105 protein-coding genes and 1 pseudogene (2 of these 106 only partly in view) are annotated in these 115,343 nt (G+C 60.4%); 53 read left to right on the forward strand and 53 right to left on the reverse strand.

The features are described 5' to 3' along the window. Window positions 1-118: the 3' end of a CheR family methyltransferase gene (locus tag C1T17_RS03890; protein ID WP_223262784.1), read on the forward strand. It extends 1,742 nt beyond the left edge of the window; 118 of the gene's 1,860 nt are visible here — the last part of the coding sequence; its start codon lies off the left edge, out of view; its stop codon occupies window positions 116-118. A 31-nt stretch (window positions 119-149) separates the two neighbouring features. Here C1T17_RS03890 and C1T17_RS03895 read toward each other — a convergent pair whose 3' ends face one another. Beyond that, complete coding sequence (locus C1T17_RS03895; protein ID WP_104952308.1) at window positions 150-1,199, reverse strand: chemotaxis protein CheB; 1,050 nt, start codon at window positions 1,197-1,199, stop codon at window positions 150-152. Between the two features lie 71 nt (window positions 1,200-1,270). Between C1T17_RS03895 and C1T17_RS03900 the strand changes: the two genes are divergently transcribed. Continuing rightward, the gene (locus C1T17_RS03900; RefSeq protein ID WP_145958948.1) at window positions 1,271-3,124 is read left to right on the forward strand and encodes a sensor histidine kinase; all 1,854 of its coding nucleotides are present in this window, start codon (window positions 1,271-1,273) and stop codon (window positions 3,122-3,124) included. A 52-nt stretch (window positions 3,125-3,176) separates the two neighbouring features. Here C1T17_RS03900 and C1T17_RS03905 read toward each other — a convergent pair whose 3' ends face one another. Beyond that, window positions 3,177-3,422 (reverse strand): hypothetical protein, encoded by a 246-nt coding sequence (locus C1T17_RS03905; protein ID WP_145958949.1) that lies wholly within the window; start codon window positions 3,420-3,422, stop codon window positions 3,177-3,179. A 312-nt stretch (window positions 3,423-3,734) separates the two neighbouring features. On the opposite strand from C1T17_RS03905, the gene C1T17_RS03910 reads away from it, so the two are divergent. Genes C1T17_RS03910 through C1T17_RS03920 form a run of 3 tightly spaced genes read left to right on the forward strand, consistent with a single transcriptional unit; the run spans window position 3,735 to window position 8,388 of the window. Then, complete coding sequence (locus tag C1T17_RS03910; RefSeq protein WP_104952311.1) at window positions 3,735-5,882, forward strand: type I secretion system permease/ATPase; 2,148 nt, start codon at window positions 3,735-3,737, stop codon at window positions 5,880-5,882. Beyond that, window positions 5,879-7,273: an HlyD family type I secretion periplasmic adaptor subunit gene (locus tag C1T17_RS03915; RefSeq protein ID WP_104952312.1), complete on the forward strand. Its 1,395-nt coding sequence runs from the start codon at window positions 5,879-5,881 to the stop codon at window positions 7,271-7,273. Before C1T17_RS03910 ends, C1T17_RS03915 begins: the two co-directional genes overlap by 4 nt. After that, window positions 7,270-8,388: a glycosyltransferase family 4 protein gene (locus C1T17_RS03920; RefSeq protein ID WP_223262785.1), complete on the forward strand. Its 1,119-nt coding sequence runs from the start codon at window positions 7,270-7,272 to the stop codon at window positions 8,386-8,388. The genes C1T17_RS03915 and C1T17_RS03920 overlap by 4 nt, the downstream gene beginning before the upstream one ends. A gap of 3 nt (window positions 8,389-8,391) precedes the next feature. Here C1T17_RS03920 and C1T17_RS03925 read toward each other — a convergent pair whose 3' ends face one another. The 5 genes from C1T17_RS03925 to C1T17_RS03945 are packed head-to-tail and all read right to left on the reverse strand — an operon-like array spanning window position 8,392 to window position 14,370. Further along, window positions 8,392-9,639: an outer membrane beta-barrel protein gene (locus tag C1T17_RS03925; protein WP_104952314.1), complete on the reverse strand. Its 1,248-nt coding sequence runs from the start codon at window positions 9,637-9,639 to the stop codon at window positions 8,392-8,394. 3 nt (window positions 9,640-9,642) lie between these two features. After that, window positions 9,643-10,194 carry a polysaccharide biosynthesis/export family protein gene (locus tag C1T17_RS03930; RefSeq protein WP_104952315.1) on the reverse strand — a complete coding sequence of 184 codons (552 nt, stop codon included), beginning with the start codon at window positions 10,192-10,194 and terminating at the stop codon, window positions 9,643-9,645. Window positions 10,195-10,210: 16 nt separating this feature from the next. Next, window positions 10,211-11,092 carry a sulfotransferase family protein gene (locus C1T17_RS03935; protein WP_223262786.1) on the reverse strand — a complete coding sequence of 294 codons (882 nt, stop codon included), beginning with the start codon at window positions 11,090-11,092 and terminating at the stop codon, window positions 10,211-10,213. Next, window positions 11,079-12,305: a DegT/DnrJ/EryC1/StrS family aminotransferase gene (locus tag C1T17_RS03940; protein ID WP_104952316.1), complete on the reverse strand. Its 1,227-nt coding sequence runs from the start codon at window positions 12,303-12,305 to the stop codon at window positions 11,079-11,081. Before C1T17_RS03940 ends, C1T17_RS03935 begins: the two co-directional genes overlap by 14 nt. A 13-nt stretch (window positions 12,306-12,318) precedes the next feature. Continuing rightward, the gene (locus C1T17_RS03945) at window positions 12,319-14,370 is read right to left on the reverse strand and encodes a polysaccharide biosynthesis protein (protein WP_104952317.1); all 2,052 of its coding nucleotides are present in this window, start codon (window positions 14,368-14,370) and stop codon (window positions 12,319-12,321) included. A 331-nt stretch (window positions 14,371-14,701) separates the two neighbouring features. Here C1T17_RS03945 and C1T17_RS03950 point away from each other — a divergent pair, with 331 nt between their 5' ends. The 9 genes from C1T17_RS03950 to C1T17_RS03990 all read left to right on the forward strand — a co-directional run bounded on the left by C1T17_RS03950 (window position 14,702) and on the right by C1T17_RS03990 (window position 24,377). Further along, window positions 14,702-15,913 carry a glycosyltransferase gene (locus tag C1T17_RS03950; RefSeq protein ID WP_145958950.1) on the forward strand — a complete coding sequence of 404 codons (1,212 nt, stop codon included), beginning with the start codon at window positions 14,702-14,704 and terminating at the stop codon, window positions 15,911-15,913. Continuing rightward, a complete protein-coding gene (locus C1T17_RS03955; RefSeq protein ID WP_104952319.1) occupies window positions 15,910-17,112 on the forward strand; it encodes a glycosyltransferase family 4 protein in 1,203 nt (400 codons plus the stop codon). Before C1T17_RS03950 ends, C1T17_RS03955 begins: the two co-directional genes overlap by 4 nt. Beyond that, on the forward strand, window positions 17,103-17,705 hold the full coding sequence (locus C1T17_RS03960) for a sugar transferase (protein WP_104952320.1): 603 nt from the start codon (window positions 17,103-17,105) through the stop codon (window positions 17,703-17,705). Before C1T17_RS03955 ends, C1T17_RS03960 begins: the two co-directional genes overlap by 10 nt. Continuing rightward, window positions 17,677-18,600, forward strand: a complete 924-nt coding sequence (locus C1T17_RS03965) for a formyltransferase family protein (protein ID WP_104952321.1) — start codon at window positions 17,677-17,679, stop codon at window positions 18,598-18,600. The genes C1T17_RS03960 and C1T17_RS03965 overlap by 29 nt, the downstream gene beginning before the upstream one ends. Further along, on the forward strand, window positions 18,597-19,283 hold the full coding sequence (locus C1T17_RS03970) for a PIG-L deacetylase family protein (RefSeq protein ID WP_104952322.1): 687 nt from the start codon (window positions 18,597-18,599) through the stop codon (window positions 19,281-19,283). The genes C1T17_RS03965 and C1T17_RS03970 overlap by 4 nt, the downstream gene beginning before the upstream one ends. After that, the gene (locus C1T17_RS03975) at window positions 19,280-20,308 is read left to right on the forward strand and encodes an ATP-grasp domain-containing protein (RefSeq protein WP_104952323.1); all 1,029 of its coding nucleotides are present in this window, start codon (window positions 19,280-19,282) and stop codon (window positions 20,306-20,308) included. Before C1T17_RS03970 ends, C1T17_RS03975 begins: the two co-directional genes overlap by 4 nt. After that, a complete protein-coding gene (locus tag C1T17_RS03980) occupies window positions 20,305-20,991 on the forward strand; it encodes an HAD family hydrolase (RefSeq protein WP_104952324.1) in 687 nt (228 codons plus the stop codon). The genes C1T17_RS03975 and C1T17_RS03980 overlap by 4 nt, the downstream gene beginning before the upstream one ends. A gap of 326 nt (window positions 20,992-21,317) precedes the next feature. After that, on the forward strand, window positions 21,318-22,001 hold the full coding sequence (locus C1T17_RS03985) for a LuxR C-terminal-related transcriptional regulator (RefSeq protein ID WP_223262787.1): 684 nt from the start codon (window positions 21,318-21,320) through the stop codon (window positions 21,999-22,001). 72 nt (window positions 22,002-22,073) lie between these two features. Continuing rightward, window positions 22,074-24,377, forward strand: a complete 2,304-nt coding sequence (locus tag C1T17_RS03990; protein ID WP_104952325.1) for a GumC family protein — start codon at window positions 22,074-22,076, stop codon at window positions 24,375-24,377. Here C1T17_RS03990 and C1T17_RS03995 read toward each other — a convergent pair. Then, window positions 24,307-25,752: a lipopolysaccharide biosynthesis protein gene (locus tag C1T17_RS03995; RefSeq protein WP_104952326.1), complete on the reverse strand. Its 1,446-nt coding sequence runs from the start codon at window positions 25,750-25,752 to the stop codon at window positions 24,307-24,309. The genes C1T17_RS03990 and C1T17_RS03995 overlap by 71 nt on opposite strands. A gap of 150 nt (window positions 25,753-25,902) precedes the next feature. Here C1T17_RS03995 and C1T17_RS04000 point away from each other — a divergent pair, with 150 nt between their 5' ends. Further along, window positions 25,903-26,775: a hypothetical protein gene (locus C1T17_RS04000; RefSeq protein WP_104952327.1), complete on the forward strand. Its 873-nt coding sequence runs from the start codon at window positions 25,903-25,905 to the stop codon at window positions 26,773-26,775. Beyond that, window positions 26,730-27,938, forward strand: a complete 1,209-nt coding sequence (locus tag C1T17_RS04005; RefSeq protein WP_223262788.1) for a glycosyltransferase family 4 protein — start codon at window positions 26,730-26,732, stop codon at window positions 27,936-27,938. The genes C1T17_RS04000 and C1T17_RS04005 overlap by 46 nt, the downstream gene beginning before the upstream one ends. On the opposite strand, the gene C1T17_RS04010 is transcribed toward C1T17_RS04005, so the two are convergent. Further along, window positions 27,935-29,554, reverse strand: a complete 1,620-nt coding sequence (locus tag C1T17_RS04010; RefSeq protein ID WP_189338486.1) for a hypothetical protein — start codon at window positions 29,552-29,554, stop codon at window positions 27,935-27,937. The two genes, C1T17_RS04005 and C1T17_RS04010, sit on opposite strands and share 4 nt — an antisense overlap. Window positions 29,555-29,782: 228 nt before the next feature. Between C1T17_RS04010 and C1T17_RS04015 the strand changes: the two genes are divergently transcribed. From C1T17_RS04015 to C1T17_RS04055, 9 genes are all read left to right on the forward strand, one after another. Continuing rightward, window positions 29,783-30,958, forward strand: a complete 1,176-nt coding sequence (locus C1T17_RS04015; RefSeq protein ID WP_189338487.1) for an acyltransferase family protein — start codon at window positions 29,783-29,785, stop codon at window positions 30,956-30,958. After that, window positions 30,955-32,259 (forward strand): O-antigen ligase family protein, encoded by a 1,305-nt coding sequence (locus C1T17_RS04020; protein WP_104952330.1) that lies wholly within the window; start codon window positions 30,955-30,957, stop codon window positions 32,257-32,259. The genes C1T17_RS04015 and C1T17_RS04020 overlap by 4 nt, the downstream gene beginning before the upstream one ends. A gap of 57 nt (window positions 32,260-32,316) precedes the next feature. Further along, a complete protein-coding gene (locus tag C1T17_RS04025; RefSeq protein ID WP_104952331.1) occupies window positions 32,317-34,113 on the forward strand; it encodes a pectate lyase in 1,797 nt (598 codons plus the stop codon). 107 nt (window positions 34,114-34,220) lie between these two features. Then, window positions 34,221-38,744, forward strand: a complete 4,524-nt coding sequence (locus C1T17_RS04030) for a beta strand repeat-containing protein (RefSeq protein WP_104952332.1) — start codon at window positions 34,221-34,223, stop codon at window positions 38,742-38,744. Between the two features lie 174 nt (window positions 38,745-38,918). Next, the gene (rfbF, locus tag C1T17_RS04035) at window positions 38,919-39,728 is read left to right on the forward strand and encodes a glucose-1-phosphate cytidylyltransferase (RefSeq protein WP_104952333.1); all 810 of its coding nucleotides are present in this window, start codon (window positions 38,919-38,921) and stop codon (window positions 39,726-39,728) included. Next, window positions 39,721-40,878, forward strand: a complete 1,158-nt coding sequence (gene rfbG, locus C1T17_RS04040) for a CDP-glucose 4,6-dehydratase (protein WP_104952334.1) — start codon at window positions 39,721-39,723, stop codon at window positions 40,876-40,878. The genes rfbF and rfbG overlap by 8 nt, the downstream gene beginning before the upstream one ends. After that, window positions 40,869-42,095 (forward strand): DegT/DnrJ/EryC1/StrS family aminotransferase, encoded by a 1,227-nt coding sequence (locus tag C1T17_RS04045; RefSeq protein ID WP_104952335.1) that lies wholly within the window; start codon window positions 40,869-40,871, stop codon window positions 42,093-42,095. Before rfbG ends, C1T17_RS04045 begins: the two co-directional genes overlap by 10 nt. A 13-nt stretch (window positions 42,096-42,108) precedes the next feature. Next, window positions 42,109-43,026: an NAD-dependent epimerase/dehydratase family protein gene (locus C1T17_RS04050; protein WP_189338488.1), complete on the forward strand. Its 918-nt coding sequence runs from the start codon at window positions 42,109-42,111 to the stop codon at window positions 43,024-43,026. Further along, window positions 43,023-44,057, forward strand: a complete 1,035-nt coding sequence (locus C1T17_RS04055; protein ID WP_104952337.1) for a glycosyltransferase family 2 protein — start codon at window positions 43,023-43,025, stop codon at window positions 44,055-44,057. The genes C1T17_RS04050 and C1T17_RS04055 overlap by 4 nt, the downstream gene beginning before the upstream one ends. 36 nt (window positions 44,058-44,093) lie before the next feature. On the opposite strand, the gene C1T17_RS04060 is transcribed toward C1T17_RS04055, so the two are convergent. Further along, window positions 44,094-44,525 carry a pyridoxamine 5'-phosphate oxidase family protein gene (locus C1T17_RS04060; RefSeq protein ID WP_104952338.1) on the reverse strand — a complete coding sequence of 144 codons (432 nt, stop codon included), beginning with the start codon at window positions 44,523-44,525 and terminating at the stop codon, window positions 44,094-44,096. A 176-nt stretch (window positions 44,526-44,701) separates the two neighbouring features. Between C1T17_RS04060 and C1T17_RS04065 the strand changes: the two genes are divergently transcribed. Beyond that, window positions 44,702-44,890, forward strand: coding sequence for a hypothetical protein (locus tag C1T17_RS04065; protein WP_104952339.1), 189 nt, complete (start codon window positions 44,702-44,704; stop codon window positions 44,888-44,890). 7 nt (window positions 44,891-44,897) lie between these two features. Here the strand turns inward: C1T17_RS04065 and C1T17_RS04070 are convergent, their stop codons facing one another. Further along, window positions 44,898-46,217: an MFS transporter gene (locus C1T17_RS04070; RefSeq protein ID WP_104952340.1), complete on the reverse strand. Its 1,320-nt coding sequence runs from the start codon at window positions 46,215-46,217 to the stop codon at window positions 44,898-44,900. A gap of 177 nt (window positions 46,218-46,394) precedes the next feature. Between C1T17_RS04070 and pgsA the strand changes: the two genes are divergently transcribed. The 3 genes from pgsA to C1T17_RS04085 are packed head-to-tail and all read left to right on the forward strand — an operon-like array spanning window position 46,395 to window position 47,650. Next, window positions 46,395-46,946 (forward strand): CDP-diacylglycerol--glycerol-3-phosphate 3-phosphatidyltransferase, encoded by a 552-nt coding sequence (gene pgsA / locus C1T17_RS04075; RefSeq protein WP_104954985.1) that lies wholly within the window; start codon window positions 46,395-46,397, stop codon window positions 46,944-46,946. Between the two features lie 6 nt (window positions 46,947-46,952). Then, the gene (locus C1T17_RS04080) at window positions 46,953-47,210 is read left to right on the forward strand and encodes a MoaD/ThiS family protein (RefSeq protein WP_104952341.1); all 258 of its coding nucleotides are present in this window, start codon (window positions 46,953-46,955) and stop codon (window positions 47,208-47,210) included. Beyond that, complete coding sequence (locus C1T17_RS04085) at window positions 47,207-47,650, forward strand: molybdenum cofactor biosynthesis protein MoaE (protein WP_104952342.1); 444 nt, start codon at window positions 47,207-47,209, stop codon at window positions 47,648-47,650. The genes C1T17_RS04080 and C1T17_RS04085 overlap by 4 nt, the downstream gene beginning before the upstream one ends. Before the next feature lie 8 nt (window positions 47,651-47,658). Here the strand turns inward: C1T17_RS04085 and C1T17_RS04090 are convergent, their stop codons facing one another. Further along, window positions 47,659-48,594: a hydrogen peroxide-inducible genes activator gene (locus C1T17_RS04090; RefSeq protein ID WP_104952343.1), complete on the reverse strand. Its 936-nt coding sequence runs from the start codon at window positions 48,592-48,594 to the stop codon at window positions 47,659-47,661. Between the two features lie 38 nt (window positions 48,595-48,632). Further along, on the reverse strand, window positions 48,633-49,418 hold the full coding sequence (locus C1T17_RS04095) for a sulfite exporter TauE/SafE family protein (protein WP_104952344.1): 786 nt from the start codon (window positions 49,416-49,418) through the stop codon (window positions 48,633-48,635). A gap of 161 nt (window positions 49,419-49,579) precedes the next feature. Between C1T17_RS04095 and epsC the strand changes: the two genes are divergently transcribed. Both epsC and C1T17_RS04105 read left to right on the forward strand, forming a co-directional pair. After that, on the forward strand, window positions 49,580-50,287 hold the full coding sequence (epsC, locus tag C1T17_RS04100) for a serine O-acetyltransferase EpsC (RefSeq protein ID WP_104952345.1): 708 nt from the start codon (window positions 49,580-49,582) through the stop codon (window positions 50,285-50,287). Beyond that, complete coding sequence (locus C1T17_RS04105) at window positions 50,287-50,646, forward strand: DUF2794 domain-containing protein (RefSeq protein WP_104952346.1); 360 nt, start codon at window positions 50,287-50,289, stop codon at window positions 50,644-50,646. The genes epsC and C1T17_RS04105 overlap by 1 nt, the downstream gene beginning before the upstream one ends. Here the strand turns inward: C1T17_RS04105 and mddA are convergent, their stop codons facing one another. Beyond that, complete coding sequence (gene mddA, locus C1T17_RS04110; protein ID WP_104954986.1) at window positions 50,647-51,381, reverse strand: methanethiol S-methyltransferase; 735 nt, start codon at window positions 51,379-51,381, stop codon at window positions 50,647-50,649. A 345-nt stretch (window positions 51,382-51,726) separates the two neighbouring features. On the opposite strand from mddA, the gene C1T17_RS04115 reads away from it, so the two are divergent. Further along, on the forward strand, window positions 51,727-53,157 hold the full coding sequence (locus C1T17_RS04115; protein WP_317617066.1) for a porin: 1,431 nt from the start codon (window positions 51,727-51,729) through the stop codon (window positions 53,155-53,157). On the opposite strand, the gene C1T17_RS04120 is transcribed toward C1T17_RS04115, so the two are convergent. The 9 genes from C1T17_RS04120 to C1T17_RS04160 form a co-directional block, all read right to left on the reverse strand. Next, the gene (locus tag C1T17_RS04120) at window positions 53,154-54,998 is read right to left on the reverse strand and encodes an AsmA family protein (RefSeq protein WP_223262899.1); all 1,845 of its coding nucleotides are present in this window, start codon (window positions 54,996-54,998) and stop codon (window positions 53,154-53,156) included. The genes C1T17_RS04115 and C1T17_RS04120 overlap by 4 nt on opposite strands. Window positions 54,999-55,113: 115 nt before the next feature. Continuing rightward, on the reverse strand, window positions 55,114-55,812 hold the full coding sequence (phoB, locus tag C1T17_RS04125; RefSeq protein WP_104952348.1) for a phosphate regulon transcriptional regulator PhoB: 699 nt from the start codon (window positions 55,810-55,812) through the stop codon (window positions 55,114-55,116). 11 nt (window positions 55,813-55,823) lie between these two features. Then, window positions 55,824-56,522, reverse strand: coding sequence for a phosphate signaling complex protein PhoU (phoU, locus tag C1T17_RS04130; protein ID WP_104952349.1), 699 nt, complete (start codon window positions 56,520-56,522; stop codon window positions 55,824-55,826). A gap of 144 nt (window positions 56,523-56,666) precedes the next feature. Further along, window positions 56,667-57,458: a phosphate ABC transporter ATP-binding protein PstB gene (gene pstB, locus C1T17_RS04135; RefSeq protein ID WP_104952350.1), complete on the reverse strand. Its 792-nt coding sequence runs from the start codon at window positions 57,456-57,458 to the stop codon at window positions 56,667-56,669. 8 nt (window positions 57,459-57,466) lie between these two features. After that, window positions 57,467-58,669, reverse strand: a complete 1,203-nt coding sequence (gene pstA, locus C1T17_RS04140; protein WP_104954988.1) for a phosphate ABC transporter permease PstA — start codon at window positions 58,667-58,669, stop codon at window positions 57,467-57,469. Between the two features lie 184 nt (window positions 58,670-58,853). Continuing rightward, window positions 58,854-60,248, reverse strand: a complete 1,395-nt coding sequence (gene pstC, locus C1T17_RS04145; protein ID WP_104952351.1) for a phosphate ABC transporter permease subunit PstC — start codon at window positions 60,246-60,248, stop codon at window positions 58,854-58,856. A 4-nt stretch (window positions 60,249-60,252) separates the two neighbouring features. Next, a complete protein-coding gene (locus tag C1T17_RS04150; protein WP_104952352.1) occupies window positions 60,253-61,308 on the reverse strand; it encodes a substrate-binding domain-containing protein in 1,056 nt (351 codons plus the stop codon). Window positions 61,309-61,499: 191 nt separating this feature from the next. Next, window positions 61,500-62,246 carry a LytR/AlgR family response regulator transcription factor gene (locus C1T17_RS04155; RefSeq protein WP_104952353.1) on the reverse strand — a complete coding sequence of 249 codons (747 nt, stop codon included), beginning with the start codon at window positions 62,244-62,246 and terminating at the stop codon, window positions 61,500-61,502. A gap of 24 nt (window positions 62,247-62,270) precedes the next feature. Then, a complete protein-coding gene (locus C1T17_RS04160) occupies window positions 62,271-63,383 on the reverse strand; it encodes a sensor histidine kinase (RefSeq protein ID WP_104952354.1) in 1,113 nt (370 codons plus the stop codon). Between the two features lie 138 nt (window positions 63,384-63,521). Here C1T17_RS04160 and C1T17_RS04165 point away from each other — a divergent pair, with 138 nt between their 5' ends. Both C1T17_RS04165 and C1T17_RS04170 read left to right on the forward strand, forming a co-directional pair. Beyond that, window positions 63,522-63,734: a hypothetical protein gene (locus C1T17_RS04165; RefSeq protein WP_104952355.1), complete on the forward strand. Its 213-nt coding sequence runs from the start codon at window positions 63,522-63,524 to the stop codon at window positions 63,732-63,734. A gap of 188 nt (window positions 63,735-63,922) precedes the next feature. Further along, complete coding sequence (locus tag C1T17_RS04170; protein ID WP_104952356.1) at window positions 63,923-64,474, forward strand: hypothetical protein; 552 nt, start codon at window positions 63,923-63,925, stop codon at window positions 64,472-64,474. A 1-nt stretch (window position 64,475) separates the two neighbouring features. Here the strand turns inward: C1T17_RS04170 and C1T17_RS04175 are convergent, their stop codons facing one another. Further along, window positions 64,476-64,949 carry an Lrp/AsnC family transcriptional regulator gene (locus C1T17_RS04175; protein WP_104952357.1) on the reverse strand — a complete coding sequence of 158 codons (474 nt, stop codon included), beginning with the start codon at window positions 64,947-64,949 and terminating at the stop codon, window positions 64,476-64,478. Window positions 64,950-65,047: 98 nt separating this feature from the next. Here C1T17_RS04175 and putA point away from each other — a divergent pair, with 98 nt between their 5' ends. Then, window positions 65,048-68,668, forward strand: a complete 3,621-nt coding sequence (putA, locus tag C1T17_RS04180; RefSeq protein ID WP_104952358.1) for a trifunctional transcriptional regulator/proline dehydrogenase/L-glutamate gamma-semialdehyde dehydrogenase — start codon at window positions 65,048-65,050, stop codon at window positions 68,666-68,668. 134 nt (window positions 68,669-68,802) lie between these two features. On the opposite strand, the gene C1T17_RS04185 is transcribed toward putA, so the two are convergent. From C1T17_RS04185 to C1T17_RS04200, 4 genes are all read right to left on the reverse strand, one after another. Beyond that, window positions 68,803-69,420 (reverse strand): hypothetical protein, encoded by a 618-nt coding sequence (locus tag C1T17_RS04185; protein ID WP_104952359.1) that lies wholly within the window; start codon window positions 69,418-69,420, stop codon window positions 68,803-68,805. Between the two features lie 70 nt (window positions 69,421-69,490). Further along, the gene (locus C1T17_RS04190) at window positions 69,491-70,477 is read right to left on the reverse strand and encodes a sterol desaturase family protein (protein ID WP_104952360.1); all 987 of its coding nucleotides are present in this window, start codon (window positions 70,475-70,477) and stop codon (window positions 69,491-69,493) included. Window positions 70,478-70,778: 301 nt separating this feature from the next. Continuing rightward, on the reverse strand, window positions 70,779-71,981 hold the full coding sequence (locus tag C1T17_RS04195; RefSeq protein WP_223262789.1) for a GGDEF domain-containing protein: 1,203 nt from the start codon (window positions 71,979-71,981) through the stop codon (window positions 70,779-70,781). Between the two features lie 226 nt (window positions 71,982-72,207). Next, window positions 72,208-73,047, reverse strand: coding sequence for an AraC family transcriptional regulator (locus tag C1T17_RS04200; RefSeq protein WP_262982725.1), 840 nt, complete (start codon window positions 73,045-73,047; stop codon window positions 72,208-72,210). Window positions 73,048-73,289: 242 nt separating this feature from the next. Between C1T17_RS04200 and C1T17_RS04205 the strand changes: the two genes are divergently transcribed. Then, window positions 73,290-74,243 (forward strand): SDR family NAD(P)-dependent oxidoreductase, encoded by a 954-nt coding sequence (locus C1T17_RS04205; protein WP_104952362.1) that lies wholly within the window; start codon window positions 73,290-73,292, stop codon window positions 74,241-74,243. A gap of 8 nt (window positions 74,244-74,251) precedes the next feature. Here C1T17_RS04205 and C1T17_RS04210 read toward each other — a convergent pair whose 3' ends face one another. The 8 genes from C1T17_RS04210 to C1T17_RS04245 all read right to left on the reverse strand — a co-directional run bounded on the left by C1T17_RS04210 (window position 74,252) and on the right by C1T17_RS04245 (window position 81,285). Further along, window positions 74,252-74,632 carry a hypothetical protein gene (locus C1T17_RS04210; protein WP_104952363.1) on the reverse strand — a complete coding sequence of 127 codons (381 nt, stop codon included), beginning with the start codon at window positions 74,630-74,632 and terminating at the stop codon, window positions 74,252-74,254. Continuing rightward, window positions 74,629-75,375, reverse strand: a complete 747-nt coding sequence (locus C1T17_RS04215; RefSeq protein WP_104952364.1) for an SDR family oxidoreductase — start codon at window positions 75,373-75,375, stop codon at window positions 74,629-74,631. Before C1T17_RS04215 ends, C1T17_RS04210 begins: the two co-directional genes overlap by 4 nt. 47 nt (window positions 75,376-75,422) lie before the next feature. Next, window positions 75,423-76,208 (reverse strand): 2-keto-4-pentenoate hydratase, encoded by a 786-nt coding sequence (locus C1T17_RS04220; RefSeq protein WP_104952365.1) that lies wholly within the window; start codon window positions 76,206-76,208, stop codon window positions 75,423-75,425. Next, window positions 76,209-76,568, reverse strand: coding sequence for a cytochrome b/b6 domain-containing protein (locus C1T17_RS04225; protein WP_223262900.1), 360 nt, complete (start codon window positions 76,566-76,568; stop codon window positions 76,209-76,211). Window positions 76,569-76,570: 2 nt separating this feature from the next. Then, the gene (locus C1T17_RS04230) at window positions 76,571-76,789 is read right to left on the reverse strand and encodes a hypothetical protein (protein ID WP_104952367.1); all 219 of its coding nucleotides are present in this window, start codon (window positions 76,787-76,789) and stop codon (window positions 76,571-76,573) included. Between the two features lie 55 nt (window positions 76,790-76,844). Further along, window positions 76,845-78,641, reverse strand: a complete 1,797-nt coding sequence (locus C1T17_RS04235) for a flavin-containing monooxygenase (RefSeq protein ID WP_104952368.1) — start codon at window positions 78,639-78,641, stop codon at window positions 76,845-76,847. A gap of 486 nt (window positions 78,642-79,127) precedes the next feature. Next, entirely contained in the window at window positions 79,128-80,183 is a 1,056-nt protein-coding gene (locus C1T17_RS04240; protein ID WP_104952369.1) for a sugar phosphate isomerase/epimerase family protein, read from the reverse strand. Window position 80,184: 1 nt separating this feature from the next. Continuing rightward, window positions 80,185-81,285 (reverse strand): Gfo/Idh/MocA family protein, encoded by a 1,101-nt coding sequence (locus tag C1T17_RS04245; RefSeq protein WP_262982726.1) that lies wholly within the window; start codon window positions 81,283-81,285, stop codon window positions 80,185-80,187. Window positions 81,286-81,556: 271 nt separating this feature from the next. Between C1T17_RS04245 and C1T17_RS04250 the strand changes: the two genes are divergently transcribed. The 5 genes from C1T17_RS04250 (at window position 81,557) to C1T17_RS04270 (ending at window position 88,084) form a co-directional block, all read left to right on the forward strand. Further along, window positions 81,557-82,804: a hypothetical protein gene (locus C1T17_RS04250; protein WP_104952371.1), complete on the forward strand. Its 1,248-nt coding sequence runs from the start codon at window positions 81,557-81,559 to the stop codon at window positions 82,802-82,804. Window positions 82,805-83,045: 241 nt separating this feature from the next. Further along, on the forward strand, window positions 83,046-85,442 hold the full coding sequence (locus C1T17_RS04255; protein WP_223262791.1) for a TonB-dependent receptor: 2,397 nt from the start codon (window positions 83,046-83,048) through the stop codon (window positions 85,440-85,442). A 68-nt stretch (window positions 85,443-85,510) separates the two neighbouring features. After that, window positions 85,511-85,978: a DUF6379 domain-containing protein gene (locus C1T17_RS04260; protein ID WP_145958953.1), complete on the forward strand. Its 468-nt coding sequence runs from the start codon at window positions 85,511-85,513 to the stop codon at window positions 85,976-85,978. Between the two features lies 1 nt (window position 85,979). Further along, window positions 85,980-86,777 (forward strand): sugar phosphate isomerase/epimerase family protein, encoded by a 798-nt coding sequence (locus C1T17_RS04265; RefSeq protein WP_189338489.1) that lies wholly within the window; start codon window positions 85,980-85,982, stop codon window positions 86,775-86,777. A 26-nt stretch (window positions 86,778-86,803) separates the two neighbouring features. After that, window positions 86,804-88,084 carry an MFS transporter gene (locus tag C1T17_RS04270; protein ID WP_104952374.1) on the forward strand — a complete coding sequence of 427 codons (1,281 nt, stop codon included), beginning with the start codon at window positions 86,804-86,806 and terminating at the stop codon, window positions 88,082-88,084. 46 nt (window positions 88,085-88,130) lie between these two features. Here the strand turns inward: C1T17_RS04270 and C1T17_RS04275 are convergent, their stop codons facing one another. The 4 genes from C1T17_RS04275 to C1T17_RS04290 are packed head-to-tail and all read right to left on the reverse strand — an operon-like array spanning window position 88,131 to window position 92,202. After that, complete coding sequence (locus C1T17_RS04275; protein ID WP_104952375.1) at window positions 88,131-89,747, reverse strand: GMC family oxidoreductase; 1,617 nt, start codon at window positions 89,745-89,747, stop codon at window positions 88,131-88,133. A 16-nt stretch (window positions 89,748-89,763) separates the two neighbouring features. Beyond that, window positions 89,764-90,363: an NAD(P)H:quinone oxidoreductase gene (wrbA, locus tag C1T17_RS04280; RefSeq protein WP_104952376.1), complete on the reverse strand. Its 600-nt coding sequence runs from the start codon at window positions 90,361-90,363 to the stop codon at window positions 89,764-89,766. Window positions 90,364-90,378: 15 nt separating this feature from the next. After that, window positions 90,379-91,320, reverse strand: a complete 942-nt coding sequence (locus C1T17_RS04285; protein WP_104952377.1) for a 3-carboxyethylcatechol 2,3-dioxygenase — start codon at window positions 91,318-91,320, stop codon at window positions 90,379-90,381. A 9-nt stretch (window positions 91,321-91,329) separates the two neighbouring features. Then, window positions 91,330-92,202, reverse strand: coding sequence for an alpha/beta fold hydrolase (locus tag C1T17_RS04290; protein WP_104952378.1), 873 nt, complete (start codon window positions 92,200-92,202; stop codon window positions 91,330-91,332). Between the two features lie 193 nt (window positions 92,203-92,395). On the opposite strand from C1T17_RS04290, the gene C1T17_RS04295 reads away from it, so the two are divergent. Further along, on the forward strand, window positions 92,396-93,046 hold the full coding sequence (locus C1T17_RS04295; RefSeq protein WP_145958954.1) for a GntR family transcriptional regulator: 651 nt from the start codon (window positions 92,396-92,398) through the stop codon (window positions 93,044-93,046). A 224-nt stretch (window positions 93,047-93,270) separates the two neighbouring features. On the opposite strand, the gene C1T17_RS04300 is transcribed toward C1T17_RS04295, so the two are convergent. Continuing rightward, window positions 93,271-93,690 (reverse strand): hypothetical protein, encoded by a 420-nt coding sequence (locus C1T17_RS04300; RefSeq protein WP_104952380.1) that lies wholly within the window; start codon window positions 93,688-93,690, stop codon window positions 93,271-93,273. 49 nt (window positions 93,691-93,739) lie between these two features. Further along, entirely contained in the window at window positions 93,740-93,865 is a 126-nt protein-coding gene (locus C1T17_RS21890; RefSeq protein ID WP_262982727.1) for a hypothetical protein, read from the reverse strand. On the opposite strand from C1T17_RS21890, the gene C1T17_RS21170 reads away from it, so the two are divergent. Then, complete coding sequence (locus C1T17_RS21170) at window positions 93,864-94,055, forward strand: hypothetical protein (protein ID WP_189338615.1); 192 nt, start codon at window positions 93,864-93,866, stop codon at window positions 94,053-94,055. The genes C1T17_RS21890 and C1T17_RS21170 overlap by 2 nt on opposite strands. A gap of 157 nt (window positions 94,056-94,212) precedes the next feature. Here C1T17_RS21170 and C1T17_RS04310 read toward each other — a convergent pair whose 3' ends face one another. From C1T17_RS04310 to C1T17_RS04320, 3 genes are read right to left on the reverse strand one after another with little or no spacing between them, the layout of a single operon-like run. Beyond that, the gene (locus C1T17_RS04310) at window positions 94,213-95,352 is read right to left on the reverse strand and encodes an NAD(P)/FAD-dependent oxidoreductase (RefSeq protein WP_104952381.1); all 1,140 of its coding nucleotides are present in this window, start codon (window positions 95,350-95,352) and stop codon (window positions 94,213-94,215) included. Continuing rightward, window positions 95,349-95,723, reverse strand: coding sequence for a RidA family protein (locus C1T17_RS04315; RefSeq protein ID WP_223262792.1), 375 nt, complete (start codon window positions 95,721-95,723; stop codon window positions 95,349-95,351). Before C1T17_RS04315 ends, C1T17_RS04310 begins: the two co-directional genes overlap by 4 nt. A gap of 17 nt (window positions 95,724-95,740) precedes the next feature. Beyond that, a complete protein-coding gene (locus C1T17_RS04320) occupies window positions 95,741-97,900 on the reverse strand; it encodes a TonB-dependent receptor (protein ID WP_189338490.1) in 2,160 nt (719 codons plus the stop codon). A 382-nt stretch (window positions 97,901-98,282) separates the two neighbouring features. Between C1T17_RS04320 and C1T17_RS04325 the strand changes: the two genes are divergently transcribed. Next, window positions 98,283-99,602, forward strand: a complete 1,320-nt coding sequence (locus C1T17_RS04325; protein WP_104952384.1) for a spinster family MFS transporter — start codon at window positions 98,283-98,285, stop codon at window positions 99,600-99,602. A 19-nt stretch (window positions 99,603-99,621) separates the two neighbouring features. On the opposite strand, the gene C1T17_RS04330 is transcribed toward C1T17_RS04325, so the two are convergent. Beyond that, window positions 99,622-100,470, reverse strand: a complete 849-nt coding sequence (locus tag C1T17_RS04330) for a helix-turn-helix domain-containing protein (RefSeq protein ID WP_104952385.1) — start codon at window positions 100,468-100,470, stop codon at window positions 99,622-99,624. Between the two features lie 35 nt (window positions 100,471-100,505). On the opposite strand from C1T17_RS04330, the gene C1T17_RS04335 reads away from it, so the two are divergent. Together C1T17_RS04335 and C1T17_RS04340 are read left to right on the forward strand one after the other, a co-directional pair. After that, window positions 100,506-101,783, forward strand: coding sequence for an alpha-hydroxy acid oxidase (locus tag C1T17_RS04335; RefSeq protein WP_223262793.1), 1,278 nt, complete (start codon window positions 100,506-100,508; stop codon window positions 101,781-101,783). Beyond that, on the forward strand, window positions 101,780-103,330 hold the full coding sequence (locus C1T17_RS04340; protein ID WP_189338491.1) for a M81 family metallopeptidase: 1,551 nt from the start codon (window positions 101,780-101,782) through the stop codon (window positions 103,328-103,330). Before C1T17_RS04335 ends, C1T17_RS04340 begins: the two co-directional genes overlap by 4 nt. Window positions 103,331-103,370: 40 nt before the next feature. Here C1T17_RS04340 and C1T17_RS21175 read toward each other — a convergent pair whose 3' ends face one another. Then, window positions 103,371-103,613: a hypothetical protein gene (locus C1T17_RS21175; protein WP_189338616.1), complete on the reverse strand. Its 243-nt coding sequence runs from the start codon at window positions 103,611-103,613 to the stop codon at window positions 103,371-103,373. Here C1T17_RS21175 and C1T17_RS04345 point away from each other — a divergent pair. Then, the gene (locus C1T17_RS04345; RefSeq protein ID WP_223262794.1) at window positions 103,612-105,429 is read left to right on the forward strand and encodes a serine hydrolase domain-containing protein; all 1,818 of its coding nucleotides are present in this window, start codon (window positions 103,612-103,614) and stop codon (window positions 105,427-105,429) included. The two genes, C1T17_RS21175 and C1T17_RS04345, sit on opposite strands and share 2 nt — an antisense overlap. An 18-nt stretch (window positions 105,430-105,447) precedes the next feature. On the opposite strand, the pseudogene C1T17_RS04350 reads toward C1T17_RS04345, so the two are convergent. Then, window positions 105,448-106,177, reverse strand: a pseudogene (locus tag C1T17_RS04350) (IS5 family transposase); the annotation flags it as partial. 192 nt (window positions 106,178-106,369) lie between these two features. Then, complete coding sequence (locus tag C1T17_RS21545) at window positions 106,370-106,678, reverse strand: hypothetical protein (protein ID WP_223262964.1); 309 nt, start codon at window positions 106,676-106,678, stop codon at window positions 106,370-106,372. On the opposite strand from C1T17_RS21545, the gene C1T17_RS21550 reads away from it, so the two are divergent. Continuing rightward, window positions 106,654-106,836 (forward strand): hypothetical protein, encoded by a 183-nt coding sequence (locus tag C1T17_RS21550; RefSeq protein WP_223262795.1) that lies wholly within the window; start codon window positions 106,654-106,656, stop codon window positions 106,834-106,836. The two genes, C1T17_RS21545 and C1T17_RS21550, sit on opposite strands and share 25 nt — an antisense overlap. A 496-nt stretch (window positions 106,837-107,332) precedes the next feature. On the opposite strand, the gene trmB is transcribed toward C1T17_RS21550, so the two are convergent. The 3 genes from trmB to lnt all read right to left on the reverse strand — a co-directional run bounded on the left by trmB (window position 107,333) and on the right by lnt (window position 111,059). Then, the gene (gene trmB / locus C1T17_RS04360; protein ID WP_104952387.1) at window positions 107,333-108,013 is read right to left on the reverse strand and encodes a tRNA (guanine(46)-N(7))-methyltransferase TrmB; all 681 of its coding nucleotides are present in this window, start codon (window positions 108,011-108,013) and stop codon (window positions 107,333-107,335) included. A gap of 217 nt (window positions 108,014-108,230) precedes the next feature. Next, the gene (metK, locus tag C1T17_RS04365; RefSeq protein ID WP_104952388.1) at window positions 108,231-109,430 is read right to left on the reverse strand and encodes a methionine adenosyltransferase; all 1,200 of its coding nucleotides are present in this window, start codon (window positions 109,428-109,430) and stop codon (window positions 108,231-108,233) included. Window positions 109,431-109,475: 45 nt separating this feature from the next. Further along, the gene (gene lnt, locus C1T17_RS04370) at window positions 109,476-111,059 is read right to left on the reverse strand and encodes an apolipoprotein N-acyltransferase (RefSeq protein WP_223262796.1); all 1,584 of its coding nucleotides are present in this window, start codon (window positions 111,057-111,059) and stop codon (window positions 109,476-109,478) included. 52 nt (window positions 111,060-111,111) lie between these two features. Between lnt and C1T17_RS04375 the strand changes: the two genes are divergently transcribed. The 3 genes from C1T17_RS04375 to C1T17_RS04385 are packed head-to-tail and all read left to right on the forward strand — an operon-like array spanning window position 111,112 to window position 112,437. Further along, the gene (locus C1T17_RS04375) at window positions 111,112-111,537 is read left to right on the forward strand and encodes a VOC family protein (protein ID WP_104952390.1); all 426 of its coding nucleotides are present in this window, start codon (window positions 111,112-111,114) and stop codon (window positions 111,535-111,537) included. A gap of 15 nt (window positions 111,538-111,552) precedes the next feature. Continuing rightward, window positions 111,553-112,182: a glutathione S-transferase family protein gene (locus C1T17_RS04380; protein ID WP_104952391.1), complete on the forward strand. Its 630-nt coding sequence runs from the start codon at window positions 111,553-111,555 to the stop codon at window positions 112,180-112,182. 54 nt (window positions 112,183-112,236) lie between these two features. Next, entirely contained in the window at window positions 112,237-112,437 is a 201-nt protein-coding gene (locus tag C1T17_RS04385) for a hypothetical protein (protein ID WP_104952392.1), read from the forward strand. A gap of 15 nt (window positions 112,438-112,452) precedes the next feature. Here the strand turns inward: C1T17_RS04385 and C1T17_RS04390 are convergent, their stop codons facing one another. Next, window positions 112,453-113,124: a glutathione S-transferase family protein gene (locus tag C1T17_RS04390; RefSeq protein WP_104952393.1), complete on the reverse strand. Its 672-nt coding sequence runs from the start codon at window positions 113,122-113,124 to the stop codon at window positions 112,453-112,455. Window positions 113,125-113,372: 248 nt separating this feature from the next. Between C1T17_RS04390 and C1T17_RS04395 the strand changes: the two genes are divergently transcribed. Further along, window positions 113,373-114,959, forward strand: a complete 1,587-nt coding sequence (locus C1T17_RS04395) for a SulP family inorganic anion transporter (RefSeq protein ID WP_104954993.1) — start codon at window positions 113,373-113,375, stop codon at window positions 114,957-114,959. After that, a protein-coding gene (locus C1T17_RS04400; RefSeq protein WP_104952394.1) for a carbonic anhydrase crosses the window boundary here: on the forward strand, window positions 114,956-115,343 show its 5' portion. The gene runs 251 nt beyond the window's last position; the window shows 388 of its 639 coding nt (coding positions 1-388); the start codon lies at window positions 114,956-114,958; the stop codon falls past the right edge of the window. The genes C1T17_RS04395 and C1T17_RS04400 overlap by 4 nt, the downstream gene beginning before the upstream one ends.

The following is a 115,343-nucleotide window of genomic DNA, read 5'->3' on the forward strand; positions in this document are numbered from 1 at the left end:
GGATCGGCGCGGACGGCCGATTGTGTGCCGCGTCGTCGTATCCGGCCTCTTGTCCGAGAACAGCGAGCATCTTGGCTGCGTATTGCTCTTTCAGGATATTACTGAGGACAAGCCTTAGCCGCCGGGCAAGTGTCTCGGTTCTGTGGCCGCTATGCTTCTCCGTCCGCGATAGGCCGCTTCAAGGCTGAGAGCGCCTCGTCAAGCACCTGGATCATGCGTCCGGCGTCTTCTGCGGCGCTGATCCAGCGGGCTTCGGCATGGGGTAGGCCGCGTGCCCTGGCGCTGCTGCGCATCTGATCGAAAAGTCTAATACGATCCCGGTGCGTGCGCGTCGCGACGGAAAGTGCTCTTTCCAGCTCGTCGCTCTGCGCTGCGGCAAGGCCCAGCGGCGTGAAGGCGTGACCTACCTGGCACCGGAAACGGATTTCATCCTGTACATCGATCTGGTTCAAAACGCCGCCACAATCGGGGCAGGATATATGACTTGGCGCGCCGGGAGTTTCGGTATCCTGATCCATGACTGCAATCTCCTGTGCAGCGATTCTGTCTTCCACGGCATATTCCGGCGGCAGGGGCAGGTCGGGACCGGCGGGTTGGCGCACCAGCCTGCCCAGCAGATCCGGAATATCCAACAAAGGCACTGAATGATCGACATGATCGCGCAGCAAGGCGTTCTTGGGCATCGATGGCCACTCAGCATCCGCAGGATCCTGGACTACGGATGTTCCGCCCGCCGCCTTGATGGCGATCAGCCCTTCCGTACCGTCATCGAGCAGGCCGGTCAGGACGACGCCGATTGCCTTTGCGCCATAAGCGACCGCGGCCGAGCGGAACAACGGATTGACCGCAGGCCGCGTCCGGTTTTCGTGCGGGCCACGGCGCATCAGGATGCGGCCTCGCCGTAACAGCATGTGGTGGTCCGGCGCAGCGACATAGATCTTGCCCGGTTCGATCGAGTCGCCATCCTTTGGGGTGACTGCCTTGAGCGGCCCGACGCGATCCAGCAATTCGGCCAATATGCTTCGCGCGGACGGCGAAACATGCTGTGCGATGAAGATGGGGGTCGGAAAGTCTGTGGGTAACTTGGCGCAAAGGCGCCTTAAGGCGTCGACACCCCCGGCAGAAGAGCCGATAAGGACTATTCTAGATGGTTCCATGATCGCCTCTGTAGGTTGGGAGAATGACTGTTGTACCAACATAGGTGGTCGACTGAACCGAATGGCACAAGCCGATTTCGCGGTATGAACGATAATGGCTATCGGACAACGATGTGACTGAAGTTCCTACAGCGCAGATGGATGAACTTCGGATCAGCGAAGAGTTACGGCTCCTCGACGAGAACGAGCAGCTACGAGTGCAACTGGAAACCGCGCTGGAAGAAAACCAGCATATTTCTGAAGATCGCGATCAGCTTCTGGTGCGGGTTGCCGACCTCGCGATGGAGCTTCGTGCCGAAACTCGCAAGAGATTGGAAGACGACACTCCCCCCGCCGTTGAAAGTGGCGTTCCGCTGAAGAAGGAGACGGGCCGCAGCGAGACCGAAGAGGAATTGCGCGTCGCGTTCGAGGAATTGCAGGTCCTTACCGAAGAACTGGAAGTCGCGAATACCACCCTGCAACAATTCAACGCGCAACTCGAAGAACGCGTGGCGGCGCGCACGCGGGAGATCGTGGATGCCAATGCCGCACTCCGCAGAAGCGAGGCAGCGCTTCAGGCGGTTGCCAACGTTGTTCCGGACCTGCTTTGGCGCACGGATCATATAGGCCGAACGGAATGGGTAAATCGCCGATGGAGCGACTACACGGGGAAGTCGGTCGGCATCATTGTGTCGACAGGTTGGCTTTCCGTGCTGCATCCGGATGACCGCCCGGCTGCCGAAGAAGCGTTCATGCGTTCCCTGCGTGACGGTGTTCCCTACCAGCAGGAACACAGGATGCTTGGCGTTCATAACAATTATCGATGGTTCATGGTGCGTGCCGAACCGATGCGGGACGACCGCGGAAATATTGTCGCCTGGTTCGGGGCGGCTATGGACATGCATGACCAACTCGTCAGCATGCAGGCGCTGAAGACAAGCGAGGCACGTTTCCGGACATTGATCGAAGGCATGCCGCAACTGGTCTGGCGATCAGCCAATGGGGCCCAATGGACATGGTCGAGTCCGCAGTGGGGAACGGCAACGGGTCAGAGCGATTGGCAAAGCTGGGGCAGGGGATGGCTCGACGCTTTCCATCCCGACGACAAGGACAGCGTGCTGTCTTCTTGGGAGAAGGCGCTGGAAGAAGGAATCCTGGAGTTCGAAGGGCGCGTGTTTTCTGCTGCGGAGGGTCGCTATCGCTACTTCCAGACTCGCGCTTTGCCCGTGCGTCGCGAAGATGGCCAGATCGTTGAATGGCTTGGCACTTCAACCGACGTTGATGATCTTGTCCGGTTGCAGAACGAGCAGACCGTCTTGGTGTCGGAGCTTCAGCACCGCACACGCAATCTGATGGCCGTTGTTCAAGCGGTGATTACGAAGACCATCAAAAACTCCGACGCGCTGCACGATTTCACGGCGCGTATCGGCGATCGTATGCAGGCGCTTGCCCGCGTTCAGGGTTTGTTGTCGCGCCGCGCGGCAGGCACGCGCATCGCGTTCGACTGGCTATTGAAAGAAGAACTTTCGGCGCACGCCTCGCTTGATGAAGGACCGGGCGCCAGCAAGATCACGCTCAATGGTCCTGAAGGAATATTGCTGAGTTCGTCTACGATCCAGACCTTCGCTCTTGCATTGCACGAGCTTGCAACGAACGCGGTGAAATATGGCGCTCTCGCATCGGCAAGCGGTCACTTGTCGATCGAATGGTCGGTCGTTAAGCGGGATGATGACGGATCGCACCTGCTGGTGCACTGGCGCGAAACGGGTGTGGGCGATACTGAAGGGGCAGACCGCGATGCGCCGGACAGGATGGGATATGGCCGGGAACTTATTGAACGCGCCTTACCGTATCAGCTTGGCGCGCGAACCCGATACCGCTTCACCGACGACGGTATCGAATGCAGCATCGAAGTGCAGATTCCCGATGTCGCCGCCCTTAACGATGAACTGCAAGGCAGCTCGCCCTCTTACGGTCTGTTAGGCTGATCACTTTCTAGAGCCATCAGCCGACTCAACCACAGCCGCCATGCCGACCGACTCATTCTGCCGCATGGCTGTTTTCGCTGGCGTTTCGCGCGTTCATGTTGTTGGCAATGGGCGGCGTCTCCCCGCTCCCGCTGACCGAAGCCGGTGCATCGGCTCCATTGGACGGCGCTTCGTCGCCCACCACAATGTTCGATCCATTTGCGGTGGTGGACTGATCGACCTCCGCCTGTCGACCGCATGATGCAAGAGTCAGGATCGCAATCCCGGCATACGTCCACAATCTCAAACTTTTCCTCATGACGATCACCCCTGTAACACGACGCACTGTCGCCATTCACCGTGCCACCGCGGATGCCGTATTCTGAGGAAATGTCGCTGACTTATGTGTGTGTGCTCGCGATTTAAACTGACAAAGGGGGCGCTGCCTGCGCAATAAAATCGAAGCTCGACACACCTGCTACTCGAAGGAAGTAATCCCGATGAAGGGAAATCCTTCCTCGAAGTATAATACCGATATTTCGGATGATGATCCCCGGATCGCTGGCTCCCGCCTCTGCAATGTGAAACCCTTACGCGTTGCGGAGAAGAATGGCCCTGCAACAGGGGGCATATGGATCAAAACTGGAAGGCGACTGCTGCAAGCCGGTCGAACAGCGGGCTAATGGCACTGACCACAATGCTGGCCGCCCACAGGATCGCAGTGGACCCACTGCAATTGCGTCATGAGCTTGGCCATGACGATCCCGCCACCGCGCAGGATATCGTGCGACTGGCCAAGCGTCAGAGTGGCGTCCGCGCCCGCGCGTCGCAATCCGAATTCGGCAAGCTTGGCCGCTTGCCGCTACCAGTTCTCGCCAATGGACCAGACGGGTGGTTCCTGATCGGTCGCGCCACCGAAAGCGAAGCACTCATACACCGTCCGGGCCATGCGGTCGAAAAGCTGTCCGGCGACGCGCTGGAAGCCTTATGGTCGGGGGAGATCATCTTCGTGACGACGCGCGAAAGCGCGGACACGACATCGGGGCGCTTCGACATCCGTTGGTTCACACCGCAGATCGTGCGCTACCGCAAGCTCATCGGCGAAGTGCTGCTGATTACGCTGGCGTTGAATGTGCTTGGACTGGCAGCGCCTTTGTTCTTCCAGAACGTCATCGACAAGGTGCTGGTGCACAACACGCTGGCGACATTGCAGGTTCTGTCGATCGGCTTCGTCGTGGTGTCGGTGTGGGAAGTGGCCTTCGGTTGGTTGCGGACGCGGCTCTATTCGGAAACCAGTCAGAAGCTTGACGTGGAGCTTGGGTCCAAGCTGTTCCGGCACATGCTGCGTCTGCCGCTTTCCTATTTCGAAGGGCGGCGTGTCGGCGACACGGTGATGCGCGTGCGGCAACTGGAATCGATCCGTGAGTTCCTTACCAACGCCTCGCTTTCGGTGCTGATCGATCCGGCGTTCACCATCGTTTTTCTGCTCGTCATGTGGATATATTCGCCCACGTTATTCTGGATCGTCGCGGCGACTATACCGGCTTATGTGGCGGTCTCCCTGCTCATGACTGGCCCGTTGCGCCGTAGGCTGGATGAGAAGTTCGAACGTGGCTCGGCGAACAATGCGCTGCTCGTCGAGAGCGTGTCGGGTATGCAGACCGTCAAGGCGGCCGCCGTCGAACCGCAGTGGCAGGACAGGTGGGAACGGCAGCTTGCGGGGTACAGCGCCGCCAATCAACGGGTCATCAATCTGGGCAACACCGGTAGCCAAGCCGTCCAGTTGATCTCGAAGCTGAGCCTTGCCGCGATCCTGTTCTTCGGCGCGCGTGAAGTAATCCTCGGCGCTATGACCGTAGGCGGGCTGGTCGCCTTCAACATGTTTGCGCAGCGCGTCTCCGGGCCGGTAATCCGCATGGCGCAACTCTGGCAGGACTTCCAGCAGGTCCGCCTTTCGATCGACCGTCTTGGCGATGTCCTAAACGCGCCGGTCGAGCGTAGTTCCAAATCACATGTGACGCTCCCGCCGATGAAAGGCGAGATCAGGTTCGAGAACGTCAAATTCCGATATGCCGCCGATGGACCATGGGCGCTGGACGACATCAGCTTTTCCCTGCGTGCAGGCGGCACGCTCGGTATTGCGGGAGCGTCGGGATCGGGCAAATCAACGCTCGCGAAGCTGTTGCAGCGGCTCTATGTGGCGGGATCGGGGCGCATATCGATAGATGACGTGGATATCGCGCAGATCGACCCGACCTGGCTGCGGCGTCAGATCGGCGTGGTGCTTCAGGAAAACCTGCTGTTCAATCGCACTCTGCGGGAGAACATCGCCCTTGCAAATCCCGTCACGCCGCTGCCGCAAGTGATCGCCGCCGCGAAGATGGCGGGTGCGCACGACTTCATCATCTCCCTGCCACATGGCTATGACACAATGATCGAAGAACGTGGCGTGAACCTGTCGGGCGGCCAGCGCCAGCGCATTGCCATAGCGCGCGCGCTCGTGACCAAGCCCCGCATCCTGATCTTCGATGAAGCCACCTCCGCCCTCGATGCGGAGAGCGAGGAGATCATACAGGGCAATCTGAAAAGCATGTCCGCCGGACGCACCGTGGTCATCATTGCACATCGGCTTTCGGCGATCCGGGATTGCGACTGCATCCTGACATTGGAGCGCGGCAAGATTGTCGAGCGTGGCTCGCATCGCGAGCTTCTGCGAAAAAATGGCCGCTACGCCAATCTCCACAGGTTGCAAATGGGCTTGGAGGCAGTCGCGTCATGACCGCACTGGCCAGCACATGGGCGTCGGTTCGCGAGGCATTGCGCGATGAGAAAGCAAATGCCGCTCGCCTGTCACGCACGGACGAATTCGATTTCCTGCCCGCCGCCATCGAAATCGTCGAGCGGCCGGTGTCTCCGACAGCGCGCATCACCGCCAGAGTGCTGATGATCGGGCTGGTGCTGACATTGCTGTGGCTTGTGTTCGGCAAGCTCGATGTCGTCGCTTCCGCACCTGGACGATTGATACCGGCCGACAATGTGAAGGTCATACAGGCGGCCGATAGTGGGACCGTCCGTGCAATTCTGGTACACGACAGCCAAGCTGTGCGTAAGGGGCAGCCCCTTGTGGAACTCGATCCCACGGTATCGTCAGCCGAAGCGGTGCAGGCGCAAAAGGCGCTGGAGACGGCTGAACTGGATGCTGCGCGTGGCCGTGCGATGTTATCGTCGCTGAACGGAAATGGGCTGAGGTTCGTCGCGCCGCAGGGAACTCCGGACGATGTCACAGCTATGCAGACGGCATTGGCGCGCGCGGAACTGGAGGCCATTCGCGGCGGTGCTTCCACGCGAGGCGCGGATCGGCAGGCGGCCACGGCGGCGCTGGGCGAAGCAAGGTTGCAGGCGGCTAAACTCACCGAAACGCTCCCGCTCGTCGAACAGCAGATCGCCGCCAATGAGGCCATGCTCGCAAAGGGCTTCGTCTCGAAGCTCCGTGTCATCGAAATGCAGCGTCAGCGCCTTTCGATCGTCAAGGATCGGGAGATCGCGCTGGAAACTGCGGACAAGGCGCGGGCGCAGATGGCTTCTGCCAGTGGCGCGCAGACGGAGTCCGACGCACTGGCGCGCGCGAAGATCCTCGACAACCTGACCAAGGCGGAGGCGGAAGCGCGATTGCGGCGAGAGGAACTTATCAAAGCGCGCAGGAAGTCGAGCCTGCAACGGCTCGTCAGTCCGGTCGATGGAACCGTTGCGCAGCTTTCGGTGCACACGGTGGGCGGCGTCGTGGAGGTCGCCAAGCCTATCATGTTGATAGTGCCGGCGGGCGGAGACCTGATTGCGGAGGTCAAGATACTCAACCGCGATGTCGGCTTCGTGCGCGTGGGCCAAAGCGTTGCGGTCAAACTTACGGCCTTTCCGTTCACGCGCTACGGCACGGCTCCGGGCATTGTGCAGAGCATCAGTTCCGACGCCGTGCAGGATGAGAAGCTGGGCTTCGTCTACATTGCCCGCGTGGCCCTCGACCGCCATTGGGGAGGCCGCAGCGAGCGCAGGATTGCGCTAAATCCGGGCATGGAAGTCACGGCCGACATCCGGACGGGCCAGCGGCGCATCGGAAGCTATCTGTTGAGCCCCATCCAGGCGGCAAGCCAGGAAGCGGGGCGGGAACGATGAGCATGTCCGCCCCCGAACGCGCTTCGGGCAAGCGGCACATCGTCTTTGTCGTTGCCGGGCTGGGTGCGGGCGGGGCGGAGCGCGTCATCAGCGTGATCTCAACGGCATGGGCCACGCGCGGTTGGCGTGTGACGATCCTCGCTTTCGACGATCCGAATGATCCCATCTATCATGTGTTCGACCCTGCCGTAACGATCGTCCGAAGGGGTTTGCCAGCCGGCAGGGGGCCACTACGGTCGCTGCTGACACAGGGTAGACGCATCTGGGCGATCAGGCGCAGGCTTGCCCAGATGCAGCCCGATGTCGTCGTGTCCTTTCTAACGAAGATCAACGTGCTGACCCTGCTAGCCACCATCGGCACACGCCATCGCGTCATCGTGTCCGAGCGTAACAATCCGCACGCGCAACGGGCCAGCCCCGCATGGAACGCGCTGCTCGTCCGCCTCTATCCGCGTGCGCAGGCGGTCATCATGCAAACCAAGGCCAGCATATCCTGCGTACCGATAAAGGCGCGGGCGCGAATGCGAGTGATCCACAATCCGATCTTCATGGCGTCCAGTTCGGGGGCGACGGACTTGCCTGTCCTGACCTCGGTGGGCCGACTGACGCACCAAAAGGGATTCGACTTGTTGATAGCCGCCTTTTCAGCTGTGGCTCGGCTTCATCCCGCATGGACCCTGAGGATATGGGGCGAAGGGGAGATGCGCGGCGCACTGGAACGGCAGATTGCTGATCTGGGCCTTGCCTATCGGATCGATCTGCCGGGAACCAGCAGAACCCCAGGCGCTTGGGTTCAACAGGCTAGCGCCATGGTGCTGTCCTCCCGCTATGAAGGCTTTCCCAATGTCTTGGGCGAAGCCATGGCGGCGGGGCTACCCGTGATCGCGTTCGACTGTGATTTCGGGCCCTCCGAGATGATAACGCATGGGATCGACGGCCTGCTCGTCTCGACCGGCGACGTTGGCGCGATGGCGCACGCGCTCGACCAGCTTATGTCGGACAGGACGCTACGTAACCGGCTAGGCACGGCGGCACGGGCTGCTGCGTCCCGCTTCGCGCCAGAAAAGATCATCGCGCAATGGGACGCGCTTATCGAAGATGTGATGTTGCGATAAGCGTCAGTAGATCAGGATGAGTTTGAGGAATCCCTGCCAGCGGCGAAACTCATTGAAATTATCGGGTGTCGTGCGCTGACTGTAGTTCGCGATGGCTTCCACCGAAACATGGCGATTGAGGAGGTAGCGCGCGCCCGCCTCGGCAGTGACGTAACGCTCATCCTGATCGAAATCGCCACGATAATGAATGTCGCGCAGGCCAAGCATGCCGTGCAGGATCAAGTTGTGACGCGCCTCCTGATCGATGCGGATACTCGATCGGGCGTCGATGCGGCCGATCGCGCCGATGCGCACCGTGGCCACATCGCCTCTGAACACATCCATGCTGATCGCCGTGCGCGTACGTGGCCGCCACGTGAGCCGGCCGTTCGCGGCGATGCCCGTAAACGCATCCAGGCTGATGTCGCCCGGATTGGACCGGAATACGCCAATGCCTAGATCGCCACGCAATCGGTCGGCAAAAGCCAGCGACACGCCCGCCAGACCGCCATATGTGGTGGCAGTTCTGTCGACGCCAGTGCGATCGATTTTCACGCGGGGATTACGCCGCGCGACATAGGGTTGGACGAAGACCGAAATGCGTTCGGACAGCCGGATCTGGCCTTTGACGGAGGCGCGATACGTCACCATGTCGCGGTCGGCATCTTCGAAAGGAAGGTAGTCGAGCTTTGTAGCCGCCACATTTGCGGTCACGCCGACCCGTGGTCCGTCATATCGGTATTCCAATTCGGCGGCCGCGACGTTGATGAGTGCGGGACGCCGGTTGCGCGCAAATTCCGCTTCCGGATCGCTACGCCGTTCGAAAGTACGATCGAAACTGAGCAGCGTACCCAAAGATTGGCGGCTTCCGAAGGCGCGGCTGTAATCGACGGAGGCACCGAATTCAGTGGTGTTTTCCCGGCTCGTCCGCGCATAGCGGGAGAGGCCGCCATAAGCCTTCGCCCGGAACTTGGCGCTGGCGCTGTCCTGCCTCGCCTCGATACTGGGATTGAGCAGGAATATGACGTCAGAACGCCGATTGCTTTGCGTCGCCAGAATGTTGTTGTCGAGGCGCGCGCCTGCCTCCACCTGCGGCATCAGCACGAACGATCCTGCCCGGATGGTGCGCGGCTCATAACCCGGACGCGGCAGGTCTTCGATGCTCGTGTCGCGCTGCACGCGTTGCGCGAAGGCTTGGCACGGCCCCAGCAGTACCGCCACGCCCAAAGCCACTGCTCTGGTGTTTCGTCCCAAAGATGCCCCCCCGGTCATCGGCTAGAACCAGCTCTCCTGCACCTGTATGAGATCGCCGGGCTGGACGCTGCTGTCCGGCCCCGCGCTGCCCTTGGCCGAACTGCGCGTGACCATCACCTTCTTGGTGTTGGCCCGGAAGGTGTAGCCGCCCGCGACGGACACCGCCGTCATCACCGACATGCCGGGGACGTAAGGATATTGGCCGGGGCGCTGAACCTCACCAAGAATGAAGAAGGGCCGGTAGGCAAGGATTTGCGCGCTGACTTTCGGCTCCAGCACCAGTTGCTTGGCCCGGATCGAGTCTGCAACGTCGGTTTCGAATCGCGTGATCGTTTTGCCGGATGCCGTAACGGTGCCGATCATCGGCAGGGATATTTCGCCGGTATCACCGACAAGGTAGGTGTTGTTGAGCGCATCCAGCCCAAAGACATTGATGCGGATCTGATCCCCTGGCCCGAGCTGATAGGGGCCGGGCGCAGCGCTCGCCAATGGTTGCATACTGGCATTCGCGCCGGCGCAGCTTGTCATGGCTACAGCCATCACAAAGGTCAGGCATGTCCTGAAGATGCTCATGATAGTCCTCCCCTCATTATCCGTGTCTGGTTGCCGGCGCGCCGATGTGATCGGCATGAGACTCGCTTGCCGAACCCCGCCACGCCGTCAGTTCCTGCTGCAATTGTTCCTCCAGCATCCGCATGTCGTCCCTGTAGAAGTCGCGCAGCATGTCGCGCAGTTCTTCCGTCAGGGGCGGGTATTGCACAGGCGCGGCGATCGAGGCGCGCGCGCGGGCAAGCAGCGGGTTAGACCGCAGGGGATCAAGCAGCGGGCGGGTAGGCTTCAGCAGGCGACGCAGGGGCAGGGGAAGCATCGGCGCTCTGCTGTCGTTCTTGCGCTGCGCGGCCTCCTCCGGCGCGAAGTGCGCGGGCACGCCGATATGGCTGCATACGCCTGCCACGATCTCCTCGGCAGATGTCTTCACATTCTCGTACAGGATGACATGGAGCTGCTCCCTCGGGAAATGGCTCAGAAACCGCATGATGTGCGCCCCATAGAGGCCGCCATCAAGGAAGCGTGAAGATGCCGAACGGCGTGTGTCGAGATGCTTGCGAGGGTCGCCGCCAACCATCCCGCGCCGGAAATACATGCAGTAATCGGAATAGGCGCGCTGTACCGGATCGCGTAGCTGCACGATCAGCCGGGCTTTCGGCAAAGTCGCCGCGATGCGCTCTGCCGCTTCGGGATGCGCGAGGTAGCTGGCGGATTTCTCCCCCAGGATGCGGTTCGAAGGGGCGTCATTGAACAGGCCGCGATACCATTCAGGTCCGCGATGATGTTCCGTGCTGAAGTAATGCGGCTCGGCCTTGGGCAACCACAAATCGGGGTGACTGCGCAGTTGGTGCGCCACCCACGTTGTTGCGCCCTTCACCGCGCCGATGATGATGAAGGCCGGTTTACGATCAATCAAAGTCACTAAGCGTCGCCTGTTTTACAATGGAGTGGAGGATTTGTCCCATTTGACGGCACATGGCCGGGCTCAACGTCGGATCGACGGGCAGGAGCAAGCTGGTCTCTCCCAAAAGGCGCGATACGGGCAGGCGTTCGGCCGGGCGCATCGCAGTGTCAGCGAAAGCTTGTTCCAGGTAGATCTCCGGGCAGCTTCCGGTCTGGCAGGGAACACCGGCAGCGCGTGCCTCCCGGACGATGCGGTCCCGGTTCCAGCCGGGACGGAGATGCTCAGGCCGGACGAAGGCATAGAATTTATAATAGGCATGGCCGATCTCCGGCGCTGGCGCGATGAGGCGCAGCGCAGCGAGGCCGTTCAGTTCGTCGAGCAGTGCCGCAGCGTTGGCGCGGCGGTCGGCAAGCCATTGCGGCAGTTTGGCCAGTTGACGCACGCCGATGGCCGCCTGCATCTCCGTCAGGCGGTAATTGCTGCCGAAGTGATGATGGAGCCAGCGGAAGGCAATGCCGTCGCCGCCTTCCGCATAGACGCCGGGGTCTTTGCCGTGGTCCTTGAGCGACCACGCACGACGCCATACCGAAGGATCGCGTAGCAGCAGCATGCCACCTTCACCGCCCGTCGACATGATCTTGTCGGTGCAGAAGGAGAGAGCGGCAGCGTCGCCAAATCCACCCACGGCCTTTCCACGCAACGTTGCGCCATGGGCCTGCGCGCAGTCCTCGATCAGCTTGATGCCTCGTTCGGCGGCCAGCGCGGCAATCTCGTCCACGGGCGCGGGATGACCCGCGAGGTGAACAACGATGATGGCTTGCGTTCTGTCGGTCAGGTGCGGACTGATTGTTTCTGGAGTGAGGCTCTGACTGATATTGTCGACATCGGCGAAGATCGGCGTAGCGCCACAGGCGACGATGCAGCTTGCCGACGCCATGAAGCTCCTTGCGGGCACGATGACTTCGTGGCCCGGCCCGACACCCAGCGCCCGCAGGGCAACCTCCAACGCCAACGTGCCGTTTGCGAGCGCGATCGCGTGCGGCATATCGCAAAGCTTGGAAAAGCCCGCCTCCAGTTCGGCGCACCAGTCGCCATGATGCAGCGCGTTGACGCGCCCGGTCTGGAGCACTTGCGCCACGGCTGCGATTTCGTCGGCAGCGTAAACCGGCCACCGCGACGTGATCGGAGCCAAGTCCGGCTCTGCGTCGACTTCATGAAGGGATGCGAGCATGTAACGATAATCCCTAATGTGTCTGGCCGACCGCGCCCTTGGCGGGCCAGGACACTTGGCCAAGATGCACGGCAGGGAGCGTTGCGCCTCGCGCCTCGGCCAAGTCGATCGGGCGATCCTTCACGGGCGAGCGGGTGACTTTTTCGAGCATGTCGAACAGTTCGTCGCGCACCTGTTCCTGATCGTGCGCCAGAACATGATCCAGCAGGCGGTCGAAACCGACTTGCAGCGTCGGCAGAGGAACGGGGACCGGTTCGGCCTCGAACACCCCCGCCAGGTCGGAGGGCAGTTGTGTTTCGCGCTCGTCGAATAATTCCTCGTAGAGTTTCTCGCCGGGGCGCAGGCCGACGATCTTGATCGGCACGTCGCGTTCCGGCACCAGCCCGGCGAGGCGGATCATGCGCCTTGCGATGTCGATGATCTTCACTGGCTCGCCCATGTCGAGAACGATGATCCGCCCGCGCTTCAGACCGAATTCCATCGCACGGGCGGTGCTGTGCAGGATCAGTTGCACGGCCTCATGCACCGTCATGAAGTACCGCGTGATCTCCGGATGCGTGACGGTGAGCGGCGCTCTGCGGTCCAATTGGCGCTGAAACAACGGGATCAGCGACCCACTGGAGCCAAGCACGTTGCCGAAGCGGACCGTCATGAAACGCGGCGAAGAGGGGCGGCCCGCGCCCTCAAGATCGAGCGCCTGGCAATAAAGCTCACCCAGGCGCTTGGTCGCGCCCATCACGCCCACCGGGTTTACGGCCTTGTCCGTGGAAACCTGCACCATGGCGCGCACGCCGAAGCGCTTGGCGGCGTCGGCGACATTGCGTGTTCCCATGACATTGGTCTGGACTCCCGCGCACACGTTCGTCTCCACCAGCGGCACATGCTTCAACGCGGCGGCGTGGAAGACGAAGGCAGGCGAGAACTCCGCGAACACCGCCATCACATGCTGCCTCTGCCGGATCGAGCAGAGGATTGCGCGGCAGGAGATTTGCGGATAATTCTCCCGCAACTCCATCTCCACCGAATAGAGATTGAATTCGCCGCAATCGAGCAGCAGCAGTTCGGACGGCTCGAACCGCGCGACCTGCCGCGCCAGTTCGCGGCCGATCGTCCCGCCTGCGCCGGTAATCAACACGCGTTGACCCTGGATCGCGCGCGATACGACTGCGGGGTCCAGTTCGGTCTGCGGGCGGTCCAGAAGGTCGGCCAGATTGATGCGTTCCAGGTCCAGCGGATGATCGATCTCCGTAGCCGCAGGCGCACGCAGGACCGAAAGGTTCAATGTCTGCGCGGTCGTTACGAGCTTCAGCTTGGCAGGCCCGGTAAGACCATCGGGACCGGCGGCCAGAATGATGCAGGTCGGCCGCATGTTGTGGGCCGTCAGCGCATCCACCGCATGTTCGAGCGCGTCGATGCCACCCAGAATTGATACGCCGCGCAAACGGAGATGCGCTTCGGGGCTGTCGACGTCGAGAATGCCGACGGGAAGGTACGGAGGAAGCGGCACAAGCTCCAGATGCCGCAGGACGCCCTCAACATACTCAGGCCGCCCGACGATCAGCGCCCGCTGCTGGCTGGCGACCATGTCCGTATGTGCGGCCCTGCCGACGCGGGGCATGTGCAGACGGCGGATCTTCTGCCGCAGGATCGCTTGCCACATGCGTCCGCCAGCAAGCAGCGCCATGAGAACGAAGCATTGGATAATGGGAACTGAGGTGGGCATCCATCTGGCTCTGGACGCGATCAGCAGTACGCAGACGGGCACGACCACCGCGAACACGGCGGCCTCCACCAGCCGCACGAGATCGGGAAGCGAGGCAAGCCGCCATACGCGATTGTAGATGCCACTGAATTGCAGCACGACGAGGCCGCTGATGAGGAATACGGGCAGGCTGTCGAACATGCCTTCCAGCATGGCCGGAGGGATGTGCCCGTTCATCCGCAGGATCAGCGAAATCGCCAACGATGCGCCGATCGCCACGATGTCATAAAGGCTGTAGGCCAGTCTCTTGACGAGGCGCCGGTATAACTGGCGATATGAACGGCTTCCGCCGGATGGTGGCATCGGTCCCCCCTTGTTTGATGTCGCCGACAGGACTGAGGCTCCGCGCTATCTTACATGGCTGTTTCGCAAGGTTAGCGGCGCGCGTTCGCCCATGAAATCGCGCATTGGGGCGAAGCGATAGGGGGTATGTTTCGGCTCCTATTGGCACGCATCAGTCTCGAAAGACTCTGGTTGAATCCATAAGGAGTGTTTGCGGCAGCTTTGGCCCTCTCAAGGATGACGGACGAAATAGCGTAGGCGATTGTCCGCAGTGCGCGCTTAAACTTTCCCCGTAATCGAGCGCACCCGTTCAGGGCACGTCGCGCTCAGCAAAGGGGAAAGACATGCGATATTGCGTGGCGGAAGCCTCACCTTCATGCAGGTGAAGGTGCTCCATGTCATAACGGGGCTGAACGTGGGCGGTGCCGAAGCGATGCTCGCGCGATTGCTGGATCACGAGCGATCCCGGGGTGGCGTTCGTGCGCAGGTGGCTACGCTGATGCCTCAGGGCGTGGTCGGTCGGCAAATGGCGGCTTCAGGCGTCGTCGTGCACCAATTGGGGATGCGCGGCTTGATCTCGGCGGTGCCTGCCGCCCTGCGCCTCGCCCGGCTGATCGGTAAGGAACGGCCCGATGTCGTCGTTGCATGGATGCATCACGCGCAGCTTGCCTCAACCCTTGCCGTACTTCTGGCGCAGACGAGAACGCCGGTGGTCTGGAACGTGCGCCATTCGCTCGGCGGGTTCGAACGCGAAAAATGGCTTACGCGCCTGATCCTCAAACTTCAGGTCCGTATCTCCAGAATGCCGACCGCTATCATTTATAACAGCCGCGCGGCTGCGGCCCAATACAGCGCTCTCGGGTTCGCGCCCGTCCGCGAGCATGTCATACCCAATGGCCTGATCGTCCCTCCTGCGCAATCTCGCACCGCTGCGTCGGAAACGGTGCGGAGCCTGTTCGGCATCCCTCCCCATGCAATCGTTATAGGCATGATAGCCCGGGCGCACCCGATGAAAGATGTCGGCACGCTGCTCTGCGCCTTTTCCAAAGTGCAAGCGGCTGGTGTGGCGGCGCATCTGCTGCTGGTCGGCGAAGGGATGGACCATCTCGATCGCGGCGAGGCCCAGTTGCTTGCGGCTTTGCCGAAAGGAAGCTGGACAATTTCAGGGCATCGCACTGATGTCGGCGAATGGCTGGCGGGCATCGATACCCTGGCATTGTCGTCGGCATGGGGCGAAGGCTTCCCCAACATCGTCGGGGAAGCCATGGCGCAAGGTGTTCCTTGCGTCGGAACCGATGTCGGCGATACGGGGTGGATCATTGGAACCACTGGTCGCACGGTGCCTCCCCGCAATCCCGCCGCCCTGGCAGAAGCGCTAATCGAATTGGCGAGGATGGAACCGGAAGAACGCATGGCTCTGGGCGAGGCCGCGCGTCGCCGGGTCGAAGAGCATTTCACGCTGGATCATGTCGCGGTGCGCTATGGCGAACTCTACCGGGACGTTGCGAACGCGCGCACACGCGTTGCCGACACGAATCACGCCAGCACATGCGAGGCGGCATGAAGGTCGTCGTCATCGCCAGCCTAGCCTATTCTCTCGTCAACTTCCGTGGGCGGCTACTCGCCGCGATGGTCGAAAATGGCCATGACGTGATCGCCTGCGCGCCGGACAGCGATCCGGAAATTGAGGATAGACTGCGCTCGATGGGGGTCGCTTATCGGCGGATGCCAATGGCGCGGACGGGCATGAACCCGCTAACCGACATCGTGACGCTACTGTGGCTCATCGGTTTTCTGCTTCGGAACCGCCCACAACTCGTCCTCGCTTACACTCAGAAGCCGATCATCTATGGGGGCATTGCCAGCAGGCTGGTCGGTGGAACCCGCTTCTTCGCGATGGTGAGCGGCCTTGGCCATGTGTTCAGCGAAAGCGGATCGCGCCTGCTGCCGCTGATCCGGCGCATCGTGTCGACTCTGTATCGCTTCGCGCTCCGTCGTGCAGCGGCGGTGTTCGTGTTCAATTCTGACGACGAGGAGGAAATGCGCCGCCACCACATCCTGCAAAGTGGGACTCGCGTCATTCAGGTGCCGGGATCGGGCGTCGACCTCAGCCACTATGCGCAGCAGCCGGTGCCCGATGGCCCGCCCATATTCCTGATGATCGCCCGCCTTCTGCGTAACAAGGGGCTGCTGGAATTCGTCGAGGCGGCAAGGATTGTTCGCGCCTTATATCCGCAAGTCCGCTGCCGGTTGCTGGGGCCGCTCGACGCCAATCCCGCTGCGGTCAGTCGGGCGACGATCGAAGCATGGCAGGCGGAGGGCGTCATAGAATATTGCGGCGAGACACGCGACGTTCGGCCGCATCTCGCCGCCGCCAGCGTCTTCGTATTGCCAAGCTGGTATCGCGAGGGGCTGCCCCGCACCTTGCTGGAGGCGATGTCGGTTGGCCGGGCGGTGATTACGACCGATATGCCGGGTTGTCGCGAACCGGTGGAGGAAGGCCGCAACGGGTATCTCGTCCCGGCTCGCGATGGGGCGGCGCTGGCGCAAGCCATGCTGCACTTCGCGCGAGACCCCGGCCTTGCCGCTGCCATGGGTGCCGCCGCCCGCAGGACGGCCGAAGACCGGTTCGCCGTGGAGCGCGTGAACCATCTGCTGCTGACGACGATGAACCTCAACGCCGGCGATCCGCAGGCACAGGACCGCCGCAGCCCAGCCATGATGCGGCCCGGTATGTTGCAGGAGGAAGCGCCATGTCCATAAGGCGCGTCGTGGATGTCACAGTGGCGAGTGCGGCCATTCTCGCCACGCTGCCCGTGACGATGGCGATCGGAGCGACGATCGCCTTGAGGGATGGTCGACCTGTCCTGTTTCGCCAAAAGCGGGTTTCCGCAGGTGGCCGCCTTTTCCACGTCGTCAAATTCCGCACGATGCGTGATGGCCGGGACGCGGCGGGGCAGTTGCTGCCCGATGCAGTGCGCATGACAAAGCTCGGGCGGCTTCTGCGCGCCACAAGGCTCGACGAGCTACCGCAGCTCTGGAACATCCTCAGCGGCTCGATGAGTTTGATCGGCCCGCGCCCGCTGCTGCCCGAGACGATCATGCAGGCCGGGGACAAGGGATGGCTGCGCTGTGCGATACGGCCGGGCCTCACCGGTTGGGCGCAGGTCAATGGGAACGCGCTGCTGAGCGATGCCGACAAGATCGCGCTGGACCTCTGGTACATCGCCAATCGCTCCCTCTCCCTCGACCTCCGCATATTGGGCCGCACCCTGCTGGTCGCCGCGAGGGGCGAGCGCCCGAACGACCTATCGATACGGAGGGCACATGAAGGCGATCCTCATTGGCGCAGTTGAGAGCACCAGGATCGCGCTGGAGTGTCTGGCCAAAGCGCCCGAATGGGACTTGTCGGCAGTGCTGACGCTCCCGCCAGAGCTGGACGCGCGCCATTCGGATTTTGTCGACCTGGGTCCCGAAGCCGCAAGTGCGGGCGCGCAGTTGGTGCATGTATCGAACATCAATTCGGAGGACGCGCTTGCATCCATATCGGCAATAGCGCCCGACTATATCTTCGTCATCGGCTGGTCGCAGCTTTGCGGACCGCGGTTCATGAGCAGCGCTCGGCAGGCTGTGATCGGCTATCACCCAGCGCCCTTGCCCCGGTTGCGCGGGCGCGGCGTCATACCCTGGACGATCCTGCTGGAGGAGCCGATTACGGCCAGCACATTGTTCCGGATCGATGAGGGTACGGACAGCGGCCCGATTCTCGCGCAACGCTTCTTCCACGTTGCGCCCGACGAGACCGCCGCCAGCCTCTATGCCAATCATATGGGGGCGCTCCGGACAATGATGCCCGCGATGCTGCACGATCTGGCGCAGGGCACCGCGATTGAAACGGTACAGGATGAGCGGCACGCCACCTTCGCAGCACGGCGACGACCCGAGGATGGACGGATTGATTGGTCGGAAGCGGCCAAAGATATCTGGCGAGTCGTGCGCGCGTGCGGCGATCCCTATCCCGGAGCCTGGACGTTCCTGGGCAGCGACAGGATCGTGATTTCCACTGCTCACCTCGTGCCGCTTAGCCAGCATCGCGCCGCTATACAGGGGCAAGTGGTGGAGCGGACCGCCGACAGCTTTACCGTCAAATGCGGTGACGATGAGGGATTGCGCGTGTCGCAATGGCGTCGGACAAAGGATGGGCCGCCGCCGCTTCACGCGATCCTCGGCCAAAAGGATGCAATGCCATGAGCGGCTTCTATCGCATCGGTCGCGCCATGGTGATCGCGCCGCATCCGGATGACGAGGTTCTTGGCTGCGGCGGAACGGTGGCGCGGCTGACCGCCCTGGGCCGGGTCGTCGAGGTGGTCGTCGTCACGCGCGGCATGGCCCCGCGTTTCGACGTGGCGCAGGCTAACAAGGTGCGGGAAGAAGCGAGTCGGGCGCACGCCATATTGGGCGTATCCCAAACCCACTTCCTCGATTTTCCGGCGGCCGGGCTGGACCAGGTGGCGGGCGCGGACCTCAATGACGCTGTGGCCGCCGTCGTGCGGGACATGCGCCCCGACACGCTGTTCCTGCCGTTCATCGGCGACCTTCATTTCGATCATAAGCTGGTTTTCGACGCTGGCATGGTCGCGGCCCGCCCGCAGGGAAACGGCAGCCCCGAGCGTGTCCTCGCCTATGAAACCGTGTCGGAAACCAACTGGGCCGCCCCCTATGTCGCACCGAGCTTTCAGCCCAATATGTTCGTCGACATCAACGGGCATCTCGACACGAAGATCGCCGCCTTTCGTTGCTTCGAATCGCAGGTGCGGCCCTATCCGAACGAGCGATCGATCGAAACGCTGCGGGCGCTCGCCATGGTGCGGGGATCGTGCGTCAGTTGCACTGCCGCCGAAGCCTTCACGCTGATCCGGGAAGTCATGACATGAACATCGCTGTCAAAACCACGAGGCAAGGCCTGATGCAGAGCGGCGACGGCGCGAACGCACGGCGATCCGGGCGGATGCTGATAAGCTCGGCAGGGCGGCGGGTCGGCCTGCTGCGCTGCTTTCGCGAGTCCGCCGCTATTCTCGGCCTTGACCTGGATATCCTGGCCAGCGACCTGAAGCCCGAATGGAGTCCCGCCTGTTTCGAAGCCGATGCCGCCTTCGCAGCGCCGCCAGCGGAGAGCGACGCCTTCATTCCGCAGATGCTCGACCTTTGCCAGCGTCAGGGCATCGGTCTGATCGTTCCGACCATCGACACCGAGTTGATGGCGTATGCGCAGGCGCGCGACCAGTTTGCCGCCATCGGCGCGCACGTCGCGGTAAGCGACGCTGCGCCTGTCGCCATGGCGCGGGACAAGCTTGCGACGGCGGCGTTCCTGTCGAAAGCTGGCATCCCGTCCCCCCGCACGGTCACGGCGGACGATGCTCTCAACGACAGGAGCACGCTCGCTTTCCCACTGCTGGCAAAGCCGCGGCATGGCAGTTCGAGCCGCGGCATAGCCGTCGTGCGGGATCTGGACCAGGTCGCCGCGATGGAGGCTGTCGAACCCTATGTCCTTCAGGAAATTCTGGACGGGCCGGAGTATACCGTCAGCCTGTACTTCGACATGTCCGGCGCTTTGCAATGCGCCGTGCCGCATGAGCGTCTGCGCGTGCGAGGTGGCGAAGTCGAGAAGGGTGTCACTGTCCGCATTCCCTCGCTCGAAGATATGGCCGGGAGTCTGGCGAGCGCATTAAACGGCGCTCGCGGCGCAATGTGCTTCCAGACGCGCATGGCCGCCGATGGAACGCCTTCGATGTTCGAGATCAATGCGCGCTTCGGCGGCGGCTATCCTCTGGCCCACAAGGCGGGCGCGCCCTTTGCCCAGTGGATGCTCGAGGAATGGCTCGATCTGCCCCGTACCGCAGCCGACCAGTGGCGCACGGACGTGTTGATGCTCCGTTTCGACGACGCCCTGTTCGTATGACCAACGGGCGCTGGCGCAAGCCCGCGTTCGACCGGGTGATAGTCTTCGATCTCGACGACACGCTCTATCTTGAGCGGAACTACGTGGAGAGCGGCCTTCGCGCCGTGGGTGCCTGGGCGCGCGCCTGCCTGGGCCTGGACGGCTTGGAACCGATGATGCTCGCCCGATTCGCCGCTGGCAACCGCACGCGGATCTTCGACGACAGCCTTGCCGCAGCGGGCGTCGCTCCGGCCCCGGCGTTGATCGCCCGGATGCTCAGTGTCTATCGTCAGCATCGTCCGGCGATCCATCTTGAGGCTGATGTTGAGGCATTTTTTGACTGTCCTGCTCCTCGCACCGGCTTTGCCGTCATCACCGACGGCTTTATCGACGCGCAACGCCGGAAGATCCGCGCCCTTGATCTCTTCAGCCGGGGGATCGCGCTCGGTATCTGCACGGACCGCTGGGGGCGCGACGCCTGGAAGCCGCATCCGCGTGCCTATCTCCACGCGCAGGCGTTTTTCGGGCTGGAGCCGGAATGCTTCACCTATGTCGCCGACAACCCCGCGAAGGACTTTCACGCGCCGATTGTACTGGGATGGGACACCGTCCGCATCGTGCGGCCCGGCAGTCTGCATGAAGGCGCCGCCTGCGAGAAAACCGCTCAGGCGCACCGAGTAATTGATAACCTTCAACAATTTTGATCGTCAGTTTCAAGTATTAGGTATTAATACTTAGCACAGTTTATCTATGTGTTTATAGTAGTGATGAAATAGACGAATCTTCTTGATTAAATATAACGCTGAAGTAACTTTAGGGCTACAGGGTCAGTATTTCGAAAGCATAAAGTACTCTTAAGGTACGCTTTCTATTTAACGGGGGAGCCCCGCCTCGAGATGAATTGGCGTTCTGCCAATTGCATGAATCGTACGCGAGTACCCCATAAGGGTTGGAGGCGACATTGTCCCAGGAACTGATAATATCGATCGTAAATCGGAACGAGATCGAGGGAGAGGGTCTGCGACGGATCTTGACTGATACGTCCTTCCACGTTGCCGGTGTTTTCAAGACGCCGGCGGATATTCCCTTCGGCGATGACGCCCACGGCAGGCGGCCGTTGCTGATTATCGTGTCCAGCACCGACGACGCGACGCTGACGATGTGTCGGCAGGCAAGAGCGGCGGCCCCTGACGCCCTGATCGTGATGATGGGCTATAGCTGCGACAGCACGGTCATCGCCAAGGCGTTCCGCACGGGCGTCGACGGCTATGTCAGCAAGGATACGCGCTGTGCATGTCTGCCCGAAATGATCCGGCTCGTCGCCGTGGGTGAAAAGCTTATTCCATCCGAAGTCGTGTTCGATCTGGTGAGCCTGGAAACGCCGATCCGCTGGGATGTGGGCGACGGGCGGCTGGAAGACGTGAACATCTCCGACAGGGAAATAGAAATTCTGCGGGGATTGATCCGGGGCGACCCGAACAAGGTCATCTCGCGCACGCTCAACATCACGCTGGCCACGGTCAAGGTCCATGTGAAGTCCATCCTGCGCAAGCTGCACGTCGTGAACCGGACGCAGGCGGCGATCTGGGCGATCAATCATGGGCTGACTGGCAATTACCCGAGTGCCGCAGTCCGCGAGGAAGAACTTCCCAAGGACGTGAAGCTCAATGGCTTCGCGCAGACCTTTCTCCCCGCGCCTGCGACGGTGATGTGATCCCTTCAGAGCTTTCCTGATTATCAACGGGCGGAGGGGCGCCTGTAACAACCCGATTTAAGGGGGACGATCATGCCACTGGGCAATACCGATCTGATTCCATCGAACCTGATCTACGAGGGGCCTCAGATGGTCCAGTCGCGCGCACCCCAGCCAGGTACGCGGACCGGCTATTTCGGCGTGGCGGATTTCTTCCGGATATTGCGTCGCCGATGGCGGCTGATCGCGGCGCTCACCACCATTGGCATGGTGCTGACGGTGTTGGCGCTGGTCAGCATAGAGCCGATCTACAGCACGTCGGCGACGGTCGTGGTGGAGCCGCCGGACACCGAATTCCTGTCGGCCACGCCCACGACTGTGCTCAACCCGAACGACGAAACGCGTATCGAGACGAAGGTGGAAATCCTGCACTCACGCAAGCTTGCGCGTCGGGCGGCGGCGACGATGCAGTTGGGAGACGATCCTGAATTTGCCGATCGACCCGACGAGAAGCCCGGCCTGATGGCGCGGCTGACGGGCATGATCCTTCAGCGTCCACCGGCTCAACAGGACGCGCATCTTCGCAAAGCCGACGCCGAGCGCGCAAAGGATGAAGCGGTGGTCGACCGCTTGCTGGCCAATCTGGACGTTGCGCGCGTTGCCAAATCCAGCACCATCAACGTAACGGCGTCGTCGCATGATCCCCAGAAGGCGGCGTTGATCGCGAACCGGCTCGTGAAAACCTACATCCAGGGTCAGGTCCGCAACGCCGCCGAAACGCGCGAACGCGAGATACAGCGTCTTGCCCAGCGTGTCGCGGAAGTGCGGGAAACCTTGCAGCAGTCCGATGGGGCGGCGGCGTCCTTCCGTGCGCGAAATGGCATACTCGATTCGACGCCTGAAGATACTGGTGCGCTTCAGGTGGCACAGGCGGCAGGTATACTGACGCAGGCGCAGGCCGAAAGCGCGTTTGAGACGCGGCTTGCCAGATCGGGGGGCGGACTTGCCGCGACCTCGCCGCTCCTCATCGACTTGCGCCAACAGGAAGCCGCACTGGCGCGGCGCCTGAGCGAACTTGGCACGATCTATGGCGCGGGCCACCCCGACGTCATCAAGGCGCGGGCGGAGATGGCGGCGCTGACGCCCCGTCTAGCCGCTGAAACGGCGCGGGTGCAGCGCGCCTCGCAATCGCAGGCGCTGGCGAGCCAGGCGCGGCAGGGCGCGGTGCAGGCGGGCATCGGCGGGCTGCAATCGCGGGCGCTTGCGTCCGGCGTGCAGGCTGTGCCGCTACGTGCGCTCGAACGGAACGCGCAAGCGAACAATACGCTGTATATGTCGCTCATCAACGCGCTGAATGCGAAGATCGCGTCTCCGGCGGACATGGACCCGGACATTTCGGTCGTGTCGCAAGCCGCCGTTCCGGTGAACCCGTCCTATCCCGTGCCGCAGCGCGTGCTGGCGGTGGCGCTGCTCGCGTTCCTCGCGCTTGGCGTCATCATCGCGTTCGTCATTGACACGATGGACACGACCATTCGGACTTCGGCGCAGGTCAGCCGCCTGCTCGGCATACCGACGCTGGCGATGGTCCCCGACCTTACCGAGGATCAGGAGGAAGTCGGCGGGCCGGTTCATGCGCTAGTCGGGTCGAAACCCCGGTCGCGCTTTGCGGAGGCCATGCGCAACCTCCTGATCGAGCTTGAGACGCGCCACGGTCCTGAGTCCCATGTCGTCGTCGTGACGTCCCCGCTCGATGGCGAGGGCAAGAACACCATCGCAACCAGCCTTGCGGCGGCAGCGGCCATGGTGGGGCGTAAGGCAGTCGTCGTCGATTTCGACCTTCGGCGGCCCGGCATCCATGGTCAGGGCGAGCGCCCGACCGGCGTCGTTGGATATCTGTCGGGAAACACGGCGATGGACGACCTTCCAGTCATTCAGCAGGGCAGTCAGTTCGCGACGATCGCGGTCGGCGATACGCCGATTGATCCCGGCGCGATGATCGCTTCTCCGCGCCTGCCGGTCCTGCTCGACCGGTTGCGCGAGCGGTACGACTTCGTGATCCTGAACGCGCCGCCGATCCTTCCGGTGCGCGATGCCAAGACGCTGACCGAACATGCCGATTCGACGCTGCTGGTCCTGCAATGGGGCCGCACCAATCCGGAAGCGGCGCGGGTGGCGATGGAAATGTTCGAGCGGCCGATCACCGGCGCGGTCATCAACATGGTCGACTACCCCGTCCATGCGCGCCGCCGCTACGGCGACGCGATCCATCACATCGCCAATCTGACCGAATATTATGATGGCGATCCGCCATCCTCCGGCTGGACGCTCAAGGAGCGCTGGCAGCGGAGCGTGCGCCGGATGATGCGTCGAACGGCGCGGGCCTTTCATCTGGCATAGCGGCGGCGGGGACCGATGAAGGCTGCTGCCATAGGGCAGCAGCCTTCATCGCGTTTCGCAGCGACAGGCTTAGTCCTGCCAGCCAGACGAAGCCGAACAGCACATGCGCGATGTTGGCGCCCATTGCGCCGAACGTGAAGATCAGCGGTGGCGCGCTGCAATAGAAGGCCAGCGAGCAGGCCATGACCGTGCGCAAGACGTCTCTTTGATTGCCCAGTGCGAGCAACCCCGCCCGGCTGGCCGCGCCGCTGATGGTCATCGTCACGGCGAGGATCTGGACGACCAGCAGCGGTACGGCACCCGCGAAAGCCGCGCCCAACGCCATGCGGATCAGCGTATCGCCCAGCAGCAGGATCGTCAGGAAGCACCCCGCGCCGAATACCGCCAGCAGGGCTTCGGTCTGGATCACCACCCGCATAAAGGCCCGCCTGTTTCCGGCGGACGCCAGGCGAGCGAGATCGGGATAGACGACTGATTCGACTTGGCTGCCGACCTGTTGCACGATCCGGCTGACGCGTTTGGCGATGTGGAAAAGTCCCGCGCTCGCCGGGTCCGCAAGCCAGCCCACGATCAGGGTGTCGACCTGCTGCGCGCTTGACCACAGCGTCAGCGATATGTTGGAACCCCAGGAGAAGCGCCAGATGCCCGGAAACTTCGCGAACATGCCTTTGAGCGGCGCGAACACTATGTCCGTGAAACGCAGCGGCGCGGCGATCAGCGCGCAGACGAAGTTGCTGAGCGAACCTATGATCTGGGTGATGGTCCAGATCGCCACCATTTCCGCAAGGCCCGCCCCCAGCTCGAACGCCGCCGCGACGAGCGCTAGCCGCAGCAGCGCGTTCGCCACCTGCAACCGTGCGATCATGCGGTAATTGTCGGTAAGGCGGAAGATCGCCGTAGCCACGCCGTTGAAGTTGAACAGCAGCGAGACCAGAAACAGCAAAGCCAGCCCCAAGTTCGCCGTCGAAAGGCTGGCGACATAATGCGCTGCTATCGCGATACCGCTGGCAATCGCCCAGGCCGCGACGCTGCCGCCAAGATCCAGAAGCAGGCCGAACTTCAACAGCGGAGCGAAGGCGGCCCGGTCTTCCGCCATGTCCAGCGACGCGCCGTATCGGATGATCGGTTGCCACGACTGAAAGCTCAGCAGCCGCTCGCAGGCCTGCCCCAGCGTGAGGATCAGCGCCAGGATGCCGTACGCCGCCGGTCCCAGATCGCGCGCCACCAACGCTATGGAGACGAGAGTGATGGCAAGGGTCGCCGCGGTGCCGCTCAACAGATGGCCGACAGCTTTCACGCGCCGATGCTTAAGGGCGCTCCCCAGCCGCCCGAGCATCCCGATGCCGATGACATGAGGCCGGGTCGTGATCGCCATTTTTCTGCCCCCTCGATTTTTTGTCCTGCTTATCCATGCGGCGAAACTGGCGCGGGCGCAGCTTTCCCGTGGGTCTAATCCCTAATTGCCGCACGCCGCACGCGACTTCCGGGCTAAGAAAGTGCGCATGGATTTGGCGAGGGGAATGCGATGTCGTTGACTGCAACCAGATTTTTCCAGTCGTCCGACGCGCTGGCGTCTCCGGATGCGGAGGACCGCTTCTTCACGGACCTGCGCACCCGCAACGCGACCTTCAAGCGGACGGGCAGCGATCGCTTCCGGGATCTGGACGAAGCTTGCGTGCAATGCTTCCAGGCGGCCGATGCATCGATTTCGCAAGTGCTCGATGTCGGCATTTCCTCCGGCACCACGACATTGGCGCTCAGCGACCGTCTGCAACAGGCGGGGCATCCCGCGAAGGTCGTCGGCACCGATCTGTCGGTGGACGGTCATCTCGTAAAAGCCTTTCCCGGCGTTCGCGTGCTGACTGACGAGGCGGGCTATCCGCTGCAATATGACGTGATGGGCGTCGTTCTGCGCCCTTGGGGACGGCGGGCGGATTATGCGACGGGCATGGTGTTCGTGCGCGCCGCCGCAAACGCATGGATCGGGCGGCGCGCCACGCGCGTGCTGAGGCAGGGGAAGGGCGGCAGTGCGCCCGTGCAACTGGTCAGTCCCCGCGTATCGCGCCGGACGGATGTGCATGTCGAGAAGAACGATATTTTCTCCGACACCGCCCAGTATCGCGACCGGTTCGACTTCATCCGGGCGGCGAACATCCTCAATCGCGGCTATTTCGAAGAGAGCCAGTTGCGCAAGGCGCTGGCGAACATCGTCGGCTATCTATCCGGACCGGGGGCATGGTTGCTGGTCGTGCGCTCGACGCAGGGCCGCCATGTCGGCACCTTGTTCAGGGTCTCGGACGACGGCAAATATATGAACGCGGTCGATCGCTTCTGCGGTGGGTCGGAGATTGAGTGGCTGGTTCTGGAAACGCCATTGCCAGCCAAATGGGCGCGCTGATGGCGGACGGCGGGCCGGTCACGGTTTGCTTTCCCTTTGTCGGCGATCTCGTCGGAGGTAGCCATATCTCGGCCTGTGGGTTGATCCGGAAGATCGACCGCCGCCGCTTCTCGCCGCTCGTGCTCGTTCAGTATCCCGGCGGCGCGATTGCCCGGCTGTTCGAGGACGCAGGCATAGACGTGGAAGTCGCGCCCCCGTCAGCCGCCCTGCATCACGGAAGCCGGATAGGCGCACTGCGCGGCCTCAGCCTGGCCAGCGGAGCCGTGCCGCTCGCCAAATTCCTGCGCAGGCGGGGCGTCGCCATCGTGCACAGCAATGATGGCCGCACCCACGCGACATGGGCGCTGGCCGCCAAACTCGCGCGCGCCAAGCTGCTCTGGCACCATCGCGGATCGCCCGATGCCGCCGGTCTGCGGCTGGCCGCGCCGCTCCTCGCCAATCGCGTCGTTGCGGTATCGCGCTTCGCCAGTCCGCGTGCGCGCGGCATCTCGGCGGCGCGGCGGACGGCAGTGATCCACAGCCCGTTCGATACGTCGCAGACACATGATCGGGACGAGGCACGCCAGACGATACTCTCGACTCTCTCGCTGTCGCCAACTGCCCGGCTGATTGCCTTTTCGGGTGCCCTTATCGCGCGCAAACGGCCGCTGCTGTTCGTGGAGGCAATCGCCGCCCTTCGTCGCCGAATGCCTGACAGTGACGTGCACGGCCTTCTGTTCGGCGGTGCGCTGGACGGGATGGACGAGCAGGTCGCCCGTCACGCGCAGACGCACAATGTCGGCGATGCCATACACCTGATGGGGTTCCGATCCCCCGGCGCTTTCTGGCTGGCGGGCTGCGACCTGCTGATGGTGCCTGCCATCGACGAGCCGTTCGGCCGCACATTGGTCGAGGCGATGCTGATGGGCACGCCGGTAGTCGCCACCGCATCGGGCGGTAATGTCGAGGCGATCCGCGACGGAGAGACCGGCAGGCTGGTCCTGCCCGAAAACGCCGACGCGCTCGCCGATGGCTGTCGGGATATATTGACCGATCCGCAATCCGCGATCCGCCTGGCACAAACGGCGCAGGACGAGGCGAAATCGCGCTTCGGCGAAGCCTGCCACGCCGACGCTATCATGGCTCTCTACGACGACATGCTGTGCAGGCGGACCAGGGCTTAAGGCTTCACGTACAGTCGCGCTTCCCCATAGCGGTCTCGCACGATCGGTTGCGAGATCAAGCGGTAATTATGGCCGCGAGCGTAGTCGGTGAAAGGATCGTCAAGCCGGCCCTCCACGCCTGTCAGTATCGCGGCGGGAGGCCGCGCGGCGAGCAGGCCAGGCAACAACGTCGGTGAAATCATCCGGTAATGTACGCGGTCGGCCTGCGGGATCAGGTCGCCGACGCGATAGATCATTGGCCCGGCGGCAAGCTCCGGATAGACGCCTAGCCCGCCCTCCAGCGGATATAATGGGGCGAGCGTCGCGACCGGCCCCCTGGCACCGCTCTCCGCCAATGCGCGCGCCACGCGCTCGCCTGCGGCATGGATCTGAAAGCCGGTCCACTTCTGCGGACTGAAGAGCTGGGGAAGACCGACCATCAGCCGTGGCGCGCCCGCGAGGATGACGAGGAGGGCGGCACCTGTAAACCAGGGCGCGGCGCGCTTGCGCTGGTCCCGCAGCAATCGTCCGTAGAGCAATGCCGCCAGCAGGAGCACAAACGGCACAGGCGGCACATAATATTGCGGAAAGGCCGGGGTCGGCACGAAGGATATCAGCGCCCCGCCGACCGCCAGCGCCGTCACCAGGAGGATCGGCCATAGCGGCCGGTCAGCCCCTCTCGCCGCATCTCGCGCGCCGCGCCAGTTGGCCCATATGCTCCACAGGACGCCCGTAAGAACGACGAAGCCCCCGCCGCTCAGCCACAGCTTCGCAGCCAGCCCGGCCTTTCCGGGGAAGGTCATGATCTTGGTCCCGTCGACCTCCGAATTGGCAATCCAGTAGGCGATATGCGGCCCCCGATGATATCCGATGACATGAGCGAGGAAGCCGGCAGGGTCGCGCCCTAAATAGTACAGACTCGGCAACCCGCCGACGACGCCGCCGATCAGGAGCGGCAATACAATTGTGCGCACCCGCAGGCTGATAGGGAGGCGTGACGGCACCAAAAACGCGGCCACGGCGAATGGTGGAACGAGGAAGATGTAGTTCGCTTTGAAGCCGATGGCGATGCTGACGCATAGCCCCGCGCTCGCGATCAACCACGGCGCGGGCTCCCGGCGATCCAGGCCCGCGATGAACAACCCGGTCGCGGACACGGCGAACAGCAGGGGTAGGAAATTGTTCGTCACCAGCATCCCCGCTTGCCCGAGCAATAGCGGATGAGTCATCAGCAGCAGCGCAGCCAGTAGCCCCGCCGCTCTTGTGCCCGCCGCCCGCGACGCCACCAGTCCCATGGCCAGCGCCGCCAGCATCCATGCGGCGAAGATCAGCAACCGCCCGGTCAGCAGATAATGATCCGTCCCGCTGATCCCGAAAAGCAGGGACAACAGGAGCGGGAGATTGGGGAGATGATTGAAGCCCACATCGCGATAGATGTCTACCTGCGGCAGAACGATGCCAGCGGGCACCAGCATCTGCTCGTCATGCCGCATCGGATAGGTCATGATCCGCGCGAACAGGCCGATCACGGCCAGCGTGACGCCGCCATAGGTGGTGGCCTGGATGGCCGAGAACCGCGTCCTCTCGCGTGGCCCCTCAATGGGCATGACCGATCGATACAGGGCCTTCGCCGCCATCCTGACTTCTCCCCATTCCGAGCGGGAGCTTACCGGATTGCGCCACGCCTTCGCGCGCCCAAAGGAGCGCATACCGGTTCAGAGGGAGTAGCGCGGACAAGGGCGCTCGCTCTGAGTAACACCAAAGAGCGCCGTCGCGCCTTAAGCGCCGACCATTGCGGCGTTTCTGCCGTCTATGCTGCACGCAAAGGCAAACTGCTGCGAATCCGCGCCAGGGGCGAAGGGGGGATGACCATCGCTAACGAAGCATCATCGGCTCTGATGAACGGAACGGTGACGTCCAGCGCCGCGCCGTCGCGTGGCGGCGCAAGCAAGGCGCGCGCGCGGGAGTTCAATGCAGCGGCGCATGGATTGCGCGGTCTCGCCGCCATGATGGTGCTCGTCGCGCACATCCTGGGCGGCACGGCGAAGCATATCTACGCTGACAACCTCACTTATGTGGAGGCCGTCAAAGCGCCTTGGTATCTTGGCACGTTCGGGGTCGAGTTGTTCTTCGTCATCAGCGGCTTCGTGATCCTGCCCAGCGCCATGCGATACGCGCCGCGCGAGTTTGCGCTGCGGCGGTTCCTGCGACTCTATCCGCTGTTCTTCGTGCTGTCCCTGCTGTTCGTGGCGCTGAACGCCGTCACCAACGCCTATCCCGCCATCAACACCTTCCAGAGCATCGTGTCCGGCCTGCTGTTCCTCAACCTCTTCACCGGGACCGAGCAACTGACGCCTAATGCCTGGAGCCTGACCTACGAGGTCATGTTCTACATATTGATGTTCGCCATCGTGCATTTCGCGGTGCAACGGCGGCAGCTTTGGCAGGGAGGCGTAGCGGTCGCCGCCGGTCTCGCCTTCCTGATCGCCTTTCCCATCGCGATCTACTTCGTCCTTGGCGCGCTCATCCGCGTCGTAAGTCAGCGGGAATGGCGCGCGCCGGTCCCTCCAAAACTGCTCGAAGCGGTAAGTCTGATCCTGATGATCGGTTTCGCAAGTCAGGGACATTTCGAATATCTCTGGAGCGATTTCCGCAATCCGGTGGTCGTGCCCATCATCATTGCGACGGCCTGCTATTTCTATTTCGCCGTCCTGCCCGGCAGCCTTACCGCCGTGGCGCTGGACAATCGCGCGATGCGCTATCTCGGAACAGTCAGCTATAGCCTGTATCTGGTTCACCCCTACACCTATTTCCTGGCGCGCTGGGTCTTCGACCGCCTGGGGCTGTTCACGGATTCGGTGGGACTTTCGATCGCACTTTTCGGTAGCGTGGTGATAGTGCTGACGCTTCCGATCACGCATCTCATCCATGTGACGCTTGAACTTGGGCCATATCAACGGGTGTTCCGTCAGGGAGTCTATCGGGAGAAACCGTCCCAGGCACCAACGGCCCACGGGTTAGCGCGGGCGCACCCGACATGATCGCCGTCGCGCCCGGCAGGCAGTTGTCCTATGTCCAAACGGACATTCGCGCGCCCATGCTCATCATGGTCGCAATCTTCCTCGCCCCCTATCTTTCGTGGCGGCCCTCGCTCGATATCCTGTTCACGATCAGCGACGCGTGCTTCATGCTGGGTGCGGTGCAACTGGTCATGCGGCAGCGCCTTCCGCTTCAGCCCTTCGGCGTCCTTTCGCCGGTCTGGCTGGCGGGGTTCGTGGCGATGATGGCGGGCTTATTGGTCAGTTCGCTGTTCGGCAACGATCCGACGCGCTGGCCGGTCGTGGCGCTGCAATACAGCTTTGCTTGGGTGGTGCTGCCCTTTCTGCTGATGGGGCATGGCAATATCGAGACGCACAGGCTTGCGCGGGGGCTGCTGACTGGCGTCGTGCTGATGGAGCTGGTCGGCATTATCGTCTATTTCAGTTTCCAGGGGTCGTTCGAACAGGCGCGCACGATCCTGGGGCTGGATTTCATTTCCGGAAGCGGCAGGCTGGGCGTGTTCGTCACCGATGCCAACTGGAACGGCGCGACCGTCGCCATGGCGCTCCCCTTCACCTTCTATCTCCGCGCGCGCAGGATGATTGCCGCATGGCAGGCGATCTTCGCAAGCATAGTCCTGCTGTTCGCGCTGATGCTGACCGCTTCCGTGACGGCTTTCGGCAGTGCCGTGGCCGCGATGATCCTGTTCGTGCTGGCGGGCGGCGTCCGTCCCAAGCTCTACACGTTCATCGCGCTCGCCGCCGTCAGCCTTCTGCTTGCCCCCAGCGAATACGGAATGCCCAGCATCTTCCAGAAGCGCGTGGCGAGCGCGCTGGAAAGCGGCAATATCTCGCAGGCGGGTACGTTCAAGGGGCGGGTGGCGCTGATGGACAGCGCGTGGCACCGCGTGGGCGATCACATGGTGCTGGGTGTCGGCGTGGATCAGGACCGCGTGGTGAACGGGCAGGGCGCCCCGGTGCACAACATGTATCTTCTGCTCTGGGTCGAGGGCGGCTTCATAGCGCTGGCCGGGTGGATCACGATGATGAGCATCTTTCTGGTCATGGCTTTTGCGGCGCTGCGGCGCGACCGGCTGGCAGGAGCGCTTGCCCTGTCGGTATTCGCGACATTTCTTCTCTTCTCCACCGCCAGCCCGCACATGTACGCCCGGCTATGGGCAGTGCCTGTCATTCTGGCCCTTGCGATCGCGCAGAATGCTGGCGCGCCGCTCACCATGCGGCTGACGCTGCGGCAGCGCTATACGCCTGCACGACTACGCCGCCTCGAACGTGCGCGCGGCTGAGCCGAGACCATGGCGACGCGTAGCCGAAGGCCGCGAAGGGAGCCATGGGCGCTTGCCATGGTGATGCTGGCAGGCGTCGCCGCAGCGGTAGCAGCGCTGCTGTCCGGCACCTTACCCTTCAGAGGCGGCGCTGAAAATGCGCGCGCATCCCTCGCTGCCGAATGCGATCATGTCGATACGTCTCCATCTGGACAAAAGGCGTTCGCCACTGCCGAGGGGTTCGGTCGGTTCGCGCGGGGAGGGCGCGGCGGGATCGTCATTCCTGTGACGACGCTCTCCGACACTGGGGAGGGATCGCTCCGCGCCTGCGCCGAGGCTTCGGGGCCGCGCACCTGCGTTTTTCGGGTCAGCGGCACGATAGCGGTAGATGACTGGATCAGCGTCAAGCATCCCTATCTCACCATTGCGGGACAGACTTCGCCGGGCGGCATCGCGATCCGTATCCGCAACTCGCCCAACGCGCCGATGCTGGTCCAGACGCATGATGTCGTGATCCGTCACTTGCGGCTGCGCCCCGGCCCTTCGACGCGGTCATCGGATAATGTCGACACGATCCAGATCAGTGGCGGCGCGCATGACGTGATACTCGATCATGTCTCCACGTCTTGGCCTACCGACGAAGGCATCAACATCGTCGGGTCCGGCGAGAAACCCAGCAAGTGCGGCGAGACGCGGGACATCTCCGTGCAATGGTCGATCCTGTCAGAGGGATTGAACCGTTCCAACCGCGAACCGCACAGCCGGGGCACCTATTTCGGTTATGGCGCGCGCGACATCAGTTTCCATCATAATCTGATCGCCAGCAACGTGCGCCGCAATCCGCTCATCAACACGCGCGGGCAGTTCGATATGGTCAACAACGTCATCTACAATTCGCAGCGCTACAATGGCGAGTTCTATACGCGCTTCGGGGCGGTGGCGGCCAATGTGATCGGCAATGTCGCGATCCTCGGGCCGTCCTCGGAAAAGAACAGCCACCTCTACCTCGTGAACTATTTCCGCGACTATCCCGCCGACTTCGCCATATATCTGAAAGACAATGTCGACCTTCACCGCCCCGCCAACCGGGGCGACGAGCGGTTGGTGCTGGAGCCGGGTGACTGGCGCTATGCCCGATCCGTGCCCACGGGCAAGCTTTCGCTCGGCACCGCCGCGATCACAGGACCGGGGCAGGCGTATCGCGATGTTCTGGCGTTTGCAGGCGCGACACGGCCGACGCGCGATGCCGTCGATCGCCGGGTTGCGAATGATGTCGCTACCTGCCGGGGCGCCATCATCGACGATCCCGCGCAGGTAGGCGGCTGGCCGACCCTCGCCGGGCCGCAGCCGCCCGCTGACCATGACAATGACGGCATGGCCGATGAATGGGAAAAAGCACACGGCCTCTCTCCGGCTGATCCGGCAGACCGTAATCGCGGGGGCAAGGACGGGTTTACGGCTCTGGAGCAATATCTGGGCGACCTCGCCGGCGATAATGACCCGCAACGTGCGGCGGCAGGCCCGGACCCGGACCCGACCTGCGGCTTCGCGGTGGCGCAGGCTCCCCCGCTCCCCGAAGTGACGATCCGGGCAGAACCCGACAGCGCCGCGCAAGGGGAGCAGGTGCGCCTCGTCTGGCAGGGCAGGCACATCCAATCATGCAAGCTTGAGGGCAAGGCGGTGCCCGAAAGCGGCACGATGCCGGTCTACCCGCTTCGCGCCACGACCTACTTGATACTGTGCACAGGAGCGGGCGGAGGGGACGCTATGGACTCAGTCGTAGTCCGCTGGCGCGGTCTCGCGGTGAGTGAAGAACCGCCGCCAGGTAAAAAGAAGCAGTCTCAGCCCAATGGACTGAAGGCACTATACCAATGAGGGACTGGGGACCGGAATGGTCTATTCCGCAAGGTTCTGCCCCAGCGTAACCTGTCGTGTGGCGCGTGATCGGTACGTCACGAAATGGGCGACGAGGGGACGAACGAATGGCGGGCGGGGCTTATACATCGGGTTCGGGCGAATGGCGCGTCAACACCAAGACATCGGGCGTGCAGACAGACTCGAGCATGACCGCGCTTGCATCGGGCGGGTTCGTCATCTGCTGGACCGATGCGACGGCCGATGGCAGCGGTTCGGGCGTCAAGGCGCAGCTTTACGATGCGAACGGTGTGGCCGTGGGCGGCGAGTTCCTGGTCAACTCCACCACCCTCAACGCGCAGGATCAAGCCTCCGTCACCGGACTAGCCTCGGGCGGGTTCGTCGTCACCTGGACCGACAATAGCGGGACTGGGCCGGACGCCGACAAGAACGGCATCAAGGCGCAGCTTTACGACGCGAACGGCGCGGCAGTCGGCGGCGAATTTCTCGTCAACACCACCACGCAGCTTGGCCAGTCTAATTCGGTGACGACAAGCCTCGCCTCGGGCGGTTTCGTCATAAGCTGGGTCGATGCCAGCGCGACCGCGCCCGATGCCAAGGGCACGGGCGTCCGCGCGCAGATCTATAACGCAGCCGGAGCCAAGGTCGGCGGCGAGTTCCTCATCAACAGCACGATCACCGGCAGCCAGCAATTTCCGGCCATTGCGGGCACTGCGTCCGGCGGCTTCGTCGCGACATGGGTGGATGGCAGCGGCCTTGGCGGCGACAGCACCGCGCCCAGCATCAAGGGGCAGATGTTCTCCGCGACGGGGGGCAAGATCGGCGGCGAGTTTCTGGTGAACACGGCGACGGCCTCCAGCCAGGATCAGCCCGTCATCACCGCGCTCAACAATGGCGGCTTTGTCATAGTCTGGCGCGACATGTCGCAGCAGGGCGACACCAGTGCGGCAGGTGTGAAGGCACAAGTCTACAATGCGGCGGGCGCCCGCGTCGGCGGCGAATTGCTGGTCAACAGCACGACTTTCAATTCGCAGGATCAGCCGTCCGTCACCGCGACGTTCGACGGCGGCTTCGCGGTAAGCTGGCGTGACAACAGTAACCTGTCCACCGACGCCAGCGGCTTCGGCATAAAGACGCAGATTTTTGACGCAGCAGGCAACAAGCTGGGCGGCGAGTTTCAGGTCAACGGGATCACGAGCGGCAATCAGGAAATGCCCTCCATCATCGCGCTTGCGTCCGGCGCGCTGGTCGTGAGCTGGACTGACTATAGCGGGCAGAGCGGCGACACGGACGGATCGATCAAGGCGCGCATATTGATGCCGACATCGGCCCCGATCGGCAACGTTGCGATATCCAACACGATCATCTCCGAGACCGCCGTCGAGAACACGACCGTCGCCAGCATGAGCGCGACAGGAGCACTTAACGCCACCTACAGCTATCAGATCATCGACGACTCGACTGATGGCGCATTCGCTATCCAGGGCGACAAGCTTGTGGTGAGCGATAGCCTTTTGCTGGATTACGAGACCGCGCCCGACGCGACCATCATCCTGCGCGCCACTGACACCTTCGGCAATAGCCTGGACAAGGTCATCAACCTCTCGCTCACCAATTCGGCGAACGAGAAGCGCTATGCCGGTGGGTCGGAATTGCTGGCGGAGACGGCCATCAACGCAAACCAGCAGCAAGCCGCCGTCACGGGGCTCAGCAACGGGCGCTATGTCCTCATCTGGAGCGACGGTAGCACGCAGGGCGGCGACGCGAGGAGCTATGGCATTAAGGGGCAGATCGTCAGCGCCAGCGGCGCAAAGATCGGCGGCGAGTTTCTGGTCAACAGCCAGACGTTGAACAGCCAGGACAGCCCGGTCACAGCGGCGCTGCCTTCGGGCGGGTTCGTCGTCAGTTGGATGGACTCCAGCCTGCTTGGCGGCGACGCGTCCGTTTCCTCTATCAAGGCGCAACTATACGATGCGAGCGGGGCGGCGGTCGGCGCCGAGTTGCTCGTCAACACCTCCACTGTCAGTGCGCAGCGCACGCCCGCCATCGCCGTGCTGGCTTCGGGCGGGTTCGTCATCACATGGGCGGACTTAAGCCTGCAAGGCGGCGACGCCAGCGGCAGCAGCGTCAAAGCCCAGCTATTCGATGCGAACGGCAACCGGACCGGCGGTGAGTTCCTGGTCAACAGCGTCACTGCCAACGCGCAGGATACGCCGGTGGTCGCCTCGCTCGTCTCAGGCGGCTTCGTGATAAGCTGGCATGACTCGAGCCTTGCCGGCGGCGACAGCAGCAAGGATTCGGTCAAGGCGCAAATCTACGACGCGGCCGGAGCCAAGCTAGGCGGCGAATTCCTGGTCAACACCGAAACCAACGGGAATCAGCAGCAGCAGGCGATTATCGGTCTCTCGAACGGCGGCTTCGTCATCGCCTGGGCCGACGCCAGCCTTCGCGGCGGCGATAATGATTATTATGGCATAAAGCTTCAGCTTTTCGATGCGAGCGGTGCGAAGGTTGGTGGCGAGAAACTCGTCAACACGACGACGCTCGCGGGGCAGATCGCGCCGACGCTTTCGGCGCTCGGTGACGGCGGCTTTGCTGTGAGTTGGTCGGATTACAGCGGCGCGGCGGCCGAAGGCGGGACGCCCGGCGTCAAGGCGCAGATCTTCGACGATCAGGGCAGCCGCATCGGTGCGGAATTCACCGTCAACACGCAGTCGCTCGGCCCGCAGGTCGATCCCGGCATCGCGGGCGGCAAGGATGGCGACTTCCTCGTCGCCTGGACCGACTACAGCGCGCAGGGCGGCGATAATTCCGGCACTGCCGTCAAGTATAAGATCTTCAGCCCCCTGGGATCGCAAGGCGGGCCGCCTTCGCTCATTGCGAATCCGGATACCTTAAGCGGTCAGGAGGATCAGGCCAGCACCTTCCTGCGATCCAGTCTGCTGGCCAACGACGTCGATTCTGCGGGTCTGCCTATCAGCCTGACAGGCGTTTCGGCTATCTCGGGCGGCACGGTGTCGTTGAACGGGAGCGGCAACATCGTTTTCTCGCCCTTCGCCAATTTCAGTGGCGCGGCGCTGTTCAGCTATTCCATCGTCGATAGTGCAGGCGCCACCGCGACCGGGCGTGTCACCGTCAACGTCGCACCCGTGAACGATGCGCCGCTTGCGGCGAATGACAGCATCAATGTCGGCGAGGACGGCTCCACTTTCTCGGTCAGCACGCTGCTCGCCAATGATGTGGACGTCGATCCGGGCGACGTACTGACGCTCCAGCCGCTTCCCGCCGCGACTGCCAGCGGCGCGGCGCTCTCCGTCACAAACGGCGTCGTCACCTACGCGCCCGGCACCATGTACCAGTCGCTGGCGGCAGGAGAGACGGCAACCGACAGCTTCAGCTACACGATCGCGGATTCGTCCGGCGTTCAGTCGAGTGCGGATGTTACAGTGACGGTCGTTGGGGCCAACGATGCCCCGACCACACTGACGCTCACAGGCAATCGCGTGGACGAGAACGCCGCAAACGGCACAGTGGTCGGCACCTTCGCAGCCCAGGATGTCGATCACGCCGATGTACTGACATACAGCCTCACCAGCACCGCCAGCGGACGCTTCACGATCGATGCGGCGACGGGCGTCGTCACCGTGGCCAATGGCAACCTGTTGGATTTCGAAGCTGCCAGCAGCCACACTATCATCGGCCGCGCCACGGACACCACGGGTGCATTCGTGGAATCAACCGTCAACATCAGCCTCAACAATCTACCGGAACCCAAGAGCTATACGGGCGACAATGGCGTCAATGTCTTCACTGCGTCCACGAACGACCTGTGGACGATCAACGGCTTGGGCGGCAACGACATCTTGACCGGCAATGCCAGCGCCGACAGCATCTATGGCGGTGCTGGCAACGACACGCTCGACGGAGCCGGGGGTGCGGACACGCTCTATGGCGGCATCGGCAACGACATATTCTACATCGACAACTTAGGCGACCGGATCGTCGAAGGAGTGGGGGAGGGGACCGACCTTGCCTACAGTCCGGTCGATTTCACCATGGAAGCCAATCTGGAGAAGCTGACTCAGACCGGCGCCGGCAACATCAGCGTGACCGGCAACGACTTCGCCAACACCTTGGTCGGCAACGATGCGAACAACAGCTTCTTCGGCGGCATTGGCGGCGATCTCATCACGGGCATGGGCGGCAACGATCTGATCTATGGAGAAGCTGGGAACGATTTCCTTCAGGGCAATGACGGCAACGATCTGCTCGTCGGTGGTGCAGGATTGGACGAACTGACCGGCGGCGCGGGCGCGGACCGTTTCCTGTTCAACTCGCTCACTGTCTCGGCCGACCGCGATACCGTGAAGGACTTCGCCGCCAGCGAAGACCTGTTCGCCTTCGCGCAGTCGATATTCACGGCATTTGCGACGACACCGCTCGGCACTTTGCCGGGATCGGCGTTCTTCGCGGGGGCCGCAGCCCAGAACGCCGATCAGCGCGTCATCTACAGCAGCGCGACGGGCAATCTTTTCTACGATCCGGACGGCTCGGGTTCTGCGGCGATGGTGCAGGTCGCCTTCCTCAGCAACAAGCCCGTCCTCACCGCGCAGAACTTCACCATCGTTTAACCCCAAAGGCGGAACGGGCCATCGAGATACCCCTTTAGGCAGGAGCGCGCCTAGCGGTGACGCCGGGGGTAATCCTTCTAAGCCACATCACTCTCCGGTGCGTCAGGGAACCGCTCCAGCCTTTCCGCTATGCTTGCGCTATCAGCGTAAGGCTCGGGCGGCGGAGAACAGGCGATGAAGACGGTTTTGCTCGCGGGGGGGCTGGGTTCGCGCCTGGCGGAAGAAACCGGCATCATTCCCAAACCCATGGTCGAAGTCGGCGGGCGGCCAATCATCCTGCACGTCATGGATATCTACAACCACTGGGGTCACCATGATTTTATCGTGGCCTGTGGTTACAAGTGCATGTTGATGAAGAAGTTCTTCCACGACATCCACTTCATGAACAACGACTTCACGATCATGGCCGACAGCGGCGTGGTGGAGCTTCGCCCGTCGCGCTTGGTCGAATGGAATATCTCGGTCGTGGACACCGGCGAGCATACGATGACCGGCGGTCGCCTGCGCCGCCTGCGCGACTGGATCGGAGGCGAGCCGTTCATGGTCACCTACTCCGATGGGGTAGGGAATATCGACATAGAGGCGCTTCTCGACTTCCACCGCTCGCACGGCGGTCTGGCAACGGTGACGGCGGTGCAGCCCCCGGCGCGCTTCGGCAACCTCGAACTGGATGGCTCGCAAGTCACCGAATTCACCGAGAAGGTTCTAAAACACGAAACCTGGATCAACGGTGGCTTTTTCGTATTCGAGCCGGGGGTTCTCGATTACCTGACCGACGATCAGGAGCCGCTGGAGCAGGCGCCGCTGACGCGCCTCGCGCAAGACGGCCAGCTTTTCGCGTTCAAGCATACCGGCTTCTGGCACCCGATGGACACCGTGCGCGATCGCGATCACCTGAACCAGCTTTACGCCAGCAGCAATGTGCCCTGGCTCGACTTTCCGACACGTGCGCCCGTCGATCTGCCGCGTGCCGTCAATGCCTGAGGCGCATTTTCCCGCAGACGATCTGCGGCGGGCCTTTTCGGGGAAGCAGGTTCTCCTCACCGGACATACCGGGTTCAAGGGCGCGTGGCTGGCTTTGTGGCTGACGAAGCTTGGCGCACGCGTGCGCGCCGTCGCGTTGCCGCCCACCGCCGACCAGCCATGCATGTTCTCCGCCGCTCGCATAGAGGCGCTGGTGGAGCATCGGATCGCCGACATCCGCTGCGAAGAACAGTTCGCCGTTGCCATCGACGGCTTTGATCCTGATCTGGTCGTCCATATGGCCGCGCAGGCGCTCGTCCGCCCTTCCTACGCCGCGCCCATCGACACCTTCCGCACCAATGTTATCGGCACCGCTGTCGTGATGGACGCTGCGAGGCGCATGGAGCGGCTGCGCGGGATCGTCGTCGTGACCAGCGACAAATGCTACGAGAACAGGGAATGGCAGTGGGGCTATCGCGAAACCGACCGGCTGGGCGGCAAAGACCCGTATAGCGCCTCGAAGGCCTGCACCGAACTGGTCGCCACATCCTACCGCAAGTCGTTCTTCGGCGAACCCGACAGCGCAATCGTCGCCACGGTCCGCGCGGGGAATGTGATCGGGGGAGGGGACTGGTCGACCGATCGCCTCGTGCCCGACATGATCCGTGCGTCCGCGGCGGGCGAAAGCGTGCGCATCCGCAATCCCGCCAGCGTCCGTCCCTGGCAGCATGTCATCGAACCGCTCGCTGGCTACCTCCAGCTTGCGGCGGGAATGCTCGACGGGCGGCGCAGCCTGTCCGGCGCTTGGAATTTCGGCCCGAATGCTGAAAGCGTTGTTGACGTCGGCACTCTTGCGCAGATGCTCCAGCAGCGATGGGGGCCGGACGCCGCGCCTCTCCACTTCGACTCGCCCACGTCTGAAAAGCCCGAGGCCGGGCTTCTCCGCATCGACAGTAGCAAGGCGATCAGTGAACTTGGCTGGCGTCCACGCCTGTCTCTGCGGGAGACGCTGACGTTCACGGCCGACTGGTATCGCGCCTGTCTTTCAGGGTCGGCGAACCTTCGCGTGCTCAGCGAACAGCAGATCGACCAGTATATGAATGTCCCACACAGACAGCATCGCACCCCGGCGGCTGTCGCTCTACAGGAAGGTGAAGCCGCATGCGCGTGAACTATGGTCAGACGGTCCACGGCGAAGCGGAGATCGATGCGGTCGTCGAAGTTCTTCGTTCGTCCACGCAAATGGGTGCGAAGGTCGCAGGGATGCAGGATGCCGTGGCGGCCCTGTTCGCGAAGCGCTTCGGGGTCATGGTGAATTCAGGATCGTCGGCCAATTACTTGGCTGTCGAACTGCTGGGCCTGCCGCATGGTAGCGAAGTGATAACGCCGGTGCTGACGTTCGTGACGACGGTCGCGCCGCTGATCCGCAACGGCCTGATCCCCGCATTCGTCGATGTGAGCGAAGGCACCTACAATATCGACGAGTCCGCGATCGAAGGGATGATTACCGAGCGGACGCGCGCCATGATGATCCCGTCGCTGATCGGCAACCTGCCCGATTGGGACATGATCTATCACATTGCCGACCGTCATGGTCTGGCCGTCATCGAAGACAGCGCCGATACCCTAGGCGCGACATTGCGCGGCACGAGCACGGGGACGCGATCGGACATCAGCACGACCAGCTTCTACGGCTCGCATGTCATCAACGCCGCCGGAAATGGCGGCATGTTGTGCATGAATGACGAGACGCTGGCCCGCCGCGCGCTGCTGCTGCGCTCATGGGGGCGCTCCTCCTCGCTTTTCCCTGATTCCGAAAGCATCGAGCGGCGTTTCAACGTCACGCTGGAGGGCATTCCCTACGACGCCAAATTCGTGTTCGAGGAACTTGGCTATAATCTTGAGCCATCGGAGATCGGAGCGGCATTCGGTCTGGTCCAACTCGGCAAGCTGGAACACAACATCGTCGTGCGCGAGCGCAACTTCGCGCGGCACCTCGCCTTCTTCGCAGATTATGAAGACTGGTTCGTCCTGCCGCAACAGCTTGCCGAGGCACGAACCGGATGGCTGGCTTTCCCGCTGACGGTGCGTGCCGATGCACCCTTCACGCGGCGCGAACTTCAAACATTCCTGGAGGAGCGCGACATACAAACACGCGTCATCTTCACCGGCAACATCCTGCGTCAGCCCGCCATGGCTAACGTCAAGGCGCGGACCTGTGTGGCCGGTTATCCCGTCGCGGACGCAGTAATGCGCGGTGGCATGTTGATCGCCTGCCATCATGGCCTGCTGTCCGAACAGATCGATTACATGCACGAGAGCTTTGCGGAGTTCGCATCTCAATATGGTGGAGCGGAGCGAGCGGACTTGCGGCAACTCGCGTCCTGAACGGAGGGAAGCGGTGCCCGAACGCGTTCTCATAACGGGTGGTGCGGGCTTCATAGGCACGCATCTGGCCGCCAGTCACCTCGCCGATGGAGACGATGTTCATCTGCTCGTGCGTCCCGGCAAGCAGGTGTCCGGCAACGTGGCGACGGTTCACGCCGTCGACTTGCAGGATCGTGATGCTCTTGAGGACTGCCTCCGATCCATTGCACCGACCATCATCTATCATCTTGCGACCAGCACCGGGCGAAACGCGAACTGCGATGTCGATGCGCCGGAACTGCTCGTCGATCCCGCCAATCTCCTCAACATGATCCGCGCCGCGAAGCGGGTGTCGCCGAAAGTTATGATCCGGGCAGGGTCCATCGCCGAATATGGCGGCAATCCTCGCACGGCGCACGAAGATGATCGCGAGAATCCGTCCTCCAGCTATGGCGCGGCTTTGGTGGCGGCAACGCATTATTGCAGCGTTTTGCAGCGCCAACTGCCATTCCCCCTTCATACGGCCAGGCTGTCGCTGACCTACGGGCCGGGGCAGGCCGCGAACTACATGGTTCCCGCGCTTTTGCAGGGACTACTACGCCGTGAGCAGGTGTTCGTGCGCAATCCGCTCGACCGGCGCGACCTCGCCCATGTCAATGATATCGTCGCTGGGTTGAGGATGCTCAGCGCAGCCAACTTTGCCCAAGGCCAGATCATTAACCTGACGAGCGGCCATGCCCCGTCCATGCGGCAGGTCGCGTACCTCGCCTGCGATGTCGTGGGGGTGGACCGGGAACTGGTGCACTTCGGGAAAGCCCATCCCGCCAGCGCATCCACGCTGTGCGTCTCCGCTGAACGTGCGCGCGCGCTACTGAAATGGCGCGCCGCAATATCGCTCGCCGAAGGGTTGGCCTCCACCGCCGCCGCAATGCGACAGGAGATTTACGCATGACGAGTTCAACCGCGACGCTCGTGTCCATCCTTGTGCCTGTCTTCAACGAAGAAGCGAATGTGGATCGCGCCTACAACCGCATCACCGCAGTCTTCGCTTCTCTGCCGGACCATGATTGCGAGATCATCTTTACCGACAACCATTCCACCGACGATACGCACGACCGCCTCCTCCATATCGCAGCGCGTGACGACCGGGTGCGAATCGTCCGCTTTGCCCGTAACTATGGGTATCAGCGGTCCGTTCTGATGGCCTATCAGAAGGCACGGGGTGACTGCTCGATCCAGATCGACTGCGACCTTCAGGATCCGCCCGAACTGATCCCGCAGATGCTGGACCTGTGGCGGCAGGGCAATCAGGTGGTCTATGGCATCCGCCGCTCGCTGCCCGACGGGCTAGCCGTCGCGACGGTGCGGCGGATATTCTATCGCCTTATCACGGCGCTCTCGGATGATCGCCTGCCGGTTGATGCGGGCGAATTTCGGCTGGTCGACCGGAAGCTGCTCGATGAAATGCGGACGATCCGCGATACCAGCCCCTATGTGCGCGGCGTCATCAGTGCGATGGGCTTTACGCAAGTCGGATTCCCCTACGATCGCCATGACCGGGTCGCCGGAAGCAGCAAATTTCCGCTGCGCAAGATGATCGGGCTTGGTCTCAACGGCATCCTCAACCATTCGCTTGTTCCCTTGCGCATGGCATCGGCCGTAGGACTGACAGTGGGTGTGTCCACTATGATCCTGATCGTGGGCTACTTGATCGGACGGCTGCTCTTTGGCCAACACTGGCCCGCGGGCTTCGCGACGACGACGATGCTTCTGCTCCTGGGCATCACGCTTAACGCATTATTCCTCGGCATTATCGGCGAATATCTCGGGCGCATTTACATTCAGGTCAAAGCGCGGCCCGGACCCATTGTGGAGATGGAAGTCGACCGCACGCCACTGCATCGTTTCCAGCAGGACCGCGCGCGTACCCGCCGCCCTAACGAAGACCAGCCCGAATTGATCTACAAGGAAGTCAGCGGGTGAGGGCGGGGCAGCCCCAACTACTGCCCCAGTACGCCTCTAGACGGTCAATTCACCCTCATCCTCACCGTCCCAGTAATGCACACGGCTGGCGTGCACCTTGATGAGGACGAGGCCCGGCGTATCGATGCCGTTTTCAAACCAGCGGTCGATATCCTTGGTCCAATGCTCGGCAAACGCTGCCTTGTCGCGGATCAGATCGGCGTTCCCTTCGACGGCGACGAAGAAGGGGCGCTGACCTAGCAATCCTGACTTGCCGAGGAAGCTCAGGCCGACCTGCGGATCACGCTGGATGTCCTGGACCATCGTCGTGCTGTCATGCGTGAAATAGTAGGAGTCGCCATCATAATCGACTTCGCGATTGTTGCTCATCGGCCGTGCGCCGATCGCGCCACCCTGCGCATGAGTCGATAGCATCGCAAAATCGATGTCGCGCATCTTGCTCGAAAGATCGGCCAAAGTTCTGGGCATACTCGTCTCCTGTGATTTTGGGGGACAACGCGTCGCCCGCGTGAAAGGCTCCTTCGCGGCAGGCATTCCCACCATTCGCTCCAGCCGCGCCATGGCGCTGTCCCATAGCGGCACGGCGGATTGTTAACCCTCTTTCACCATGGCCGAAAAGGTAAACGATGCGTTAACGATGCATCATGAGAAAACGTCGCGCCCTTGTCCTCACCAGCGAATCGGCTGGTCATCCGTTCCGCCGCAGTCTGCCGCCACACGTCCTGGTCATGCCTAAGCATGATGCGCCCGCAAAGTCGGACGATCAGGACTGGAAGCTATTTGGCCTGAGTTTCGCGGCCTTCTTCACGGCGTTCTACAGCTTTATCGCCTAAGCGGGCTTCAGGCGGACGCTATCGCGGGCACCCCGTCGCAGGCCTTGTGCAGCCGCCATGCGAGCCACGCCGACACCGGACACATTGCAGCGACGAGCACGAGCTGATTGACTGGCGCCATGCCCGCCATTGTCAGGCCGATTGCGATGACCGATCCCGCCACCATCGCACCGGAATTGACGATGTTGTTCGCCGCAACCGTGCGAGCCGCCTCGCACTTCTCCACCGTAGTAGTGAGGAACGCATAGAGCGGCACCACGAACATACCGCCGAACGTCGCGACGCCCAGCAGGCATCCGGTGAGCTCAAGCGCATCGGGATGCCGCATGAACTCACTTAGCGACAGGAATGTGCCGTCCGCCGCACCAGTCCAGTTCGCGCAGACGAAGTGAAAACCCAGCAGGCAGACCCCCATACCGAGCACCGAAATAGGGGCATATTTAGCCGATACCGCGCCCTGCAGCAGCCGGTTGATGGCGACTGAGCCGATGGCGATCCCGATCGAGAATATGGCGAGGAACAAGCTCGCGACAGCCTTGTCGGCAGTCAGGACGTTTTTCACCAGCGGCGGGAACTGGATGAACAGCACCGCGCCGATCGTCCAGAAAAAGCTGATCGCCATGATCGCAAGGAAGAGGCGCGGAATGTGCATCGTGCCTTTGACCAGCCGGATCGAGGCGCGGATCACATGGTAATCCAAGGGATCGCAACGCCCCAGCGGCGGCGCAGTGGGCACCTGCCGCCCGGCGACATAGCCGATCAGGGCGGTGACGATGACGCCCGCAGCCGCTGCTTCCACTGGGATTATGCCCGCCAATATCGTGCCCGCAAGGATCGCGATATAAGTACCCGCTTCGACCAGCCCCGTGCCGCCCAACACTTCGTCGTCATGCAGATGTTGCGGCAGAATCGCGTATTTGATCGGGCCGAAGAAGGTGGAATGGATGCCCATGGCGAACAACGCCAGCAGCATCAGCGGAATCGCGAAGCTGTGGATCGCAAAACCCAGCCACGCCAGCGCCAGCCCCGCCGCACCGACAATCATGATGCCGATCTCGGCCGCCTTGACGATCCGGATCAGACGCGCCTTGTCGCGTTGATCGGCAAGCTGTCCCGATAGGGCCGACAGGATGAAGAACGGCAGGATGAAAACGCCCGTCGCGATCGCGCTGAACCACGTCTCCGCCTTCTCGTCGCTATAGACCGAGTAGACGACGAACAGCACCATGGCGTTCTTGAACAGATTGTCGTTGAATGCGCCCAGCAATTGCGTGACGAACAACGGCAGGAACCGCCGTTTTGTGAGGAGCCTGAACGAGGCTTGCATGTAGGCGACGACTTCTCGCTGTTGCGCTTATGAGGCGGGGTCTAGCGGCTGAGAGCTGCGCTGTCCAACACGCTATGCCGATGGTGCGACCAATTGACGTTCGTTGCGGAGGCGGTTCAGACGCAAACGCCCGTGCTTCACCTTGTCACCGGCAATCGGCTGTGGCAGGCAAAATCCATGCTGACGCTGCCCAATCTGTTGACGCTCTCGCGCATCTTCGCCGTGCCGCTTCTGGTTGGCCTGCTGTGGTGGCCGCAATGGGAAGCGGGCTATGCCTTCGCGTTCGCGCTCTACTGCCTGATGGGCATCACTGATTATTTCGACGGCTATCTGGCGCGCGCGAACGGCGCCGTGTCGCGGCTCGGCATCTTCCTCGACCCCATCGCGGACAAGATCATGATCGCTGCGGTCATCCTGATGCTGTCGGCAACGCGCGATATTGCGGGCATTCACATCATCGCGGCGCTGGTCATCCTGCTGCGGGAGATCGCCGTGTCGGGCCTGCGTGAATTTTTGGCCGGATTGCAGGTCTCGGTTCCGGTTTCGCAACTTGCCAAGTGGAAGACGACGTTTCAGCTTGTCTGTTTCGGTGCGCTGATCCTTGCAGGAGCCTTGCCTGCCTACGCCTTCATCAAATGGACGGGGATCGCGACGCTATGGGGCGCGGCGATCCTGACCCTGATAACGGGCTGGGATTACCTCCGCGTCGGCCTGAAGCATATGGACTGATGCGACATGGCGCTTGAAATCCTTTATTTCGCCTGGGTGCGCGACGGCATAGGCAAGGATGGCGAGCGCATCGACAGCCCTTCGCCTGATACCACCGTGGAGATGCTCGTCACCAATCTGGCCGAGCGGGGCGGGGGCTATGCGCAAGTGCTGGCAGATCGCACGCGCCTCCGCGCAGCGCTCGACCAGAAATTCGTGCCGCTCGATACGCCAATCGGCGGTGCGCGGGAGCTGGCGCTGTTCCCGCCGGTGACAGGCGGATGAGCTTCTTCACGTCAGTCACGACCGAGGACTTCGATCCCGCCCCCGAACTGGCGGCGCTCGAAAAGCTGGGCGGCGGCGGCGTCGCCAGCTTTACTGGCATCGTGCGTGGCGGCGAAGGACTCGTAAGCCTCCATCTCGATCATTATCCCGCAATGACGCAGGCGCAGGTGGACAGGATTGCCGCGGACGCAATGGCACGCTGGCCGCTACTGGGGATACGCATCGTTCACCGCGTCGGCACGCTGCTGCCGGGTGAGCGCATCGTCTTTGTCGGCACCGCATCGGCGCGCCGCACCGCCGCCCTGGAAAGCTGTGCCTTCCTTATCGATTGGCTGAAGAGCCACGCGCCGTTCTGGAAGAAGGAAACTTTCGATGATGGGCGGCAAAACTGGGTGGAGGCCAAAGCTGAGGACAACGCCAAAGCCGCGTCCTGGCGCTGACCTAGGCTCTACGCAGCAACCTTTTCCCGGACCTTCCGCGGCGCTTTCGCAGCCTCCCGCAGGATGTCCGCGAGCATCCGGAATTCCTTCTCGCGCGGACTGTTCCTGCGCCAGATCAGGGCGATATCTCGCTTGGCGTTATCGGTGTTCAAGGGCCGCGCGACGATCTGGGTATTGTCCAATATGCCCCCGGCGATCGCCATTTCAGGCAGCATGGTAAGGCCAAGGCCATTGTCCACCATCTGAACCAGCGTATGCAGCGACGTGCCCATCATCGTCGCCTCCGCGCGCAGCTCAGGACGGTTGCAGGCGGCAAGCGCGTGATCCTTCAGGCAGTGTCCGTCCTCCAGCAGCAGCAACCGCGCCTCATCGATCATATCGGCATCGATATGTGCAGGCGGATCGCGGGGATCGTCTTTGGGAAATGCGACGAACAGCGCATCGGAAAACAGCATTTCGCTGTCCACGTCACCCGTCGCATAGGGTAGCGCAAGCAGCACGCAATCAGCCTGTCCATGACGCAGCGACTCGACCGCAGCGTGGCTCGTCTCTTCACGCAGGTACAGCTTGAGATCGGGCTTTTCGGCCCGCAACCGGGGCAGCAACTGCGGCAGCAGGAACGGCGCAATCGTCGGAATGACACTCATCCGCAGTTCGCCGCTCAGCGGTTTGCCGGCCGCCTGCGCAATGCCCGCCAATTCTTCTGCTTCCCGCAATACCCGGTGGGCCTTCTCTACGATCCGGTCGCCAAGGGCCGTAAACCGCACGACCCTGCGCGTACGTTCGACCAACGTCACGCCGATCAGCGACTCCAGTTCGCGTATCCCGGCGGACAGCGTCGATTGCGTCACGAAGCAGGCATCCGCCGCTTTACCAAAATGGCCCTGTTCCTTCAGCGCCACCAGATATTGCAACTGCTTGAGCGTCGGCATGTAGCTCGACATGATCTACTCCCTCGATTGATAAGGGAAATATAATCGCTCTACCCGATATATCCAAGCCACTTGGCAATGCCGAACAGTGATGTGAGGGTGAGGACGATACCGACAGAAACCATCAGCACCTTGGGCGCGATGTGCCGTGCCAGCATAGCGCCCAACGGCGCGGCAATAACCCCGCCGATCAACAGGCCCGATGTTGCGATGGTGAACGCCTCCCATCCGATGTTGAGGAAGAAGGCGATAGAGATGCTCAGCGTCAGGATGAACTCGACGCTATTGACGGTGCCAATGGTATGACGCGGGCTTGATCCCTGAATCAGCAGGTTGGACGTCACCACCGGTCCCCAGCCACCGCCGCCGATGGCATCGAGAAAGCCCCCGACAAGGCCCAGGGGGCCTACGATCTTCGGATTGTTATGCTTGGGCGGCAAATGTCGTGCACGCCAGATGAGAAAAACGCCGATCGCCAGCAGATATGCCTGTATGAACGGTTTGACCACATCGCCATCTATGTTCGAAAGCACATAGGCGCCCAGCACACCGCCGACCACGCCGGGAATGACAAGCCGCCGGAAGAGGCTCCAGTCGACATTGCGATGCGCGATGTGGCTGATTGCCGACACTCCGGTCGTGCATGTCTCCGCCGCATGGACGCCTGCGGACGCCGCAGAAGGCGGCACACCCAATGCGAGCAGCAGCGTGCTGGAGATTACGCCATAGGCCATGCCAAGCGCGCCATCCACCACTTGCGCAAAGAAGCCGACCAGCACAAACGGCCAGAGGGCGTCGGCATGAGCCGCGCCTGCGCTCAAGATCGAATCGATCATCTAGGCCCCTTATACTTCGTATTGTCTATCGCCGTGCTTGGCTTTTCAAGTTTTGCCAAACAACTTTCTCTTGTCCCATGCGAAGGCAAAAACGGCGTACCTCTGGAATAAGTAACCAAGAACGCCTATTCTGTACATTGGTTCAGGTCAAAGGGCGTCCTATGGTCCGTCGTCTCATTGCGTATCTCGATTCGATCAAGTCGCGAGATCCCGCACCGCGCTCACGCGCGGAGATAATGCTGTATCCCGGCGTGTGGTCGCTGGCGTTTCATCGCGTCGCCCATCGCCTTTATCGCGCGGAGCTGTTCTTCCTCGCGCGTGCGATCAATCACATGTCGCGCTTCCTCACCGGCAACGATATTCATCCTGGAGCACGGATCGGCCAGCGGTTCTTCATCGATCACGGCTTTACCGTAATCGGCGAAACCGCTGAGATTGGCGACGATGTCACCATCTATCAGAACGTCACGCTCGGCGGCACCGATCCGGCCAATGGCATCGCGGGCAAGCGGCATCCCACTATCGGTAGCGGCACGATCATTGGCTCTGGTGCGCAGGTGCTGGGGCCGGTGACGGTCGGACCCCGTTCGCGGATCGGCGCGAATGCCGTCGTTACCAAGAACGTGCCGGATGGCGCGACCATGGTCGGTATTCCGGCGCGGCAGATGCTGGTCGACGTCACCGCCTATCAGCGGGATTTCGTCCCCTACGGCACGCCGTGCAGCAACAATTTCGATCCCGCCACGCAGAAGCTGGAACTGCTCCAGTGCGAAGTCGAAGAACTGCGCAAGCGCCTCGCCGCACTGGCTGAGGAGCAAGGCCGCCAGCTTCGCAAGTCTGACGATGTAGAGGAGCGCGGCTGCGCCTGATGAGCAGTGCTTTTCATCCGGGCAATGTCACGCCTTTTCCATCAGGGCGCACCGAATCGCAGACATTGTTCGACCGGCAGGAACTGATGCGGATCATGGATCTGTATGGCCGGATGGTGTCGGCGGGGCATTGGCGCGATTATGCCATCGACATGGGAAAGGACGCGGCGGTCTTCTCCGCCTTCCGTCGCTCCGCCGAACGGCCCGAATATCGAATCGAAAAGCGTCCCGCATTGCGCAACCGTCAGGGTATGTGGGCACTGATCGGGGAAGCGGGCGCAGTGCTGAAACGCGGTGCTGACCTGGGACCGGTTCTGGCACCGGTCGAGCGCAAGCTGATGAAGCTGGTTGAGGAGTAGCTACTTGCCGCCAAAGCGGGGGGAGAGCATCCCGACCCGCGATTTGTAATCCTGATAATCCTTGCCGAACAGGGCGATCAGGTCTTTCTCCTCATAGCCGATCGCGACGACGATATAGAGCGACATTCCCACTGCAAACAGCAAGTGACCCGCCGTCATCAGCGGCGTGGCCCAGAAGGCTATAAGGAACCCGCTATACAGTGGATGCCGCACGATCTTGTAGAAGAAGGGCTGGCGAAACTGCGGTGCCACTGCGCTTCCGCCGCGCATGTTCTGATAAACCTGCCGCAGCCCGAACAACTCGAAATGGTTGATGAGGAAGGTGCTGAGCAGCACGATCAGCCAGCCGAGACCGAACAGCGCCCATAACATCCCTGCGCCAATCGGATTTTCCACACGCCAGACCGTGGTAGGTATCGGCAGCCAGAAAAAGAACATGATCCATAGTATGGCGCTGGTCACCAGCACATACATGCTGCGCTCGATCGGCTCAGGGATGTAGCGAGTCCATACCTGCTTGAAGCCTTTCCGCGCCATCACGCTATGTTGCAGGCCGAACAGCGCGATCAGCAGGATGTCCGTGATGACAGCCGTCGAGACATCGGCTTCGCGCCCATAACTGATCGTACGCGGTACGCCAGGAATGTCGCCCACGAACGCCACGAGGTACAGGAACGTCGCGAGGAAGATAAAATAGGCGGCAACGCCAAACAGTGCCGATAAACCACGCGACATGGTGCCCTCCACCGCTGATCGTTTCGGCACCATACCATCCTTGACCCAGCGGTGCCAGTTGAGCCGTTCCTAAGCAGTGTTGCGGAGTTTTTATGTCTGTTCCGGCAAGCGCGGCCTAATCGAGAGCAGCCTTATCAAGAGCGCGCGCCTGATTGTCGCGCAAGAGTCGCGCAAGCAACGCACAAGGACGCATCACCTGTTGGTAGTCTTTCTTCAGGTTACCGCATGACGCTCCAATCGCTGTCACAAAATAGAAACAAATATTCCTCTGAAGTGAAACAAAATTGTCATAGGCGGGCCTTCCGACACGGTGCTTGGAAGTGGTCGGCAGACTCGACGGAGAACATGATGACGTTCCAGAACAGCGTGCTGGTTACTGCAATGGCGCTTGCCGCCTTACCGTCGGTCGCGTCCGCTCAGGCACTGAGTGCACAGGAAGCGGCAGAACTTCGCGCGCAAGTTGCAGCCCTCAAGGCGCAGGTTGATCGTCTGGAAGCGCGGCTGGATAACGCCGCCTCAAGCACCGCCAGCGCGCCAACTACGTCTGCGCCCTTATCCTCGCCTCAGATCGCCGCTACCGATCCAGCACAACCGACAGCGCCTCAACCCCAGTCGGGCAAGAGCGATACAGGCATCAAATGGAAAGGTGCACCACAACTCAGTCTTGGCGATGCGACGTTCAAGGTGAACGGGCGCATTCAGTACGACGCTGGTTATCTGTCCTTGCCAAAGTCCGTCAATGACCGTGCCGTGGGCTATTCCAACGAACTTCGCCGCCTGCGCCTTGGCGCTACGGGAACATTGGGCGGCGGCTTCGGCTACAAGCTTGATACGGAACTGTCGGACAACGCCGTCGATATCGTCGACACCTACATCACGTACCAGGCTGGCAAACTGCTGGTGACACTCGGCAATCAGAATCAATTTCAGTCTCTGGATGAACTGATCGGCGATAGCACCGGCTCCGTCATGGAGCGCGCTGCGTTTACTGACGCGTTCGGGTTTGAGCGGCGGCTGGGACTGTCCGTCCAATACAAGACCAAGTTGCTGATCGCGCAGGGCGGTATCTTTTCCGACAGCATCGATTCGCTCGCCAACAACAGCGACGGTTCCGCTGGCGGCGACGAGAACAACAGCTTCGCGCTGGACGGACGCATCGTCGTCACCCCCAAGCTTGGCGACATGCAGTTGCAGTTCGGCGGCTCCTATCACTGGCGGGACTTTCAGCGTCTGTCCGAAGCGCCGGTCCAGTACCGTCAGCGCCCGTACCTGCACAGCGTCAACAGCCGCTTCCTCGCCACACCCAGGATCGCCGCAGAAGGCGAGTCGCATTACGGCTTTGAACTTGCGGGCAGCAAGGGGCGGCTGTTCTTCGCAGGCGAGGGCCACTGGTTGCGATCCATGCGGCCCGGTCTTGCCGACCCCAGGTTCTTCGGGGGCTATGCCGAAGTCGGCTACTTCCTGACGAAGGGCGACGCACGCCCGTTGCAGGACGGCATCTTCGGCCGGACCGATCCTGCCAATCCGGTGAGTGAAGGCGGCCCCGGCGCATGGCAGGTGGCATTTCGCTACGACTATCTTGATCTCAATGATAAGGGCATCGTGGGCGGCACGCAGAACGCTTACATCGTTGGACTGGTATGGACGCCGATCAATTATCTGCGCTTCAATGCGAACTACGCGCACCTGTCCTACACCAATGCTGCGATACTTGCCGGCACGCGCGCGGATTACAGCGCGGATGTCATGGCGTTACGCGCGGAACTTGATTTCTAACGCAGGGCTTGCGCCGAAAGCGCATTGCAATCAGCGTCTTGCGCCGTCGCGCCTTGTTTCCCGGCGATTGCCCGGCCGAGCATCTTGAGTACGTTGCCCACGGACTTGGTCTCCTTGGGAATGACGATGTCAGGTGCCTTGATTGTGCCGCGGATCGGCACAGTGCCGGAAAGCCGCAATATGCTTTTGGCCTTCGGTGTGCCCGCCAGGTTGAGCGACAGTTGCTCGGTCCTTAGATTGACCGCCCCGCTGGCCCGCGTCAGCGCTCGCGTCGTGTCGATCAGGACAGGATTGGCCCGCGCGATCCCATTCTGCACGTCCAGCCGCGTGACCATGCAGCGCAGCGTCGCAAGTTCCCGCTTGTCTGTCGTAAGGCCGCGACCGATGTCCTGCCCCAATAGCGACGCTGTACGCGCGGGGATCGTGCCGTCCCGCGCCACCAGCGCGATCACACCGCTCGATTGTCCGATCGCGCTGCGGATCGTGCGACCCCGCCCGGCAAGACGCAGTTTCCCGCTGAGCTTGCCGTCGATGTCCGCATCGGGGAAGAAATCCAATAGCCGCGCATCGCGCACATTCATCGCGACGCTAAGCAACGGCGAGGGAGCTACTCCGCCTCCAGCCCGCTGATCCACGGATAATGTGCCGACGAACCGTCCGCGCGTCAGTCCCAATTCCAGCGGATCAAGCACCAGCCGCGTTCTTTCCAGTAACATCGTTCCTCTCAGGCTCCGGAAGGGCGAAGAGCCGGGCCACAGCAAAGTGCCCACGCGCAACCTCAGCCGACCATCGGTCTTTGCCACGCTGTGCAGATCGATGGCGGTATCCGGCACCACGCGGTCGCCGACCTCCGCGCGCTTCGCCTGCCCGCGTGCTTTCCCCGCGTCGCTGGCGAGGTCCGAAAAATCGAACCGGCGCGAATGGACGTCGCCATCGATCCGCGTTCGCCCGTCGCGCTTCCGGATCGTGGCGCTCCCTGCGATATCGGATCGCCCGATCGTACCGCGCAGGTTGGTGACGGTCCAATCGGGCCTGTCGCGCCGCACCTTCGCGGACAGCTTGACTGGCTGCGTACCTGGCAGGCCCGCTTCGATAATCACGTCCACCAGCGCCAGATCGTCGCCATAGGCCGTGGCGTCGGCGGTCAGATGCCCCATGTCCAGAGGATGATCCATCGTCCCCTTGAAAGTCGCGCCGACCGCCGCGCCCTTGATCTCCGCGCGGAACGGCCATGGTTTATCGGCTGCCGCCCCGGCAATTGCGCCTCCCTCCACGACGACATCGACGGGACGTCCCTTGATGAGTCCCGTGCCGCGCATGACCAATCCGCGACGGACATCCGCCTCCACCTTCAGGTCGACACTGCGGTCCCGCTTGGCGTCGCGATAGATGACGCGGCTGTCCGTGACCTTCAGGCGGGAGAGGGCAGGGCGGCGCCCCCCGCCTTCACTCTTGGCTCCATCGTCCCAGCTTTCGCGGCCTTGCCTGTCGCGGATCAGCGTTACGGTCGCGCCACGTACATCGAATGCTTCGACAGCAATATGCCCCGTCAGCAGCGAGAAGGCGCTGAACCGAAGGCGCGCTTCTGCGACACGCGCAAGATCGCCTGGCCCTGCCCAGCGCGGCTGCGGAATACTAACGCCGCGCGCCGTGACTTCGGGATGAAAGGAAAAGCGGTCGGTTCGTTCCAGCACTTCGATATGTGCGGGCCGACCGAGCCGTTTGGAAAGCCGCTGCTCGATTGTGCCGCGAAGCGCACCCCAGGGAAAAGCCGCAAGTCCGATCAGCATGAGGAGCGCAAGCAAAGCTACGATCAGCGGACCCTTCACCCACCACGACACTGTCCGCAATTTTAAGCCTGCTCTTTCGGGGCATCACGCTGGGATAAGCATGTGCAGCAGGGACGCACGAGCAGGACTTTCGTTCCGCTATCGCATCAAGCGCGGCTTCGTAGCGTCAGGCTGCGCCGTCCGTATCAAGCGCATAGCCGGCCGACCTGACGGTGCGGATGATATCGCGATGGGCATCGCCATTGATCGCCTTGCGCAAGCGGCGGATGTGCACATCCACCGTGCGCAGTTCGATGTCGCTGTCTTGTCCCCATACGCTGTCGAGCAGCCGTTCGCGCGAAAAGACCCAGCCCGGATGCTCCAGGAAGTGCTTGAGCAGGCGGAATTCCGTGGGTCCGAGCGAAACCATCTGCCCGGCACGACGGACTTTGTGGCCTACGGTGTCCATTTCGATGTCGGCAAAGGACAATGTCTCGCCCGCCAAAGCAGGCCGCACGCGCCGCAGCACTGCGCCTACCCGTGCCACGAGTTCGCGCGGGGAAAAAGGCTTGGTCACATAATCGTCCGCACCGGTTTCCAGGCCGCGTACGCGATCCTCTTCCTCGCCGCGTGCCGTCAGCATGATGATGGGGACGTTGGCCGTGCCTGTCATCCGGCGCAGGCGGCGGCACACTTCGATGCCGGACAGGCTTTCCACCATCCAGTCGAGCAATACGATATCGGGCGTATCCTCCTGCGCCAGGATCAGCGCTTCCTCGCCGTCCACGGTGTGGGAAACCTCGAAATCTTCTCGCTTGAAATGCCAGATCAGAAGCTCGGCCAGCGCCGCATCGTCTTCCACCAGCAACATCTTGGCTCGCGCCATGGCCGTCGTCCTTATCTAGCCCGATCGTCTTCGGGCGCTTCGCCGCGCTCGCGATCGGGGAGGTATTTGCCGGTCGCTGCGTAATAGACCATCTCCGCGACATTGGTCGCATGGTCGCCGATCCGTTCGATATTCTTGGCCACGAACAGCAGGTGCGCGCTCTCCGAAATCATCTTCGGATTCTCGGCCATGTAGGTGAGCAGCGTGCGGAAAATGCTGTTGTAGAAATCGTCCACCACCTTGTCGCGCTCGATCACGGCGATCGCCAAATCGGCGTCGCGCGCGGCAAAGGCGTTCAGTGCATCATGCACCATCTCACCCGCGATCTGCCCCATGGAGGGGAGAAGCGACATCAGCTCAAGTTGCCGGTTCTCAACGATCAGCGGAACGCGCTTGGCGATGTTCTTGCCATAATCGCCGATCCGCTCGACCACGCCTGCAATCTTCAGCGCCGCCACCACTTCGCGCAAGTCGTTCGCCATCGGCGCGCGCAGGGCAATGGTCTGCACCACCAGCCGCTCGACCTGTTCCTCCAGCGCGTCGATCTTGGGGTCGTCGCGTACGACTTGCCGCGCCAGATCCTTGTCGCGGCGGATCAGCGCCATCATGGCATTGTCCAGACTGGCTTCGGCGCGCCCGCCCATTTCCGCGATCAACCCGCGCAGAGTGTCAATGTCCTGATCGAAGGCCTTGACCGTATGTTCAACCATCATGTCTCTCCTGGCGATCCATAGCTGATCTCACCTTCCGTTCGGGCTGAGCGAAGTCGAAGCCTTTACCTGAGCGTAGCGAAAGAGCCTCGCATGCGCTCGGCATGACCCTTCGACTTCGCTCAGGGCGAACGGAACGCAACATCATCCATATCGCCCTGTAATATAATCCCGCGTGCGATCCGCCTTCGGATTGGTGAAGATGTCCGACGTCACGCCATATTCTACCAGCGTGCCCAAGTGGAAGAACGCCGTCCGCTGCGACACGCGCGCGGCCTGCTGCATGTTGTGTGTCACGATGACGATGGCATATCGCCCGCGCAGTTCATGGATCAGTTCCTCGATCTTGGCCGTCGCGATGGGATCGAGCGCGGAGCACGGCTCGTCCATAAGGATGACTTCCGGCTCCACCGCGATCGCGCGGCCGATACACAGGCGCTGCTGCTGGCCACCTGAAAGTGCGGTGCCACTTTCGTTCAGCCGGTCCTTCACTTCTTCCCAAAGGCCCGCCCGCCGGAGCGACTTCTCAACGATCACGTCCATGTCGGCCTTGGCACTGGCAAGCCCGTGGATGCGTGGGCCGTAGGCGATGTTCTCGTATATCGATTTGGGAAACGGATTGGGCTTCTGGAACACCATGCCGACCCGCGCGCGGAGCTGCACCACGTCCATCGATTGCGCGTAGATATTCTCGCCGTCCAGCGTGATCTCGCCCTCGACCCGCGCGCTTGCGACAGTGTCGTTCATGCGGTTCATCGTCCGCAGGAATGTGGACTTGCCACAACCGGACGGGCCGATGAAGGCGGTCACATTGTCCATATCGACGTCGATCGACACATTGTTGATGGCCTGCTTTGCCCCGTAAAAGACGTTGACATCGCGTGCCGTCATCTTCGGGTTGTTGGGCTTCAAAGCCTGTTGTTCTTCGGTGAGCATATGTCTGTTTACCAGCGCTTTTCGAATTTGTTGCGAAGATAGATGGCGAGGCCGTTCATCGCGAGCAGGAACGCCAGCAGGACGATGATCGCGGCGGAGGTTTTTTCGATGAAGCCCTTGCTGACTTCGTCGGACCACAGGAATATCTGCACGGGCAGCACGGTGGCAGGATCGGTCACGCCGCCCGGAGGCGTCGCGATGAAGGCGCGCATGCCGATCATCAGCAGCGGCGCGGTTTCGCCCAGAGCGCGGGCCATGCCGATGATCGTGCCGGTCAGGATGCCGGGGAGGGCCAATGGCAAAACGTGATGGAACACCACTTGCACCGGCGAAGCGCCGACGCCGAGCGCCGCATCGCGAATGGACGGAGGCACCGCCTTGATCGCATTGCGGCCTGCGATCACGATCACCGGCATCGTCATCAGCGCCAGCGTCATGCCGCCGACCAGCGCCGCCGATCGCGGAAAGTCGAGCAGGTTGAGGAAGATCGCGAGGCCCAGCAGGCCGAATATGATCGAGGGCACGGCGGCAAGGTTGTTGATCGACACTTCGATAATGTCTGTCCACCACGCCTTGGGCGCATATTCCTCAAGGTAAAGCGCCGTCGCGACGCCAACGGGGAAGCTCAACAGCAGCGTCACCAGCATCGTCAGCAACGAACCCTTGAACGCCCCCCAGATGCCGACCTGTGTCGGATCGGTGGCATCGCTGGCGGTTAGGAAGGCGCTGTTGAAGCCGGTCGATACGACCCCTGCCTTTTGCAGGCGGGTATAGGCGGCTTCATCGGCCGCACTCGCATTGCTCTTGGCGGCAAGATCGATGCCGGTGGACCCGGGCAGGGAGAGCGTCACCTTCTGCGTCAGAATTTTCGGGTCGTCGAGGATCGCATCACGGACCGTCAGCCAAGCATTAGGCGACAGCATGGCGTCACCGCCCTCACCCAAAGCAGCATCGGCGGCCTGCGCCGTCACACCCTGAAGGTTCGCGCCCGAAAGCGCCTGTGCATTGACCGTTGCGGGGTCGATCACCAGCGGGGCCGACCGGAAGTCGATGGGCACGGCGACCTCGGTCCGGGTAAAGCCACCCGCACCATCGCCCACCATCTTGAACAGCAGGAACGCGAGGAACCCGGCCGAGAGCAGCACGGCCGCCATGCCCAGATATTTAAAGCGCCGCTCCGACGCGTAGCGCGCGGCGATCCGCTTCTGCATGGCCGCGCCCTTCCAGTCGGTCGGGTTGCGGGTCGGGGAATGACCAGTCACGAACTTTTCTCCCCGTTCGCCCTGAGCTTGTCGAAGGGTTCTGCTGAGCCGCAGGCGAAGCATACTTCACTGCGTTCAGTGTGTGGCTTCGACAAGCTCAGCCCGAACGGTGATGGGTGAGTGGGAAGGGAGATCACTCGTAAGCCTCCCGGTATTTCTTCACGACGCGGAGCGCCACGATGTTAAGTAGCAGCGTCACGATGAACAACACGAGGCCGAGTGCGAACGCGGCCAGCGTCTTGGCGCTGTCGAATTCCTGATCACCGGTCAGCAACTGAACGATCTGCGTCGTTACCGTGGTCACGCTGGAGAAGGGATTGAGCGTCAGGTTGGCGGCAAGGCCAGCGGCCATCACCACGATCATCGTCTCGCCGATCGCGCGACTGACCGCCAACAACACGCCGCCGACGACGCCTGGAAGCGCGGCGGGGATCAATACGCGCTTGATCGTCTCGCTGGTCGTTGCGCCCATGGCGAGCGAACCGTCGCGCATCGCCTGCGGCACGGCGGCGATGCTGTCGTCGGCCATCGAGGAGACGAAGGGAATGATCATCACGCCCATGACAAGGCCTGCTGCCAGCGCACTTTCAGAGGACGCGCCGTGGATCCCGATCGATACCGCGAAGTCGCGCAGGGCCGGGGCGATCGTCAGCGCGGCAAAGTATCCGTAGACCACCGTCGGCACGCCCGCGAGGATTTCGAGGATCGGTTTCATCCACTTGCGTGTCGAGGGCTTCGCATATTGCGTCAGGTAGACTGCGCTCATCAAGCCGAGCGGGATGGCAACGATCATGGCGATGATAGCGCCGATGAAGATCGTGCCCCAAAACAGCGGCACCGCGCCGAATGCACCTGCATTGCCATAGCCCATGGCCGCCGACTGCGGTGACCACTTCGTGCCAAAGAGGAACTCGAACGGATTGACCATCGAGAAGAAGCGCAGCGATTCCCATAGCAGCGATGCAACAATGCCGACCGTAGTGATGATCGCGATCAGCGACGCGCCCAGCAACAGCCCCATCACCAACCGCTCGACTCGCGTCCGCGCCCGGAAATCGGGCCGGATGCGCGTGAAGGCATAGGCACCGCCCGCGAAGGCTAGCACGATCGCCAATATCACGCCGACGGTCCCGTAGCGGCTGGTGGCGGCACGATAGGGCTCGACCAGTGCCTGCGCCGCCGGGTTGAATGCCGCCGCCTGATTGCCGCTCGCGATGTTGCGCGCTTCATTCAGGATGGCGCCGCGCCCGAAGCCGCCCGGCGGCAGACTTTGCGCGGCGGGATCGGCCAATACTGCGTCCGTCACGAGCGACGGCATGACGTTGCTCCACACCGCCAGGAAAATGAGGCCGGGGATCAATGTCCAAAGCGCGACATACCAGCCGTGATAGCTGGGCAGGCTGTGCATCGCGCCGCGTACTGGCCCGGCGTTTGCAGTGGTCTGCAACCGTGTGGCACGGGCACGGGCGCTGATCCAGGCAGCGACGCCCAAACCCAGCAGCAGCAATAAAATGGCGGGACCGGTCACGGGCTTACTTCAGGTCCGCACCGTTCAGCGCGGGCAACGTCTTTACGATTTCCGCATTTGCCGTGCGAACCGCATCAGTCGCCGCGACCATGCCGCGCTTGGCAAGCATGCCACCAGGCGCCCACGAACCGGCAAAGGTGTCCAAATATGCTTTGAGCCCCGGGATCGCCTGAATATGCGCTTTCTTGACATAGATGTAGAGCGGACGCGCGCCGGGATATTTGCCGGTCGCAACATTCTCGTAAGTTGCTTCGACGCCGTTCAATGCGATGTCGTTCAGCGAATCCCTGTTCTCCTCAAGGAAGCTGTAGCCGAAGATTCCAACCGCATTCGGGTTCGCCGCCAGCTTCTGCACGATCAGATTGTCATTCTCACCCGAGTCCACATATTTGCCGTCCTCGCGCACCTTGGTACAGGTCGCCTTGTACTTGTCCTCGTTGCTGTCCTTGAGTGACTTCATCGCGGGATCACTCTGACAACCCTTTTCGAGAATCAGTTCGGCAAGCGAATCGCGCGTGCCGCTGGTCGAAGGCGGACCGAAGACGGAGATCGGAATGGCGGGCAGGCTGTCATCGACATCCTTCCAGGTCTGCGCCTTGTTCGGACCCTTGCCGAACGGATCGGCGGCCAGCGCCTTGTAGACCATTTCGGGCGTCAGCTTCATGCCCGGACCTTTTTTGGATTCGGCGAAGGCAAGGCCGTCGACACCAACCTGAATCTCGATGATTTCCTTGACGCCGTTCTTTGCGCAATCCTCAAACTCGGACTTCTTGATCCGGCGCGACGCATTCTCGATGTCCGGAAACTGCGCGCCGACGCCAGCGCAGAACAGCTTCATGCCGCCGCCGGTGCCGGTCGACTCGATGATCGGGGACTTCATACCAGGATTGGTATTGACGAACTGCTCAGCCACTGCGGTGGCGAAAGGATAAACGGTGGAGGAGCCAACGGCCCTGATCTGATCGCGGCCGGCGCCTTCGCCACCCGCTTTGTCCTGGCACGCCGAAAGGGTAGCCGACAACGCAAACGCCGAAACGGCGAGACGAACGATATGCTTCACTAGGAGCCTCCACTTTGCGATGCCGCGAATCCCCGGCGCGACCTGTCGTGCCAGCGCCCTAGCGGCTCATCATCGCGGCATTGTGACAGTACGGTTTCAGTTTGATGACAACCGCTTCGGAGCGCCACAAAAGTACGTTACGATATCGAAACAAAATGTCGAATTTTCGGATTTTACCGTCAACTTCGCAGTCAGCTTTGGCGTGTGATTGCCTTAGCATTATTTAGATAGGTTCGGCCGATCCTGATATCCTCGCCTCTTGCCAAACATGCAAACCATACACCGCTTCCATCATGTCGAAGTCGCTGGATATGATCGCGCCGGACGATGTGAGAGCGATGCAACCGGATGAATTGCGCCGGGTCCAATCGCTGTTCGAGTGAGCTGATCGTCTGGTGCAGCAGATAGCTGTGATCTCCGACATGCAGCCGCATATAGTCACGTTCCGCTTCGATCCTGTCGATCTGATCGGTGCCGACGCGGATCAATTCCGACCGATGCGGCACCCAGAACTCTTCGGCCCATGCGTCCGCCGTTGCCGAAACCGGGGGTGCCGAATTGCCCTGGACGCGGGCCAGCGCAATCTCGACTCGATCGATAGCGCGGACCAGCCTGTCATGCGCTACGGGCTTCAGCAGATAGTCGATAGCGGCCAGATCAAAAGCCTCGACCGCAAATCCGTCGAACGCCGTCACGAAGATCACGGCCGGACGAATACCAGTTTGCCCGACGGCGCGGGCCACGCCGATCCCGTCGAGCAGGGGCATAGCGATGTCCAGCATCAGCAGGTCGGGTTGTAATCCTTCGACCATGCGCAGCGCCGCCTCACCATCGCTGGCCGTACCGACAAGCGAGATTCGCGGTTCGCGGGCGCACAGCATCTGCAATCGCTCAATCGCCAGCGGCTCGTCATCCACGATCATCGTGCGAATGGCCATGAAACCTCCCATTATGCTTTCGTCCTAGCAGCCGCGCCGCACGATCGGCAGCGTCAGCTCCACCAGATATCCGCCGCCATCCAGTGACCGCGCGTGAATCTTACCCGACGCACCAAACCGCGCGGCCAGCCGATCGCGCACATTGGCAAGTCCGATGCCGCTGCCGCGATCATGATCTTCAGGCAGAACGTCACCGTCATTACGAACGCTGACCATCAGCATATCATCCTCCTCTCGCGCGAAGATCGCAATGGTCACAGGCCTGGGTGTCCGGGCCACGCCATATTTAATCGCATTCTCGACCAGCGGTTGAAGGATCAGGCCGGGGACGCAGCAGTTCATGACGTGCGATGGAATGTCGATCAGCGTTCGCAGGCGCTCGGGAAACCGCACCGCTTCGATATCCAGGTACAGCTTTTGCAGATGCACCTCTTCGGATAGCGGCACATCTTCCAGCGGATCCCCAGTCAGGCTGGCGCGATAGAAATTGGACAAAGACATTATCATCTGTTCCGCCTCATCGCGCCGATCGACCATCACGAGGCTCGACAGGGAGTTCAGCGTGTTGAACAGGAAGTGCGGATTCACTTGATAGCGCAAGGATCGCAGCTCCGCCTGCTGCGCGGCTTTTTCCAGTTGCGCCGCACGGCGCTCCACGCGGCGCACCTCGGCGGCATAGGAGAAAGCCAGATAGAGAGCAGCCCAGGCCGACAGGAAGAAGTAGCGCCCGATCGCGAATTCGGCGATTTCCTTTAGCGCATAACCCTGCTCGGCAACCAGTTTTTCCTTGGGAAGGTCCGGGAAAATGCCTGCCGGGTCATAGAAGTAGAAGACATAGTAATTCGCCACCGCGATCAGCACCGCGCAAGGGATAGCGGCTGTGAAGGCGGCCAGCGTACGGCGGTGAAGGCTCGCCTGATCGAAACGTCTGATAATCAGGTAAAGCCCCCAGGTGACGACAATGCCGATGACCGTCACGATACTTCGGCGGATTGCCATGGGCGCTTGCGCATCGAAACCCATCACGAAGGAGCGAAGCGTCACCAGCGCCATGTAGAACAACCAGAAGCCGAGGATTGAATAGAGGGCGACTATCGGGGGTATGCCCCGTTCTTCTTCATCAAGCTGGAATGTCATTGCGCAACCATAAGGACATCGCCTTAAGTTGTCGCCTTCTCGTCGCTGCGCCTGTCGAAAACCTATGCGGGTTGGTCGATGGCCGCGCGGGAACAGGCAACGCTTCCATCCGTTCTTCTACAGACAAGGAGATGCGATATGCCCGCGAGCACCAACAATCCTGAAGCAGATATCGATGACACCACCGCGCGCGAAAGCGACGAGCAGGATCATGCCCTTACGCATGAAGAAAAGCTCGAACGTGGTCTGGAAGATTCCATGGATGGGTCAGATGCGCCGTCGGTCACCCAGCCGGGTGACCATGGCGAACCAGTGCCGTCATCTGGATACACGGAAGACGAACAAGATTAAGGAAGCCGCTATGCTGCACCGCAACATTATTTTTGTTGCACTGGTCCGGGAAATCTGATCCCTTGCACCTATTCCGGCCACAAATTGGTGGTGGAATATGGTGCAGGTGGAGCGGGCGGTTAATCCTTTGATAAGCATAAGGAGCGCATGATCCATTTGTCTGGGCCATCAGGTTGGAGGCATGAGTAATGGGTATCAGTGCGAAACCCGCTGACGGGCAACTGGCCCTCGCTGAAATGCGGGAGTTTGCAACCTTTCCGTCATCGACACAGCGTTACATTCGCCGCTCGCTGGACATCGGCTTGCACCGTCGCGACGCCTTGGAATTATGGTCGCGCGATTTGGTGGAAGCGGCGAGCATCCGCGCGCAATCGCGCATCTACGACAGGCTCGACACCATCAAATCCATGGTGCCTGACGACAGCGGCCTCGATCAGGTGGAGCCGTTCATGGCGCCGCTGGTGACGGTTTCTGCTTTTGACCTCGGTCAGGATCGTTTGACCAGTTTCTCGGCCTATCGCTTTTTGTACGAGCGCTTGATCGGTGCCGGCGCGCGGCCTTGGTTACCTGGTGCATTCTGTGCGGCAGCGAGCCTCCCGCATCTTCATCCGGAAAAACGCCGCCTGTTGCTTCAGTCGATCAGCGAAGCAGCGGCCACTGCGGCGGGTTGGTCAAACCGCGAACCGAGCTTCTACCCCGAATGGGTTGAAAAGGTGGATACGAGCAAGGCGCCCAACTAACTTATCGCAGTGAACTGTCGCTGACAGTTTCCATGGCGACGAAGGTCGACGTGCTGGCCACATGCGGCAGGCTTGAGATCTTCTCGCCCAGAACGATCCGATAGCGACGGATGTCCGGCGTGCGCACTTTTAGCAGATAGTCGAAGCTGCTGGCGATCATGTGACATTCTTCGACCTCTGCAATGCGCCGCACCGCATTGTTGAACTCTCCTAGCGCCTTTTCACGCGTGTCCGAAAGCTTGACCTCGGTAAAAGCTACGTGATCCAAGCCCAGCTTGCGTGGATCAACGATTGCGCGAAAGCCAGCGATGACACCGGTCTCGATCAGCCGTCTCAAGCGAATCTGGCACGGAGTCTTGGAAAGCCCGACGTGTGTGGCGAGATCCGTGATGGTCATTCGCCCGTCACGGACCAGCGCCTCAATAATTTTTCGATCGAAGTTGTCCAGCTCGACCGATTTTTGAGGTACATCCATGCAACATACCTACGGAACGGATCAAATAAGGGCAAACTGATATCATTTTACCTCGCATATGGGCTGATCGGCTCGGCGACCTAAGTTATTATGCATATATGACAGACCCCACCCCGTTTACTGCGTTTGCCCCTCCAATCCGCTACCAGTCAGCCTTTCGCCAAGCGATCACCACCGCGTATCGTCGGAGCGAGCCGGAGTGTATCAGGCAGTTGCTTCCCCAGGCCACTCTGCTCGATCTGGTCCGTGCTGCCGCCCGTGAAACGGCACATGCGCTAATCACGAGACTGCGATCCAAGCATAAGGGGACGGGCGTTGAAGGTCTGGTGCAGGAGTATGCTCTTTCCAGCCAGGAAGGTGTGGCGCTTATGTGCCTTGCCGAAGCCTTGTTGCGCATTCCAGATGCCGCAACGCGCGATGCTCTGATCCGCGATAAGATCGCACCGGGTGACTGGTCGTCGCATCTTGGCGGTGGCCGTTCGTTGTTCGTCAACGCTGCAACATGGGGCCTGATCGTCACCGGCAAGCTCGTCGATCCAGTAAACGACCGCAGCCTCACCGCTGCGCTCAGCCGCCTTGTGGCCCGCGCAGGCGAACCGGTAATCCGCAAAGGTGTCGACATCGCCATGCGGATGATGGGTGAGCAGTTCGTCACCGGCGAGACGATTGCCGAAGCGCTCAAGCGCGCACGGACCGAAGAGGCGAAGGGCTTTACCTACAGCTTCGACATGCTCGGCGAGGCGGCGGCTACGGCTCACGATGCGGAGGAATATTACCGGTCCTACGAAACGGCGATCCACGCGATAGGGAAGGCTGCAAAAGGTCGTGGTCCCTATGCAGGCAACGGCATTTCGATCAAGCTTTCGGCGTTGCACCCGCGCTATTCCCGCGCGCAGGCGGATCGCGTTATGAGTGAGCTGTTGCCGCGCGTCGCGGCTTTGGCCGCCATCGCCAAGTCATACGATATCGGCTTCAATATCGATGCCGAGGAAGCGGACCGTCTCGAACTATCGCTCGATCTGCTGGAAAGCCTCGCGCTTGATCCAGCGCTCGCCGGTTGGAACGGTCTGGGCTTCGTCGTACAGGCCTATGGCAAGCGCTGCCCGTTCGTCATCGAATGGATCGTCGATCTCGCCCGTCGCGCCAGTCGGCGGATCATGGTCCGGCTGGTCAAAGGGGCCTACTGGGATGCGGAGATTAAGCGCGCGCAAGTCGATGGGCTTCCGGATTTCCCGGTCTATACGCGTAAGATTCATACTGACGTCGCCTACATGGCCTGCGCGGCCAAGCTGCTGGCGGCGAAGGACGTCGTCTTTCCGCAATTCGCCACGCATAACGCCCAATCCCTCGCCAGCATCTATCACATGGCCGGACCCGATTTCGTGCATGGAGATTATGAGTTCCAGTGCCTGCACGGAATGGGCGAACCGCTTTATGAGGAAGTGGTGGGTGCGGCGAAACTCGATCGCCCCTGCCGCATCTATGCGCCGGTGGGCACGCATGAGACTTTGCTCGCTTACCTCGTTCGCCGCCTGCTGGAGAACGGGGCTAATTCCAGCTTCGTCAATCGCATCGCGGACCCGAACGTATTGATCGACGAATTGGTCGCCGATCCGGTGGAGCAGGTCGCCGCAATGTCGCTGCCCGGCGCGAAACACGATCAGATCGCACTGCCTTTGGCGCTTTATCCCGATCGCCATAATTCGGCGGGGATCGACATAAGCGATGAGACGGCCCTTGCAACCTTGAACGAGGCGCTGCTGGCGAGCGCCGCTATTGAATGGGCGGCGACGCCGGACCGAGGGAAGACCATAACACGGCAGGTTCGTAATCCTGCCGATCATCGCGACGTGGTTGGTATGGTTGCCGAGTTGTCGCCAGATGATGCAAAAGCCGCCGTGGTACGTGCTGCAAGTTCAAGCTGGCAGAGCGTGTCCGTCATCGAAAGGGCGGCTACGCTCGATCGGGCCGCGGATGCCATGCAGGCGCGCATGCCGATTCTGCTAGGCCTCATCATGCGAGAATCCGGAAAGTCGCTTGCCAATGCCATAGCGGAAGTGCGCGAGGCGATCGATTTCCTCCGCTACTACGCACAACAGGCCCGCAAGACTTTAGGCTCTGACATCAAGCCGGTCGGTCCTGTCGTATGCATTTCACCCTGGAATTTCCCCTTCGCTATTTTCTCAGGCCAGGTCGCTGCCGCCTTGGTCGCAGGCAATCCGGTGCTCGCCAAGCCTGCTGAGGAAACGCCCCTCATTGCCGCGGAAGCTGTGCGCCTGATGCACGAAGCGGGCGTGCCTGCCGACGCGCTGCAACTCATTCCCGGCGACGGCTTGGTGGGTGCGGCGCTTGTTGAAGCGCAAGAAACTGCGGGTGTCATGTTTACTGGCTCCACGGAAGTTGCCCGCTTGATCCAGAGGCAATTGGCGCAGCGCCTTTCGCCCGAAGGCAAACCCATCCCTTTCATCGCCGAAACCGGCGGGCAGAATGCGATGATCGTCGACAGCTCGGCGCTCCCTGAGCAAGTCGTGGCCGACGTAATCGCGTCCGCCTTTGACAGTGCAGGCCAGCGCTGTTCCGCACTGCGTATCCTCTGCCTGCAGGACGATATCGCCGATCGAACGCTGACAATGTTGACGGGTGCCCTGCAGGAACTGCGTATCGGCCGCACCGACCGGCTTGCGATCGATATCGGGCCGGTCATCACCGCCGAAGCCAAAGCGAATATCGAGGAACATATTCGCGCAATGCGGGCGAAGGGTCATGCCGTAGAGCAGCTCGCGCTCCCAGCGGACGCGGCGCATGGAACGTTCGTGCCGCCCACGATCATTGAATTGGACAGCCTTGCCGATCTTGAACATGAAGTATTCGGACCTGTCCTTCATATCATCCGATACAAACGCGCGGGACTAGACGCGTTGATCGATGCGATCAACGCCACCGGCTATGGCTTGACCTTCGGCTTGCATACGCGGCTAGAGGAGACGATCGCGCATGTCACCGGCCGCATTCGCGCGGGCAATCATTACGTGAACCGCAATATCATTGGCGCAGTGGTTGGCGTGCAGCCGTTCGGTGGACGAGGGCTTTCGGGAACAGGACCGAAGGCCGGTGGGCCGCTCTATCTCGGGCGACTCGTGCGCGAAGCGCCTCAGGCTTTGCCATCAACGTCAGCAGTTCCCGATGCGGCGCTTGCCGACTTCATTACCTGGCTTGTTGCTAAAGGAGAGAACAAGGCTGCGCAACACGCCCGCGACTACGCCAAACGCTCAAGGCTAGGCCTTGAACTGGAACTGCCTGGTCCCGTTGGCGAACGCAATCTCTACGCGCTTCATCCACGAGGCAACATCCTGCTTGAGCCTGCTACAACAGAAGGGCTTTATCAGCAGATCGCGGCCGTTCTTGCGACTGGCAGTTGGGGCAGGGTGGAGGGAATGGCGCTTCCTGCCGATCTCCCTGCCAGCGTAGTGCAACGCCTGTCTTCAGAACCAAGTGATCCCGTAGGGGGGGCGCTGCTGGAGGGCGATCCCAACCAGATCGTTGCCGCTCTTGCCCGCATCGCCAGCCTTCCGGGAGGCGTCCTCCTAACGCAAGCCGCGTCATGTACCGACTGCCGTAACGGCGCAGCTTACCGACTTGACTGGCTTGTCGAGGAAGTGTCAACCTCGATAAACACCACTGCGTCGGGCGGTAACGCAAGCTTGATGACTATTGCGTGATGGCCGTGCCATTCCGCCTGGCATCGGACTTACCCGCCACTCTATTTATTCATTGGCTCCAGCACCGTTTCTGCACTGGTCACGGCACCGCTGATTGAATGACGCTGCTGCCAAAGAACGGAGAGGCGAATAAGCTACGAGCCAAGCAGTTTCTTTTTAAAGAGTGTCTTTACCAGTCGATCTTCAAGGACTCGTCCGACGACGTATAAAAAGGCAAAGATCGCTGCAAAAACATATGCCGGCGTAGGCGAAGGCTTCTTGTCCTCGTCATCCTTGTCCTTTTTTGAACCTTCTTTTTTGGGCTTTTCAGGTGCTGGCGCGCCCAAAGCTTTGTCGATCGGGTTCAACGGCTTAACGGCATCTTCTTTTTTAGATTTCTTCGATGTCTCCGCTGCTTCGGTCGAAGGTTTCTGGAACTTACCCATGGCTATAGTAAACTGAGCAAAAGCCAGAAACATCAACGGCGCAAGAAAGCAGAACAACAATGCCCGGCTAGTCAGTCGGTAACGAAGCACCGTTCCAGCCAAGCCTTTTTCGACCTGCAACACGCCGCCATCGAAGACGGACATCTTATCTTGGGCTGCTTGATCCTTCTTGCGGAAAATCAGCGTATCGTTTGTTCGTTCATGGCTGGTGCCGGTCTCGCGGAACAGCGGGTCGAGCCTGTCGAAAGCTTCATCGCTTGATTGCTCGGGGGCAAGCGGCAAGCTGCCTCTGACATGCCAAATCCAGTCGATGAAACGCAGGTTCACGTGATCTCCTTTTAAGAAAGCTTTTCAAAGTCGGCTTCGGAGCCTGCCGATTAAGATTAAGTGGTCTCCATCATTCGGCAGGCAAAGGCATTGCCTCCGCTCGCCCAAATCGTTCCTTGAGCGACTTCCAACCTTCCGTGAAAGGAAAGGTCATCTGCTCGCGGATCGACATGCGGCGTCCGCCCTCCATGCCCAGCAGCTCCGCCTCACCGTCCACGCATGTGCCGAACAGGCGGTCGATGAAGATATAGGTATTGGAATAATTGCTACGGCTGGCTTCGAAGTCCTGCGAATGGTGCACGCTGTGATGCTCGGTCGTATTGAACACAAAGCGCCACCAGCGCGGCGTGTTGAAGCGGACATTGATGTGCTGATAGGCTCCGACCGCCATCCCGATCGCACCCGCGAGGAGGGCAGCTCTGGGCAGGAAATCGAAAAAACCACCAACACCCAGACCGATTAGGAAAAGTTCGACAGGGTTTCCGACCGCACCCTTATGAACGTTCAACTGCGTGATGTAGTGATGCACCGAATGGGGTAGCCAGAGCGGGTACCAGTTGTGCATCCCGCGATGCATCCAGTACTGCCCGAAATCGAAGATGAACGATATCAGAAATGCCTGCACCAGCAGAGGCAAACCCGTGAACCAACTGAGTTTGTCCCAATCGAAGGAATGCTGGACTGCCTCGATTATCACTCCATCGCCAATGTAACTGTCCACCATGCGGAGCAGCGTGTAGCCGAGTCCGACATAGAACAGGTCGGTAGTCAGTTCCTTCCAAGTCAGGTGCCAGCTCTCGTGCCGTGGCGTCAGCCATTCAAGAACCATCAACAGGATTTTAAAGCCGATGCCGATGCCGATTGCAGTCGATGCCTTCGCAATAGAGTTGGGCGCGTAGTACCAGAACAGGATCAGCGCGAACAGCACCGTAGGCTGGAACACGGTGAAGACGAACTGCTTGAAGGGCCCGCCCTCCACCTTGGGAATGTTCTCCCAGCCGACAGTAACTGGCGCCTGCGCGCCGATCACTCTTTTACCTACGCGAACTCCGCCCATTTAGCTGCCCCCCGCAAAGCTTGGTCGCCTATGCCAGTAGTACTAATTGACTCAAACGTAATACTAATGCGTCTCCCTGTCCATACGTAGAGTGACGTTTGCACTACCTGTGGGCAAAAGGCCGGAGGACTGTCTCTTACGAGGTTGCATTCTCTTTTACGATCGACCGTATTCGGGAGCTCCGGCCAATGTTGGTGCGGGCCGGGTGCGGCATCATAGTTCCTTACATATCTTCCCTGCGCTCGCGCGGCCAAGCCGGTTCGAGCCTCATCGGGAAATTGAGTATGATCATTGATGAAGGTTACATGCCCGCAGCCCCTGATCGCCCGGGGCTATCCATCGGCGGAGCCGCTGCAGCCAGTGCCCCATACCGCCGGCCTACACCTTTCCCGGCGCCTTTCGCTGCATATAAGGCTTCATCCGCCCTTAGTCGCAGCTGAAGCGTACTTGCTGCATCTTCAGGCAGACATGCAAAGCCAATACTGGCGCCCACACGCGCAACAGTCCCACCACCGAGATCGTAAGCGTAGCGCGAAATTGCGCTGATAAGACGGTCTGCTAGCGGCCCAATCCGATGAGGCTCCATATCGCGTACGACGACCATAAACTCATCACCGCCCATCCGTCCAAGTAGATCCTCACTTCGAATCTGCTCCCTCAGCCGTTCAGCCACCTTGACCAAGAGCAAATCCCCGGCTCCGTGACCATGTTGGTCGTTCACTTGCTTGAAGCCATCAAGGTCTATGCAGATCAAGGCCATTTGCCGATCCCGATGCGGCAAAATCTGACTCAGTGCTTCATCCATGCCCTGCCGGTTAAGAATGCCTGTAAGGGAATCATGTTGAGCAAGATGAAGCACTTTCGCGTGCGCAGCCAGAGTGGACAACATAGACTTATGGAACGTGGCAATGATCTGCATCGCTCCCAAAAGAAAGGGTGGGGTCATCGGTAAGATTATCGCGAGCCAAGCCTCACCCGAAGCCAACGCTCCTGCAACGAACGGAAGGTCGCATAACAACACAAGCAGAAACGCAAAGCGCGGTGCGGCGTAGTTACGCGCACAAAGGGGGCCGATGAGTGCCATTACGAGAGTGGCCGACAACACGCATAGCACGAGATCGCCCGACCTCATTATAGCGAAGGCTAAAGATCCTTGCAGGGTGCACCAGACTGTTGAGAGTATCACCGACGTGTCGATAGTCGGGTCGCAGCCAGGCTCATGTCGCAATTGCCTCGCACGCCGCTGCCAATCGACGAAGCGCGCCGTCATCAGCGCTAGTTCGAGTCCAACGAAGAACCCAAATGTTGCGTTGCCACTACGGAAAAGCGCCACGCCAGCAACAGCAAGGGCACAGAGCGATCCCATGAGTGCAGCAGCAGGAGACCCCAGAAGTTGCCCTAGCAAAAAGGCGCGCCCGGCAGGAGTAACATCTTTGAAAGGCTGAAAGAACCACTGACAAAGCGAAGTGGCCCGTCCCAACCTCGCACGAGAATAGGTATTCACTTCGCCGCTCCTGACTCCACCAAATCATCTTTGCACGAACATGATTATGAAATGGTTGCGAGGGGCACCGGAGTGCAGTGCCGCGTCTCTGCCAGGCCACGACGTTGCGCATGCTTATACGATACTTCGGCCCTATCCAAGATAGGCCAGCCTCCGCTTGTTTCAGCTAATGGCAGTGCTGATTGAGGCGCTCAATTAAGTCCCAGGTGGTGATGCTCGTAGGGTGCTAACCCGGAGCCATCCAAGTTTCCAGGCTTGTCGATCGTCCGATAAGTTCCATACGATCACGGGAAGGGGGAGTGCCAAAGGCGCGGCTATATTCCCGGCTGAACTGCGTCGCGCTTTCATAACCGACGGAATACGCAGCTCTGCTTGCCTCCCAACCCGCCGCAAGGAAGCGTCGCGCGGCCTGCAATCGCAAAGTCTTCTGATATTGCAACGGGCTCATCGCGGTTGCGGCTCTGAAATGGCGATGGAAAGATGCCACGCTCATTCCTGCAATTTCGGAGAGCCGGACCGTCCTCAGTTCCTCCGTATAGTGACCCTGTATCCAATGAATGGTGCGGCGAATCCTCGCCAGTCGGCTATCCTCCTGCGCCATCTGGCATAGTTGCCCGCCGAGATGCCCTTTGAGAAGACAATACAGGATTTCCCGCTCGCGGGCCGCTGCAAGGGCGGCAATGTCCTCCGGGTGGTCCAGAAGGGCGAGAAGCCTCGCCCATGCGTCCAACAAATCCGGCGTTATTGCGCTCAGCGCGAAACTTGAGCGTCCGGGGCTGGTCCCGCCGTGATCGATCAAACCGGTCGGCATTGTGGCGACCAACTCAGCGAGTGCAGAGCGGTCGAGCCTCATTCCCACCGCCACATAGGGCGCGTCCGGCCTGGCCTCCAGGATTTGTCCCGTCCCCGGAACGTCGAGTGACGCAACGAAGTAGCTGGAATTATCATATTGCAGGACAGCATCACCGATGCTTACGCGTTTCGCCCCCTGAAGGATCAGGCACGTCACGGGCGTATGTACGGTCGATACACCAGTACTCGGTTTGAAAATGGTGCTCAGCGTCAAGCCTGGAATGAGACTTTCGGAGCACGCTGAGCCAGCGTGTCGCTGCACCCGCTCTCGCATCTGACATATCAATCGCCGCATCGAAGTCATTGCTTGTCGCAACTTGGCTGGTGCCTGACAAGGCCCACGGAAAGGCGTTCGCGGTTGATAGGATTAGGCATGCCTTCGCGATAATCGAGCACTGCATACCGCGATCCATCCTCTAGACTGTCTGGCAGAAAATCATGAGGACAAGAACAATTATGCCAGCTTTCGATGTCACCACCACGACCGACGACGTGCTTGCCGGTCTGGACCTTTCCGGCAAGCGTATCCTGGTCACGGGCGTCTCCGGCGGACTTGGGCTGGAAACAGCTCGTGCGCTCGTCGCGCATGGGGCAAACGTCATCGGCACGGTGCGCGATCTCGCCAACGGCGATCCCGTGCGCGATGCGGTAGGGAAGGCACCCGGCAGTCTTGATCTGATCGCGCTCGACTTGGCTTCTCTTGCAAGCGTCCGGGCTGCTGCAGACTCGCTGATTGCTGATGGACGGCCGCTTGATGTCGTGATCGCAAATGCCGCCGTGATGGCAACCCCGTCCGGCAAGACGGTCGATGGTTTCGAGACTCAGTTCGGCACCAATCATCTTGGCCATTTCGCCTTGGTAAATAGGCTTGCACCCTTGCTCAGGGAGGGCGCACGAGTCGTGATCCTTTCTTCGGCGGCGCATCGCTTCTCGGACGTCGATCTTGACGATCCCAACTTCGAGACGACGCCCTACGACACCTGGAGCGCCTATGGACGGTCCAAGACCGCAAATGTGCTGTTCGCCGTGGAGTTCGACCGGCGGTACAAGGACAAGGGCGTCCGTGCCGCAGCCGTCCATCCAGGCGGCGCCGACACCGGCCTCAAGCGCCACATGAGCCAATCGGACATGGACGCGATGGTGGCCCGGATCAACTCGATAGCGAAAGCGCAGACTGGTGCGCCGGCCTTTAAACTGAAGACGATCCCACAGGCCGCTTCCACCTCCGTCTGGGCCGCGATCGTCGCCGACGCTGACGAGGTCGGTGGGCGCTTCTGCCAGGATTGCGCTGTTGCGGGACTGGCTCATGCCGAAGTCATCGGTCCGGGCGTCCGCGAATATGCAGTTGATCCGGATAACGCCAAGGCATTGTGGACCAAGAGCGAAGAACTGGTCGGTGAGCGGTTCTGACCTTCGGCTCATGGTCGCTGGAGCCTGAGCCGCATCCAGGCGAAGAACGCTTCGCTCGCCTCGATCGTCTGCCGGCTCGCTAAGGTGTACGCCTCGAGCGATGCCGGGTCTTTTATCAGGCTGAGCGGCCATATGGTCTGTGTCATAGATATCGCGCGTCGCATGGCTATGAACAACGCGGTGATCTCCCTACCGGCGGCCGCATCCAGCCTGTCGTGGGACCAGCCGGCCAAGCTCTCGGACAATGCAGAGAGTTGGCTGGCCTGAATCTTGCGCAAACGGATGAGATCGAGCTTCCAGTTTTCGGATTGTGCTTCGAAGGCTGCCTTCATTTGCGCGCTTGTCTGCTCGAACGCGTCGAGGCTTTGGCAGAGTGCGTCTTCAGTCACACGCCGGTACGGTAAAGACCGCCGTCCATTAGGAAGTTTTGCCCAGTGATATAGCCTGCGCGATTGCTGCACAGAAACGCGCACATCGCGCCCATTTCCATCGGGTCGCCGACCCGGCCGGCCACCGGGTTACCGGTCAGGTGCTTGGTGATATCCTTCGACTTGCGCAGTCGCTCGGTGTCGAAGGGCCCAGGCAGGATGTTGTTGATTGTCACGCCTTTGGCCGAGAATTCACCTGCAATGCCGAACACGAAGTTGGTGAGCGCGGCGCGTGTAGCATTGGATAGGCCGATCACCGGGATTGGCACGCGCACTGCCGAAGAAGTGATATTGACGATTCGACCAAAGCCGCGCGACGCCATGTCGTCGGCGGTCAGGCGAATGAGCTCGATCGCGCTCAGTAGATTCTGGTCAATCGCCGCGATCCAGGTATCACGATCCCAGTCGCGAAAGTCGCCCGGAGGCGGCCCTCCGGCATTGTTGACGAGGATGTCGATTTGCGGCACGGCGCTGACAAGCGCCTCGCGCACGGCCGGATCGGTGACACTGCCGGCAACGGCGGTAACGTCAACGTCAGGGTAGGCGGCGCGGATCTCGGCGGCTACAGCCTCCAGCGTGCTTTGCGTGCGCGCGTTGATCACGATGTTTGCGCCTTCCTGCGCAAGGACAGTGGCGCAGGCGCGACCGATCCCACTGCTCGCGGCGCAGACGATTGCTGTTTTTCCTTTGAGTCCCAAATCCACGTTCTTCTCCGTCCTGCCGGTCAGCCGGCCTTAATCTTTGTCATTGATCACGCCGTGCCGTAGACGAAGCTGACGTCGCCAATGCCGCCAATAACCGCACGGACGCGGTCACCAGGGTTTAGCGCGACCATCGGACCCAGTGCACCGGCGAGCAGCACGTCGCCCGCTTTCAAGGGTTCGCCGCGATTGGCCAGCGTCCGCGCAAGCCATGTCGCCGCGTTGAGCGGATTGCCAAGAGCCGCGGCTCCGACGCCGAGCGATACGATGGCGTCGTTGATCTCCATGACCATTCCCGCAGACCAGATATCGAGGCCGGGGAGGGGGCGCCCGGCCCTTGACAGGACGAAAAAAGCTGAGGAGCCATTGTCGGCCACGGTGTCCGCAAAGGTGATTTTCCAGTCGGAGATGCGGCTATCGACGATCTCAATCGCGGCATGCACAGTATCAACAGCGCCGGCGACTTGTTCCGGCGTAATATCTTGACCATCGAGGTTGCGGGAAAGAACGAACGCGATCTCCGCCTCCGCCTTCGGCTGGATACAGCGCGCAGGATCGAGGCTGCCGCCGTCAGCAATCCGCATATCCTCGAACAAAGCTCCGAAATCGGGCTGCTCGACGCCAAGCTGAGCTTGAACCGCCTTTGCGGTAAGCCCGGCTTTGCGCCCGACGATCCGGCGGCCCTGAGCTTTCCAGAACCGCGTGTTTACCGTTTGCACGGCATAAGCGCCGTCCACATCAAGGGGATCGAGCCATTGCCGCATGGGCGGAATTGGGCCGTTCAAATAGGCATCACGCAGCGCGCGCGCGGCGCTCTCCAAGGCTTGGGTTGGCATCTAACCGAGTCCTCTCGATCGAAAGACCGACATCCTGCGGAAGATGCCGTCGCGTTTGACAAAGGCGTGGAACAGCGCGCCGGCTACATGTAGCACAACCAGCAGCAGCAGAAGGCAGGCAAGCAAAGCATGCGCCCGGAAAGCGGGCAGGTCCGTTACGCCCAGCGGCAGACGATCCGACTCTCCGCCGAAGACAACATTGGGGATGCCCGACATCGCTGCGGTGGCGATCCCGGTCACGACAATGGCGGCGGTGTTGAGACGCAAGGCGTGATGGGTGAGCTTCGCCAGTCGATCCAACAATGCGCTGCCGCTCGACAAAGGCTGTGGCTGCCGGCGCAGATAAGCCATCGGGATCATGATCAGCAAAATAGCGCAATCGTCAGGCCGATGATCATGTGCATGCCGACCACAGCCACTTTGGCTGGATCGCTCTCAGCCATAGGCGCAACGAGGAGAAAACCGGAAATCAGCATCGCGATGACGGCGCCAGCCAGCATCCAATGTGATGCGGCGCGAAAATGTCCATATCGCGGGGGGCCGTAATCGACATGGGCATCTGGACTGCGCCGTGCGGTCATCGATCTTTCCTGCTGCGTGTTCGATTCACAACGGAGGAGTGCATCACGGGCGGGGTCATCGCGTGCACTTCGTGTCCCGCTCGACGTGCTCGCGTCGCCACTCAGCGATGACCTGCTCATATTCGAGCGGGCCGCCGCCATAGGTAGCGCCGACATATGTCGGCTTGTCCGCAAACTTGCCTTCGTTGTTCAGAAAGCCGGGCGTGCATTCCTCATAGAAATGCTCATGGTCGACATGCTTCTGGTCTATAGTCTCCGTCCAGCGTAGCTCCGCTTCTGGAGTGACTTCCATCGTCTGCACGCCTTGAGCGCGGCAGCGAGCGATCAGCGCTGCGGCATGTTCGGCCTGCATCAGCAGAGTGTGCGTGAAGTTGAAGGCCGTGGTGCCCTGCAGTGTGCCCCCGATGATGTGGAAGTTGGGGAAGCCGCTCAGTTGCGTTCCATGCACCGAACGGAACGACCCATTCCATTTGTCTTCAAGCGTTATACCGTTACGGCCTCTGACCTGATACCCGCCTACTTTGTGTGGCGGGGCACCGACGTCGAAGCCTGTGGCAAGCACGATCAGGTCCAAAGGATATTCGACACCCTTCGCGATCACGCCCCTTTCGCTAATGCTTTCGATGCCACGCCCTTCGGTGTCAATCAAAGTGACATTTGGGCGATTGAAGATGGGTAGGAACTCATCGCTATATAGCGGGCGCTTGCACAGGAAATTGTACCAGGGCTTGAGGCGCTCGGCGAGATCGGCATCTGTGATTTCGGAAGCCACCCGGTTGCGGATCTGCTCCATCTTCTCATAGTCGGCGATTTGCATCAGTTCGTGCGGGCCAACGTCGCCGCCGGGCTGAAACCGTTCCGCCATTAATGAGCTGAAACGCAGCCACAGGTCACCCCAGTGATCATTGACGAGGTTCTCCTCGACCTTGTGGCCGGAGACTACCGCAAGGAAATTTTCCATGCGCCGGCGTTGCCAGCCTTTTTCCTGCGCGCCGAACCAGTCGGGATCGGTCGGACCATTCTTGCGATGGTCGACCGCGGATGGCGTTCGTTGGAAGACGAGGAGCTCAGCGACGTCGTCGGCAAGCCTTGGCGCGATTTGCACCGCAGTGGCGCCAGTGCCGATCACGCCGACCCGCCTGCCGCGCAATTTGTCAAAACCGCCTGCGGGCGAACCGCCCGTATAGCTGTAATCCCAGCGCGCCGAATGGAACATGTGCCCTTTGAAACTGCGGATTCCGGGAATGCGCGGCAGCTTGACTTTGGCCAGTGGCCCCTGCGCGACGCACACAAAGCGCGCGGCAAGTGTGTCGCCACGGTCCGTTTCGGCAATCCATCGCGCGCGGTTTTCATCCCATGCGATTGTGTCGATCTTCGTCTGGAACAGAGCGCGATCGTAGAGATTGAAATGACGTCCTATTGCCTGGGCGTGCGCGAATATTTCCGCGCCCCTAGCGTATTTCTCGGTAGGCACAGTGCCGACCTCTTCAACGAGTGGCATATAGATCGCTGCTTCGATATCGCAGCGTACGCCAGGATAGCGGTTCCAGTACCAAGTGCCGCCAAAATCGCCTGCGACTTCCACGATACGAAACGACTCGATGCCATGCCGCGTCAATTCAGCGCCCGTAAGCAAACCTCCGAAGCCGCCGCCGACGATGAGGACGTCGATCTCTTCTGTTAGAGATTGGCGGGCGAACCCAGGCTCGACATAAGGGTCTGCAACATAGTCGGCATAATCACCGCTAGCCTCAATGAACTGGGCGTCACCGTCTTTGCGCAGGCGTTTGTCCCGCTCCTCTAGATATTTGGTGTGCAACGCCTTTGCATCATATGCCGTGTGGCCAGACATGCTCTCTCCAACTTCGATCGGACGCCGGGCTTCGTGACGAACCTCGCTATCGACTCCCGTAACGTAAAATAAATTACACTTACATGCAAGTATGCTAGACTGTGCAGGTGGAATTTCATAATGCCAATACCAAGCCCGCGGTTACACTGTCGTCACCTGTGAAGGGCGAACCACGCTTCCCGCATTGCTGAGCAAAAAGGCGAGGAACAATTGGCTCGTTGCAGCATGTCGCTCTCGGCATTCCCACACTTCGTGAAGGTGTTGATGTCTACGAAGCATTGACCCACGTTGATCGAGCGGATCTTGTCGCGATGCGCTGCTCCGGCGGGAGCAGGACTAGGTCATGCTCGTCGAAACTGGCAGAGACCGCAAGTTTCGTCACCTTCTGATGGGGCCACGTTAGTCAATATCGTTGAGGTTGAGACAAGGCTGTAGGAGGAAAGGGATCGCGTACTTGCTGAAAAGGCTCGCGTGGCGCACATCCGCCTATTCTATTCCCATAACCTGGGCGTTCAGTGCACGGTTCGAACCGCCAGCGGCAAAATCATCGAAAGCTGTTTCCGTAACGCGAATGATATGGCGGGCTATGAAGGGCGCTCCCTCCGCTGCACCGGCATTAGGGTGTTTAAGCGCACATTCCCACTCGAGAACCGCCCAGCCCGAAAAGTCGTTCTGCGCCATCTTCGAAAAGATCTGCGCAAAGTCGACCTGCCCGTCGCCAAGCGAGCGGAAGCGGCCGGGTCGGTCGACCCAGGACTGGTAACCGCCATAGACGCCGGCGCGGCCGCTCGGGCGAAACTCCGCGTCCTTGACGTGGAAGCATTTGATGCGGTCGTGATAGATGTCGAGGAACGCTAAATAATCGAGCTGCTGCAGCACGAAGTGACTTGGATCGTATAGGATGTTCGCCCGCGGGTGATTGCCTACGCGATCCAGGAACATCTCGAACGTGACGCCGTCGTGAAGATCCTCACCCGGATGAATCTCATAGCCGATATCGACTCCGTTCTCGTCGAAATGATCGAGAATAGGCGTCCAACGTCGCGCGAGTTCGTCGAATGCGTCCTCCACTAACCCTGCGGGACGTTGCGGCCACGGATAAACGTAAGGCCAGGCTAAAGCGCCTGAGAAACTTGCATGCGCTGTAAGCCCCAGCCTCCGGCTCGCGAGCGCCGCCATCTTCATTTGTTCTACCGCCCATAATTGCCGGGCCTTGGGATTGCTGCGGACGTGGGGAGCGGCAAAAGCGTCAAACTGTGCGTCATAGGCGGGATGGACGGCGACCAACTGCCCCTGAAGATGTGTCGCCAGTTCGGTGATTTCGATGCCGCGCTCGCCTAGAACGCCTTTGACCTCGTCGCAATAGGTCTGACTCTCAGCCGCTTTTGCAAGGTCAAAAAGGCGCGCGTCCCAGCTTGGAATCTGGATGCCCTTATAGCCAAGCTTTGCGGCCCAATCGGCGATGTCCGGGAGGCTGTTGAATGGCGCCTGGTCGCCCGCGAATTGGGCGAGAAAAATGGCCGGACCCTTGATCGTACGCATGCTACACCTCGAAATTAATCCAACCCGCTTCTTCCTGGCTGGCAGTCACGGCCAAATGGATGAGCGCCATGCCGCGCAATCCATCCTCGATGCCGGGGAGAAGGCTTCCAGATTCTCCGCGCAGTTGGCGTGCAAAGTCGCGATAGAGATTAGCGAAGGCCTCCAGATACCCTTCCGGGTGGCCTCCGGGCATGCGGGATGCCCAGCCAGCATCGCTTCCCAGCGTGGCGTCCCCAGTCTGGAGCAACTCGGTGCGGTTATCAGCATGATTGAGCGTCAGGCAATTTGGACTCTCTTGAGACCAGCTTAGCGCACCCTTGTCGCCATACACCCGCAGGCGGAGGGCGTTACGTTCCCCAATCATGATCTGGGAAGCGAGGAGCATGCCGCGCGCGCCATTGTCGAACCGCAGCAGCAGCTGACAGTCATCGTCCAGTGCCCGATCGGGCACCACCGCGGCGAGATCCGCTAACAGCTGCGTCACATTCAAGCCGGTCACGAATTCGGCGAGGTGGAAGGCATGTACGCCGATGTCGGCGATTGCGCCGCCTTCTCCTGCCTGTGCGGGATTTGTGCGCCATTCCGCCTGCTTGCCTGCCGCAGCGCCAGCCAACCAACCTTGAGCATATTCGACAATGACCTTGCGAACGGTGCCGAGCGCGCCTGCCGCGATCCGTGCGCGTGCTTCCCGAACAAGCGGATAGCCGGAATAAGTGTAAGTCAGGCCATAGGCGCAGCCTGAACGTTGGATTATGGCAGCCAGCGTCTTTGCTTCGCCAAACGTCGCCGTCGCCGGTTTGTCACTCAGGACGGCGATGCCGGACTCTAGAGCCATCGACGCGGCGGAGAGATGATTATGATTGGGCGTGGCGATCGTCACGAAGTCGATGCCGTCATCACGCGCGGCTTCTCCGGAGAGCATCGACGGCAGATCGGGATAGGCGCGCTTTGGATCAACGCGGTAGATCTCTCCGGCTTGGCGCGAGCGGTCTGCGTCGCTGCTGAAAGACCCCGCGACAAGTTCGATCTCACGATCCAGTTCGGCGGCGATGCGATGTACCGGACCGATGAACGCTCCTGGACCGCCGCCAATCATTCCCATGCGAAGCCTTCGCATTGCCCCTCCAGTTATTGCCTCGCTGCGCCCGCGACGGAATTGAGGTCGTTGCCCTGCGTGTCGCAGGCGCAAATTGAGCTTGCCTCATTCATGCGGCCAGACGCTGCGGCCAAGCAATGATGTCAACGTGATGTAACGGTTGACGAGAACTTGTTCCGCCTGATGCGACCGCCGTTTTTACACAGTGCGTGGAATTATACCCAGGGACGAGCAGCTACTTCTGGCGTCGGAAAGCCCTACCACATATAGCTGCTAGATGAATCATTCCGTTAGGCTTGATAATGGCGAACACGCCCAATTGATCGACAACGAGATCGAGAGAATTCGAGAGTGTCTGGGGCGCTCCTCAAAGCTTCGCGATCTCTTCGACTATCTCGTTGATCGCTCGCGCACCGGCACTCCGCCGCGTGAAGTGGAGATATCGCAAGACGTCTTCGGCCGTACGACACAGGCAGGCGATGATGGCGGCGCACGCGTCTATATTCATCGACTCCGAAAACGGTTGGAGGAGATTTACGGCGATCGGAGGGGCGCCGGACTAAGGCTTACACTTCCTTTGGGCGAGTATCGCCTTATTGCCGAAATTGGCAGCGCTGACTTCCCCGGGCCGGAGTCCGCACCGTTACTTCTCGCGCCGCGTCGTCAGTTCTCCTGGCGAGCGCTGGCAATCGCGGCGGTCGGTCTGACGGCCGCCTTTGCCCTTGTCGTTTCGCTGTTGCTCTGGCCTGCTCCCGGAGTGCGCGAGGCAACGCAGGTGCGCCAATCCGAAATCTGGAAGCCGCTGTTCGCAAACCGCAAAAGCGTGATCATCGCCGAAGGTGACCACTATCTTTTCGGTGAGAAAGGAGCAGGCGGGGAGGTGTCACGTCTGGTGCGTGATTATCGCATACATTCGCGCGAGGATCTCGACGCTTATCTTCTAAGCCACTCGTCTGACGCCGCGCGCTATATCGATGTCGGCCAGAGCTATATTCCCACGACCGTTCCTCGCGCCCAGCAATATCTGGCGCCCATTCTTGCGCGTGCGCCCAGCGTCCGCGTGCTTCCCGCGACGCAGGTGCCGGCGGCCGCGATGCTGTCGCAAAACATCATCTACCTCGGCCTTTCGAGCGGGCTTGGCCCGCTAAGCGCCCCGACAACCTCCGGTTCCCGCTTCGAACTTAGTACGGATAGCGACCAGATACGCGACAAGCGCACCGGACGCGTCTACGGAGCAGGGCCCTCGGGCGGCGCATCACCACGTAGGCAATATGGCCTTGTGAGCCTTTTCTTCGGTAAGGAGGGCAACCGCTACATCATACTCGCGGGGACGAGTGAAATGGGACTGGTCGGGCTGGTCGAGACGATAGGCGCGTATGATGGCTTACGCGAACTGTCCAACGCTCTGCACAGCAGTGGCACTGCCGAGGCCTTATACGAAGTGGATAGCCAAGGTGCCGGCGTTCTGGCCGTGAGACTGGTGGCCACTAATCAAAGAGATCAGCAGCGCGTTTGGACGCCCTGAGGATTCTCGCGGCGCGGGCTGTCAAGGCCGTGCCGTAACCTTGCAACATCACCGTTACGTTGCTGTGACATACTTGCATGTCAGTCCGCCATGACTAAAACTTTGTCATCGCCAGTCGTCGCAGAATGACAGCGACCGTGGATGGCAAGGCATTGATCCGAGCGTGATCTACCAGCTGAACTTTCCCGGAACCGTTGCGCGGCAGCGCAGCGAGTATAAAAATTTCGTGGGGAGAGAAGTTATGATGGTATCAGTTCGCAAGTCGCAGAGGCAAGGTGTGCGATATTTCGCCACGGTATTGTTGGCATCTTCCGCCTTCTTTGCAGTACCTGCAGAGGCGTTCGCACAAGATGCGGTGAGAGCCGATCCGGACGCCTCTGGCACTGCCGATGAGCGGACTGCGGATATCATCGTCACGGCAAACCGCACTACATCGCTTCTGTCAAAGACACCGATCGCAGTATCTGCAATTACTGCGGAGGGTCTGCGCGACCAAGGCGTTACGGACCCAACCCGGTTGGCGGACGCGGTGCCGAACCTTGCCATCGATCGCGTTAACGGCAACGGCCTGCAGATTACGATCCGCGGTGTCTCAAGCAATGACGTGTCGGAAAAGGGCGATCCTTCCGCCGCATTTCTCTCCGACGGCATCTACATCGCACGGCCCCAGGCACAGGAAGTAAGCCTGTTCGATTTGGAGCGAGTCGAAGTTCTACGAGGACCGCAGGGCACATTGTACGGCCGCAACACGACCGCCGGCCTGATCAATGCCATTTCGGCGCACCCTAAAAGCACGTTCGAGGCATCCGCCGACTTCGTATACGGGAACTACGACACCATCCAGGCGACCGGAATGATCAACGTGCCCTTCGGCGACACTGTCGCGGTTCGAGGTGCAGTGAACTATAGTCGTCGCGATAGCTATCTCTTGAAGGGGGCATCGAGCCCATCGCTTGATCCTGGCAAGGAGGACCTCTCCTTTCGCCTCGGCGCCACATTCGATATTGGGGAGCGCGTGCGCCTTTACCTAAAGGGCGACTATAGCGAGATGAAGGGCAATCCGCAGAACGGCGTCGCCCTCGGTAACTTCTACCGCATGCCGATCGGCGGCCCGCCCACCGGGCAGCGCGGCGTCATGCCGGTCTATCGTGCGGGCCGCACCTCTAGCGAGTATCGCACGCTCGGCTTCGCACAGGCGAGCGAGGCCACCAGCGACAACAACACCTGGGGCATTCACGGCGAGCTTGACGTCGATCTGACCGACAATATCACTGCCACCTACCTTGGCTCCTATCGTGAGTTCAAGCGTGACGAGATTCAGCGCAGTTACGTCGGACTGCTGACGGCTGGCCCCTTTGCCGGACAATATCCCCTGAACGCGACCTTCGAGGGCGATTACGAGCAACAATCGCATGAGCTGCGGTTCGCCTATAGTTCGGATCGCTTGAAAGCGCAGGCGGGGGTCTACTATTTCCGTGAGGTATCTGATGTTGACTTCCTGCTCTTCGGAACGCGATTTTTTCGTCCTGGCCAGCGCGGTTATGTTTACGGCTTCTCGCAACATCCGACGATTTCAAAATCGCTAGGGGCTTTTGGTCAAGCGACATTCAGCATAACTGATACGCTGCGGCTGACCGGCGGCATTCGCTATACGCGCGACAACAAGTCGAGGGTCGGCGTCACCATCAACCACGTCAACGTCGACGACCCGCTCGACTACACCACAGGCGTCCTGCCTGGCACCACCAATCCAGGCAGCCCCGCGACCGGGTTCCAGCCTGTCTCGGACTCGCTTAACAATGCGTCAGTCAAGTACAGCAAGATCACTTGGCGGGCGGGCCTCGAATATGACGTGGCGGATAGCAGTCTGCTCTATGCCACGGTATCAACCGGCTATAAGGCAGGCGGTTTCAACGAAGGCTGCCTTGCAGGCCAAACCAACTGCACAGCTCCCGTCCCAGCGTCGGCGCTCTTTTACAGGCCGGAGACGCTGACGTCCTACGAAGCCGGATTAAAGACAGCTCTGCTCGATCGAAAGCTCCGGCTGGCTGCTAGCGTGTTTCACTACGATTATTCAAACCTGCAACTCAGCCAGGTTTCTGCGACCTATTGTGGCGGACCATGTCTGGTCATCAGCAACGCCGGCAAAGCGAAGATCGATGGCGTCGAGCTTGAGATGGCGGCCCAGCCGAGTCCGCGCAACCGGTTCGACCTGTCGGTAAACTGGCTGAAGGCCCGATACACGGACTATCAGGTTACGCCCGGTGTCGAATTCTCGGGCGAGAAGCTGGACAGGTCCCCGGAGTGGACGGCGACCGCTGGTTACTCCTATACTCTGCCTATTGGGGACGGCAGGCTTGAGCTGGGGGCACGTACCCGGATCAGCGACAGCTATCAGTTCGTCAGCACCGCTCTGCGCAACTTCTTTCGTCAGCCTTCCTTCACCAAGACTGATCTGACAGTCACCTATAACAGCCCCGACGACCGCTTCTATGTTCAGGGCTTCGCCAAGAACCTTGAAAACGCAACGACGCTAAGCAGCGTCTCGCTATCCGCCAGTTTCCCGGCATTTACCGACGGCCTCGCCTGGTTCGGAGACCCAAGGACTTATGGCGTCCGCGCAGGTTTCAAATTCTGATCCGCCGATTGCCGACGCCAGCCATCCACTTCGGGGAAACTGCTATCATGCCGAAAAAGGACCCTGCGATGAACGCCGAGCTACCAACTGCCAACAGGAACCAAGCCGACCGGGCCAAGCAAGGTATCGTCGTCTTCTCGCGTATTGCACAGCGTGACCTGTTCGTGTCGAACGTGATCGAGCAAGAGGAGGGCGGTTGGCGCATCATGATCCGCAACCCGTTCTACACCGGGACTCATCTTTCCACAGTGAGTTCCGTGAAGATCGCAGTGAACGGCCATCAGGTTTCCGACGCAAATACATTCATCGCGCTACGCGGACAACGGATTCCGGCCGCATATGCAAAGAACATGCACGAGATATGGTGGAGCATGGGCGAGGCTGCCGAGGTGTTTCTGACCGATCAGGAGCTGACTGACGTCTTGACCGACAAGAACCAGATCAATGTCGACATCGATATGCGAACCACCTTTAGCTACGGCTTTCCTAACGACACGCTACCCTACCGGCTCACCGGTGAACTGGAGCTTCGCTGACATGAAACTTGGTCTTAGCCTCTACTCGTTCGGTGCCGATTTCCATGCTGGGAAAATCGATGTCTACCAAGCCATTCGCAAGGCAGCCGAGATGGGCTGCGATGGCGTGGAAATCATCGCCGAGCAGCATATCCCCGGCTGGCCCAATCCCAATCTTGACGTCCTCAAGGCGATCCGAGAGTTGGTAACGTCGCTGGAGATGGAGATATTCTGCTTTAGCTGCTATTTTGGGACGAACATTCGCAGCGACCGTCCGCAGACTTTCGAAGAGATGGTCGACAACGCCAAGCGAATGATCGCGCTGACGTCGTATCTGGGCGCTCCGATCATGCGTCCTGCCTTCAATGCCGAACCGGTTGGTCAGCTTATCGATTTCGTGAACGCCGTCCTTCCTACACTTGAGGAATATGGGGTGATCTGGGGCGTCGAGTTGCACGCGCCGCATCCGCCGTCCTATTATCAGGAAGCACTTGAGACAGTCGAATCCCCATGGTTTCGGCTCGTGCCTGACTTCTCTTGCTGGCAGGGCCCCAATGCGCCTGGCCAAATTCAGACTAACGACCTGTCGACCTTTGAGCCTCTGCTCAAATATACAGTTCACTGTCACGCCAAGGCACACATGTTCGATGCGAACGGTGAGGAACCCAACACGCCCTACAAGGAACTGCTGGGCATGTTGAAGGACTATGGTTTCGAAGGCTCAGTCGCCGGTGAATATGAGGGGTGGATCATCGCCTACCAGCCGTCCGAGCAGCCAACGAAAGTGCTGTTCGACCTGCTGGAAAGATACGGTCGATAACTGTCTCCGTTACGTAAGGAATAGCGATGTCTGTCACCTCGCAAACGGCTTTTCCCGGTCCGGATACCTTTGCGGGCGCGGTGGCATCGCCCGGTCTGCGCGAGCTGCGGCTCGTCGGCCTTTTGACCACGCTTTTCGTCACCGCAGGGGTATTGTTTCTCTTCTGGACAGTGCTTCAGTCGATTTTCCTGGCGCTGCAGGTGCAACGGATCGATCGCGACGGCGCGGCGGCCGGACTTGCCTTGGTGATTGGTGTCGGCGCGATCGGCGCCCTTGTCTCGGCCCCAATCGCGGGATCGTTGAGCGATCGCACCCGTACCCGGATCGGCGGTCGGGCGCCCTGGATGCTTGGCGGCGCAGCCGCTACGTTCGTTCTGGCGATATTGCTCGCCCGCGCGACCACCATCACTGAACTCATGATCTACTGGCTGCTGATACAGGCCAGCACCAATTTTATCTTCACACCATTAATGGTGCACATCCCCGAGCGAGTGCCTGTAGCGCGCCGGGGTGTCTTCTCGGCGGCTATCGGAATGGCTAACCTGATGGGCATCCTTCTAGGACAGGTGCTCGGCGCGTCTTTCGCACAGGAGCTATTCCTCGGCTATGTCGTCGCGAGCATTGTCATGGCGATGGCCGTTTTTACGTTTGTGGCGGTCAACCGGCGCTCGAACATCGGCGTTCCACGGCCGCCCTTTAATTTGAGCACCATCCTGGGCTCCTTCTGGGTTAATCCCGTCAAATATCCTGCCTTTGGATGGACTTTCCTGGGACGGTTCCTTTTCCTCACCGGGTTCTTCCCACTGAAAGTGTACCTGCTCTACATCCTTCAGGACTTTATCGGCTTCGGCCTGAAGGCTGTGGGATCGCTGCCCGCCGTCGGCCTTGCGGCCATGGTGGGTGCTGCTGTCGGAACGCCGCTGGCGGGCTGGCTCAGCGACCGATTGAATGTCACACGCCCGCTGATCTATCTGTGCTCGGCGATAATGGTTGGTGCCATGTTGGTGCCGCTGATTTTCCCGACCTACACTGGAATGCTGGTGTACAGCTTCCTCGTCGGAGCAGGCTTCGGCGGGTTCGCGTCAGTCGATTACGTACTTATCACAAAGGTGCTTCCCTCGCAGGATGATGCAGGCAAGGATCTCGGCATCATCAACATGACAACCACGCTGTCACAGACGTTGGGCGTGGGCCTCGCCGGCGCAATTGTCAGCATGGTGGGCAGCTATGCCGCTTTGTTCGTGATGGGCATCATCTTCGTCGTGCTCGGAACCACTTGCATAGCCTTCATTCGGGGCGTGCGCTGAACGGGCGCTCCGAGCTGTAAGTCTTGCCATCCCTGATGCTGCGGTTTTAGTCTTTTGCGAGGATCAGGTCGGATGCCCGCTGGCCGATAGCCATCGCGGGTCCGTTGGTATTTCCGGAAACCGGGGTGGGCATGATCGAGCAGTCGACCACACGAAGGCGCCCGATCCCATGAACTCGGCAGGCATCGTCAACGACAGACGTTAGTGGATCGGTTCCCATCGAGCAGGTGCCGGTGCCGTGCAGACCCGGATCTACCATGGTGTGAAGCTGTTCCAGAATCTCGCTGTCGCTTTGAATCTGCGCGCCGGGCTGTCGCTCTTTGCCCACGTAATGTGCGAGCGGCGGTGCTCCAGCCCATCTGCGCAACATCTTCACCAGTTCGAGCGCTTTGCGGCGGTCCACCTCCTCGCTCCAGAATCGCGGATCAACAATTGGCGCTGCCCGAAAATCGGCACTTTCTAGTTGAACAGTGCCGCGCCCCTTTGGCCGCAGATGGAAGCCTGCAAAAGTGATGCCCGGCTTCTCGGATATCGGACTTCCCGGATTGGCCGCCATCTCCGTGACCGTACGCATCGCAAAAGGCGATGCGGCAAGCTGCATATCGGGCCAATCCGAAGGCTCGCCGTCGCTGGACACCATCGCGGTGATCGGCAGGCCGACCCGCGCAAGCGGCCCCGTGCCGGTGAGAAAGTAACGCAAAGCATTGCGCGGCAGTCGCCAACTACGAAATTCGCGGTTAAGGCCGGGATCGTTGGTGAGATCGTACGAAATCCCGAGCTTCTGATGATCGCACCAGTTTTCGCCCACGGTCGGCAGGTTTCGCAGGACTGGAATGCCATGTTGCGCCAGATGCGCGCCGGGGCCGACACCTGACAGCATCAGTAACTGGGGCGACCGGTAAACGCCTGCAGAGAGGATGATTTCGCGTCGGGCGGTGAACCGCTTCGCCTCACCGTTGATCTCGCACTCGATGGCGGTAGCTATCCCGTCTTCAATCACGACGCGTTTCGCCATGCAATCCGTCAGGATCGAAAGGTTGGGCCGGCTCCGCACCGGAGCCAGAAACGCTTCATAGGCGGAGGCGCGCTGGCCCTTGCGGTCGACGGTGTATTGGGTCCGGCCTACGACTTCCCGTTCAGGCGTGTTGATGTCGTCAGTCCACACCGCGCCGGTTTCCCCCGCCGCCGTGACGATGGCATCGAAGACTTTCGCCCGATATGTGGATTGGGTAATCTGTAGCGGACCATTGTGTCCACGCGATATATCTGCCCTGTCACAACGGTAATCCTCGATTTCGCGGTAGGCGGCACGGATCGAGGTCCAGCCCCAGGAATGCAGACCAAGGTCACGCCAGTTGTCGAAGTCCCGTGGCTGTCCGCGCAGATACCACATGCCGTTGACCGCAGATGATCCGCCCAATCCTCGGCCGTAGCTATGGCGCTCAGGGCCACGCCCTTCCTGAGGCGTGACAGGGAAAAAGGAGAAATAATCCGGATTTCCCATGATCTTGGCAAAGCCCGCGGCCATCTTGATGAAGATGCTCTGGTTGGTGCCACCCGCTTCGACGAGCAACACGCGGTTCGCGGGATCATCGCTAAGCCGCCGCGCCACCACGCAACCAGAGGAGCCCGCACCGACGATAATATAGTCGAACTCGTCCACTGGTTTTGATCCGGCTTCAGGCCGCGAGCTTGGCTGCGAGCCGGGCCACGAGTTCGCCCTGATGACGCGCACCGTCCAGTTCGTTTGCTGAGGGCTGCCGTTCGCCCTTGCTACCAGCGATCGTCGTTGCGCCGTAGGGTGACGTGCCGGTCACTTCGTCGAGCCGCATTTGGCCGGAGAAGCTGTAGGGTAAGCCAGTGACCACCATGCCCAGGTGCAGCATATTGGTGATTAAGGAGAACAGCGTCGTTTCCTGGCCGCCATGCTGGGTCGCGGTGGAAACGAAAGCACTTCCCAATTTACCGTTCAGCGCGCCACGCGCCCATAACGGCCCAGTCTGGTCCAGGAACGCTGCCATTTGCGACGGAAGGCGGCCATAGCGCGTTGGCACGCCGAAGATGATGGCATCATAGTCGGGTAGTTCGTCCACAGTGCAGATGGGTGCCGCTTGCTCGGTCTTGAAGTGTGCCGCCGCGGCGACTTCGGCCGGTGCAGTCTCCGGAACTCGCTTAACCAACGCTTCCGCGCCGCCCGCGCGAACGCCTTCGGCAATGGCGTCGGCCATGGTTTCAATATGGCCATAGCTTGAATAATAGAGAACCAGAACACGAGTCATTAGATCTTCCCCAAGTCAAATTGCCGCTTCGGCGGTGGCGATTCCCATTCCAGCATTCCATTGCGGAATGGCATGATAGAGAATGTGGTGTGGTATGAAGGGGCCTATGGCGCTCATTGCTGCATAAGCGGCGACCCAGCTGCGGACTTCATGTCCGCCGCAGCCCGCAATTCCGGTGAGCTGTTCTTCGCTCAACTCGCCGACTGTATCGAAATCCGCGAGCGCCATCTGGGCCATAAACGCCATGTCCCAATCTGGAGCCAGCGGCGTTGCCTTGCCTTCGCCGCGCGCCATTTTACGAGCGGTTTCGAAGTTAGCCTCTTCACGTGCACGGCGCGCCTCGATCGGGGGATTGCGCCCAGCGATAAGCATCTCGGCGATTGGCGGCGGCGCTGTCTCGATCCTCGGGATCGGAGGATCGTGAGACAAGCCGCCAGACCCGAGGATGAGCACGCGCTTGCCGAGCCCAGCGGCCCAGCGACCGACCGATTCACCGAGCCGCCGGACTTGACGCATCGAGGGCAATGGTGGACCAGCGCAGTTAATATGAATGGGCAGCACCGGCCAGGCGTCAACCCTGCCGCCCAGCAGGACAAGCAATTGCGCAAACCCGTGATCGGCCTGCAACCGATACGACATCGCGACGTCAACATCCTCCCCGTGTAGCGATTCGATGCAGTTGATCGCCAGCGCTTCAGGCACGTCGAACGCGCCCTCGCCAATGTCATAGTCACCGATCGCTTCCGCACGGATGCCGACGGTGAAAGGCGGCATCATATCGTAAAACACACCCTTGAAATGGTCGGGAGCGAACTGGATCACGAGTTCCGGATCGAATGCTTGAACTTCTTCACCTAGCGCACGAAACGCTGCGCGCACCTCGGCATCCACAGAAGGGTCTGCATCGACATGGTCCATCAGCGGCGTATGCGATGCGCAGATCATACGAATGGTCATCAGGGACGCTCAAGCCGGAGCGAGTGCGTGAGTGCGCAGGAATTCGATGTGAAGTCGGTTGAACTCGTCGGCCTTCTCCCACTGTGGCCAGTGCGCACAATCATCCATTACGACCAGCGGCCGGGCATTCGGGATTGCCGCTACAAAGCGTTCGCCGGTAGCGATAGGGGCAGTCGGGTCGTGGTCGGTCCAGATCACCAGAGTGGGAGCTGTAATGCGCGACAGACTTTCATCAGTCAGCACGTTGCGCATGCGGATATCCATGTGCTGCAGGCACAGAATATGTTCCATTGCCTTGACGAAGCCTGGCTGAGTGTAGATTCCGAGACGCAACTCGATCAGATCTTCGGTGACCCGTGCCGGATCATTCATCAGCCACTCGAGCCGCGCACGAACCGTCTCATAGCTCGCGTCCGCGACCGCCTTCATCGTTACGTTGTAGACGCGTTCCATCACTTTTGGATCGGTGTTCAGGCCGCCGGCGGTGTTCAACGTCAGCGAGGCGGTGCGTTCCGGATGGTCAATTGCAAATTGCGCTGCGATCCAGCCGCCCAGAGACTCTCCATGGACATGAATACGCTCAAGGCCCAACGCATCGCAAAAATCGAGCAGATGCCGCACATAATGCCGGATCTCGTAGTTGTGGTCCGGCTTATCGCTGTATCCATGCCCGATCATATCGAGTGCGATGGTCCGCCAATGCTCAGCGTGCGGCAGGATATTGCGCGTGAATGCCTCAAGGTGCCCGCCCGTTCCAGGGATGAACACAACCGCCTCGCGCGCGGTGCCATCGCCCGCTTCGATGTAGCGAGTGCGGATGGAGCCAGCCTGAACATGTCCCAACCGGATCGTTCCCACCGCTATTTCCGGCCAAAGAAACATTCGATCTTCTCCCTGTGATTCGATGTATACTAGCATGCTAGATTAGTTGTGCAAGAAGCATGCTTGAAGCTTGGTTTTGTTATGTTCAGTGCCAGACTTAAGCGCCTTCTCACTTCTGAAGGATCTCGTTGCATTCTAGAACGTGGATGATAGAAATCGTTCCATTAGCTTGTGACGAGGACCTGACCCGCCGGTGAATAAAAAGGACGAGATATACGATCTCCTCATGGAACGGCTCATTGGCGCGCGGTATATGTTCGGGCAACGGCTGTCTGTTAAGGAGCTTGCCACAGATACAGGAGCGAGCCGTCAGCCGATCATGGCAGCGCTTAATCGGCTGCATGCGGAAGGTTTCGTCAGGATCATTCCTCAGGTCGGCTGCGAGGTCATCAAGCCTGAACGCAGGGAGATCGCCGATTTCTACTTGATGTTTGAGCGCCTTGAGGGATTGCTTGCTGAACTCGCTGCTGCCAGGCGGACCGACGAACAGTTGCGGGCGCTTAGGGCTTTGCAGGCGCGTATTGTTGCTATCGACGTCAGCGATCCAGGCCATACCCTTGAATATGGTAAGCTCAACCGTACCTTTCATCAGCTCATTCATGACATGGCGCATTCCCCGTTTGTCGATGACCGGCAGAACAGCAATTTCAACATGTCGGATTTCTTTATCAACCAGGCGGGCGGCTTCGATACGTTCATGGCCGACGCCGCTCGGGAACATGATGATATCATCGAAGCAATCGCCGGTCAGTCGCCGGCGCGTGCGCGGACACTTATTGAAGGGCACATCGCTGCCGTAGCGTCGGCTGTGCTCGCGGGCCTGCGAGCAAGTGCCGCCGCCTGAACCAGCACGCTGCGCGCTTGCGGCAGGCGCCGCTCAGGTTTAATTTGCGGTGGTGCGCAGCCCCGCGGTCCATGCTGTCACTGCAGCCGCTACTTCGTGATCACGGGTGATCGCGGTGTTCAGAAAGACGCTGGAAACTAAGTTAAAGACGAGAATATGGCAATTTTGCGAGTCGGTGCAGCAACGCCTATATCTCATATACCAGATACTGTGGCCATCATCGACTAGGCACTTGTCATAAAATGATATAAAGTCGAATGGACGGAAAGGTGCTGGGCTGCGGTAATCACCGGGCAATAACCGAAAAGGGAGCCCCAGCATAATCCGCCCGGCTTGAACCCTATCCCCGCCTCCGTCTCGGCCAGCGAAAAGCGTGCGGCGGCCTCCACCACCGACCCGGGATCGGACTGGCGTCCGGGGTCGTGCGCCCCAGTCCATTTCGCCAGCGCCGTGACGCGGGCGTGGAGCGCCGCCGACGCCGCCTCATCTTCGAACCCGGCTTCCCTGGCATAGGCCTGGAGAGCGAGTGCCTGGGCGACGGGCCGCGCATAAAGATGTGCCGGCAGCGCTGCCAGGATCTTGAGCGCCGCTTCTAGCAACGGTCCGCTGATCGGCACCGCGTTGATTCGGTCGGCCGAGCTCATGTCCCTTTAGCGGGGATCGCTGCCTACAGCATCGGGAGCATGTCCTTCCTCACAATGCCCGTTCGGTCTGGCGCATCCGCGGCTCGCGCGGGGCAATCTCTTCGATTGCAAAGCTGTGTGCCGGCAAGGGTTGCAGCAGTTCGTCCTCCGGAACATTTATATCGAGCCAAGCCATGTTCTGGCGCCTGAGCGCGTTGCGAGGCTCCGGGTTGGCTGGCCAGAGCAATAAGAAGTGCAACCTGCTGCCGCGTCACATCATCTCCCACATGGCGGCTAAAAATTTCGTAAGATCTCTGATGATTACGGCGCAGGAGATGCTCGCCCCCCTCAAAAAAGCCGATCAGTCTAAGTCGATTGCGTTGTAGCCGAATTTGAGAAGCGGCGGCCCGCTCGCTACCGATCTTTTTGTCTTCGGACAGCTTCAACGCCTTAAGCTTAAACTCGCGGCTGAATTTCGTCGCTGCATTTGCGTCCTCCGCTTCTGAAAACAGCTATCTCGGTGTTCACGGAAGCGGCAGCAGCTCATATCGGTGCCTTTGTCGCGAGCTCAGGTCGACTGGGCGAAAGGTCGCGGATCGAAACGCCGTGGTCGAGGATTCTGTCCGGGACACATCTATTTTCAATCAACGCGGCCGCTAACCGGCCCATGGCCGGAGCGGTTTGGATGCCATAGCCACCTTGCCCCGCCAGCCAAAAGAAACCGCGCGCGTGCTCGTCAAAACCGACAACGGGTGTGCGGTCTGAGGCAAACGTGCGAAGTCCGGACCAACGATGACTGATGCGGGAAACCTTGAGAATGGTTACGGTTTCAAATCTGTCGACCGCAATTGCCACATCGAGATCGTCGGGTGCCGTGTCGCCGGGCGTTTCCTCATCCTCGTTCGCCGGGGAGAGGAGAATCTGCCCAGCATCCGGCTTAAAATAAAAGCTTTCCTCCGGACCCATCACGAGCGGCCATGCGTCCAGATTTCGTATATCCGGCGCAGGAATCATCATTGCAGTTCGCCGCAGTGGCTTCAGGCCAAGGCGGGGGATCCCGGCCCGTTCGGCGACTTCGTCAGCCCACGCGCCTGTAGCATTAACGACAAGAGGTGCGCGAAATTCCCCAGCCCTTGTATATACGGTCCATCCGTCATGTCCTCCCTCTATATGCGTCATCTGGGCGCCAGTCATGATCGCGACGCCTCTCCGCTTGGCCAATCTGAGATAGCCCTGATGAAGCGCTGCCACATCCATGTCGAAGCCACTGGAATCGGTGACCCCGCCTGCCACCCACTCCGGTGAAAGAATTGGAACGAGCGCAAGCGCTTCACTCGCATCAACCCGGCGCAAATCACTCGTGTCAGGCCGATCCATAAGGCTGTCGAGGCCATGCAGCCGCTCATAATCAGCAACGAAGAGCGTAAGGCGTGGCTTGAGCAGCTCCACATCGACAAAATCTCGATCAGGCGCGATCAGATCTCGGCGACTTGCCCGCGTAAGCGCGCGTATCTGTTCGTTGCCGTACGACTCAAAAAAAGAAGCGGCTGACCTTCCTGTCGCGTGACGCCCCGGTTGGTCTTCGACTTCCAGCAATGTCACCGAGGCCCCTTGGCTAAGATGGGCGGCAACGGACGCCCCCGCCATACCACCGCCAAGAATAAGAATGTCCGTGACGATCATTGCGGCCGCGCGGCGATAGCGTCGATCTCTACGACGGCATCTTCCAGCATGAGATCACTGACGACGGTTGCCCTTGCCGGAAACCGCGGGCCAAAGTGCTTTGCGTAGACTTCGTTGAAGACTGGGAAATCGTGCGGGCTCTTTAACCAAATTCCGACGCGCACGACATCGCGGAGCGACAGATTATGTTCGCACAAGGCCGCTTGGATATTGTCGATTGCCACTTGCGTCTGCTCACGAATTCCGCCGTCGACCAATCGTCCCTCGAGGAAGCCGAGCTGACCCGACACGAACACAAAGCCGTTTGCCTCGACCGCTTGAGAGAGCGGCAGGGTTAAACCTGCCGCCGCCAGCCTTTCACCGTGCACCACAATACTTTTCCTCTAATTCAATATTTTACTGAGGCCATCACGCCGATCGTGCGCGGTCGTTGGATTACGACCTCGTTGATGCCTAACCCGGTACGGCCGGACAATTCGGCGAGTTCGTTGGTCACGTTCCGTACAAACCCCGTGACTTCGAACTGATTTGTCCTCACGCCAGCTCGCAAGTCGCCGGTTGCATATCCATCGAGCCGGATATTGCGATTGACCAAGCTGGAGGGGAACGAGGTGTTCCGATCGCTCACCATCCGAATTACCCCACCCAGGACGCCGTGCAAGCGGCCGCTGATCGGCCAATCGTAATCTGCTGTCACGGTCGACGAGAACTTTGGCGTCAAGGGCAGCGGATCGCCCGATATACCGCCGACCGCGGCAATATCTTGGGAGAGAGTGGCATCGGTGTAGGCGAAAATCGCACCAACTTGGAGCCCAGAAACGGGCCGTACACTTGCGACCGCTTCTACGCCCTTGCTGACCGCCTTACCGCCGTTTGTTCGATAGCTGAAACCGCTGACCGAGCCAATGACCTGAATATTCGTCCAATCGATATAGAAACCGGAGATGTCCAATGACGCTCGTCGGTCTGATGTTTGTGCCTTGAAACCAACTTCGTAGCTTTTGACGCGATCGGGACTGAAGGTCGCAGGGGTATTGGCGACTTGGACGTTCGGTCCACCAGGCCTGAACCCGGTGGCGAAGCGTAAATATGCCTGAGCGTTGGACGAAAACTGATACTTAGCATCAGCCAAGTAGGTCTTGACGGTCTCCTTCGACGATGCCGGCGGAGTGGCAGGCACGAAGGCTGCAGCCGGGCCATAGATGGATGTCAGGATGGCGTTGAGGCCCGCCACAGCCGAGCCAGTAGTGAATTGCTGATAGTGTTGATTGTCGCGCCCGATTCGGAAACCTCCCTCGACCGTCAGTTTCGGAAGGACCTGGTACGACACATTGGCGAATGCGGCATACTCCTCGTAGCTCGAGTCGAGCATGATATTCAGCAGCTGATCCAGACCTGCGATCGACTTACCATCAAGCGTGCGCGCGTCCCCACGCTGGATCTGGTCGGCGGTTTCCCTAGTATAAAAACCACCCACGAGAAACTGAAGTGGGCCGGTTCCAGTTGAGCTAAACCGCAGCTCATGAGTGTTCTTCTTAAGGTTTAGATCATTGTGGATGCCGGCGTTAAACGGCGCCGGAAGAACCGGACCCAAACCCAGCCTGCCGATGGTCACGAACAGCGAAGCAATTGGAGCGTTTGAATAGTTAGATAGGATGTCGGTCTGGATATCCTGATAGCTGCCGATATATGTAGCGGCCACTCGTCCGAGATCCAAATTGACGGACCCGTGAATGAACTTGAAATCCTGATTGCGAGTCGGAACCACAGCCTGGTTATACGAGCGTCCGGCGAGAGGCTTCCCGTCCGCGTCGGTGATAACAAAGTCCTCGCCGTCTCTATCGGTTCTCTGAATGGCACCCCAAAGGTCGATCGTGAGATTGCTGGTGGGTTTGAACAACAAGTCCAATCGACCGCCATAGCGTTCGGCCCGGTTGAACCGATTGCGACCCGTGACGGAGTCGTTGATGAAACCGCCCCGGAGGTCGTCGAAGCCCGAGACGCGAACGGCAAGCTTGTCCCGCACCAGCGGCATGTCCGCGGCGGCGCTGACCAGATAGCTGATCCGACCACCGTCGGTATCGGCAACCTCGCCATGGGCCGACCCACCGAAATCCGTAAGGGACGGCTTACGCGTGACGTAAGACACGAGGCCACCAAGAGTGCTCGCGCCATAATATGTCCCTTGAGGACCACGCAGCACCTCAACCTGTCGGATATCGGAGGGATCAAGATCGAATTGCGATGAGCCGCCTTGGAGAAATGACGAACTTGACCCGGTCGGCGCGCCATCGATGACGACCCCGCTCGTCGCGGAAGCATCGGCGCCGGTGTTAATACCACGAATGATGACCGTGTTGCCGCCTACTCCGGTGCCGATATTCAAACCGGGCACGAACGAAGATATGTCTCTCAAATTGGTTGCACCGCGCGCAATCAGATCCTCTTGACGAATGACTGTTACCGCTGCGGGGACATTAAGCTCGGTTTCATCGCGCTTGCGCGCAGTGACGATAATGTCGGCCGGTCCGTCCGAAGTGGTTGTCATAGCCGGCAAAGCCGCAGCTGCTTGCGTTGCCTCGGGCAGAACCGTCTGCGCTTGAGTTGAAAACGGCATCAACGCCGAACCTAGAAGAACTGCTTTCAGATATCGCAAAGATCGAACCGACATTTTCCACCCCTTTTCTGGCACCGTCCTGGATCAGGGTTTCGCTCGATCAAAAAGCTTGATCAAAGCCGAACGCCCTAAGTCATTTGTTTCGAGAAAGGAATGTTCTGTTTCTCATTACGAAAAGTCAAGCCTATTTATCTCCTAGAGAAAACAGTTTGACACGACGTCTCTTCGGCTGGACATTACGGAGCCAAAGGTTGGATAACCCCGATGCGCCGAGATGTCGCGTTTTCGGTCGCAAGGCCATGTCGAGTGAGGGATGAAGGATTTGAACAACCAGAAACGCGGTTCTAACGCTATAATGCGGCTACCTCAGGGGGCGCTGCCTTGGGAGGCGTTCAGCCCGCGCCAACGTTATTCCTTCCTTGCCATGCTATTTCTTATTTCGGTTGTCAGCTATGCCGACCGGCAGCTTCTGCCGGTGGTGCTCGGAAAAATAAAACTCGAGTTTGGCTTGTCGGATGGGATGCTCGGAGCCATCGGCGGCGCTCCTTTTGCTCTGTGCTACGCAGTGTCGACGCTGCCATTTGCGCGCGCAGCTGACCGGGGCAACCGCAAAGCATGGCTGCTGGTCTCCTTTGCGTTTTGGACTGTCGCGACGATGGCGTGCGGCTTTGTTCCTACCCTCCTCCTGTTGTTTATTGCGCGCATGGGCGTGGGCCTTGGAGAGGGTGGTGCGATGCCAATTAGCCATTCGCTCATCGCAAATTATTTTCCACCGGACGTGCGTGGCAGGGCTTTCGCAATCTTCACGGCGGCGTCCACGATAGGAACGGCATTAGCCTTGATCGGGGGCGGGTGGCTTGCTCAACACTATGGTTGGCGTACCGCATTCCTTTGGATGGGCGCCTTGTCGATACCGATTGGAATGCTTGCGTTTGGGGTGCTGCGGGAACCTCCGCGCGATAATACTTATCGATCAGAGAATAACACTCGCCCGAGGCTCATTGCGGACCTTTCGGCATTATCGACCAAGCCAAGCTTTCTTTTAATCCTTTCCGGTTTTATTCTCTACTCCCTATTCGGGTACGGCCCCATCACTTTTATTCCGACCTATCTAGTGCGTGACCTGCACGTCGATATAGCCACTGCTGGCGCCCAATATGGTGCTGCAAGCGCTATAGGAACGCTGGTCGGGGCGGTGGTTGGCGGAGTTCTTACGGATAAGCTCTTTCGAAGAGATCCTCGTTGGCTCGTCTGGCTACCGGCCGCTGGTTTTGCGGTATCGCTCCCCCTGGCGGTCATCACGTTCAGTGCCACCACACTCGTCGATTTCATCGTTTGGGTCGCTATTCTCCAAGCGGTATTGTTTGCGACCCTGCCGGCCTTGTTCGCCGCCGTCCAACACGTCTGCGGGCCCAGTCGCCGTGCCACGGCAACCGCCGTCTTGCTGGCGCTGCTGAACGCTGTCGGAATGACGGTTGGGCCGCTTGCTACGGGATGGCTCAGCGACGCCTTCTCAGCCGCAGCCTATCCACAATCGCTTCGCCTAGCTTTGCTAGTGATGTCGTGGATGTTGGCGCCTGCCGCCCTCCTCATCGCACTCGCCGGACGAAGCTTCATGAGAGACGTCGAATAGCCCGCGCACTACGTTGTAGCTAATGCTCGAAGCGCGCGTCGTCCACGGGTGGCGGCTGATGCGACCGTGGGATGAAGACCGCCAAGACATGGCAAGGCTGATCCCCGGCCTTGATGTGGGCATGGCCCATTTCGGCGTCAAAATAGATGCTGTCACCCTTCTCAAGGCGCACAGGTGCGTACACCTCGCTATGAAACTCCAATGTGCCTGATATTACGAAATTAAACTCCTCGCCCGCATGCCGCGTAAAGGGTCCATATTCTGCTATATTGTCTAACGAGACCTCCGCGATCGCGGGCTGGCAGGCGCGATTGAGAATCTCTGTTGATAAAAACGTGAGCGTATACAAGCCACTATCCATGACCTTACCCTCCCCGGCCCTTGTGATGCTGCGACGATTACCAAATGGGCTTTTGACGTCGATGTCCGCAGGGGCCGCACGATTTGTCTCGGACGTTCCCCCCTCGTCCGATATGAGATCGGCCATTTCGCATTGGAGAAAGCGGGATATCGCTTCGAGACGCTCGAATGTAATCGCGACCAAGCCGTTCTCAAGCTTAGAAAGCGTCGATAAAGCTACGCCAAGTTGCTTTGCGAGCGCTGCTAGCGACAGGCCGACCTCGACGCGCCGATGACGGATAGCGCGGCCAATCCGCGCTTGCGATGGTGTGGGCTTGGGTTTCCCTGAGCGCTTCGGTTGTTCGTCGTTGAGCGGTTTGGGCATCGTGCTGATTTCGACCTGCGGCAAAGTTTCTCTATCATTAGCATCGCCGGTGAACCCAGCGGAAGCGAAATCGCGAAAATTCCCCTTCTTCACCATATACACTAGTTCGAGCTTGATTTCCATGTGAGAAAGGGTTTCAATCATACTTATAAACTATTTCGTCTAGAGAAAGGCCTAGTGTGCCCAACGGGATTGCGGCGGCGCGGAATATTGCAGACCTCCAGCTGTTGGCCCGGAAGGCGCTGCCGGGGCCGGTGTGGAACTATCTTGAGGGAGGAGCGGACGATGAGGTGACGAAGCGGCGCAACACGGCGATCTTCGATGATGTGCTGCTGACGCCAGAAATCCTGACCGACGTGAGCAATATTGACACCCGCATATCAATGCTCAACATCGATTTCGGGTTTCCTGTCATAATGTCGCCGACGGGCATGTCGCAGCTCTTCCACCCAAGTGGCGAAATGGCGGTCGCTCGGGCGGCCGCAGACCATGCGGTACCTTATGCATTATCGACAATGGCAACGACGACGATCGAGGAGGTAGCACAGATCGGCGGGCGGCGATTTTTCCAGCTTTATTGCTTCAAGGATCGGCGACTGACTTCCGAGTTGCTCGATCGAGCGAAGGCGAGCGGATATGACGGCATCATCCTCACGGCGGACACGCCCGTATCTGGCAACCGAGAGCGAGACCTCGTATCCGGCATGAGCGTACCCATGAAGTTTCCTTTGAAAAGTCTTATCGACTTCTCGCTTCATCCCAAATGGTCGCTCCCAATGCTTTTTGGAAAACGCGTCGCACTGGCCAATATGACCGGTGGTCATTGGGGCACCGGCAGTGCTGCGGGGGTGATCGCAATGGTCAACGGGCAAATGGATAGATCCATAACCTGGAAGGATTTAGACTGGCTTAGGGCGACGTGGAATGGTTCCCTTATTTTGAAAGGCGTCAGCGCACCGATCGACGCTGTTGAAGCGGCAAAAATTGGGTGCGATGGCCTGATGATTTCAAACCACGGCGGCCGCCAACTGGACGGCGCCGTTACCCCGCTTGAACAATTACCCCACATTCGCGACGCTGTCGGCGACGCCGTAGTGTTGATCCTGGACGGCGGCGTACGCCGGGGAACTCACATCCTGAAGGCACTCGCGCTCGGCGCCGACGCCTGCGCCATCGGTCGTCCGTACATATTTGGTCTTGCGGCTGGAGGCCCTGCTGGCGTCCATCGAGCGCTGCAGATCTTGCGCACCGAATTCGAGCGCGGAATGGCGCTCCTCGGCGTGCGCTGCGTCGCTGACATACGTTCCCGTCACGTGCGGTGGTCAGGCCAGCAGGCGGCCACCGATTTTGCTGTCCGCCTCGAGCGTAACGCATGGCCAAACCGACCCGAGACATCCGACAATGGACCGTGGACGGCTGTCGGTCGCTCGGCGTTCTCGCCTGGGAAAGCAGTATGACACAGACTAAGACTCGCCAAGTAGGCCGCGGCCCTATTCGAATTTTTGTCGCATGTCTGGCGCATGAGACGAATAGCTTTTCCCCGATACCGACGAGCTTGACCAGTTTCGAAGCTGACTGTGCATACGTGCCGCCGGCAAAAATTGGGCGTGACGCGGCAATGTCGTTTCAAGGCTATGGAGACGCGATTGCAGCGATCAGCTCCGCGGGTGACGAGGTTGTCGAAGGTCCGTGCTTCTGGACCCAGCCCTCGGGACCGGTATCTAGGTCGGTTTTCGAGGATATGCGCAATCACATTCTTCGCGGTCTAGAACGCGCTGGGCAAATCGACGCAGTGTTTCTGGTCCTTCATGGCGCGATGATGGCCCCAGGGGTCGACGACTGCGAGGCTGACATTCTGCGCCATATTCGAGCGCTGCTTGGCGATGATGTGCCTATCGGCGCTGTGCTCGACCTTCACGGCAACGTCGGGGCTGAAATGGTCGCCACTGGGACGCTGCTCGTGGGCGTGAAAGAGTATCCTCATGTCGACTACCGCGCGCGTGTGGAGGAACTTCACGCCATGTTGCGTGACTCCGTTGTTAGAAATGCCAGCTTCGTCGTTTCGCTTCGTTCGATTCCCGTTCTCAGTCTCCAAGGTACGACCGAAGGGCCAATGAAGGATCTCGTACGTCGACTCGTAGATATCGAACAGCAGCCGGGAATCAGGTCGGTAACTCTGATGCATGGTTTTCCTTGGTGCGACAGCGAGCAAACGGGAGCGGCAGCGCTCATTATAACCGAAGGATTACCTGAAGGTCCGGCCAACATGCTGCTCGACGAGATCGCTGAACGCTACACGTCGATCGTAACCGACGCTCCGGTCAATCGGCTGACAGTAGAAGACGCTTTGGCCGAGGCGATGGAAATTCCGCAAGGTCGCGGGCCAGTGATTATCGCCGACAGTTCTGACAATTCCGGCGGTGGCGCCGCCTCTGACAGCACGTTTTTGCTTCGGACTTTGCTCCAAACGGATTGCGGTCCGGCGGCGCTAGGCATGATATGGGATCCACAGGCCGTGCGGATTGCTGCTGATGCGGGCGTTGGTGCCAGACTTACGATACGGATCGGGGGAAAGGTCGGCCCCCTTTCTGGAGATCCGCTTGATGTGGACGGAGAAGTCATATCGGTAAGGGCTGATGTAAGGCAGCGTTTCTTCAGCAAAATTCCTAACACTCCAATCGGCCTAGCCGCAGTTATACGTGTTGATAAGGTTTTTATAGTACTGAATTCTATTCGACAACAGGTTTTTGCGCCAGAGTGTTTTACCGAGATGGGTGTCAATCTCTCGGCGATGGGCATTGTTGTCGTCAAGTCTACACAGCACTTCAGGGCCTGTTTCGATCCAATCGCGCGCGCGACACTATACTGTAACGCGCCGGGGTCTTTGGACATGGATCTGATGCAAATGCCATATCGCAAACTTCGGCTTTCAAGACTTGGCTCCGCCTACGCAATCGACCGGCCTGTGGTCCGCCTGAGGCACGAGCAGTCGTCGACAGAGTAACTCCCGTTTAGACGGTGCATTTAGCATGATCTGAGCTAGTTCAGCAAAGTAAGACTGGTGTAATCGCAGTGAAAAAAAAGACATTCAAGCTGGCTTCCTGTTTAGCAGCGGCTTTGATGAGCCTGTCCGCCGCGCGCCCCTCGGCAACGGATTCCGCGCCTTCGATGCCCGCCGCCCTTGTAAACGCCAGCGCGCCTTCTTCGCCCGGTCGATCGATAGACGCACCATCCGTATCAAGATTACTGGAGCGTACGGATTTGGTCTCTTGGCTAGACGGGTACATGCCCTACGCCCTGCGGGCGGCTGATGTGCCGGGTGCAGTTGTTGTCATCGTTAAGGATGGGCACATACTTAGCGCCAGGGGTTTTGGCTACGCCGATCCCGAAGCCGACCTTGCGGTCAACCCTGAGAAAACGCTGTTCAGAGTTGGTTCGATATCGAAGCTGTTCACCTGGACAGCTGTCATGCAGCTGGTTGAGCAAGGCAAGTTGGACCTCGATCAGGACGTCAATGCCTATATTGACTTCCAAATTCCGGATTTCAAAGGTCGTCCACTTACGCTTCGTAAGATAATGACACATACTACGGGATTCGACGATGTCCTGAAGGGCATCGTTTTCTACGATCCGCGGTTTCACCTTTCGCTGTCCGACTATGTTAAAAAAAGGTTGCCGCGGCGCGTAGATGCTCCCGGATCGACGCCCGCTTATTCCAACTATGCCGTCGCACTTGCAGGCTATATCGTGCAACGTCGTTCCGGCGAGAACTTCGACACCTATATCGAGCGGCACATCTTCGCGCCGTTGGGCATGACAAATTCAACGTTCAGTCAGCCGTTGCCAGCGGCTTTTCGAGCAAGACTGGCAACCGGATATGCTGCTCCCGGACGACCCTCGCCAAGTCCCGAATTTCTCGGCCCGGAGCCGGCGGGAGGAGCTACCACTTCGGCGATGGACATGGCCCGTTTCATGATCGCGCATCTTCAGGACGGACAGTTTGACGGCAAGACAATTTTGAATCCGGTAACGGCGCAGCGAATGCATGACAGCGCGCGGCCTCTGGTCGAACGGGCCGCGCTCATCCCGCCACTGAACAAGATGGAGCTTGGTTTTTTTGAAACCAACATCAATGATCACCGGGTGATCGGGCATCTGGGCGATACCCAAGCATTTCACTCTGCGCTCCACCTCTTCTTAAGGGAGCGTGTCGGGCTGTTCATCGCGATGAGCAGCCCGGGAAGAAAAGGCGCGGCGAACGGTTTGCGGACATCGCTGTTTCAAGACTTCGCCGACCGATACTTTCCATCGAACAAGACCGCGACTGTAGTTGATCCTCGTCTGGCCCACGCTTCGGCCCTAGCCGGTATTTGGTGGCCGAGCCGACGTCCGCATTCCAGCTTTCTTTCCCTTGCTTACCTGGCCGCGCAGGTCCGGGTGGCTTCGCTGCCGGACGGCACACTCTCCATTCCCGGCCTGACTGGTCCAAATGAGCGGCCACGCCGTTGGGTGGAGATAGCACCCTATGTGTGGCGCGACCGCGATGGCCATGATCGCCTCGCAGCGCAGGTCAGCAATGGTCGGGCGACCAGATGGAGTTACGATTTCTTATCACCTGTACAAGTTTATGATCGCGTGCCGCCTGCTAAATCGTCGGCCTGGATATTTCCCGTGCTTGGAACGGCCTTATTTATCCTTCTGATTAGTTTCTTTCGATGGCCGCTGGCGTGGGCTGTACGGCGGCATTTCTCGGCGCCCGTCCCATTTACGGCCGAGGGACTGAGAACATACCGAGCCTTGAATCTGCTTGCCGGCCTAAACGTGCTTCTATTTGCATCTTGGAGTGCGGTTATTGCTGCAATGTTTCAGTCGCTCGACACGCTGGCCGGCCGTTTCGATTGGTTGGTGTTCACGCTTCAGGGTGCGGGCATTGTTATATTCTTTGGCACAGTACTGCTTGCCGCGTGGAACGTGAAAGTGGCTTGGACGGATCGCAGGCGTTGGACAAGCAAGACGTGGGGCGTCGTTCTGCTGATGGCGACAGCCGCCACGCTATACGTCGCGGTCGCGTTCGATCTGATGGCGATGACAACGCAATACTAGCGTCAGGATACATTGATTGAGCCAGAAGGTAACGGTTGCAGCGATACAGATTGCGGACATGAAGGTGTGAGCACAGCGGTCATATCGAGTATGGATACGCCGCCAATCCTTAAGTTTGCCGAACATGTTCTCGATCCTGCGGCGCTGGCGATAGAGGACTGCATCGTGCGGGATGGGGACCTTCCGGTTTCTCTTTGACGGGATGCAGGCGGTGGTTCCGCAGTCCGCGAGGGCCTTGCGGAACCAGTCGGCGTCATAGCCCCGGTCACCGAGCAGTGCCTTTGCCCTGGGGAAGGCCTCCAGCATCAGGGCAGCGCCTTTATAGTAGTCGCTCATCTGTCCTTCGCGCAGCAACATGACCAGCGGTCTGCCCATGCCGTCCCAGACGGCATGAAGCTGGGAGCTCAGGCCGCCTTTGGTGCGTCAGATACGTCGGGGAACAGCCCCTTTTTAAGCAGGCTAGCTGCCGTCCGGTGCGCTTTGAGATGCGTCGTATCAATCATCACCTGTCAGGCTGGCCGCCCTTTGCCGAAAGGGTCGCGAATATCCTGTTGAACACACCAAGCCGGCACGATCGGATGAAACGGTTGCAGATCGTTTGGGAGGACCATAGTCAGTAGGCGCATCGCGCCATCGCAGGCGTTCTGATCACAAAAAAGATGCCGCTGATGATCCGCCGAGCATCGACACGTGGCACACCATGAGACAACGGAAAATACGCATCGATCCGGCGCACGCTGGGGAGAATGTCTTCAGCGCCTCACTAGCCGCGGCTTCCTTCCTCCGTTTCAATGTTGCCCAACTGGCGGGAGCGCGCGCGTTTGCGGTCATCCAAAAGGCCATGGAGCAGTGCGGAGGGCGGCCAGCGGCGGAACAGGCGGAGCAATGCATGGGGGTGCGGTTTTATAGTAGGGCAAACGGCGACACATATTCGTTATGTTTATCCGGCGCGGGGCGCCGCGCCGGGAAAGATTCGAACGTCGCCTTCCCGCCGAGCGACGAGAACCAGTTGCTGGGGCAGCGCTGCAAGCTGAAGCACAATTTCTGGGCCGCTGCGACAGCGCTGGAGAGGTGATATTCCACATAGCCAAGTCGTTGCGCTTTTCAGGTTTCCAATCGTGACGTTGATAGATGCCCGCCACGCCAGAGCGAGAACCGCAAACGTGATGAGGACCGCTTCAGTTACTTCGAAGCGGACGCCGAGCCGTTGAAAGCCGGTCGCCAGTGTTCGCCGAAGGTCACCGGCCATCGGAACAGGCACCTCAACACGGCGAAGACGTTGCGGCGATTGGCTGCCTGCTCACGCGGCATACGATCGAAGACGGTAACGACATCGACACGAGTGATGGTGGGAAGGGCCTTGCCCCTCAGCACCGGCTTGACGTGAAGGTGCAGCGATCGAGTTAGGAGCGTCGATCATCCTTTTCCCTTGCAGCTTGCTGCAAACCGATCGGCGTAGTTTGAAAACGCCAGATCGACAGCCTCGCGGCGTCGCTGCTTATCAGATTCGACCGGGCGATGCCCTAATCGACGAGGCGAAGGAGCCTTGTCGCTTCCTCGCGAGCGGTGAAGGGCGTCCAGGGCGAGCCATGTCGCCGATCGTGTAGCGACGTGTCTTCGCCTCCGGCCGCCCATGCGATACTGGACGACGCAGGACGCTGAGCCGCCCGCACTGATCTTCAGCCCGAACCCTTCAGTTCGTCATCCCAGAGGAAGCCGGTACGGCGCCTGCCTGAAGCGCGTCGAGGGTTCGCTTGGTGATTTTTCCAGTGGCCATGACGAACCTCATGTACCAAAAAGTAATCATCCAGCAGTCACCGAACGGAAATGGGCGGCGGTAGGCGGCGGCGCGTTTCGGTATAAACCGCTGTAAACAAAGAAATTGCGACACTAAGCCGTTGACCTAAATCCGCCGGTATCGGAAGTACCAGACTTCATGGCCTTTCGTCCGCGCCTTGGCCTCATATCGCGTTTCTGGCCAGCCGCCTGGTCGCGTTAGGAAATCGTTGGGCTCTTTTGCCAGCCATTCAAAATCCGGGCGACCGTTCATCACCATCAACGCCCAGCGCAGATATACCGGATGATCGGTTCCGAAGCGGAATTCGCCGCCCGGTTTTAGCTTGGCGGCGATCATGTCCACCGGTCCCTTGTTCATCATGCGCCGTTTGGCGTGTCGCAGCTTGGGCCATGGATCGGGGTGTAGCAAATAAACGAAGCTGAGACTCCCGTCCGGTATCCGCGCTAAGACTTCGAGTGCGTTGCCCATATGCAGCCGCACATTGGCAAGCCTGCCGTCCCGGATGTGTGTCAGGGCACCGACCACGCCGTTGAGAAACGGCTCGCATCCAATGAAGCCATGGTCGGGCAACATGTCTGCACGGTAGGCGAGATGCTCGCCGGATCCGAAGCCGATTTCGAAGTGGAGGGGGCGGTCGTAACCGAACAGCGCTTCCGCCGTAACCTCGCCGCCTTCCGGCACACTGATCGCCGGGAGCAGTTGCTCGACAAGCTCCGCCTGTCCGGCGCGCAATTTGTGGCCAGACCTGCGACCATACAGGCGGTTGAGAGTAGTGGGATCCTTCATCCGGCGCGCTTAGAGCATTTTTAAATCGGGTGTCATCACCTGATCGTCGGAAACTGCGGTTGTGTGCAATTGAACGCGGAACGAACTTAAATTTCAAAAGAAAGGTGCCGGGCTCGATAACAGGGGGAAATCGAAGCCCGACAACAATCTTCTACGCGCAACTGATGCCGCCGCCTAATGAACTCTCTGTAATGTCAAAAAGCTTATGAAAACGCCATTAGACGAGTGCCGCCTTGAGCTTATCCACTAGGTCGGTCTTCTCCCATGGGAAGAAGTCGCCTTCAGCCGTGCGGCCGAAGTGACCATAGGCGGCGGTCTTGAGGTAGATCGGCTTGTTGAGGCCCAGATGCGTGCGAATGCCGCGCGGCGTCAGCGTCAACAGGGTCGGTAGCACCGCCTCGATCTTCGCTTCCTCGACCGTGCCAGTGCCATGCGTATCGACATAGAGCGACAGCGGCTCGGCCACGCCGATAGCGTAGCTCAACTGGATCGTGCAGCGGCGGGCGAGGCCGGCCGCAACAATGTTTTTCGCCATGTAGCGGCTGATATAAGCGGCCGAGCGATCCACCTTCGTCGGGTCTTTGCCGCTGAATGCGCCGCCGCCATGGGGCGATGCGCCGCCATAGGTGTCCACGATGATCTTGCGGCCGGTGAGGCCCGCATCGCCATCGGGGCCGCCGATTTCGAAGCAGCCCGTTGGGTTGACATAGATGTTCTCGTCTTCGGGTAGCCAGCCTTCCGGAAGGATTTCCGCAATAACGCCCTTCACATAATCGCGCAGCTTGGCGCGGCCCGCGTCATTGTCCATGCCGGTCGCGTGCTGCGTTGAAACGACGACGGCGGTGGCGCGCACCGGCACTTCGTTTTCATAAGCGAGCGTCACTTGGCTCTTGGCGTCCGGCTCCAGGAAATCGACGACCTTGTTGTGACGGTCGGCGGCAAGGCGTTCCAGGATCTTGTGCGAATAATAGAGCGTCGCGGGCATCAGGTCGGGCGTCTCGTCGGTCGCGTAGCCGAACATGATGCCCTGATCGCCTGCGCCTTCGTCCTTGTTGCCGGAGGCATCCACGCCCTGCGCGATGTGCGCGGACTGGCCGTGGAGATTGTTGTGGAAGGCAAAGCTCTCCCAGTGGAATCCGGCCTGTTCGTATCCGATGGCCTTTACGGTGTTGCGGACGGTCTTCTCAATTTCATCCAGTGCGCCGGGCGCCCATTCGCCATTCTCATACACGCCCTTGCAGCGGATTTCACCAGCGAGCACAACAAGCTGCGTGGTCGTCAGCGTCTCGCAGGCGATGCGCGCTTCTGGGTCTTTCGACAGGAATAGGTCTACGATCGAGTCGCTGATCTGATCGGCAACCTTGTCGGGATGGCCTTCGCTGACGCTTTCGGACGTAAAGAGGAAGTGATTACGCATGATGCTCCCGTCACAAGGATATAAACAAAACTTTATATAGGGCCTTTAGTGACTGGCGCGGCGCGTGGCAACTGCCAAGGCGACGAGAGCGAGCGCCAGCAGCAGCGCGGCCCAATTGCCGACGCGCGAGAACAATGTGGTTCCACCGGGGGAGGGAAGCAGTGCATCGATATACCCCGCTTCACCAAGCGGCAGGCTGTCCACGATCCGTCCCTGCGCATCGATTAACGCCGAAATGCCGGTAGGCGTCGAGCGCAGGATCGGCAGTGCCTCTTCGATAGCGCGCAATCTCGCCTGCGCCAGATGCTGCGGCGGTCCCCAGCTACCGAACCATGCATCGTTCGAGGGATTGAAGATGAAATCCGGTCGGTTAGCTTGGTCTACTACGTGGCCTGAGAAGATGATCTCATAGCAGATCTGCACGCCCATCTTCAGCGACGGGCGGCCCGTTCCGGGGGGCAGAGGCAGGCTTCGCGCGCCCGGTCCCGGCCAGAAATCAGCATCTCCGGGCACAAGGCGGGATAGCCCGATCGGCTCCAGTAATTGCCGCATTGGAAGATATTCCCCGTAGGGGACGAGATGCGACTTGTCGTAACGGCCCAGCAGGCGCGCTTGCGGGTCGAGCACCCAAAGGCTGTTGCGCGCTCCGGCGAGGACGCGGCTGACATAGCCGTCTTTCTGCACTTCCTTGAAATAGACCTTTTCGCCCCCGGTCAGCAGCAGGTCGTGCGGACCGAGCAGTGAAGCAAGGCGGTCGCGCCATTCCGGCTCCATGTCTAAATAGGCCGGGATCGCTGCTTCCGGCCAGAAGATCAGGCGACCGCGAGACGTCGGGCGTCCCGACAAGGTGGCAAGCTTTTCAAAGTTCGCCATTTCGAAAGCGGCGCTATATTTGACATCCTGCCCTATATTAGGCTGCACGATCCGGATGGCTGGTGCCGAGGTTTGCCTGGATGGCGCTGCATAGAAGCTCCAGATCACCCCTAATATCGCGATGATGACCAGCGGCACCGCCATAGCCAACGCCGGGCGAACTCTGCGGCTGAAACCAAGCTGTACGGCCCCCGCTGCAACTATCGCGAGGCCCGACAGTCCATATGTGCCCAGAACAGCAGCGCTGTGCGCCAGCGCCGTTGGCACCCAAATCACGCCCAGAGGGTTCCAGGCGAACCCAGTGAACATGGTGGCCCGGAGATATTCGGTGCCGATCCAGCTTGCCGCCAGCAACAGCACCAGCGCTGAAGAAGAGCGGTCCTTCATCCCCCGCCTGTCCGGCAGGCTTCGTACCGCAATCCACGCGGTCAGGGTGGCCAGACCAGGATACACCGCCAGATACAGCGATAACAGGACCACCGCGCCATAGCCGAACCAATGTGGCATCGAATCCTGAAAGGTGAACGCGTGCGCGATCCAGTTAAGCCCGACAGTGAAATGTCCTACCCCAAAGAGCCACCCGCGCAGAAATGCGGCACGCCGATCTGGCGCGATCTGCACCAGCAGGATCAGCAGCGCAAAGCACAGTATAGTCACCGGCCAAAGGGACAGGGGGGCGAAGCCTGTGGCGGAAATCAGACCGGCGGCAAATGCGAGGATCTTGGGACGGGCGAGCAGGGGATGACGATGCGGCACGCTTACTGCTATTGCGCGCTTTGATGACAGTTTCAATCGCGGAGCAACGATCATGGCCACATCGATCCGGCCCTTCCATCTCGCTTTTCCCGTCCATTCACTCGAAGAGGCGCGAGAATTCTACGGCACTGTGTTGGATTGCGCGGAAGGGCGCAGTTCTGAGGAGTGGATCGACTTCAATCTCTTTGGGCATCAGATCGTGGCGCATCTTGCGCCGCGCGGCGTGGGGAGCGCGCATCACAATCCCGTGGATGGACATGACGTTCCGGTGCCACACTTCGGTGTCGTCTTGGAGCGCGGCGACTGGGACGCGTTGGCGGAACGCCTTCGCAGTGCCGGTGTTACTTTCGGCATTGAACCGTATGTGCGCTTCGCCGGACAAGTGGGCGAGCAGGCGACGATGTTCTTCCGTGACCCCAGTGGCAATGCACTAGAGTTCAAGAGCTTTGCGGACGACTCGATGATCTTCGCCCGTTAACAGGAGGAGGCCCTGATGATGCAACTTTACGGCGTGCGTGGCTGGGGTTCCGGCATAGCCGAAGCCATGCTGTGCCTTGCGGATGTGCCGTACGACTTCATCGACGTTGAGGGCTTCGATCAACCGGGAGCGGCGCGGGATCGTCTGGATGCAGTCAACCCGCTTTGTCAGGTGCCAGCGCTGGTGCTGGATGACGGAACGGTGATGACCGAAACTGCCGCCATCGCGCTGCTCCTGGCGGACTCGTACCCTGCGCTCGCGCCGCCACGCAACACGCCAGACCGTGCGCTGTTCTACCGGTTGCTCGTCTGGCTGGTCGCGAATGTCTATCCGACGTTCACCTATGGCGACTATCCCGAACGGTGGGCGCCTTCCAGCCCCTCTGAACTCGTAACCGCCACCGATCAGTACAGGCAATCGCTTCATCTTTGGCTGGAGGATCAGGCGCGCGAGCCGTTTTTGCTTGGCGACTCTGTGTCGGCGGTCGATATCTACGTCGCCGCGATGGTTAATTGGCGCCCACGAATAGCATGGTTTCGAGAGAATACGCCCAGGCTTACTCGCATCGCCGAACGTACGTCCGCGCTTCCGGCGCTTGCCTCGGTAATGCAGGCGAACGGCTGGCGATCCGATAACAACGCTTGAGTCGCGCTCCTTACTTACGTTAAGGGGTTAGGTGGGTACTAAGGAGTAGCCCCTATGACGAACGTATCCCTGCTGCAAAAAGCTAAAGACGCCGTCCGCTATGGTGTAGGCGTATGCCTGACGCCTGTCGCTGTTCTGGGCGTCGCGGGTATTGCGTTGGTGGTGTTCGTTGCGGACAGGTTCGGCAGCTTTACGCCGGACGAGAGCGAAGCGGCTAACGCAGCGGACGCTCCGTCTGCTTCGGCCACCGCCTGATCGTTAAGCCGATCGTTAAAAATCCGGCTTCTCATAATGGCCGGGCGGCACCACGATTTCCATCCGTTCCGATAATAGCGGCCGGAAGGACGGACGCGACTTGAAGCCCGCATACCAGCGCTTTACCGGTTCATGCCCGGTCCAGTCGATTCCCCCTAGGTAATCCGCTACCGAAAGATGGGCCGCCGCCGTAACGTCGGCCAGGCTCATCGTGCCACCCCCCATCCAGCTTCGATGGTCGAGCAGATAGTCCATATAGTCCATGTGCGTGTTGGCACGCTTCATTGCTTCGCGCAGCACGCCGCCGTCCGGAGACATACGATGGACGATCCGCTTCTTCATACGCTCATGCAGCAGCGGCGCGACGACATCGCCGTAGAAATTTTGATCAAACCAGGTGACGAGCCTGCGCACTTCAGCTCGTCCAGCCGCTGTTCCGGAAATCAGCGGGAACTTGTCTACCGTTTCCTCAAAATATTCGCAGATCGCCTGACTGTCGATCAGCGTGATGCCTTTATCGAGATCGACCATCACCGGCGTAGTGCCAGCGGGGTTCAAGTCCAGAAACTCATCTCGCATCATCCAGGGCGACTCACGGACGAGATCATAGCCGATACCCTTCTCGCCCAGCAGTAGGCGAACCTTGCGGGAAAAAGGGCAGAGCGGGAATTGGTAAAGTTGCCACATAATAGGCCCTGTTAGGCCGGGTGGCGCAATAGGAAAAGGCGCAATCCATCAGGTGGCACGGGAATTCGCGGGATAAGGGCCTTCTGATACTTTCAACGGTGGAAGAGCGAAAAATCGCGACGGACTGCTGCGCCAGAACGCAGTGGCAACAATTTGTTACATCGCGTTAGCTTCCTGGCCCAACTCCTCGCCTATTTTTGATGTTGCAGCGCAGCGAACTGCGCCAAATCTTTACTTCTGGAGTTGCCGTGTCTCAACCTAAGTCTCTCTTTGCGACATTGCGGTCGGACCTGCCGGCTTCGATCGTCGTGTCCCTTGTCGCATTGCCGCTGTGCCTCGGCGTCGCGCTGGCATCAGGCGCCCCGTTGTTTTCAGGCCTCATCGCCGGAATAGTGGGCGGCATCGTTGTCGGCAGCTTGTCGAAATCGCCTCTGTCGGTCAGTGGTCCTGCCGCCGGTCTAACAGTCATCGTCTTTTCCGCGATCGAGAGGCTACCCACTTTCGAGGCATTCCTTCTCGCAGTGGTCATTGCGGGTGTAATGCAACTCGCGTTCGCTTTCACTCGGGCTGGATTGCTAAGCGAATTTGTGCCGTCCTCGGTCATCACCGGAATGCTGGCCGCGATCGGCATCATTCTGATCCTGAAGCAGTTGCCGCATGCGCTTGGTTATGACGGCAGCTACGAAGGAACATTCGATTTCCTTCAGAGCGATGGGTATAATACCTTTTCCGCCATATGGTATTCGCTCAATAACAGCTTCCTCTGGGGCGCGATGTTGATCGCGATCATCAGTCTCGCCTTTCTTTTCTGGTGGGACGGCGCGCGCCCGAAGACCGGCCCGCTGCGGTTCCTGCCTGGGCCGTTGATCGTCGTCCTGATCGGCATCTTCGGCAACATGCTGCTTGGCGGTGTTATCCCCAGCCTCCGGATCCAACCGACGCATATGGTGCAGGTGCCGGTCGCGCAGGACTTTTCCGCTTTCCTGTCGTTCTTCCGCTTTCCGGATTTCACAGCGATCTCGAACCCGACTGTCTGGACCGTAGCCGTGACGTTGGCGATCGTTGCCAGCCTCGAATCGCTGCTGAGCGTCAAAGCTGTCGATGAAATTGACCCTCGCCGCCGCACCACCGACAAGAACTGGGAGCTGCTGGCGCAGGGCGGCGGCAACATCGTGTCGGGCATGATCGGTGGTATTCCGGTGACATCGGTTATCGTTCGCTCATCGGCGAACGTCGAGGCGAAGGCCGAAAGCAAGATGTCGACGATCATGCATGGCCTCTGGCTGTTGCTGAGCGTGTTGCTGATCCCGACGGTCCTGAACCTCATCCCGCTGTCGTCGCTCGCCGCGGTTCTGATTGCGACGGGCTACAAGCTCGCCAAACCCAAGCTGTTCATGGAGCGGTTCAAGCAGGGCTGGACGCAGTTCATTCCCTTCGTCGTCACAGTCGGTGCGATCCTCTTCACCGATCTGCTGATCGGTATCATGATCGGTCTTACCGTCGGCTTCATATTCGTGATCGCACGCAACTTTCGCCCGGCGATCACCTTCGCCTGCGACGAGACGGGAACCGACTGCATCATCCGCGCCAGGCGCAACCTGTACTTCATCCACAAATATGAACTGCAAAAGGCGTTTGCTCGCGTGCCTGACGATTGCGCGCTGTTGATCGACTTGTCTTCGACGAACTATGTCGATCTCGACAATGTCGACATCATCAACGCGTTCATCAAGGGCGCCGACTACCGCAACATCAGCGTACGGCTACGCGCCGATATCGCCGAGAAGGTGTCGCCGCGCATCAATGCCCAGTCAGCCGGAGTGAGTTTCGCATGAAAAGCTACAAGCAACTGCTGCTTGCCAACAAAGCCTGGTCGATGGAACTGAAGGAGGAGAACCCGAACTTCTTCAGCCGTCAGGTGGCAGGGCAACAGCCTGAGTTCCTGTGGATAGGCTGTTCGGACAGCCGCGTGAACCCTGAGCAGATGACGATGACTCCGCCGGGCGGCATGTTCATTCACCGCAACATCGCCAATCTGGTGAATGAAGATGATCTCAACCTGATGTCCGTGCTGCAATATGCGGTCGCGGTGCTGAAGGTGAAACACATCATCATCTGCGGCCATTATGGCTGCGGCGGGATTGCAGCCGCCTATGACGGACAAGTTGACGGGCCGGTGGACCAGTGGCTCGACAATGCGCGGCAGGTCAAGCAAGACC

This window comes from Sphingobium sp. SCG-1 (assembly GCF_002953135.1).
In the GTDB taxonomy this organism is placed as follows: Bacteria; Pseudomonadota; Alphaproteobacteria; order Sphingomonadales; family Sphingomonadaceae; genus Sphingobium.

Coding starts and splice junctions, on each gene's coding strand:
- C1T17_RS04160 (WP_104952354.1), bottom strand. CDS start 63,383: ATGACATTCCAGCTTGATGAAGAAGAACGGGGCATACCCCCGATAGTC.
- C1T17_RS04165 (WP_104952355.1), top strand. CDS start 63,522: ATGCCCGCGAGCACCAACAATCCTGAAGCAGATATCGATGACACCACC.
- C1T17_RS04325 (WP_104952384.1), top strand. CDS start 98,283: ATGAAGGATTTGAACAACCAGAAACGCGGTTCTAACGCTATAATGCGG.
- C1T17_RS04030 (WP_104952332.1), top strand. CDS start 34,221: ATGGCGGGCGGGGCTTATACATCGGGTTCGGGCGAATGGCGCGTCAAC.
- C1T17_RS04300 (WP_104952380.1), bottom strand. CDS start 93,690: ATGAGCTCGGCCGACCGAATCAACGCGGTGCCGATCAGCGGACCGTTG.
- C1T17_RS03915 (WP_104952312.1), top strand. CDS start 5,879: ATGACCGCACTGGCCAGCACATGGGCGTCGGTTCGCGAGGCATTGCGC.
- phoU (WP_104952349.1), bottom strand. CDS start 56,522: ATGGTTGAACATACGGTCAAGGCCTTCGATCAGGACATTGACACTCTG.
- wrbA (WP_104952376.1), bottom strand. CDS start 90,363: ATGACTCGTGTTCTGGTTCTCTATTATTCAAGCTATGGCCATATTGAA.
- rfbG (WP_104952334.1), top strand. CDS start 39,721: ATGCCTGAGGCGCATTTTCCCGCAGACGATCTGCGGCGGGCCTTTTCG.
- pstA (WP_104954988.1), bottom strand. CDS start 58,669: ATGCAGAAGCGGATCGCCGCGCGCTACGCGTCGGAGCGGCGCTTTAAA.
- epsC (WP_104952345.1), top strand. CDS start 49,580: ATGGTCCGTCGTCTCATTGCGTATCTCGATTCGATCAAGTCGCGAGAT.
- C1T17_RS21890 (WP_262982727.1), bottom strand. CDS start 93,865: ATGGCTTGGCTCGATATAAATGTTCCGGAGGACGAACTGCTGCAACCC.
- pgsA (WP_104954985.1), top strand. CDS start 46,395: ATGCTGACGCTGCCCAATCTGTTGACGCTCTCGCGCATCTTCGCCGTG.
- C1T17_RS04115 (WP_317617066.1), top strand. CDS start 51,727: ATGATGACGTTCCAGAACAGCGTGCTGGTTACTGCAATGGCGCTTGCC.
- C1T17_RS03920 (WP_223262785.1), top strand. CDS start 7,270: ATGAGCATGTCCGCCCCCGAACGCGCTTCGGGCAAGCGGCACATCGTC.
- C1T17_RS03930 (WP_104952315.1), bottom strand. CDS start 10,194: ATGAGCATCTTCAGGACATGCCTGACCTTTGTGATGGCTGTAGCCATG.
- C1T17_RS03965 (WP_104952321.1), top strand. CDS start 17,677: ATGAAGGCGATCCTCATTGGCGCAGTTGAGAGCACCAGGATCGCGCTG.
- C1T17_RS03990 (WP_104952325.1), top strand. CDS start 22,074: ATGCCACTGGGCAATACCGATCTGATTCCATCGAACCTGATCTACGAG.
- rfbF (WP_104952333.1), top strand. CDS start 38,919: ATGAAGACGGTTTTGCTCGCGGGGGGGCTGGGTTCGCGCCTGGCGGAA.
- C1T17_RS03975 (WP_104952323.1), top strand. CDS start 19,280: ATGAACATCGCTGTCAAAACCACGAGGCAAGGCCTGATGCAGAGCGGC.
- C1T17_RS04070 (WP_104952340.1), bottom strand. CDS start 46,217: ATGCAAGCCTCGTTCAGGCTCCTCACAAAACGGCGGTTCCTGCCGTTG.
- metK (WP_104952388.1), bottom strand. CDS start 109,430: ATGCGTAATCACTTCCTCTTTACGTCCGAAAGCGTCAGCGAAGGCCAT.
- C1T17_RS04340 (WP_189338491.1), top strand. CDS start 101,780: ATGACACAGACTAAGACTCGCCAAGTAGGCCGCGGCCCTATTCGAATT.
- C1T17_RS04055 (WP_104952337.1), top strand. CDS start 43,023: ATGACGAGTTCAACCGCGACGCTCGTGTCCATCCTTGTGCCTGTCTTC.
- C1T17_RS21545 (WP_223262964.1), bottom strand. CDS start 106,678: ATGGCCGGTGACCTTCGGCGAACACTGGCGACCGGCTTTCAACGGCTC.
- C1T17_RS03925 (WP_104952314.1), bottom strand. CDS start 9,639: ATGACCGGGGGGGCATCTTTGGGACGAAACACCAGAGCAGTGGCTTTG.
- C1T17_RS04380 (WP_104952391.1), top strand. CDS start 111,553: ATGATGCAACTTTACGGCGTGCGTGGCTGGGGTTCCGGCATAGCCGAA.
- C1T17_RS03960 (WP_104952320.1), top strand. CDS start 17,103: ATGTCCATAAGGCGCGTCGTGGATGTCACAGTGGCGAGTGCGGCCATT.
- C1T17_RS04225 (WP_223262900.1), bottom strand. CDS start 76,568: ATGATCCCGATGGCTTATCTGCGCCGGCAGCCACAGCCTTTGTCGAGC.
- C1T17_RS04345 (WP_223262794.1), top strand. CDS start 103,612: ATGCCCTACGCCCTGCGGGCGGCTGATGTGCCGGGTGCAGTTGTTGTC.
- C1T17_RS04230 (WP_104952367.1), bottom strand. CDS start 76,789: ATGACCGCACGGCGCAGTCCAGATGCCCATGTCGATTACGGCCCCCCG.
- C1T17_RS04245 (WP_262982726.1), bottom strand. CDS start 81,285: ATGGGAATGATTGGCGGCGGTCCAGGAGCGTTCATCGGTCCGGTACAT.
- C1T17_RS04190 (WP_104952360.1), bottom strand. CDS start 70,477: ATGGGCGGAGTTCGCGTAGGTAAAAGAGTGATCGGCGCGCAGGCGCCA.
- mddA (WP_104954986.1), bottom strand. CDS start 51,381: ATGTCGCGTGGTTTATCGGCACTGTTTGGCGTTGCCGCCTATTTTATC.
- C1T17_RS04255 (WP_223262791.1), top strand. CDS start 83,046: ATGATGGTATCAGTTCGCAAGTCGCAGAGGCAAGGTGTGCGATATTTC.
- C1T17_RS03980 (WP_104952324.1), top strand. CDS start 20,305: ATGACCAACGGGCGCTGGCGCAAGCCCGCGTTCGACCGGGTGATAGTC.
- C1T17_RS04060 (WP_104952338.1), bottom strand. CDS start 44,525: ATGCCCAGAACTTTGGCCGATCTTTCGAGCAAGATGCGCGACATCGAT.
- C1T17_RS03955 (WP_104952319.1), top strand. CDS start 15,910: ATGAAGGTCGTCGTCATCGCCAGCCTAGCCTATTCTCTCGTCAACTTC.
- C1T17_RS04390 (WP_104952393.1), bottom strand. CDS start 113,124: ATGTGGCAACTTTACCAATTCCCGCTCTGCCCTTTTTCCCGCAAGGTT.
- C1T17_RS04175 (WP_104952357.1), bottom strand. CDS start 64,949: ATGGATGTACCTCAAAAATCGGTCGAGCTGGACAACTTCGATCGAAAA.
- phoB (WP_104952348.1), bottom strand. CDS start 55,812: ATGGCGCGAGCCAAGATGTTGCTGGTGGAAGACGATGCGGCGCTGGCC.
- C1T17_RS04045 (WP_104952335.1), top strand. CDS start 40,869: ATGCGCGTGAACTATGGTCAGACGGTCCACGGCGAAGCGGAGATCGAT.
- C1T17_RS04265 (WP_189338489.1), top strand. CDS start 85,980: ATGAAACTTGGTCTTAGCCTCTACTCGTTCGGTGCCGATTTCCATGCT.
- C1T17_RS04285 (WP_104952377.1), bottom strand. CDS start 91,320: ATGACCATTCGTATGATCTGCGCATCGCATACGCCGCTGATGGACCAT.
- C1T17_RS03970 (WP_104952322.1), top strand. CDS start 18,597: ATGAGCGGCTTCTATCGCATCGGTCGCGCCATGGTGATCGCGCCGCAT.
- C1T17_RS04205 (WP_104952362.1), top strand. CDS start 73,290: ATGCCAGCTTTCGATGTCACCACCACGACCGACGACGTGCTTGCCGGT.
- pstB (WP_104952350.1), bottom strand. CDS start 57,458: ATGCTCACCGAAGAACAACAGGCTTTGAAGCCCAACAACCCGAAGATG.
- C1T17_RS04290 (WP_104952378.1), bottom strand. CDS start 92,202: ATGTTTCTTTGGCCGGAAATAGCGGTGGGAACGATCCGGTTGGGACAT.
- C1T17_RS04235 (WP_104952368.1), bottom strand. CDS start 78,641: ATGTCTGGCCACACGGCATATGATGCAAAGGCGTTGCACACCAAATAT.
- C1T17_RS04085 (WP_104952342.1), top strand. CDS start 47,207: ATGAGCTTCTTCACGTCAGTCACGACCGAGGACTTCGATCCCGCCCCC.
- C1T17_RS04090 (WP_104952343.1), bottom strand. CDS start 48,594: ATGTCGAGCTACATGCCGACGCTCAAGCAGTTGCAATATCTGGTGGCG.
- C1T17_RS03910 (WP_104952311.1), top strand. CDS start 3,735: ATGGATCAAAACTGGAAGGCGACTGCTGCAAGCCGGTCGAACAGCGGG.
- C1T17_RS04080 (WP_104952341.1), top strand. CDS start 46,953: ATGGCGCTTGAAATCCTTTATTTCGCCTGGGTGCGCGACGGCATAGGC.
- C1T17_RS04385 (WP_104952392.1), top strand. CDS start 112,237: ATGACGAACGTATCCCTGCTGCAAAAAGCTAAAGACGCCGTCCGCTAT.
- C1T17_RS04250 (WP_104952371.1), top strand. CDS start 81,557: ATGAATCATTCCGTTAGGCTTGATAATGGCGAACACGCCCAATTGATC.
- C1T17_RS04220 (WP_104952365.1), bottom strand. CDS start 76,208: ATGCCAACCCAAGCCTTGGAGAGCGCCGCGCGCGCGCTGCGTGATGCC.
- C1T17_RS04320 (WP_189338490.1), bottom strand. CDS start 97,900: ATGACAACCACTTCGGACGGACCGGCCGACATTATCGTCACTGCGCGC.
- C1T17_RS04010 (WP_189338486.1), bottom strand. CDS start 29,554: ATGGCGGCGAAGGCCCTGTATCGATCGGTCATGCCCATTGAGGGGCCA.
- C1T17_RS21170 (WP_189338615.1), top strand. CDS start 93,864: ATGTTCTGGCGCCTGAGCGCGTTGCGAGGCTCCGGGTTGGCTGGCCAG.
- C1T17_RS04095 (WP_104952344.1), bottom strand. CDS start 49,418: ATGATCGATTCGATCTTGAGCGCAGGCGCGGCTCATGCCGACGCCCTC.
- C1T17_RS04240 (WP_104952369.1), bottom strand. CDS start 80,183: ATGCGTACGATCAAGGGTCCGGCCATTTTTCTCGCCCAATTCGCGGGC.
- C1T17_RS04260 (WP_145958953.1), top strand. CDS start 85,511: ATGAACGCCGAGCTACCAACTGCCAACAGGAACCAAGCCGACCGGGCC.
- C1T17_RS21175 (WP_189338616.1), bottom strand. CDS start 103,613: ATGTACCCGTCTAGCCAAGAGACCAAATCCGTACGCTCCAGTAATCTT.
- putA (WP_104952358.1), top strand. CDS start 65,048: ATGACAGACCCCACCCCGTTTACTGCGTTTGCCCCTCCAATCCGCTAC.
- C1T17_RS04170 (WP_104952356.1), top strand. CDS start 63,923: ATGGGTATCAGTGCGAAACCCGCTGACGGGCAACTGGCCCTCGCTGAA.
- C1T17_RS04270 (WP_104952374.1), top strand. CDS start 86,804: ATGTCTGTCACCTCGCAAACGGCTTTTCCCGGTCCGGATACCTTTGCG.
- C1T17_RS04155 (WP_104952353.1), bottom strand. CDS start 62,246: ATGGCCATTCGCACGATGATCGTGGATGACGAGCCGCTGGCGATTGAG.
- trmB (WP_104952387.1), bottom strand. CDS start 108,013: ATGAAGGATCCCACTACTCTCAACCGCCTGTATGGTCGCAGGTCTGGC.
- C1T17_RS04000 (WP_104952327.1), top strand. CDS start 25,903: ATGTCGTTGACTGCAACCAGATTTTTCCAGTCGTCCGACGCGCTGGCG.
- C1T17_RS04025 (WP_104952331.1), top strand. CDS start 32,317: ATGGTGATGCTGGCAGGCGTCGCCGCAGCGGTAGCAGCGCTGCTGTCC.
- C1T17_RS04065 (WP_104952339.1), top strand. CDS start 44,702: ATGAGAAAACGTCGCGCCCTTGTCCTCACCAGCGAATCGGCTGGTCAT.
- C1T17_RS03945 (WP_104952317.1), bottom strand. CDS start 14,370: ATGCCACCATCCGGCGGAAGCCGTTCATATCGCCAGTTATACCGGCGC.
- C1T17_RS04330 (WP_104952385.1), bottom strand. CDS start 100,470: ATGATTGAAACCCTTTCTCACATGGAAATCAAGCTCGAACTAGTGTAT.
- C1T17_RS04020 (WP_104952330.1), top strand. CDS start 30,955: ATGATCGCCGTCGCGCCCGGCAGGCAGTTGTCCTATGTCCAAACGGAC.
- C1T17_RS04375 (WP_104952390.1), top strand. CDS start 111,112: ATGGCCACATCGATCCGGCCCTTCCATCTCGCTTTTCCCGTCCATTCA.
- C1T17_RS03905 (WP_145958949.1), bottom strand. CDS start 3,422: ATGAGGAAAAGTTTGAGATTGTGGACGTATGCCGGGATTGCGATCCTG.
- C1T17_RS04105 (WP_104952346.1), top strand. CDS start 50,287: ATGAGCAGTGCTTTTCATCCGGGCAATGTCACGCCTTTTCCATCAGGG.
- C1T17_RS04015 (WP_189338487.1), top strand. CDS start 29,783: ATGACCATCGCTAACGAAGCATCATCGGCTCTGATGAACGGAACGGTG.
- C1T17_RS03895 (WP_104952308.1), bottom strand. CDS start 1,199: ATGTTGGTACAACAGTCATTCTCCCAACCTACAGAGGCGATCATGGAA.
- C1T17_RS03940 (WP_104952316.1), bottom strand. CDS start 12,305: ATGCTCGCATCCCTTCATGAAGTCGACGCAGAGCCGGACTTGGCTCCG.
- C1T17_RS03995 (WP_104952326.1), bottom strand. CDS start 25,752: ATGGCGATCACGACCCGGCCTCATGTCATCGGCATCGGGATGCTCGGG.
- C1T17_RS04310 (WP_104952381.1), bottom strand. CDS start 95,352: ATGATCGTCACGGACATTCTTATTCTTGGCGGTGGTATGGCGGGGGCG.